Source organism: Streptomyces sp. NBC_01476 (genome assembly GCF_036227265.1).
Lineage (GTDB): Bacteria > Actinomycetota > Actinomycetes > Streptomycetales > Streptomycetaceae > Actinacidiphila.
In genome coordinates this window covers 4077491-4191885 of record NZ_CP109446.1, presented here as the reverse complement: position 1 = coordinate 4191885, position 114395 = coordinate 4077491, and the positions used below count along the sequence as shown (strand labels likewise).

The 114395-nt window shown below is 70.4% G+C and carries 101 protein-coding genes, 3 tRNA genes and 3 pseudogenes (2 of these 107 running past the window's edge); 52 read left to right on the top strand and 55 right to left on the bottom strand.

Annotated features, from left to right (window positions below; all coding sequences use genetic code 11):
• On the top strand, positions 1-1354 hold the 3' portion of the coding sequence (gene paaN / locus OG552_RS18320; protein ID WP_329134222.1) for a phenylacetic acid degradation protein PaaN. The gene continues 323 nt to the left of window position 1, outside the view; only the last 1354 of its 1677 coding nucleotides appear in the window; its start codon lies off the left edge, out of view; the stop codon is at positions 1352-1354.
• A 27-nt stretch (positions 1355-1381) separates the two neighbouring features.
• Here paaN and OG552_RS18315 read toward each other — a convergent pair whose 3' ends face one another.
• The 3 genes from OG552_RS18315 to OG552_RS18305 all read right to left on the bottom strand — a co-directional run bounded on the left by OG552_RS18315 (position 1382) and on the right by OG552_RS18305 (position 4309).
• A complete protein-coding gene (locus tag OG552_RS18315; RefSeq protein ID WP_329134220.1) occupies positions 1382-2152 on the bottom strand; it encodes a TrmH family RNA methyltransferase in 771 nt (256 codons plus the stop codon).
• A 73-nt stretch (positions 2153-2225) separates the two neighbouring features.
• Positions 2226-3518 (bottom strand): HTTM domain-containing protein, encoded by a 1293-nt coding sequence (locus OG552_RS18310; protein WP_329140921.1) that lies wholly within the window; start codon positions 3516-3518, stop codon positions 2226-2228.
• Between the two features lie 89 nt (positions 3519-3607).
• Complete coding sequence (locus tag OG552_RS18305) at positions 3608-4309, bottom strand: DUF5819 family protein (protein WP_329134218.1); 702 nt, start codon at positions 4307-4309, stop codon at positions 3608-3610.
• A 278-nt stretch (positions 4310-4587) separates the two neighbouring features.
• Here OG552_RS18305 and paaA point away from each other — a divergent pair, with 278 nt between their 5' ends.
• The 5 genes from paaA to OG552_RS18280 are packed head-to-tail and all read left to right on the top strand — an operon-like array spanning position 4588 to position 8340.
• Positions 4588-5571, top strand: coding sequence for a 1,2-phenylacetyl-CoA epoxidase subunit PaaA (paaA, locus tag OG552_RS18300; protein WP_329134216.1), 984 nt, complete (start codon positions 4588-4590; stop codon positions 5569-5571).
• Positions 5568-5876: a 1,2-phenylacetyl-CoA epoxidase subunit PaaB gene (gene paaB, locus OG552_RS18295; protein ID WP_329134214.1), complete on the top strand. Its 309-nt coding sequence runs from the start codon at positions 5568-5570 to the stop codon at positions 5874-5876. Before paaA ends, paaB begins: the two co-directional genes overlap by 4 nt.
• Positions 5877-5926: 50 nt before the next feature.
• Positions 5927-6646 (top strand): 1,2-phenylacetyl-CoA epoxidase subunit PaaC, encoded by a 720-nt coding sequence (gene paaC / locus OG552_RS18290; RefSeq protein WP_329140919.1) that lies wholly within the window; start codon positions 5927-5929, stop codon positions 6644-6646.
• Positions 6640-7251, top strand: a complete 612-nt coding sequence (gene paaD, locus OG552_RS18285) for a 1,2-phenylacetyl-CoA epoxidase subunit PaaD (RefSeq protein ID WP_329134212.1) — start codon at positions 6640-6642, stop codon at positions 7249-7251. Before paaC ends, paaD begins: the two co-directional genes overlap by 7 nt.
• Positions 7252-8340, top strand: a complete 1089-nt coding sequence (locus tag OG552_RS18280; protein ID WP_329134210.1) for a 2Fe-2S iron-sulfur cluster-binding protein — start codon at positions 7252-7254, stop codon at positions 8338-8340.
• Between the two features lie 136 nt (positions 8341-8476).
• Here OG552_RS18280 and OG552_RS18275 read toward each other — a convergent pair whose 3' ends face one another.
• On the bottom strand, positions 8477-8809 hold the full coding sequence (locus tag OG552_RS18275; protein ID WP_329134209.1) for a rhodanese-like domain-containing protein: 333 nt from the start codon (positions 8807-8809) through the stop codon (positions 8477-8479).
• A 201-nt stretch (positions 8810-9010) separates the two neighbouring features.
• Positions 9011-9829 carry a hypothetical protein gene (locus OG552_RS18270; RefSeq protein WP_329134208.1) on the bottom strand — a complete coding sequence of 273 codons (819 nt, stop codon included), beginning with the start codon at positions 9827-9829 and terminating at the stop codon, positions 9011-9013.
• A gap of 378 nt (positions 9830-10207) precedes the next feature.
• On the opposite strand from OG552_RS18270, the gene OG552_RS18265 reads away from it, so the two are divergent.
• Together OG552_RS18265 and OG552_RS18260 are read left to right on the top strand one after the other, a co-directional pair.
• A complete protein-coding gene (locus OG552_RS18265) occupies positions 10208-13117 on the top strand; it encodes an ATP-binding SpoIIE family protein phosphatase (RefSeq protein WP_329134207.1) in 2910 nt (969 codons plus the stop codon).
• Between the two features lie 80 nt (positions 13118-13197).
• Positions 13198-13653, top strand: a complete 456-nt coding sequence (locus OG552_RS18260; protein WP_329140917.1) for a MarR family winged helix-turn-helix transcriptional regulator — start codon at positions 13198-13200, stop codon at positions 13651-13653.
• Between the two features lie 267 nt (positions 13654-13920).
• On the opposite strand, the gene OG552_RS18255 is transcribed toward OG552_RS18260, so the two are convergent.
• Both OG552_RS18255 and OG552_RS18250 read right to left on the bottom strand, forming a co-directional pair.
• The gene (locus OG552_RS18255; RefSeq protein ID WP_329134206.1) at positions 13921-14496 is read right to left on the bottom strand and encodes a TerD family protein; all 576 of its coding nucleotides are present in this window, start codon (positions 14494-14496) and stop codon (positions 13921-13923) included.
• Positions 14497-14958: 462 nt separating this feature from the next.
• Positions 14959-15042, bottom strand: a tRNA-Leu gene (locus tag OG552_RS18250).
• Between the two features lie 632 nt (positions 15043-15674).
• Between OG552_RS18250 and OG552_RS18245 the strand changes: the two genes are divergently transcribed.
• From OG552_RS18245 to pknB, 6 genes are all read left to right on the top strand, one after another.
• Positions 15675-16592 (top strand): DUF3662 and FHA domain-containing protein, encoded by a 918-nt coding sequence (locus OG552_RS18245; protein WP_329134205.1) that lies wholly within the window; start codon positions 15675-15677, stop codon positions 16590-16592.
• Positions 16593-16602: 10 nt separating this feature from the next.
• Entirely contained in the window at positions 16603-17118 is a 516-nt protein-coding gene (locus tag OG552_RS18240; protein ID WP_329134204.1) for an FHA domain-containing protein FhaB/FipA, read from the top strand.
• Between the two features lie 57 nt (positions 17119-17175).
• Positions 17176-18717: a Stp1/IreP family PP2C-type Ser/Thr phosphatase gene (locus OG552_RS18235; RefSeq protein ID WP_443071173.1), complete on the top strand. Its 1542-nt coding sequence runs from the start codon at positions 17176-17178 to the stop codon at positions 18715-18717.
• Between the two features lie 19 nt (positions 18718-18736).
• Positions 18737-20137: an FtsW/RodA/SpoVE family cell cycle protein gene (locus tag OG552_RS18230; RefSeq protein ID WP_329134202.1), complete on the top strand. Its 1401-nt coding sequence runs from the start codon at positions 18737-18739 to the stop codon at positions 20135-20137.
• The gene (locus tag OG552_RS18225; RefSeq protein ID WP_329134201.1) at positions 20134-21594 is read left to right on the top strand and encodes a peptidoglycan D,D-transpeptidase FtsI family protein; all 1461 of its coding nucleotides are present in this window, start codon (positions 20134-20136) and stop codon (positions 21592-21594) included. Before OG552_RS18230 ends, OG552_RS18225 begins: the two co-directional genes overlap by 4 nt.
• 152 nt (positions 21595-21746) lie before the next feature.
• Positions 21747-23735 carry a Stk1 family PASTA domain-containing Ser/Thr kinase gene (gene pknB / locus OG552_RS18220; RefSeq protein WP_329134200.1) on the top strand — a complete coding sequence of 663 codons (1989 nt, stop codon included), beginning with the start codon at positions 21747-21749 and terminating at the stop codon, positions 23733-23735.
• A 101-nt stretch (positions 23736-23836) separates the two neighbouring features.
• Here the strand turns inward: pknB and OG552_RS18215 are convergent, their stop codons facing one another.
• The 5 genes from OG552_RS18215 to OG552_RS18195 form a co-directional block, all read right to left on the bottom strand.
• Positions 23837-24631: a class E sortase gene (locus OG552_RS18215; RefSeq protein ID WP_443070966.1), complete on the bottom strand. Its 795-nt coding sequence runs from the start codon at positions 24629-24631 to the stop codon at positions 23837-23839.
• 5 nt (positions 24632-24636) lie between these two features.
• Positions 24637-26307, bottom strand: a complete 1671-nt coding sequence (locus OG552_RS18210) for a class E sortase (RefSeq protein ID WP_443070965.1) — start codon at positions 26305-26307, stop codon at positions 24637-24639.
• Positions 26304-26960, bottom strand: a complete 657-nt coding sequence (locus tag OG552_RS18205; protein ID WP_329134198.1) for an aminodeoxychorismate/anthranilate synthase component II — start codon at positions 26958-26960, stop codon at positions 26304-26306. The genes OG552_RS18210 and OG552_RS18205 overlap by 4 nt, the downstream gene beginning before the upstream one ends.
• On the bottom strand, positions 26957-27157 hold the full coding sequence (locus tag OG552_RS18200) for a hypothetical protein (protein WP_329134197.1): 201 nt from the start codon (positions 27155-27157) through the stop codon (positions 26957-26959). The genes OG552_RS18205 and OG552_RS18200 overlap by 4 nt, the downstream gene beginning before the upstream one ends.
• Before the next feature lie 163 nt (positions 27158-27320).
• Positions 27321-28106: a DUF881 domain-containing protein gene (locus OG552_RS18195; protein ID WP_443070964.1), complete on the bottom strand. Its 786-nt coding sequence runs from the start codon at positions 28104-28106 to the stop codon at positions 27321-27323.
• A 145-nt stretch (positions 28107-28251) separates the two neighbouring features.
• Here OG552_RS18195 and crgA point away from each other — a divergent pair, with 145 nt between their 5' ends.
• Positions 28252-28509 carry a cell division protein CrgA gene (crgA, locus tag OG552_RS18190; RefSeq protein WP_093736880.1) on the top strand — a complete coding sequence of 86 codons (258 nt, stop codon included), beginning with the start codon at positions 28252-28254 and terminating at the stop codon, positions 28507-28509.
• A 273-nt stretch (positions 28510-28782) separates the two neighbouring features.
• On the opposite strand, the gene OG552_RS18185 is transcribed toward crgA, so the two are convergent.
• Both OG552_RS18185 and OG552_RS18180 read right to left on the bottom strand, forming a co-directional pair.
• Positions 28783-29649: a rhomboid family intramembrane serine protease gene (locus OG552_RS18185; protein WP_329134194.1), complete on the bottom strand. Its 867-nt coding sequence runs from the start codon at positions 29647-29649 to the stop codon at positions 28783-28785.
• A 133-nt stretch (positions 29650-29782) separates the two neighbouring features.
• A complete protein-coding gene (locus OG552_RS18180; protein WP_329134192.1) occupies positions 29783-30316 on the bottom strand; it encodes a peptidylprolyl isomerase in 534 nt (177 codons plus the stop codon).
• A gap of 218 nt (positions 30317-30534) precedes the next feature.
• On the opposite strand from OG552_RS18180, the gene OG552_RS18175 reads away from it, so the two are divergent.
• Positions 30535-31344, top strand: coding sequence for a DUF5324 family protein (locus OG552_RS18175; RefSeq protein WP_329134189.1), 810 nt, complete (start codon positions 30535-30537; stop codon positions 31342-31344).
• 123 nt (positions 31345-31467) lie between these two features.
• Here the strand turns inward: OG552_RS18175 and OG552_RS18170 are convergent, their stop codons facing one another.
• Positions 31468-31779 carry a hypothetical protein gene (locus OG552_RS18170; RefSeq protein ID WP_329134187.1) on the bottom strand — a complete coding sequence of 104 codons (312 nt, stop codon included), beginning with the start codon at positions 31777-31779 and terminating at the stop codon, positions 31468-31470.
• Positions 31780-31796: 17 nt separating this feature from the next.
• On the opposite strand from OG552_RS18170, the pseudogene OG552_RS18165 reads away from it, so the two are divergent.
• Positions 31797-32989 (top strand): annotated as a pseudogene (locus OG552_RS18165) (hypothetical protein); the annotation flags it as partial.
• Between the two features lie 187 nt (positions 32990-33176).
• Here OG552_RS18165 and OG552_RS18160 read toward each other — a convergent pair.
• The gene (locus tag OG552_RS18160) at positions 33177-33698 is read right to left on the bottom strand and encodes a hypothetical protein (RefSeq protein ID WP_329134185.1); all 522 of its coding nucleotides are present in this window, start codon (positions 33696-33698) and stop codon (positions 33177-33179) included.
• 245 nt (positions 33699-33943) lie between these two features.
• A tRNA-Ala gene (locus OG552_RS18155) sits at positions 33944-34016 on the bottom strand.
• Positions 34017-34125: 109 nt separating this feature from the next.
• On the opposite strand from OG552_RS18155, the gene OG552_RS18150 reads away from it, so the two are divergent.
• Together OG552_RS18150 and OG552_RS18145 are read left to right on the top strand one after the other, a co-directional pair.
• Positions 34126-34692 carry a helix-turn-helix domain-containing protein gene (locus OG552_RS18150; protein ID WP_329134184.1) on the top strand — a complete coding sequence of 189 codons (567 nt, stop codon included), beginning with the start codon at positions 34126-34128 and terminating at the stop codon, positions 34690-34692.
• Positions 34693-34721: 29 nt separating this feature from the next.
• The gene (locus tag OG552_RS18145; protein WP_329134183.1) at positions 34722-36164 is read left to right on the top strand and encodes a serine/threonine-protein kinase; all 1443 of its coding nucleotides are present in this window, start codon (positions 34722-34724) and stop codon (positions 36162-36164) included.
• Between the two features lie 31 nt (positions 36165-36195).
• Here the strand turns inward: OG552_RS18145 and OG552_RS18140 are convergent, their stop codons facing one another.
• The 4 genes from OG552_RS18140 to OG552_RS18125 form a co-directional block, all read right to left on the bottom strand.
• On the bottom strand, positions 36196-37557 hold the full coding sequence (locus OG552_RS18140; protein ID WP_329134181.1) for a hypothetical protein: 1362 nt from the start codon (positions 37555-37557) through the stop codon (positions 36196-36198).
• Positions 37554-39518: a vWA domain-containing protein gene (locus OG552_RS18135; RefSeq protein WP_329134179.1), complete on the bottom strand. Its 1965-nt coding sequence runs from the start codon at positions 39516-39518 to the stop codon at positions 37554-37556. Before OG552_RS18135 ends, OG552_RS18140 begins: the two co-directional genes overlap by 4 nt.
• Positions 39519-39725: 207 nt before the next feature.
• Positions 39726-39866, bottom strand: coding sequence for a DLW-39 family protein (locus OG552_RS18130; protein WP_329134177.1), 141 nt, complete (start codon positions 39864-39866; stop codon positions 39726-39728).
• A 328-nt stretch (positions 39867-40194) separates the two neighbouring features.
• The gene (locus tag OG552_RS18125) at positions 40195-40668 is read right to left on the bottom strand and encodes a hypothetical protein (RefSeq protein WP_329134175.1); all 474 of its coding nucleotides are present in this window, start codon (positions 40666-40668) and stop codon (positions 40195-40197) included.
• Between the two features lie 261 nt (positions 40669-40929).
• Here OG552_RS18125 and OG552_RS18120 point away from each other — a divergent pair.
• The 5 genes and pseudogenes from OG552_RS18120 to OG552_RS18100 form a co-directional block, all read left to right on the top strand.
• Positions 40930-41061: pseudogene (locus OG552_RS18120) on the top strand (excisionase); the annotation flags it as partial.
• 127 nt (positions 41062-41188) lie between these two features.
• Positions 41189-41362 carry a hypothetical protein gene (locus OG552_RS18115; RefSeq protein WP_329134173.1) on the top strand — a complete coding sequence of 58 codons (174 nt, stop codon included), beginning with the start codon at positions 41189-41191 and terminating at the stop codon, positions 41360-41362.
• A gap of 66 nt (positions 41363-41428) precedes the next feature.
• A complete protein-coding gene (locus OG552_RS18110) occupies positions 41429-41737 on the top strand; it encodes a transposase (protein WP_329128445.1) in 309 nt (102 codons plus the stop codon).
• A complete protein-coding gene (locus OG552_RS18105; RefSeq protein ID WP_329128447.1) occupies positions 41734-42654 on the top strand; it encodes an IS3 family transposase in 921 nt (306 codons plus the stop codon). The genes OG552_RS18110 and OG552_RS18105 overlap by 4 nt, the downstream gene beginning before the upstream one ends.
• Positions 42655-42931: 277 nt before the next feature.
• A complete protein-coding gene (locus OG552_RS18100) occupies positions 42932-43378 on the top strand; it encodes a tyrosine-type recombinase/integrase (RefSeq protein WP_329134171.1) in 447 nt (148 codons plus the stop codon).
• A 55-nt stretch (positions 43379-43433) separates the two neighbouring features.
• Here OG552_RS18100 and OG552_RS18095 read toward each other — a convergent pair.
• The 9 genes from OG552_RS18095 to dnaA all read right to left on the bottom strand — a co-directional run bounded on the left by OG552_RS18095 (position 43434) and on the right by dnaA (position 55965).
• A tRNA-Ile gene (locus OG552_RS18095) sits at positions 43434-43510 on the bottom strand.
• Positions 43511-43581: 71 nt separating this feature from the next.
• Positions 43582-44214, bottom strand: a complete 633-nt coding sequence (locus OG552_RS18090) for a DUF3566 domain-containing protein (protein ID WP_329134169.1) — start codon at positions 44212-44214, stop codon at positions 43582-43584.
• Positions 44215-44217: 3 nt separating this feature from the next.
• Positions 44218-46836, bottom strand: a complete 2619-nt coding sequence (gyrA, locus tag OG552_RS18085) for a DNA gyrase subunit A (protein ID WP_329134167.1) — start codon at positions 46834-46836, stop codon at positions 44218-44220.
• A 72-nt stretch (positions 46837-46908) separates the two neighbouring features.
• The gene (gene gyrB, locus OG552_RS18080) at positions 46909-48909 is read right to left on the bottom strand and encodes a DNA topoisomerase (ATP-hydrolyzing) subunit B (RefSeq protein ID WP_329140911.1); all 2001 of its coding nucleotides are present in this window, start codon (positions 48907-48909) and stop codon (positions 46909-46911) included.
• Positions 48910-49247: 338 nt separating this feature from the next.
• A complete protein-coding gene (locus tag OG552_RS18075; RefSeq protein WP_443070963.1) occupies positions 49248-49814 on the bottom strand; it encodes a DUF721 domain-containing protein in 567 nt (188 codons plus the stop codon).
• Positions 49811-50983, bottom strand: a complete 1173-nt coding sequence (recF, locus tag OG552_RS18070) for a DNA replication/repair protein RecF (protein ID WP_329134166.1) — start codon at positions 50981-50983, stop codon at positions 49811-49813. The genes OG552_RS18075 and recF overlap by 4 nt, the downstream gene beginning before the upstream one ends.
• Before the next feature lie 55 nt (positions 50984-51038).
• A complete protein-coding gene (gene gnd, locus OG552_RS18065) occupies positions 51039-51917 on the bottom strand; it encodes a phosphogluconate dehydrogenase (NAD(+)-dependent, decarboxylating) (RefSeq protein ID WP_329134163.1) in 879 nt (292 codons plus the stop codon).
• Between the two features lie 114 nt (positions 51918-52031).
• Complete coding sequence (gene dnaN / locus OG552_RS18060) at positions 52032-53162, bottom strand: DNA polymerase III subunit beta (protein ID WP_329134161.1); 1131 nt, start codon at positions 53160-53162, stop codon at positions 52032-52034.
• An 889-nt stretch (positions 53163-54051) separates the two neighbouring features.
• The gene (gene dnaA / locus OG552_RS18055; protein ID WP_329134159.1) at positions 54052-55965 is read right to left on the bottom strand and encodes a chromosomal replication initiator protein DnaA; all 1914 of its coding nucleotides are present in this window, start codon (positions 55963-55965) and stop codon (positions 54052-54054) included.
• Positions 55966-56298: 333 nt separating this feature from the next.
• On the opposite strand from dnaA, the gene rpmH reads away from it, so the two are divergent.
• The 9 genes from rpmH (at position 56299) to OG552_RS18010 (ending at position 63096) form a co-directional block, all read left to right on the top strand.
• On the top strand, positions 56299-56436 hold the full coding sequence (gene rpmH / locus OG552_RS18050) for a 50S ribosomal protein L34 (protein ID WP_003975051.1): 138 nt from the start codon (positions 56299-56301) through the stop codon (positions 56434-56436).
• A gap of 19 nt (positions 56437-56455) precedes the next feature.
• The gene (gene rnpA, locus OG552_RS18045) at positions 56456-56854 is read left to right on the top strand and encodes a ribonuclease P protein component (protein ID WP_329134152.1); all 399 of its coding nucleotides are present in this window, start codon (positions 56456-56458) and stop codon (positions 56852-56854) included.
• Positions 56851-57168 (top strand): membrane protein insertion efficiency factor YidD, encoded by a 318-nt coding sequence (gene yidD, locus OG552_RS18040; protein WP_075016398.1) that lies wholly within the window; start codon positions 56851-56853, stop codon positions 57166-57168. Before rnpA ends, yidD begins: the two co-directional genes overlap by 4 nt.
• Before the next feature lie 2 nt (positions 57169-57170).
• Positions 57171-58367: a membrane protein insertase YidC gene (gene yidC / locus OG552_RS18035; RefSeq protein ID WP_329134149.1), complete on the top strand. Its 1197-nt coding sequence runs from the start codon at positions 57171-57173 to the stop codon at positions 58365-58367.
• Positions 58368-58392: 25 nt separating this feature from the next.
• Positions 58393-58911 (top strand): Jag family protein, encoded by a 519-nt coding sequence (locus OG552_RS18030; protein WP_329134147.1) that lies wholly within the window; start codon positions 58393-58395, stop codon positions 58909-58911.
• A 131-nt stretch (positions 58912-59042) separates the two neighbouring features.
• On the top strand, positions 59043-59780 hold the full coding sequence (gene rsmG, locus OG552_RS18025; protein ID WP_329134145.1) for a 16S rRNA (guanine(527)-N(7))-methyltransferase RsmG: 738 nt from the start codon (positions 59043-59045) through the stop codon (positions 59778-59780).
• Positions 59781-60134: 354 nt separating this feature from the next.
• A complete protein-coding gene (locus tag OG552_RS18020; RefSeq protein WP_329134143.1) occupies positions 60135-61250 on the top strand; it encodes a ParA family protein in 1116 nt (371 codons plus the stop codon).
• Positions 61247-62365 (top strand): ParB/RepB/Spo0J family partition protein, encoded by a 1119-nt coding sequence (locus OG552_RS18015; RefSeq protein ID WP_329134141.1) that lies wholly within the window; start codon positions 61247-61249, stop codon positions 62363-62365. Before OG552_RS18020 ends, OG552_RS18015 begins: the two co-directional genes overlap by 4 nt.
• 113 nt (positions 62366-62478) lie before the next feature.
• The gene (locus tag OG552_RS18010) at positions 62479-63096 is read left to right on the top strand and encodes a GNAT family N-acetyltransferase (RefSeq protein WP_329134140.1); all 618 of its coding nucleotides are present in this window, start codon (positions 62479-62481) and stop codon (positions 63094-63096) included.
• 94 nt (positions 63097-63190) lie between these two features.
• Here the strand turns inward: OG552_RS18010 and trxA are convergent, their stop codons facing one another.
• The 7 genes from trxA to OG552_RS17975 all read right to left on the bottom strand — a co-directional run bounded on the left by trxA (position 63191) and on the right by OG552_RS17975 (position 73375).
• Positions 63191-63520 (bottom strand): thioredoxin, encoded by a 330-nt coding sequence (gene trxA, locus OG552_RS18005; protein ID WP_329134138.1) that lies wholly within the window; start codon positions 63518-63520, stop codon positions 63191-63193.
• Positions 63521-63583: 63 nt separating this feature from the next.
• Complete coding sequence (trxB, locus tag OG552_RS18000; protein ID WP_329134137.1) at positions 63584-64534, bottom strand: thioredoxin-disulfide reductase; 951 nt, start codon at positions 64532-64534, stop codon at positions 63584-63586.
• A 109-nt stretch (positions 64535-64643) separates the two neighbouring features.
• Positions 64644-65504 carry an anti-sigma factor family protein gene (locus OG552_RS17995; RefSeq protein ID WP_329134135.1) on the bottom strand — a complete coding sequence of 287 codons (861 nt, stop codon included), beginning with the start codon at positions 65502-65504 and terminating at the stop codon, positions 64644-64646.
• Complete coding sequence (gene sigM / locus OG552_RS17990; RefSeq protein WP_443071172.1) at positions 65501-66172, bottom strand: RNA polymerase sigma factor SigM; 672 nt, start codon at positions 66170-66172, stop codon at positions 65501-65503. Before sigM ends, OG552_RS17995 begins: the two co-directional genes overlap by 4 nt.
• A gap of 29 nt (positions 66173-66201) precedes the next feature.
• Complete coding sequence (locus tag OG552_RS17985) at positions 66202-67863, bottom strand: protein kinase family protein (RefSeq protein ID WP_443071171.1); 1662 nt, start codon at positions 67861-67863, stop codon at positions 66202-66204.
• A 590-nt stretch (positions 67864-68453) separates the two neighbouring features.
• Entirely contained in the window at positions 68454-70958 is a 2505-nt protein-coding gene (gene murJ, locus OG552_RS17980) for a murein biosynthesis integral membrane protein MurJ (RefSeq protein WP_329134130.1), read from the bottom strand.
• A 26-nt stretch (positions 70959-70984) separates the two neighbouring features.
• On the bottom strand, positions 70985-73375 hold the full coding sequence (locus OG552_RS17975; RefSeq protein WP_329134128.1) for a DUF6049 family protein: 2391 nt from the start codon (positions 73373-73375) through the stop codon (positions 70985-70987).
• Positions 73376-73537: 162 nt separating this feature from the next.
• Here OG552_RS17975 and OG552_RS17970 point away from each other — a divergent pair, with 162 nt between their 5' ends.
• Positions 73538-74983 (top strand): CCA tRNA nucleotidyltransferase, encoded by a 1446-nt coding sequence (locus tag OG552_RS17970; RefSeq protein WP_329134126.1) that lies wholly within the window; start codon positions 73538-73540, stop codon positions 74981-74983.
• Here the strand turns inward: OG552_RS17970 and OG552_RS17965 are convergent.
• From OG552_RS17965 to OG552_RS17955, 3 genes are all read right to left on the bottom strand, one after another.
• Positions 74955-76373, bottom strand: coding sequence for an MFS transporter (locus OG552_RS17965; protein WP_329134124.1), 1419 nt, complete (start codon positions 76371-76373; stop codon positions 74955-74957). The genes OG552_RS17970 and OG552_RS17965 overlap by 29 nt on opposite strands.
• An 84-nt stretch (positions 76374-76457) precedes the next feature.
• Positions 76458-77540, bottom strand: a complete 1083-nt coding sequence (locus tag OG552_RS17960) for an inositol-3-phosphate synthase (protein ID WP_329134121.1) — start codon at positions 77538-77540, stop codon at positions 76458-76460.
• Between the two features lie 23 nt (positions 77541-77563).
• The gene (locus OG552_RS17955) at positions 77564-78205 is read right to left on the bottom strand and encodes a PadR family transcriptional regulator (RefSeq protein ID WP_329134119.1); all 642 of its coding nucleotides are present in this window, start codon (positions 78203-78205) and stop codon (positions 77564-77566) included.
• Between the two features lie 389 nt (positions 78206-78594).
• On the opposite strand from OG552_RS17955, the gene OG552_RS17950 reads away from it, so the two are divergent.
• Entirely contained in the window at positions 78595-81360 is a 2766-nt protein-coding gene (locus OG552_RS17950; protein ID WP_329134117.1) for a transglycosylase domain-containing protein, read from the top strand.
• A 59-nt stretch (positions 81361-81419) separates the two neighbouring features.
• Positions 81420-82940 (top strand): glycosyltransferase family 87 protein, encoded by a 1521-nt coding sequence (locus OG552_RS17945; RefSeq protein WP_329134115.1) that lies wholly within the window; start codon positions 81420-81422, stop codon positions 82938-82940.
• 7 nt (positions 82941-82947) lie between these two features.
• On the opposite strand, the gene OG552_RS17940 is transcribed toward OG552_RS17945, so the two are convergent.
• The 3 genes from OG552_RS17940 to OG552_RS17930 all read right to left on the bottom strand — a co-directional run bounded on the left by OG552_RS17940 (position 82948) and on the right by OG552_RS17930 (position 85662).
• Entirely contained in the window at positions 82948-83988 is a 1041-nt protein-coding gene (locus OG552_RS17940; RefSeq protein ID WP_329134114.1) for an alanine racemase, read from the bottom strand.
• 36 nt (positions 83989-84024) lie between these two features.
• On the bottom strand, positions 84025-85146 hold the full coding sequence (locus tag OG552_RS17935; RefSeq protein ID WP_329134112.1) for a lipid II:glycine glycyltransferase FemX: 1122 nt from the start codon (positions 85144-85146) through the stop codon (positions 84025-84027).
• A gap of 189 nt (positions 85147-85335) precedes the next feature.
• Complete coding sequence (locus tag OG552_RS17930) at positions 85336-85662, bottom strand: hypothetical protein (RefSeq protein ID WP_329134110.1); 327 nt, start codon at positions 85660-85662, stop codon at positions 85336-85338.
• A 273-nt stretch (positions 85663-85935) separates the two neighbouring features.
• Here OG552_RS17930 and rpsF point away from each other — a divergent pair, with 273 nt between their 5' ends.
• The 4 genes from rpsF to rplI are packed head-to-tail and all read left to right on the top strand — an operon-like array spanning position 85936 to position 87617.
• Entirely contained in the window at positions 85936-86226 is a 291-nt protein-coding gene (rpsF, locus tag OG552_RS17925; protein ID WP_329134108.1) for a 30S ribosomal protein S6, read from the top strand.
• 42 nt (positions 86227-86268) lie between these two features.
• Complete coding sequence (locus tag OG552_RS17920; RefSeq protein ID WP_329134106.1) at positions 86269-86871, top strand: single-stranded DNA-binding protein; 603 nt, start codon at positions 86269-86271, stop codon at positions 86869-86871.
• A gap of 42 nt (positions 86872-86913) precedes the next feature.
• Positions 86914-87150: a 30S ribosomal protein S18 gene (gene rpsR, locus OG552_RS17915; RefSeq protein WP_031512678.1), complete on the top strand. Its 237-nt coding sequence runs from the start codon at positions 86914-86916 to the stop codon at positions 87148-87150.
• 17 nt (positions 87151-87167) lie between these two features.
• Entirely contained in the window at positions 87168-87617 is a 450-nt protein-coding gene (gene rplI, locus OG552_RS17910) for a 50S ribosomal protein L9 (protein ID WP_329134104.1), read from the top strand.
• A gap of 221 nt (positions 87618-87838) precedes the next feature.
• Here the strand turns inward: rplI and OG552_RS17905 are convergent, their stop codons facing one another.
• Positions 87839-89236: an MATE family efflux transporter gene (locus OG552_RS17905; protein ID WP_443070962.1), complete on the bottom strand. Its 1398-nt coding sequence runs from the start codon at positions 89234-89236 to the stop codon at positions 87839-87841.
• Between the two features lie 452 nt (positions 89237-89688).
• Here OG552_RS17905 and dnaB point away from each other — a divergent pair, with 452 nt between their 5' ends.
• Positions 89689-91137 (top strand): replicative DNA helicase, encoded by a 1449-nt coding sequence (gene dnaB / locus OG552_RS17900; protein ID WP_329134102.1) that lies wholly within the window; start codon positions 89689-89691, stop codon positions 91135-91137.
• 157 nt (positions 91138-91294) lie between these two features.
• On the opposite strand, the gene OG552_RS17895 is transcribed toward dnaB, so the two are convergent.
• The gene (locus OG552_RS17895) at positions 91295-91528 is read right to left on the bottom strand and encodes a hypothetical protein (RefSeq protein ID WP_329134100.1); all 234 of its coding nucleotides are present in this window, start codon (positions 91526-91528) and stop codon (positions 91295-91297) included.
• Positions 91529-91535: 7 nt separating this feature from the next.
• On the opposite strand from OG552_RS17895, the gene OG552_RS17890 reads away from it, so the two are divergent.
• Complete coding sequence (locus OG552_RS17890) at positions 91536-91886, top strand: hypothetical protein (RefSeq protein ID WP_329134099.1); 351 nt, start codon at positions 91536-91538, stop codon at positions 91884-91886.
• A gap of 64 nt (positions 91887-91950) precedes the next feature.
• On the opposite strand, the gene OG552_RS17885 is transcribed toward OG552_RS17890, so the two are convergent.
• The gene (locus tag OG552_RS17885; protein WP_329134097.1) at positions 91951-95235 is read right to left on the bottom strand and encodes a discoidin domain-containing protein; all 3285 of its coding nucleotides are present in this window, start codon (positions 95233-95235) and stop codon (positions 91951-91953) included.
• Positions 95236-95476: 241 nt separating this feature from the next.
• Here OG552_RS17885 and OG552_RS17880 point away from each other — a divergent pair, with 241 nt between their 5' ends.
• The gene (locus tag OG552_RS17880) at positions 95477-96391 is read left to right on the top strand and encodes a class I SAM-dependent methyltransferase (RefSeq protein WP_329134095.1); all 915 of its coding nucleotides are present in this window, start codon (positions 95477-95479) and stop codon (positions 96389-96391) included.
• Positions 96381-97769 (top strand): serine hydrolase domain-containing protein, encoded by a 1389-nt coding sequence (locus tag OG552_RS17875; protein ID WP_329134093.1) that lies wholly within the window; start codon positions 96381-96383, stop codon positions 97767-97769. Before OG552_RS17880 ends, OG552_RS17875 begins: the two co-directional genes overlap by 11 nt.
• Positions 97770-97811: 42 nt before the next feature.
• On the opposite strand, the pseudogene OG552_RS17870 reads toward OG552_RS17875, so the two are convergent.
• A pseudogene (locus tag OG552_RS17870) lies at positions 97812-97961 on the bottom strand (MFS transporter); the annotation flags it as partial.
• A gap of 151 nt (positions 97962-98112) precedes the next feature.
• Here OG552_RS17870 and OG552_RS17865 point away from each other — a divergent pair.
• Positions 98113-99261 carry a globin domain-containing protein gene (locus OG552_RS17865; RefSeq protein WP_443070961.1) on the top strand — a complete coding sequence of 383 codons (1149 nt, stop codon included), beginning with the start codon at positions 98113-98115 and terminating at the stop codon, positions 99259-99261.
• Between the two features lie 23 nt (positions 99262-99284).
• Here OG552_RS17865 and OG552_RS17860 read toward each other — a convergent pair whose 3' ends face one another.
• The 3 genes from OG552_RS17860 to OG552_RS17850 form a co-directional block, all read right to left on the bottom strand.
• The gene (locus OG552_RS17860) at positions 99285-99788 is read right to left on the bottom strand and encodes an NUDIX hydrolase (protein WP_329134088.1); all 504 of its coding nucleotides are present in this window, start codon (positions 99786-99788) and stop codon (positions 99285-99287) included.
• Positions 99789-99880: 92 nt separating this feature from the next.
• A complete protein-coding gene (locus OG552_RS17855; protein ID WP_329134086.1) occupies positions 99881-101023 on the bottom strand; it encodes a cystathionine gamma-lyase in 1143 nt (380 codons plus the stop codon).
• Positions 101020-101397, bottom strand: coding sequence for a phage holin family protein (locus OG552_RS17850; RefSeq protein ID WP_329134084.1), 378 nt, complete (start codon positions 101395-101397; stop codon positions 101020-101022). The genes OG552_RS17855 and OG552_RS17850 overlap by 4 nt, the downstream gene beginning before the upstream one ends.
• A gap of 109 nt (positions 101398-101506) precedes the next feature.
• On the opposite strand from OG552_RS17850, the gene OG552_RS17845 reads away from it, so the two are divergent.
• Together OG552_RS17845 and OG552_RS17840 are read left to right on the top strand one after the other, a co-directional pair.
• A complete protein-coding gene (locus OG552_RS17845) occupies positions 101507-101824 on the top strand; it encodes a cupin domain-containing protein (RefSeq protein ID WP_329134082.1) in 318 nt (105 codons plus the stop codon).
• Between the two features lie 145 nt (positions 101825-101969).
• Positions 101970-102185, top strand: a complete 216-nt coding sequence (locus OG552_RS17840) for a DUF5326 family protein (RefSeq protein WP_329134080.1) — start codon at positions 101970-101972, stop codon at positions 102183-102185.
• A 6-nt stretch (positions 102186-102191) separates the two neighbouring features.
• Here the strand turns inward: OG552_RS17840 and OG552_RS17835 are convergent, their stop codons facing one another.
• The gene (locus OG552_RS17835; protein ID WP_329134078.1) at positions 102192-103526 is read right to left on the bottom strand and encodes a YibE/F family protein; all 1335 of its coding nucleotides are present in this window, start codon (positions 103524-103526) and stop codon (positions 102192-102194) included.
• 198 nt (positions 103527-103724) lie between these two features.
• Here OG552_RS17835 and thiC point away from each other — a divergent pair, with 198 nt between their 5' ends.
• A complete protein-coding gene (gene thiC / locus OG552_RS17830; RefSeq protein WP_329134076.1) occupies positions 103725-105518 on the top strand; it encodes a phosphomethylpyrimidine synthase ThiC in 1794 nt (597 codons plus the stop codon).
• Between the two features lie 84 nt (positions 105519-105602).
• Here the strand turns inward: thiC and OG552_RS17825 are convergent, their stop codons facing one another.
• The 4 genes from OG552_RS17825 to OG552_RS17810 all read right to left on the bottom strand — a co-directional run bounded on the left by OG552_RS17825 (position 105603) and on the right by OG552_RS17810 (position 109500).
• Complete coding sequence (locus tag OG552_RS17825) at positions 105603-105986, bottom strand: hypothetical protein (RefSeq protein WP_329134075.1); 384 nt, start codon at positions 105984-105986, stop codon at positions 105603-105605.
• An 81-nt stretch (positions 105987-106067) separates the two neighbouring features.
• Positions 106068-106916 carry a hypothetical protein gene (locus OG552_RS17820; RefSeq protein ID WP_329134073.1) on the bottom strand — a complete coding sequence of 283 codons (849 nt, stop codon included), beginning with the start codon at positions 106914-106916 and terminating at the stop codon, positions 106068-106070.
• 174 nt (positions 106917-107090) lie between these two features.
• Entirely contained in the window at positions 107091-108230 is a 1140-nt protein-coding gene (locus OG552_RS17815) for a metallophosphoesterase (protein WP_329134071.1), read from the bottom strand.
• A gap of 163 nt (positions 108231-108393) precedes the next feature.
• Positions 108394-109500, bottom strand: a complete 1107-nt coding sequence (locus tag OG552_RS17810; protein WP_329134069.1) for a LacI family DNA-binding transcriptional regulator — start codon at positions 109498-109500, stop codon at positions 108394-108396.
• A gap of 284 nt (positions 109501-109784) precedes the next feature.
• Here OG552_RS17810 and hisC point away from each other — a divergent pair, with 284 nt between their 5' ends.
• The 4 genes from hisC to cydD form a co-directional block, all read left to right on the top strand.
• Positions 109785-110861, top strand: a complete 1077-nt coding sequence (gene hisC / locus OG552_RS17805; protein ID WP_443070960.1) for a histidinol-phosphate transaminase — start codon at positions 109785-109787, stop codon at positions 110859-110861.
• Between the two features lie 131 nt (positions 110862-110992).
• Positions 110993-112507: a cytochrome ubiquinol oxidase subunit I gene (locus tag OG552_RS17800; protein ID WP_329134064.1), complete on the top strand. Its 1515-nt coding sequence runs from the start codon at positions 110993-110995 to the stop codon at positions 112505-112507.
• 28 nt (positions 112508-112535) lie between these two features.
• On the top strand, positions 112536-113540 hold the full coding sequence (gene cydB / locus OG552_RS17795) for a cytochrome d ubiquinol oxidase subunit II (protein ID WP_329134062.1): 1005 nt from the start codon (positions 112536-112538) through the stop codon (positions 113538-113540).
• An 88-nt stretch (positions 113541-113628) separates the two neighbouring features.
• A protein-coding gene (cydD, locus tag OG552_RS17790; protein ID WP_329134060.1) for a thiol reductant ABC exporter subunit CydD crosses the window boundary here: on the top strand, positions 113629-114395 show its beginning. It continues 2857 nt past the right edge of the window; 767 of the gene's 3624 nt are visible here — the first part of the coding sequence; it begins with the start codon at positions 113629-113631; the stop codon falls past the right edge of the window.

Genomic DNA, 114395 nt, shown 5'->3' with positions numbered 1-114395 from the left:
ACCCGAGGTCCGGGCCCTGGTCTGCCTGGAGATCCTGTCGCGGATCAACGCCAGGACGCACGAGTTCGCGCACGCGGTGATGCACACCTCCGGCCAGGCGTTCACCATGGCCTTCCAGGCGGGCGGCCCGCACGCCCAGGACCGCGGCCTGGAGGCGGTCACCTACGCGTACGCGGAGCAGATCCGCACCCCGCAGGACGCCGCATGGGTGAAACCGCAGGGCAAGCGGGACCCGATCGCCCTGCGGAAGTCCTTCACCGCGGTGCCCCGCGGCATCGGCCTGGTCATCGGCTGCAACACCTTCCCGACCTGGAACGGCTATCCGGGGCTCTTCGCCTCGCTCGCCACCGGAAACGCGGTGCTGGTCAAGCCGCATCCGCGGGCCGTGCTGCCGCTGGCGCTCACCGTGTCCGTCGCCCGCGAGGTGCTGGCCGAGGCCGGCTTCCCGCCCGATCTGGTGAGCCTCGCCGCCGACCGGCCCGGTGAGGGCCTGGCCAAGACCCTCGCGGTCCGCCCGGAGATCCGCATCGTCGACTACACCGGCTCCACCGCCTTCGGCGACTGGCTGGAGGCCAACGCGCGGCAGGCGCAGGTCTACACCGAGAAGGCCGGCGTCAACACCGTGGTGGTGGACTCCACCGACGACTACCGCGGCATGCTCGCCAATCTCGCCTTCTCGCTCTCCCTCTACAGCGGCCAGATGTGCACCACCCCGCAGAATCTGCTGATCCCCAGGGACGGCATCAGCACCGACGCGGGACCCAAGTCGTACGACGAGGTGGTCGCCGACCTCGCCGCCGCGGTGGACGGGCTGCTCGGTGACGACACCCGGGCCAACGCGCTGCTCGGCGCCCTGGTCAACCCGGAGGTCAAGGCACGGCTCGACGCCTCCCCCAGGATAGGAGATGTGGCGCTCGCCTCCCGCACGATCGCGCACCCCGACTTCCCGGACGCGGTGGTCCGCACGCCCGCGATGATCAAGCTCGACGGTGCCAAACCGGACGCCGAGGCGGCCTTCATGTCCGAGTGCTTCGGCCCGGTCTCCTTCGCGGTGGCGGTGGACTCCACCGGCGACGCCGTGGAATTGCTGCGCCGCACGATCCGCGAGAAGGGCGCCATGACGGTCGGCGGCTACACCACCTCACCGGAGGTGGAGCGGCAGTTGGAGGAGGTCTGCTGGGAGGAGTGCGCCCAGCTCTCGCTGAATCTCACCGGCGGCGTCTACGTCAACCAGACCGCGGCCTTCTCCGACTTCCACGGCTCGGGCGGCAATCCGGCGGCCAACGCGGCGCTCTGCGACGGTGCGTTCGTCGCCAACCGCTTCCGGACGGTGGAGGTGCGGCGGCCGGCCTGACGGCGTCCGCGCCTGGGGCGTCCCGCCTCAGGGGCGCCCCGGGACCAGCGGGGAGCGGGAGGTGGCCGACCAGTGGTAGAGCGCCATCCCGACGCTGGTGGCGAGGTTGTAGCTGGAGACCCGGGCCCGCATGGGCAGCGCCACCAGCGCGTCCGCCCGGGACCGCAGCTCGTCGGAGACTCCGTGCCGCTCCGAGCCGAAGACGATCAGAGCGTCGTCGGGCAGTTCGGCGCCCCGCAGATCGGCGCCTTCCGGGTCGAGGACCCAGAGCGGGCCGGGCGGCAGCACGCCGGGGGTGCGGTGCTCCACCGCCGTGGCGTAGTGCAGACCGGCGCCGGACCGTACGACGTTGGGATGCCAGGGGTCGAGGTCACCGGTGGTGACGACCCCGGTGACGCCGAACCCCGCGGCGAGCCGGACGACCGCGCCGACATTGCCCAGATTGCGCGGCTGGTCCAGCACGACGACCGGCGCCCGGCGGGGCAGAGCGGCCAGCACGGCCAGATTGGCTGCCCGGTCACGGCGGGCGGCGAGCGCGGCCACCGCGGTGGGGTGCACCCGGGTGACCAGACCGCGCAGCACCGCGGCGGACACCTCGGTGAGCCGGTCGGTGAGCTGTCCGGTCAGATCGGGCGCCAGTTCGGCGGCCAGCCGCAGCGTGGCGGCCTTGTCGGTGGTGACCGCGACGGCCACGTCGCCGCCGAAACGCAGGGCGTGCTTCAGGGCGTGGAAGCCGTCCAGCAGCACCGCGGCCGGGGCGGCCTCGCGCCAGCGCCGTACGGCCTCGTCCTCGGTCATGGGCGTCAGCCTACGGGGCGGACCGGTGCGCTCCGGTCCGCCCGCCGTTCGCCGCCGGACCCGGCGAGGCCGGTCAGGGCACCGTACTGGGCGGGGGCGGCCCGACCAGGGGTTCCGCGGCGCCCGGCGCCCGCTGCGGGTGGATCACCGCGCCCTTGGGCCTGGGAGCCGGCACCAGGCGTACGGCCTGCCTGCCGAGCCAGCGCAGGAAGCCGGTCGGCAGGAACACCGCGTCGGCGGCGATCATCGCGAGCGAGAAGAAGGGCAGGCCCAGCACGATGGCGATCGAGGCATGCTCCAGCATCATGGCGCACAGCAGCACGTTCTTCACCCGGCGGTTGAAGAGGGTGAAGGGGAAGGCGACCTGGACGATCACGGTGCCGTACGAGATCAGCATGACCATGACGTCGCTGCCGGCCAACGCGTGCGACTGCGACAGCGCCGGCCAGGGGGAGAAGTCGTCCAGGTGGAGCGGGTAGTAGATCGCGGTGCCGTCCTGCCAGCGGCTGCCCTGGATCTTGTACCAGCCGGCCGTGGAGTAGATCAGGCAGACCTCGGCGCAGATCACCAGCATCGCGCCGTTGTGGACGACGTTGCCCATGATGTCGAGCACCGTGCGCGGCTCACCGGGGGCGTAGCGCCGTACCGCCCACCACACCGCCTGGCCGGCCCAGCAGGCCCAGAAGATCAGCGCCCAGCCGGTGCTGAGCTTGCCGGCGAGCGAGGCGGCGATCAGGGCGGCGCCGAGCACCGTCCACAGGGCGATGCCGACCGGGTCGAGATCCCTGGCGCGCCCGGCGGTCCGCGCGATCTGCCGCGACTTCCCGGCCGGCGCGGTGGGCGCGACCGGCCCGAGCGGTTCGCCTTCCGCCGGCATGTCCCCTTCCGGCGTCTCTTCTGCCGCCGCCTGCCGCCGCGCCCGGCGGCGGTCGAGGGACCAGACCTGCCCGCAGCGGGTGAAGGCGAGGTAGATGGCCATGATGTGGATGACGTTGTCGCCTCCGTCACCCACGTAGACGCTGCGGTTCTGCAGGGAGAGCACGCCCACCATGAAGAGCAGCGCGGAGGTCCGGGTCCGCCAGCCCAGCAGCAGGGTGAAGCTCGCGACGACGGCGAGCGCGTAGACCAGCTCGAACCACGCCCTGCTGTCGCTCCACATCAAGACGCTGAAGGCGTGGTTGCCGGCGATGATCTGCCGGGCCAGGTCGAGGCCCCAGGGACTGCCCGGGCCGTACAGCTCGTCCCGGTGCGGGAACTCACGCAGCAGGAAGAGCAGCCAGGTGAGCGCGAAGCCGATCCGTACGATCGCGCTCTGGTACGGGCCGAGCGCCGTCTCGGTGGCCCGGCGCAGCCCGCGGGAGATCATCCGGTCGAGGCCGAGGCCGAAGCCCGCGAAGGGGGAGGCGCCCTCGGCGAGTTCGGGGGCGGCGGCGGAAGCGTGACTCTGCGGGGCGCTCACGAGGCGGTCTCCTGCCCGGACGGCGTGGTCGAGGTGGCGGGCGCGGAACCGCTCGCAGGCGCGCTGTCGACGTTCCACCAGGGGAGCACGCGGTACTGGGTGCTCGTGGCGGTCGAACCGGCGATCCAGGACGGCTGCGGGACCGGGGTGGTGGCCGCGCGGGCCTGGATGCGGACGACGTCACCGCCGTTGAGCCGGGGACCGAAACGCTTCTGCAGGATCCGCTGGAGGTACTCGCGGCTGATCTCGCTCCGGTTGCTCGCCGTGGGCTGCTCCTGCTGGTCATGGGTGTCGGTGTAGAAGCCCCAGGCGCGGCGGAGCTCGTTCTGCTGGGTGTGGCTGGGTATCGGGTCGTGGCGCATGGCCGAGATGTCCATTCCGGTCATGTCGACCCAGCCGGTGGCGACCACGGCCCCGCCGGGCTTGCGCACCTCGGCGCGGGCCTGGATGTGGACGTTCTGCTGCAGGGGGTCCGGAGCGAAGAGCTTCCAGTTCTGCTCGAACTCCGGGTAGATGTAGTCGTTGACCGCGGTCGCGTGTTCCTTGCTGAGCGTGTTCGATGGCGCTACGTGCAGGAACACCATGCCGAGATGGAGCAGCGCCCCCACGGTGACGGCGCCGACCGTGGCCGCGACGGCTATCCGCCCGGGCAGCGACAGCGCCGCCACCCGGGGCGGCGGCCCCTGCGTTGACTGCATCGTTTCTCCGCTCTCGCCCGCTGCCCGGCTCCCGGCTGCCGCGCAGCACGCTACCCACCCGGAGCTCCGGCGGTGACCTTACCGAGTTATCCACAGGCTCAGGAATGGCTTGACACCCCTTCTCACGCCCTCGACCATGGAATGAACCGAACGATCGGTCGGTCGGGACGCCCGGACCGACGGAAACGGCCGGGCCGGCCTGCCTGAGCCGAGCTGTCCGGCACGGACCAGAGCCGCCCGGAGCCGGCCGGGCCCAGTGATGGAGAGGGAGGTATCCGATGACGACCACGGCGCAGCTCCCGGCGACCGCAGCGGCGGGGCAGGGGACCGACCAGGACGCCCTGGCGGCGGACTTCGACGCCGCGGTGGCCGCGGACGCCCGGATCGAGCCCCGCGACTGGATGCCGGACGCCTACCGGGCCACCCTCATCCGCCAGATGGCTCAGCACGCCCACTCGGAAATCATCGGCATGCAGCCCGAGGCCAACTGGATCAGCCGGGCGCCCTCGCTGCGCCGCAAGGCGATCCTGATGGCCAAGGTCCAGGACGAAGCCGGCCACGGCCTCTACCTCTACAGCGCCGCCGAAACCCTCGGCGTGAGCCGGGACGAACTGCTGGACAAGCTGCACGCGGGCCGCCAGCGGTACTCCTCGATCTTCAACTACCCCACCTTGACCTGGGCGGACGTCGGCGCCATCGGCTGGCTGGTGGACGGCGCCGCGATCACCAACCAGGTCCCGCTCTGCCGCTGCTCCTACGGTCCGTACGCGCGGGCCATGGTGCGGATCTGCAAGGAGGAGTCCTTCCACCAACGGCAGGGGTACGAGTCGCTGCTCGCTCTCAGCCGCGGGACCGAGGCCCAGCACGCCATGGCCCAGGACGCGGTGAACCGCTGGTGGTGGCCGTCGCTGATGATGTTCGGCCCGCCGGACGACGAGTCCGCGCACTCCGCCCAGTCCATGGCGTGGAAGATCAAGCGGCACTCCAACGACGAGCTGCGGCGGCGCTTCGTGGACATATGCGTCCCGCAGGCCGAGGCGCTCGGCCTCACGCTCCCCGACCCGGAGCTGCGGTGGAACGAAGCGCGGGGCGGTTACGACCACGGGCCGATCGACTGGGCCGAGTTCCAGGAGGTGCTGCGGGGCAACGGGCCGTGCAACGACCAGCGGCTGGAACGGCGCCGGGCCGCCCACGAGGAAGGCGCCTGGGTACGGGACGCGGCCGTCGCCTATGCGGCCAAGCACAAGGAGGCAGGGGCATGAGCGGGAGCGACGCCGGTCCGGCCGGCACCGAGTGGCCGATGTGGGAGGTCTTCGTCCGCAGCCGCCGCGGGCTCAGCCACAGTCACGCCGGCAGTCTGCACGCGCCCGACGCGGAAATGGCCCTGCGCAACGCCCGTGACCTCTACACCCGGCGCGCGGAAGGCGTCTCGATCTGGGTGGTGCCGTCCACCGCGGTCACGGCCTCCTCCCCCGACGAGAAGGACCCGTTCTTCGCGTCCGCCGCCGACAAGCCGTACCGGCACCCGACCTTCTACGAGATCCCGGAAGGGGTGAAGCACCTGTGACCGCCACCGGAACATCCCGCACGGCGCCCGGCGAGACCGGAGTGGCCGGCCTGACGGGCTCCGCCGCGGCCGCCGCCCGGGCGCTCGGCGACGACGCCCTGGTGCTCGCCCAGCGGCTGGGGGAGTGGGCCGGGAACGCGCCGGTGCTGGAGGAGGACGTCGCGCTGACCAATATCGCACTCGACCTGCTCGGCCAGGCCCGCACCCTGCTGTCACTCACCGGCGACGAGGACGAGCTGGCGTTCCTCCGCGAGGAGCACGAATTCCGCAATGTGCAGCTGGTGGAGCAGTCCGGCGGGGACTTCGCCGGCACCATCGCCCGCCAGCTGTACTTCTCGGTGTATCAGGAGCTGCTCTACGCCGGGCTGGCCGCCGCACCGTCCGGTGCCCTCGCGCCGCTGGCCGCGAAGGCGGTCAAGGAAGTGGCCTATCACCGTGACCACGCCGAGCAGTGGACACTGCGCCTCGGCGACGGCACCGAGGAGAGCCACCGCCGGATGCAGCGAGCACTGGACGGCCTGTGGCGGTACACCGGCGAGTTGTTCGCGCCGCTCGACGGACTGGACGTGGAGCTGCCCGCGCTGCGCGAGCCGTGGCTGGAACGGGTCACCGCGGTGGTGCGGCGGGCCACGCTGACGGTGCCGCAGGGGCCGGACCACGTCCCCTGGTCGGCCGGTGCGGGCCGGCAGGGAGTGCACACCGAGCCGTTCGGGCGGCTGCTGGCCGAAATGCAGTATCTGCACCGTGCCCACCCGGGGGCGACATGGTGACCGCACCCGCAGGACCCGCCGGCACGGCCGCTCCCGCCGGACCCGCCGCACCCGGAGCCGGAGCCGGATCAGCCGGTACGGCCGCCTCCGCCGCGCCGACCGCACTGGAGCGGGAGCTGCTGCGGCTGGCCGGCGCCGTGCCCGACCCCGAGCTGCCGGTGATCTCCCTGGCCGAGCTGGGCGTGCTGCGCGGCATACGGCTGCTCGGTCCCGGCCGGGTGACGGTGGAGCTGACGCCGACCTGGACCGCCTGCCCGGCGATCGACACCATGGCCGCCGACGTCACCGAGGTGCTGAAGGCACACGGCGTCGCCGAGGTGGAGGTCCGTACCGTGCTGTCGCCGGCCTGGACGACGGACGAGATCAGCCCGGAGGGCCGCCGCAAGCTCGCCGAGGCCGGGGTGGCACCCCCGCGCCACAGGTCCCCGGCCGCCGCGGCGCCCGCGGGCTCTGCCGGCCCGGTGGCGCTGGAACTCGGCATCCGCTGTCCGCACTGCGGCTCGACCGACACCCGGCTGCTGAGCCGCTTCTCGTCCACCGCGTGCAAGGCGCTGCGCCGCTGCGAGTCCTGCCGCGAGCCGTTCGACCACTTCAAGGAGGTGTGAATGTTCCATCCGCTCCGGGTGGCGGAGGTCCGCCCGCTCACCGACGACTCGGTGACCATCTCCTTCGAGGTTCCCGAGGAACTCCGCGCCGCGTATCGCTACGCGCCGGGCCAGCACATCGCGATCCGCCGCCGGGTGGCCGGCGGCGAGGTCCGGCGGACGTACTCGCTCTGCGACCCCGTTCCCGGGGAGCCGGCGGCCGGCGGTCCCGGCGGGTCCACCGCCGGGCCGCGCCGGCTGCGGGTGGGGGTGCGGCTGGTGGAGGACGGGGAGTTCTCCACGTACGCCCTCAAGGAACTGCTGACGGGCGACGTGCTGGACGTGATGCCCCCGGCGGGCAGGTTCGTGCTGGAACCGCGGCCGGGGCGGTTCGCCGCGGTGGTCGGCGGCAGCGGCATCACCCCGGTGCTCTCCCAGATCGGCACGGTGCTGGCGCGGGAGCCGAAGGCGGCCTTCTGCCTGATCCGCAGCGACCGTACGGCCGCGTCCACGATGTTCCTGGAGGAGGTGGCGGACCTCAAGGACCGGTGGCCGGACCGGTTCCAGCTGGTCTCCGCGCTCTCCCGGGAGGAACAGCAGGCCGGGCTGCCCTCGGGCCGGCTCGACGCGGACCGGCTGACCGCGCTCCTCCCGGCGCTGCTGCCGGTGCCGGCCGTGGACGGCTGGTATCTCTGCGGACCGCTGGGACTGGTGAGTGCGGCCGAGCACGCCTTGCGGATCCTCGGGGTGCCCCGCTCCCGGGTCCACCAGGAGATCTTCCATGTGGACGAGCCGCCGCCGGTCCCGGTGCCGGCGGCGGGACCACGGGCCGACGGCGGCACCGTACGGGCGACGCTCGGCGGCCGGGCCGGCAGCTGGTCAGCGGCGGCCGGGGAGTCGGTCCTGGAGACCGTGCTGCGAAACCGGTCCGACGCTCCGTATGCCTGCAAGGGCGGGGTGTGCGGGACCTGCCGGACCAAGCTGGTCGCGGGCGAGGTGCGGATGGACCGCAATTTCGCGCTGGAACCTGAGGAGACCGGGGCGGGCTATGTGCTCGCGTGCCAGTCCCACCCGGTGACGGAGGTCGTGGAGGTCGACTTCGACGCCTGAGCCGCCCGAGCCGGGCGGACCGCCGGACGGACGGCCGGCCGGGCGGACCCGCCGCACGGCCGGTCCGCCCGGCTCCGGCCTCCCACGTCCGGGGCCCGGCTGGTGGCGGCCGCTGACGGCGCCCGGCTGACGGCGTCTAGAGGACGTAGCCCTCGGCGCCGGTGCCGTCCACCACCGGGCGGCCCGCGGCCTCCCAGTCGAGCATGCCGCCGTTGACGTTCACCGCGTCGACGCCCTGGGCGATCAGGTACTGGGTGACCTGGGCCGAGCGGCCGCCGACCCGGCAGACCACGTGCACCCGGCCGCCCTCGGGCAGCTCGGAGATTCGGGTGACGACTTCGTTCATGGGGATGTGGACGGCGCCTTCGGCGTGCCCGGCGGCCCATTCGTCGTTCTCCCGGACGTCGAGCAGGATCGCGTCGGCCGGGACAGCGGTGGCATCCACGCTGGGCAACTGGGAGCGGAACATCGGACGCGCCTCCTGGAACACGGCAAGAGCGGCGGTCCGCGCCGGGCGCGGACCGCTCACAGGGAACGTAGAAAAGCTACCTCAGCCGTCCGCGGTACCGGCCGCCCCGCCTGCGGCAGCACTGCGGCAAGAGCGGGACGGGGACGCTCAGGGGAACTGCGACAGGGACGGAAACAGGGCCGGCGACGAGGCCCGGTCCGCTCAGCCGCCGGAGGTCTGGCGGACCAGCTCGGCGAGCCGGGCCTCACGGCTGGCGACCTGGGTGAGCAGTTGCTCGGCGATCTCGTTGAGCAGCGCGTCCGGATCCTCCGGTGCCAGCCCCATCATCTGCCCGATCGCACTGTCCGCGAGCTCGGCGGCCACCGCGGCCAGCTTCTCCTTGCGCTCTGCCAGCCACTCCAGCCGGGCGTAGAGCACCTCGGCCTCGCCCGGCAGCTCCTCCTCCGGTACCGGCCCGGCCTCCCACTCCTCCGCCAGCGCCCGCAGCAGTTCCTCGTCCGCGTAGGAGTAGGCCTCGTTCACCCGGGCGATGAAGGCACTGCGGCGCTCCTTCTCGGCCTCGTCCTGGGCGAGGTCCGGGTGGGCCTTGCGGGCCAGTTCCCGGTAGAGCCGCTGGGCCTCCTTGCCGGGCCGGACCCGGCGCGGCGGGTTCGGGTCCTCCACCGGCCGGACGCCGTCCGATCCGAGCAGGCCGCCGAACAGCTCCTCGACCCCGGGCATCGGCATCACCAGGGCCCTGGCCTCCCAGGCCCGCTCGATGTCGGCCCGGTCACCGCTGTGCGCCGCGACGGCCTCCGCGATCAGCGCGTCCAGCTCGTCGAGCCGCGCGTACATCGGACCGAGCCGCTGGTGGTGCAGCCGGGAGAAGTTCTCCACCTCGACCCGGTAGGTCTCCACCGCGATCTCGAACTCGATGAGGGCCTGTTCGGCGGCGCGCACCGCCTTCGCCAGCCGGTCCTCGGCGTCCGACGCGGGCGCGGAGGCGGCTGCCGAGGATTCGGTTCCGGAGGTGTTCGTCACCCGCACAGCCTAGGCCCTGTACGGCCTCGACCCCTCAATCACCAGGCCCGGCCGCACACGAGCGGCCCCCGAGGCCCGGGACCGTCACCGGCCATCTGCCGGAGATGTTCCACGTGGAACCGCGGACCGTCCGGACAGGCCCGCAGCGCCGACGCCTGGTCGGGCCGGGCCGGGGAACCGGCCGCGTGCGGCCCCCACTGCCCCCACCGCCCGCTCCCTGGCCCGCTCCCTTCTCCGCCGGCTCGGCGTCAGCGGACGTCCCGTCAAACTCCCACTGTCGGGCGGCAATCCGGCAATTCGGTCGACTCCGCCCACGATTTCGTGCTTGCCTAGGCGAAGGAAGGACCCTACTCAGCGCCGAACCGCAGGTGCCCGACGTTGGACGAGATCACCCGCCAGACCGCATCCCCCGACGCAGACCACCACACCGACGCCCCTGTCGGCCACGAACAGCGCGACGGACAAGAGCCGCACCAGCACCCGGATGTCCCGGCCCGGGACGGCCCCAGGCCCGGCCCCGGTCCTGGCCCCAGCCCCGGCTCCGGCCCCCAGGAGCGCCCGCAGAGCCCTCCCACGGCCGACCACGTCGCCCCCCGGCGCGCCCGTATGTCCTCCTCCGTGCCCGCTCCCGCCGCGGAGCCCACCGCGCGGCCCGCGCCGGCCGGTCGCGCGAACCCTCACCCGGTCCCGGACACCGCCGCTGCCCTCGCTGCCGCGAAGAGCCCGCTGCCCGGTGTCGCCGCGCTGGTCCGCCTCGCCGTCCTCTGCGTCGACCCCGACGGCCGCGTCTCGTACTGGAACCGCGGCGCCGAAGAGCTCTTCGGCCACCGCTGGGAGCACGTCTTCGGCCACCGCGCCTCCGGCCTGCTCTCCGCCACGTCCCCGGCCACCGCCACCGCCTCCGTCCGCTCGGCGGCGCAGCCCCAGGACACCCTCGACCTGCTGGACGACCTCACCGACCCCGCGTGGGCGGGCGCGCTGGCGGCGGCCGACCGGGACGGCGTCCTCAAGGACGTGCTGTGGTGGACGTACCGCCTGGTGGAGCCGGGCGGCCGGAGTCTGCTGGCCATCGCGGCGCACGCCAAGCCGCTGCGCACCGGCAGCCTGCGGATCGCCCTCGGCGGCCGTCTGCTCCCCTACACCGCGGAGGGCCCGCAACGGCAGGACATCTCGGTCGCCGCGGTGCTGACACCCGCGGCCGATCCGGCGGCCGACGAGGCGATGGCCGCCCGGCTCGCCAGCGTGCTGCCCGGCGTCAGTCCCGGCCGGCTCGACCGCATCGTGCGCCAGATCGCGGCGCTGGGCCACCCCGGCCTCGAAGTCGAGGGCGGCACCCGGCTGCCGGTCGTCCCGCACGACTACGCCCGGTTCGCCGCGATCTCCGGCGCCACCGCCCCCTCGGTGCGCCGGGAGCTGCTGCCGCCACCGCGCGAGGGCGCGGCCGGTGAGCGGGCGGCCGGCGAGCGGGCGGCCGGCGAGCGGCCCGGCGCACCGCCCCAGGCCGACCTGTCCAGCGCCTCCGCCCTGACCGCCGTGCCGCTGCCCTCGGTCACCTCGCTCTCCCCGCCGCTGTCGTCGCCTTCCTTCACCACCGTGCCGCCGGGAGCCGACGCCCGTCCGTCGACCGGCACCGCGCTCGACGAACAGCTCTCGCTGCTGCGCGCGACGGGCGCGATGGTCGGCTCCACGCTCGACCTGCACACCACTGCCCGCGAGCTGTGCCAGGTGACGGTGCCGCGGTTCGCCGACGTCGCCGCCGTCCTCGTGGTGGACCGGCTCTTCTCCGACACCGAGCCGCCCGCCGAGGACAGGCCCGGGCACAAGATGCTGGTCCGCCGGGTCGCCATCGCCCACCCGGGTCCGCCGGGGGTGTGGGAGACGGCGCTGCCCGAGGGCGAGTTGCTGACGCTGACCGCCGACCAGATCGTGCCGCGGCTGGGCGCCCCGCTGCTGGTCCCGGTGGTGGACCCGGCGCTGGCCCCGGACATCGCCGCCGACCTGGGCGTGCCCGCGCTCGGCCCGCTGCTGACCGGCCACTCCGTGATCGTGGCGCCGCTCACCGCGCGCGGCACCGTGCTCGGCCGGGTCTGCTTCCTGCGGGCTCCCGGCCGCCGGCCGTTCGACGCGCGGGACTCCGCCATCGCCACCGAGATCGTGGGCCGCGGCGCCGCACACATCGACAACGCGCGTCTGCACCACCAGGAATCGCGCGCCGCGGCCACCTTGCAGCGCTCGATGATGCCGACCCGCCCGCCCAGAATCCCCGGCGTCCGGATCGCCCACCACTACATGCCAGGAGACCGGCAGGCCCAGGTCGGCGGCGACTGGTTCGACGCGATCCAGCTGCCCGGCGGCCGGGTCGCCCTGATCGTCGGCGATGTGATGGGGCATGGGCTCCAGGCCGCGGCGGTGATGGGCCAGTTCAGGACCGCCGTGATCACCATGGCGGCCCTCGACCTGCCGCCCGCCCAGCTGCTGCGCCACCTCGACAACCTGGCCCACCGCCTCGGCACCGATCACCTGGCGACGTGCGTCTACGCCGTCTACGACCCGATTCTGCGCACCCTGACCCTCGCCAACGCCGGCCACATCCCGCCGGTGCTCGCGGCCGGTTACGACGGGCCCAGCGAGCTGCTGGAGATCCCCGGCGGGGCGCCGATCGGGGTCGGCGGGGTGCCGTTCGAGACGGTGGAGATCCCGGTACCGGACGGCAGTTGGCTGGTGCTGTGCACCGACGGCCTGGTGGAGGTACGCGGCCAGGGTATAGACGCGGGTCTCGCCGCCTTGTGCGCGACGGTGATCGAACCGGACCAGAGCCCGGAGGACGTGTGCGCGCAGATCCTCGCCCGGGTGCACTCGGAGGACCGCAGGGACGATGTGGCGCTGCTGGTCGCCCGGTTCGAGGGCATCGCACCGCAGGACGTCGTCCGCTGGACGCTGCGTCTGGACGAGTGCGAAGTGGCGGCGGCGCGTGAGCTGACCCGCCGCCAGCTCGCCCAGTGGGGTCTGCAACGGCTCAGCGACACGGCGGAGTTGCTGGTCAGCGAGTTGGTGACCAATGCGATCAAGGCCGCGTCGTACGAGGTGGAACTCCGGCTGATGCGGGTCGGCAAACTGCTGGTCGAGGTGAGCGACGACAACCACAACCTGCCGCAGTTGCAGCGCGCCGACGCCGATGACGAGCGGGGGCGCGGCCTGGCACTGGTGTCGCATCTCTCGCGCCGCTGGGGGACCAGCCGCAAGGCGGTCGGCAAGGTCGTCTGGTTCGAGCTTCCGCTGCCCAGCTGATATTGTTGCACTCTACAACCTTCACGCCCGGAGAAGCGGAGTGCCCGATGCCCCCAGGGGAAGCGTTGCCCGCGGTGGACATGCCGCCCGTCCAGGACGAGCCCGGCCGGCGGCAGTCCCTGGAGAGCATCCAGCGCGAACTGACCGCCTTCGCCCGGCGGGCGCGCGCCGCCGCCGCGCGGATGCACCCGGACCTCTCCCTGGTGGCATACACGATCCTTTCCCACCTGGAGGAACAGCAGGACTGCCGGGCCACCGACCTGGCCGCGCACTACCTGCTGGACAAGTCCACGGTCAGCCGTCAGGTGGCCGCGCTGGAGCGGGACGGCTTCATCGAGCGGCGGACGGACACCACCGACCACCGTGTCCAGGTGCTCCACCTGGCGCCCCGGGGTGTCGCGATCCTGGCCGATGCCCGGGTACGGCGCCGGGCCGCCTTCGAGGAGCGCCTCGCGGCCTGGTCACCGGCGGATCTGGAGCGCTTCGCCGGATATCTGGTCCGCTACAACGCGGACGCGACCACCGCACGACCGTAGAACCTGCGGCGCCCCCGGTCCGCCGTGTGGGGCGGGCCAGGGGCGCCGGAGACGGCCGGGAGACCCGGGCGGCCGGGGGCCTGAGACGGCCGCACGCCAGAGACGGCCGGTGTGCCGGAGAGGGCCGGGACATGGACGCGAGGCTGCGCCCGCCGGCGATTTTCGCCGCCGGCGGGCGTGGCCCCGCTGCTTCGCGTGTACTGCTGTGCCGCCGCGCCGCTCCGTCGGACGTATCCGCAGACGTGCCCGCGGACACGTCAGAGGTTGTCAGAGGTTGACGCCGAAGTCCTGGGCGATGCCGCGCAGGCCGGAGGCGTAACCCTGGCCGACGGCCCGGAACTTCCACTCGGCACCGTTGCGGTAGAGCTCACCGAAGACCATCGCGGTCTCGGTGGAGGCGTCCTCGGTCAGGTCGTAACGAGCGATCTCCGTGCCGCCGGCCTGGTTGACGACCCGGATGAAGGCGTTGCGCACCTGGCCGAAGCTCTGCTGACGGGTCTCACCGTCGTAGATCGAGACCGGAAAGACGATCTTGTCCACTTCGGCGGGCACCGTGGCCAGGTTGACCTTGATGGCCTCGTCGTCACCCTCGCCCTCACCCGTGAGGTTGTCACCGGTGTGTTCGACGGATCCGTCGGGGCTCTTGAGGTTGTTGAAGAAGATGAAGTGCTTGTCCGACACGACCTTGCCCGACGTGTCGAGCAGCAGCGCGCTCGCGTCGAGGTCGAAGTCCGTGCCGGTGGTGGTGCGTACGTCCCAGCCCAGGCCGACGGTGACCGCCGTGAGTCCGGGGGCCTCCTTCGTCAGCGAGACATTGCCGCCCTTGGAGAGGCTGACACCCATGGTGGATCTCCCTGCTCGGTTCGGCGCGGGCCGCGCCACTTGACGATTCCTTTGCCCATTGACTCCAACGGACACCACCCTGCCCCGGTTCCCCGTCGCGTGCCACCGTTCTCCGCAGCGTGTGTCGATTGCTTGACACGCCCTTAACCGGAGACCGGCCGGGACGCCACCTGCTCGGCGGCCCGGCGGGCCCGCTCCTCCCGGCCGGGACGGGCCGACGCCTCCACCGGAGTGAGTACGCCCGGGGAAGGACACCCCCGGCGGCATCTCGCGGCGGCGGACCGCGTCGGGCCCGGTCTCGCCGCACCGGTGTCGCGGCCCGACCCCGCCGCCCGCCACCGCGGGCCCCGCCGGCCGGTCCTGAGCACGACACGCGGGAAAGGTCACCCCACGCACAAAGAAACGGGTCCCCGGTGATGACTTCCGTCATCACCGGGGACCCGTTTCCTCGGTACTTCTCTGTGCGCGAGGGGGGAGTTGAACCCCCACGCCCTTTCGGGCACTGGAACCTGAATCCAGCGCGTCTGCCTATTCCGCCACCCGCGCATGGGTGTCGCCGTTCGGGTCCTGTACACCCACGGGACTGGCCGGTCCTGTTGGTGTGAGAGCGCCTCTCGACATGCAGAAGATTAGCACGGCGCCCGGAGTGGAATCACATCCCTTTTCCCCGCCTCCGGACCGCCCCCGGACCGCCCCCCCGGCTGCCCGCAGACCCCCGACCGGCCCGGCCCCGACCCGGCTCCAGCCCGGCCCCAGCCCGGCCCCGACCCCCCGCCGACACCCGCAGGACGCCCGCCCGGCGGTCAGTCGGCCCGGAAGCTGCCTGGAGCGGCGGCCACGGGGTACGTGGGTTGGGGAGGACGGCCCACAGGCGGCCGGCGGGCAGGCGGCGGACGGGACACGGGCGGCAGTGCGGGACACTGGTGGGACGCGACGGACACACTGGGCCGCCGGACACCGGGCGGGGACCGGTGAACCGGGGACTGGGCACGGACGCCGCATCTACCATCGCTGTTGGCAGGGGGTGGGGCGTCCGTGGCGGGCACAGCGCGGTGTGAGTGTTGACACTGCCCTGTCCAGCAAGATCGGGGAACCAGCTGTTTTTCCCACGCGTGGATACGATCAGTAAGCAGTATCGGAAATGACACGAAGAAAGGCCCCGAGGAGGGAGGTGCCCGGTGGGTGTACTGAAGCGCTTTGAGCAGCGGTTGGAGGGCCTGGTGAACGGGACCTTCGCCAAGGTGTTCAAGAGCGAGGTGCAGCCCGTGGAGATCGCGGGCGCGCTGCAGCGCGAGTGTGACAACAACGCCACGATCTGGAACCGCGACCGCACCGTGGTGCCGAACGACTTCATCGTGGAGTTGAGCGCCACGGACTACGAGCGGCTCAGCCCGTACGCGGTCCAGCTCGGGGACGAACTGGCCGGCATGGTCAAGGACTACGCCAAGCAGCAGCGGTACAGCTTCATGGGCCAGGTCAAGGTCCACCTGGAGCGCGCCGACGACCTGGACACCGGTCTGTACCGGGTGCGCAGCCGCACCCTGGCGTCCAGCGAGTCGCAGCACGCCCAGCAGGCCCCCGGCCAGCCCGCGTACCAGCAGAGCCCGCAGGGCTACCAGCAGCGTCCGGCCTATCCGCAGCCCGGTCAGGGCGGCCCGGCCGCGGCCGGCGCCCCGCAGCGCCCGCAGAGCCCCCCGCCGATGCCCGCCGCCCCGCCTCCCGGCGGCCCCCGGCCCATCGGCGGCGCGTCGGCGGCCCCCGCCCCGGTCACCCGGCTCCCCGGTACCGGCTTCGCGGCCGGTTCCCCCGCGGCCGGCGTCCGCAGGTGGATCGAGATCAACGGCACCCGCCACCAGATCTCCCGCTCCACCCTGGTGCTCGGCCGCTCCACGGAGGCCGATGTGCGGGTCGACGACCCCGGAGTCTCCCGCAAACACGCTGAGATCCGGGTGGGTACGCCCTCTGTTGTCCAGGATCTCGGGTCCACGAACGGCATCGTGGTGGACGGACAGCACACCCAGCGCGCTACGCTCCGCGACGGCTCCCGCATCGTCGTGGGGAGCACCACCATCGTGTACCGGCAAGCCGAAGGGTGAAGCGGGGGCAATGTCAGAGCTGACCCTGACGGTCATGCGGTTGGGTTTTCTCGCCGTGCTGTGGCTGTTCGTGATCGTCGCGGTGCAGGTCATCCGCAGTGACCTGTTCGGAACCCGGGTGACCCAGCGCGGCGCGCGCCGCGGGGACACCCAGTCCCGCCCGCCCCAGCAGCGCCAGCAGGCGGCGCCCGCCGCGCGCCAGCAGCCGCAGGCCAGCCGGCAGCGGCGCGGCGCCCCCACGAAACTGGTGGTCGCCGAGGGCTCGCTGGCCGGCACCACGGTCGCGCTCCAGGGCCAGACCATCACGCTGGGCCGGGCGCACGACTCCACGATTGTGCTCGACGACGACTACGCGTCCAGCAGGCATGCCAGGATCTACCCGGACCGCGACGGCCAGTGGATCGTCGAGGACCTGGGATCCACGAACGGCACCTATCTCGACCGGAACCGGCTGACCACGCCGACCCCGGTCCCGCTGGGTGCGCCGATCCGCATCGGCAAGACCGTCATCGAGCTGCGGAAGTAGTCGCACAATGGGCGAGCGGAGCCACGACGCGCGAGCGAGAGGGTGGGCAGCGTGCGGATGTACCCGGAGCCGACGGGGGAGGTACGCATGTCTCTGAGCCTGCGTTTCGCCGCCGGTTCGCACAAGGGCATGATCCGCGAGGGGAACGAGGACTCCGGCTACGCCGGCCCCCGTCTGCTCGCGATCGCCGACGGCATGGGCGGCCAGGCCGCCGGCGAGGTCGCCTCCTCCGAGGTGATCTCGACCATCGTCACGCTCGACGACGACATCCCCGGCTCCGACATCCTGACCTCGCTGGGCCGCGCGGTGCAGCGGGCCAACGACCAGCTGCTGCACATGGTCCAGGAGGACCCGCAGCTGGAGGGCATGGGCACCACCCTGACCGCCCTGCTGTGGACCGGCCAGCGGCTCGGCCTGGTGCACGTCGGCGACTCCCGCGCGTACCTGCTGCGCGACGGCGTCCTCACCCAGATCACCCAGGACCACACCTGGGTGCAGCGGCTGGTGGACGAGGGCCGGATCACCGAGGAAGAGGCCACCACCCACCCGCAGCGCTCCCTGCTGATGCGCGCGCTGGGCAGCGGCGAGCACGTCGAACCCGACCTCTCCATCCGTGAGGTACGGGTCGGCGACCGCTATCTGATCTGCTCCGACGGTCTGTCCGGCGTGGTCAGCCACCAGACCCTGGAAGACACGCTGGCCGGCTACCAGGCCCCCAACGAGACCGTGCAGGAGCTGATCCAGCTCGCGCTGCGCGGCGGCGGACCCGACAACATCACGTGCATCGTCGCCGATGTGCTGGACACCGACGACGGCGACACGCTGGCGGCCCAGCTCAATGACACCCCGGTGGTGGTGGGCGCCGTCGCCGACACCCAGCTGCCGCTCCAGGACCCCCGCCACCTGCAGACTCCGGCCGGCCGCGCCTCCGAACTGGGCCGCACGCCGCACCAGGCGGGCCCGTCCGGCTCGTTCGGCCCGCCCGGCAGCGGCGACCAGGGGTCAGGCGGCGTCCTCGGCTCCTTCGGGGCGTACGACGAGGACGCCTTCGACAAGCCCGGCAGGAGCCACCGCTGGCTCAAGCGCAGCCTGGTCACGATCGTGGTGCTCGCGGTGATCGGCGGCGGCCTGTACGGCGCGTACGCCTGGACGCAGACGCAGTACTACGTCGGCACCAACGGCAACCATGTCGCCGTCTACCAGGGCATCGACCAGAAGCTGGCCTGGATCAAGCTGTCGAAGGTCCACAAGGACCGCGCCGACATCGAACTGAAGTACCTCCCCGCCTACCAGCAGAACCGGCTCAAGGACACCATCGCGGTGGGCAGCCTCGGCCAGGCCAACGACAAGGCCGACGAGCTGCTCCAGCAGGCCAAGGTCTGCCAGAAGGTCGCCGATGTGAAGACCGCGACCGCCGCGCAGAACGCCGCCAAGGGCTCGATCGGCGCCGGCGGTGCCACCGGCCAGGCCAACTCCAAGCCGCCCACGGGCAAGCCGGGGACCGTCAAGACCACCACCACGCCCACCCCGACGCCCACCCCGTCCCTGACGCCGCAAGAGAAGCAGCTGGCCGGGGAATGCGGTACGGGCCAGCAGTAGCAGGAGGGGCCGGCCCGTCATGAGCGCCAGCAACACCACCACCATCACGTCCATCGGCGCGCCCAACCGGCGCAACACCGAGCTGGCGCTGCTCGTCTTCGCGGTCGCCATTCCGGTGTTCGCCTACATCAACGTAGGGCTGGCCAAGAACGACTCGGTGCCGGCCGGACTGCTCGGCTACGGCGTCGGCCTGGGCGTCCTGGCCGGCGGCGCGCACCTGCTGGTACGCAAGTTCGCCCCGTACGCCGACCCGCTGATGCTGCCGATCGCCACCCTGCTCAACGGCCTCGGCCTGGTGCTGATCTGGCGGCTGGACCAGGAACCGTCCATCACCACCCCGGCACTCGGCGGCCCGATGGCACCCAAGCAGCTGATGTGGTCGGCGGTGGGCCTCGCGCTCTTCGTGATCGTGCTGATCTTCCTCAAGGACCACCGGATCCTGCAGCGCTACACCTACATCTCGATGTTCACCGCGATGGTGCTGCTGGTGCTGCCGATCTTCTTCCCCGGGGTGAACGGCGCCAAGATCTGGATCACCCTGCCGGGTATCGGCTCACTCCAGCCGGGTGAGTTCGCCAAGATCGTCATCACCGTCTTCTTCGCCGGTTATCTGATGGTCAAACGCGACGCCCTGGCGCTGGCCAGCCGCCGCTTCATGGGCCTGTACCTGCCGCGCGGCCGTGACCTCGGCCCGATCCTGGTGATCTGGCTGATGAGCATGCTGATCCTGGTCTTCGAGACCGACCTCGGCACCTCACTGCTCTTCTTCGGCCTCTTCGTGATCATGCTGTACGTCGCCACCGAGCGGACCAGCTGGATCGTCTTCGGCCTGCTGCTCAGCGGGGCCGGCGCGGCCGTTGTCGGCACCTCCGAGCCGCACGTCAAGATCCGCGTCGACAACTGGCTGCACCCACTGAAGCTCGCCGCCAACGGCGGCGTCACCGAGACCGCCCAGTCGCAGTACGCCTTCGGCTCCGGCGGCATCTTCGGCTCCGGCCTCGGCCAGGGCTACTCCCGGCTGATCGGCGGCATCGCCCCCAAGAGTGACTACATCCTGTCGACCGTCGGCGAGGAACTGGGCCTGGCCGGTCTGATGGCCGTGCTGCTGCTCTACGCACTGCTGATCGAGCGCGGCATGCGGACCGCGCTGGCGGCCCGCGACCCGTTCGGCAAGCTGCTGGCGGTCGGCCTGTCCGGCGCCTTCGCGCTCCAGGTGTTCGTGGTGGCCGGCGGCGTCACCGGGCTGATCCCGCTGACCGGTATGACCATGCCGTTCCTGGCCCAGGGCGGGTCCTCGGTGATCGCCAACTGGGCGCTCGTCGCGATCCTGCTGCGGATCAGCGACACCGCCCGGCGTCCCGCCCCGAGCCCGGCCCCGTCCCCCGATGCCGAAGCGACCCAGGTGGTGCGCAGCCAGTGAACAAGCCCCTGCGACGGGTCGCGGTCTTCTGCGGCCTGCTCGTCCTCGCCCTGCTGGCGCGCGTCAACTACGTGCAGTTCGTCCAGGCCGACCAGCTCGCCAACGACACGCACAACCGCCGCGTCGCGATCAACCAGTACGCCCAGCCGCGCGGCGACATCGTCGTGGACGGCAAGCCGGTCACCGGCCACACCACGACCAGCGGCAGCGACTTCAAGTACAAGCGCACCTACACCGACGGTCCGATGTGGGCGCCGGTCACCGGCCACGCCTCGCAGGCGTTCGGCACGTCCTTCCTCGAAGGCGTCGAGGACAAGTTCCTCACCGGCAACGACGACCGGCTCTTCTTCAACCGGACCATCGACCTGCTCACCGGCAAGCAGAAGCAGGGCGGCAACGTCGTCACCACGCTGAACGCCAAGGCGCAGGAGGCGGCGTTCAAGGGCCTGGGCAACAAGAAAGGCGCGGTCGCCGCGATCGACCCCCGTACCGGCGCGATCCTCGCCATGGCGAGCACCCCGTCGTACGACCCGTCGACCATCGCCGGCAATTCCACGACCGACGAGACCAACTGGGTCAACCTCCAGAAGAAGGCCGACTCGGACGACCCGATGCTGAACCGGGCGATCCGCCAGACCTACCCGCCGGGCTCGACCTTCAAGCTGGTCACCGCGGCCGCGGCGCTGCAGTCCGGCAAGATCACCGACGTCGACAAGGGCACCCAGTCGCCGGACCCGTACCCGCTGCCGGGTACGACGATCAACCTGGTCAACGAGGGCAGCATCCCCTGCAAGGACGCCTCACTGCGCCAGGCCCTGCAATACTCGTGCAACACCGTCTTCGGCAAGCTCGGCGCCGACATGGGCCTCAAGACGATGGTGGACGAGGCCGAGCAGTTCGGCTTCAACAAGGAACAGCTCGTCCCGGTCCGGGTGGACGCCAGCAACTTCGACACCAAGATGAGCCCGGACCAGGTCGCCCAGTCCTCCATCGGCCAGTTCGACACCGCGGCGACCCCGCTGCAGATGGCCATGGTGGCATCCGCCATCGCCAACAACGGCACCTTGATGCAGCCGTACGAGGTGGACAGGCTGGTGGCGCCGAACCTGAGCACCATCGCCCAGACCAGCCCGAAGAAGCTGAGTGAGCCGCTGTCCCCGGAGAACGCGCAGAAGCTGCAGTCGATGATGGAGACGGTGGTCGACAAGGGCACCGGTACCAACGCCAAGATCCCCGGGGTCAGGGTCGGCGGCAAGACCGGTACCGCGCAGAACGGACTCAACAACGCGGGCAAGCCGTACGCCTGGTTCGTCTCGTACGCGATGACCGACCAGGGCTCGCCGGTCGCGGTGGCGGTGGTGGTGGAGGACGGCTCCGCCAACCGTGACGACATCTCCGGCGGCGGCCTGGCGGCGCCGATCGCCCAGAAGGTGATGGAGGCAGTCCTCAACAAGTGAGGAAGCGGCGGGTCGCGCCCAGGTACCGGTCCTGTATCGGCGTCGGGACAGGGCGCGGCCGAGCCGGACACGCCCGGTAGCGTATGCCCGAGCAGGCACAGGGCAATGGTTAACGGATTCGGTTGAGATCGGGTTTGAGAGAGGGCAGAGCTATGGAAGAGCCGCGTCGCCTCGGCGGCCGGTACGAGCTGGGCTCGGTGCTCGGCCGTGGTGGCATGGCCGAGGTGTACCTCGCCCACGACACCCGGCTCGGCCGTACCGTCGCCGTGAAGACGCTGCGGGTGGACCTTGCCCGCGATCCGTCCTTCCAGGCCCGGTTCCGCCGTGAGGCACAGTCGGCCGCCTCGCTCAACCACCCGTCGATCGTCGCCGTGTACGACACCGGCGAGGACTACGTCGACGGCGTCTCGATCCCGTACATCGTGATGGAGTACGTGGACGGCTCGACGCTGCGCGAGCTGCTGCACTCCGGCCGCAAGCTGCTGCCCGAGCGGTCGCTGGAGATGACCGTCGGCATCCTGCAGGCGCTGGAGTACAGCCACCGGGCCGGCATCGTGCACCGCGACATCAAGCCGGCGAACGTCATGCTGACCAGGACCGGCCAGGTCAAGGTCATGGACTTCGGCATCGCCCGCGCCATGGGCGACTCCGGCATGACGATGACCCAGACCGCGGCCGTCATCGGCACCGCCCAGTACCTCTCCCCCGAGCAGGCCAAGGGCGAGCAGGTCGACGCCCGCTCCGACCTGTACTCCACCGGCTGCCTGCTCTACGAGCTGCTGACCGTACGGCCGCCGTTCGTCGGCGACTCCCCGGTCGCCGTCGCGTACCAGCACGTACGGGAGGAGCCGCAGCCGCCGTCGGTGTACGACCCCGAGGTCACGCCGGCGATGGACGCGATCGTCCTGAAGGCGCTGACCAAGGACCCGAACTACCGCTACCAGTCGGCCGACGAGATGCGGGCCGACGTGGAGGCCGCGCTGGACGGCCAGCCGGTCGCCGCGGCCGCGGCGATGGGCGCGGCCGGATACGGCTACCCGCACCAGTACGGTGAGGGCGCCGCGACCACGGCGCTGCCGATGCAGCCGGACTCGCAGACCTCGATGCTGCCGCCGATGCGCGACGACGACGGCGGCTACGGCTACGAGGACCGCCCCGACCGGCGCCGGCAGAAGAAGAACAACAACACCTCGACCGTGCTGCTGGTGGTCGCCGGCATCCTGGTGCTGGTGGGTGCGATCTTCCTCGGCAAGGCGATCTTCGACGGCGGTTCACCGGGCTCCGGCGCGACCGTGCCGAACTTCCTGAACCTCTCGCTGGACGACGCCAAATCCCGGGCGGCCAATGTCGACCTGCAGGTCGTCCAGGGTGCGCCGGCGTTCTGCGACGACGTCGACAAGAACCTCGTCTGCAAGCAGACCCCGGCCGCCGACACCAAGGTCCCGTCCGACAAGACGGTCACCGTGGTGCTCTCCAAGGGCCCGGCGCCGATCGCGCTGCCGGACGTCACGACCGACACGTACGACGCGGCGCGGCAGCAGCTGGAGAAGCTCGGCTTCGACGTCAAGCAGAAGATCAAGACGTCCACGACCGACGAGAAGGACACGGTTCTCTCCCAGGACCCGGACGCCGGCACGAAGCTCGCCAAGGGCGCGACGGTCACCCTGACGGTGGCGGAACCGCCGGAGCAGAAGCAGCTGCCGAACGTCCAGAACCTGGACTTCGACACCGCCAAGGCCCAGCTCGCCCAGGCCGGCTTCACCAACGTCAAGCGTCAGGACCAGCCGAACGCCGCAGCGGCGGGCACCGTCATCGGTGAGAGCCCGAACGCGTTCAGCTCGCAGACCCCGGACACCCAGATCGTGCTGACCGTCTCCTCGGGCCCGCAGACGCAGGCACCGCCGGCGACCATGCCGGCCTTCCAGTTCCGGAAACTCTCCGACGTTCTGCAGGACCTGCAGAATACGCAGCTCAACCCCCAGATCGTCGTGAACGGACCGAATGACGGCAGTGCCGTGGTCACGGCCTCGGATGTTCCCGCAGGGCAGCCTCTCAACGAAGGCCAGAAGATCACCCTGACGACTGTCGCCTTCGGAGGCGGCGGCAACAATGGCGGGGGCGGTAACGGTCTCGGCGGCTGACCCCCACCGCTGAGCTCCACCTCACACCTGAAAGGGGGGCGGCCCGCACCATCCGGTGCGGGCCGCCCCCCTTTCGGGTCCGCCCAGGAAAAGGGAACCCGCTACCGCTTCAGCTCCGCCGGAGGCGTCCGCTGCGGGTCGACCTTCTGGGTGCGGACCAGTTCGCCCCAGACGATGTAGCGGTAGCGGGAGGTGTAGACCGGCGTGCAGGTCGTCAGGGTGATGTAGCGGCCCGGCTTGGTCTTGCCGGACTCCTTGGGGACCTGGTCGGTGACGGCGACGTTGTACTTCGACGTCTGGTCGAGGACCTTGTAGACCTTGTAGACGTACCAGGTGTCCTTGGACTCGAAGACGATCGGGTCACCGTTCTTTATCTTGTTGATGTTGTGGAACTTGGCGCCGTGACCGTCGCGGTGGGCGGCGAGGGTGAAATTGCCGGAGTTGTCCCACGGCATCGCGGAGGGGGTCGGGTCGGTGTAGTAGCCGGCCACCCCCTCGTTGAGCACGTCGGTGGAGGTGCCCTTCTTGACCAGCACCTCGTAGTTCTTGCCCATCGCGGGGACGTGCAGGAAGCCGATGCCGTCCTTGATGTCCAGGCCGCGGGGCGCCGTGTCACCGCCGGCGCTGCCGGAGCCGCTCTGGGCCCACTGCTGGCGTACCTTGTCGCCCGCCTGCTTCTCGTGGCGGTCGGCGACGACGTTCGTCCACCACAGGGAGTAGGCGACGAAGAGGGCGAGGACCAGGCCCGCGGTGATCAGGATCTCGCCGATGACGCTGATGGTGGCCGCGAGCGGCCCCCGGGTGGGCGGCTTGCTGCTCGTCACGCGTTTCCGTTCTGGATCGCCGGCCGGGGCCGGCTCGCTGCTGGCGGCCGGCTCCGCGGCCCCGGTGGCCACAGGCGCTAGCCTCCGACCAGCGCGTCGGGCTTGCCCTTGCTGCGCGGCCGTTCCTCGATCAGCTTGCCCCACACGATCAGCCGGTTGGTGCTGGTGAACTCGGGCGTGCAGGTGGTGAGGGTCAGGTAGCGGCCGGGCTTGGTGAAGCCGGAACCGGGCGGCACGGGCTGGATCACGCTGATGTTGGACGGCGGGGTGGAGGCCAGCGAACTGGTGACCTCGTAGGTGTAGTAGGTGGTGGCCGTCTCCACCACCACCTTGTCGCCGGGGACGAGGTGGTTGATGTAGCGGAAGGGTTCGCCGTGCGTGTTGCGGTGGGCGGCGACCGCGAAGTTGCCGGACTTGTCCCACGGCATCGCGGTGTTCATGGAGCCGTCGTAGTGGCCGACCATGCCCTTGTCGAGCACCGAGTTCTTGTCGACGCCCTGCGCGATCGGGGCCTTGACGTCCAGCTTCGGGATGTACATGATCGCGAAGCCCTGGCCGGGTGAGAAGGTGCCGGCCGCGCGGTTCGGGTCGTCCTTGGTGGTCTCCCACTGGTGTTCCAGCTTGTTGGAGGCGCTGTTGGCCTGCTGGTGGGCACGGACGTTGGTCCACCAGAGCTGGTAGGTGACGAAGAGCAGCATGATCACGCCGGCGGTGATGAAGAGCTCACCGACGACGCGGCTGATGACGACCGAGGGGCTCTCCTTGGCGGCCTTCGCGGCCCGGCGCGCCTCGACCCTGCTGAGCGGGGCGGACGGCTCAGCCGCGCCGGACGCCGTCGCCGCGGTGGATGCCGCGGCGGGCCCCGGGGTACGGCCGCGGGCCCGGTGGCCGCCGCGGGCGGCCTTCCGCCGGGCGGCCCGCCCCCCGTCGAACGGCGGCGCCGACAGCGGCACGGCCACGGTCTCGCCGCCGGCCAACTGCGGCCCGTCGCCGGCGGCCGGGGGCTGCGGCGGAGCCGCCGGGTCCTGCACCACCGGAAGCTGCGCGGTCTCCGCCAGCTCGCTCGGTACCGCCTGCGGTGCCCGCACCGGCTCGGGCGGTGCCGCGGGTGCCGGCGGTACGGGCCGCACCGGCTCGGGCCGCGTGCGAGCGGTTCGCAGGGGTTCGGTTCGCAGGGGTTCGGCTGCCGGCTCGGTTCGTACGGGCTCGGTTCGTACGGGCTCGGTTCGTACGGGCTCGGTGGGCCGTACGGGCTCCGTCGGGAGTGGGAACGCCTCCCGCCGGTGGGTCTCGCGCCGCGTCGCCCCGGGCGGCGGGAAAGCTCCGGGCGGCGCGAACGCCTCAGGCGTCGTGAAGGGCTCACGTACCGGCGGTTCCGGCGCCGCCGCACGGCTCCCGTCCTCGCTCTCCGGTCCGCTGAACCACGGGGAGGCCGCCGCCGGAGCCGAGGGAAGGTCCGTGATGAGCGGCCGGGCGTAGAAGGGCGGTGCGGCCGGCGGTGTCTGCTCCCGTACCTCCGGGGCGGCCGGCGGCGGTTGCGCCGCTGCTGTCTCAGGGGCCTGCGGCGCCTCGGAGGAAGGCGCCGCGTGGCGCCGCAGCGGGGCCGCTTCCTCGGGTACCGCGGGGGGCCGGCCGGGCAGCGGGTCGTTCAGCGGGTCGTCGAGCTGCTGGACGACAGCGGCGAACTGCCCGGTGTCCTCGTAGGACATCGGACCGTCGGACGCACGCTCCGGCCGGAGCGTGGTCACGCCCCGGCCCTCCCTGAGCGGCCGCCCGCCCCGACCACCGGGGCGAGCCCGCGGGAGCGGTCCACCGCCCCGGGGTCACCGCATTCCGCCAGCCAGTTGGCGAGCATCAGGTGCCCCCATTCGGTGAGCACCGACTCGGGATGGAACTGCACGCCTTCGACGGCGACGTCCCGGTGCCGCAGTCCCATGATGATCCCGTTCTCCGTCCACGCGGTGACCTGCAACTCATCCGGCAGGGTGTCCCGTTCGACGGCCAGCGAGTGGTAGCGGGTGGCGGTGAACGGCGACGGGAGCCCGGCGAAGACTCCGGTTCCCTCATGCATTACCGCCGATGTCTTGCCGTGCAGCAACTCAGGAGCGCGTCCGACCACTCCTCCGTACGCCACCGCCATCGACTGCACACCGAGGCAGACGCCGAAGACGGGCACGTCGGTTTCCGCGCAGTGCCGCACCATGTCGACGCAGACCCCGGCCTCCTCGGGGGTGCCGGGGCCGGGGGAGAGCAGCACCCCGTCAAAGCCGTCCTGGGCGTGGGACAGTGACACCTCGTCATTGCGCAGCACTTCGCACTCGGCGCCGAGCTGGTAGAGGTACTGGACCAGGTTGAAGACGAAGCTGTCGTAGTTGTCGACAACCAGGATGCGTGCGCTCATAGAACCGCGGCCACCCCACTGACGGCGCTCATGCCGTTGTTGTTGTCGACGGTCACCTCGTTGAACGGCAGCAGCGGCTCCGCCCAGGGGAAGACGTACTGGAACAGCAGGTAGACGACGGCCAGGACCAGCACGAGCGAGGTGAACGCCCGCACCCACGCGTTACCCGGCAGGCGTCGCCAGATCCAGCCGTACATGTGCTGCCTTTCTTCTGCGTCCCGACAGTCCCCGGAACAGAGTAAAGGGAGATCGACCGTCAAGGGGGCTGTGCTGGTCAAAGCTTCGGCATCGGTTCATCCGGCGGCTCCTGACGGCCCGCGGCCACGCTCACCGGCGGGTCATGGGAGCCTCTTCGGCGGGTCATCGCGGGGTCACAGGTGTCGCATAGTGCAGATCGACCGAGCCGGCGTAGCCCGGCAAGGTGACCCGGCCGGGGTCGGCCACGTTCCAGCCGAGGCCGTACGCCTGCACGTACTGGAGATAGTTCTGGATCGCGGGGCTGTCGGTGAGCGCCTGGCGCAGTCTTCCCCGGTCACCCACAGCGGTGATCCGGTAGGGCGGGGAGTAGACGCGGCCCTGGAGGATCAGGGTGTTGCCGACGCAGCGGACCGCGCTGGTGGAGATGAGCCGCTGGTCCATGATCTGGATGCCCTGGGCGCCGCCCCGCCAGAGCGCGTTCACCACGGCCTGCAGGTCCTGCTGATGGATGACCAGGTCGTTGGGCTGCGGGTCGGGGACGCCGGGGACCAGCGCGGTGGCGTTGGGCGGGGCGTCGTTGAGGGTGACCCGTACGCCGGAGCCGGTCAGCGGGTCGGTGCCGGCCGCCGCGGCGAGGTCGTCCAGGCGCTTGCGCTCGGCAGGCGGCAGGCCGCTGCCTTGCCGGGTGAGCCGGTCGACGTCCTGGCGGACCCCGGCGACCTGCTTCTCCAGCTTCTCGTTCTGGCCGCTCTTGCCGCGGACGTTGTCGGAGAGCTTCGGCAGCGGGTCGTCGCTGCGGATGTCCACGCCCTTGGCGGTGTCGAAACTCATCCAGAAGATCAGGCCGGCCAGCGCGAAGACTCCCGCGCTGAGCACTCGCAGCGCTACGGTGCGGTGGACAGGCCGGGAGGAAGAAGGGGTGGGGGAGGTGCCACCGGGCTCGGTCACCAAATACCCTGTCTCCTTAACAACCCGAGGAAGCACTACGCTAACGGACGCCCGGAAGCGGTAGTGCCGCCACAGGCACCCCATCCACCCGGCGCAGCCCACGACACCCGCGCGGTTACGCAGCGCATCGACAGGAGAGTCCCTCGTGCCGAAGTCACGGATCCGCAAGAAGGCCGACTTCACCCCGCCGCCCGCCAAGACGGCCACCGCCATAAAGTTCGGCAACCGCAGCGGGTGGGTCGCACCCCTGATGCTGGCGTTCTTCATCGTCGGTCTGGCCTGGATCGTGCTGTTCTACGTGACCCAGGGCAGCCTGCCGGTCGACGCCCTCGGCAACTGGAACATCGTGGTCGGCTTCGGCTTCATCGCGGGCGGGTTCGTCGTCTCCACGCAGTGGAAGTAGCCGGGCGGGCAGCGCCCGCGCGGGTTTTCCACACGGTTATCCACAGTGGGGAAAAGGTCGGAAGATCTGTGGATAACCTCTACGAGGTTGACGCCGGTACGACCGGTGACGAGACCGGTGGCAGAGTGTCGGCCACCGGTCTTTCGTTGATCTTGCAGGGAAAACCCTGATCGCCGCCGTTCCGCACAGCCGTTCCCACCAGTTGTGCACAGGAGGCGTCGGCACCCCTACACGTTGTGGATAACGTCTGATCAACGCCAACGGACACGGCCGCTAGGACGTGACCTGTGCCACAGCGACCGCGGTGACGGCCAGCGACGCGACCAGCACCGCGGCGGTCGTCCCCCACTGCACCTGATCGCGCCGCTCACGGGGCGCGTACGCCAGCCCGAGCGCGACCAGGGTGCCGCCGATCAGCCCGCCGACGTGTGCCTGCCAGCTCACACCGCTCCAGGTGAAACTGATGACGATGTTCAGCGCCAACAGGAAGAGGATCGGCCGCATGTCGTAGCGCAGCCGGCGCACGAAGACCGCGGTCGCGCCGAAGAGGCCCCAGATCGCGCCCGAGGCGCCGATGGTCAGCGAGTCCGGAGCCAGCAGCAGGACCGCCGCGCTGCCCGCGATCGCCGAGACGAAGTACAGCGCCAGATAGCGGCTGCGGCCCAGCAGCCGTTCCAGCGGGGCGCCGATCCACCACAGGGACAGCATGTTGAAGGCGATGTGCAGCGGCGCCCCCGAGTTCTCGTGCACGAACGCCGAGGTCAGCACGCGATACCACTGGTCGGGGCCCTGGGCGACGCCGATGCAGACGTGCTGCCCGGTGATGTCGTTGCCGCAGATCGCGTAGAGCCCCAGCCGCTCGACCAGCCGGTCGCCCATCGCCAGTTCCAGCACGAACACCGCGATGTTCAGGCCGATCAGGATCTTCGTGATCAGGAACGGGTCCGCCGCCACTGTGCCGCCGGCCACCGTGCGGGGCCGGGTGTGCGGGGCCGATGCCTGCCCGGCGCACTCCCGGCACTGGAAGCCGACAAAGGCGCTGACCATGCACTCCGGGCAGATCGGCCGGTTGCACCGGGTGCAGCGTATGCCCGTCTCCCGGTCCGGGTGCCGATAGCAGCAGACCGGCTGCTGGTCCATGTGCGTCCCACTCCCCTGCTGGGCCCGTGCCGGGCCCCTGCCGACAGCGCGTTGGCGAGCGCTCGCGCGCCCCGTCCACTGTGTACGTGCTGTGTACGTACGGACGGGGCGCGATGTTCCCGAGCGTACGGGATCAGCCGGCGCGCTTCTCCACCACGACCGAGTTGATCACCACGTCCTCCAGCGGGCGGTCGGTGCGCGGGTTGGTCGGCGCACCGATGATGCCGTCCACCGCCTTCTTGCTGGCGTCGTCCGCGACCTCACCGAAGATGGTGTGCTTGCGGGACAGCCAGGTCGTCGGTGCCACCGTGATGAAGAACTGGGAGCCGTTGCTGTTCGGCCCTGAGTTCGCCATGGCCAGCAGGTAGGGGCGGTCGAAGGCCAGGTCGGGGTGGAACTCGTCGTTGAACTTGTACCCAGGACCCCCGGTGCCGTTCCCCAGCGGGTCGCCGCCCTGGATCATGAAACCGGAGATCACACGGTGGAACACGGTGCCGTCGTAGAGCTTCTCGTGCGACGGGTTGCCGGTGCGCGGGTCGATCCACTCGCGGGTGCCCTCGGCGAGCCCCACGAAGTTCTCCACGGTCTTCGGAGTGTGGTTCGGCAGCAGCCGGATCACGATGTCGCCGTGGGTGGTCCTCAAGGTGGCGTAGAGCTGCTCGGCCACGATCTACCTTCCATAGTCCTCGCGCTGACAGGGGACAAATCCTTGCACGCCTCGGCCACCACGCGTCGGGTTCCCCCCGATCAAGGGGACTTCGTCCGCCGGGGAAGGAACCAGCTGACCCGGATGGCTTGCCGCACATGCCGTAACCGGTACGGCCAGGCATGATTTCAAACCGGGTGGAAAGGCGAAAACCGTACGCCACCGAGGAGGAGGTTCCTGTGACCCGCATCGAAAGCGTGCGCCACGCGGCTGACGTGACCAAGGACAGCGTGCGGCACGCCGCGGAGGTGGCGGCACCGTACGCGAGCACGGCGAAGGACGGTGCCGTGCACTACGGCAAGCAGGCCGGCGCACTTGGCCGGCAGGCCGGCGCGATGGCGAAGCAGAGTTACGACGAGAAGCTGGCCGACCGGATCGAGCACGTGGTCGTCCAGGTACGCGAGCAGGCGGCTGCGGCCGTCCCGCCGAAGGCGGCGAACGCGGTGGAGACCGCCGCCAAGCGGACGAAGAAGGGCGCGAAGGCCGCCGCCGAGTACACCGCACCGAGGGTCGGCACCGCTGTCGCCGCCACTCGGGCGGTGGCCGGCCCGGCCAAGGAAGAAGTGGTGCTGCGCGGTGGCGCCGCACTGGCGGCGCTGCGCGGTTCGGTGTCCGCGGCGGACATCGACCGGCTGGTGCGGCGCCGGATCCGCCGGCAGCGGACCGGCCGGGCCTTCCGGGGCCTGGTCATCGTCGGACTGGCCGGCGGCGCCGCGTACGCGGCGTTCAAGTGGTGGAGCAAGCAGTCCAACCCGGACTGGCTGGTGGAGCCGACCGATGCGACGGAGTCCCTGGACGCCGATCACGCGGGCCTCGGTGGCGCCGGCACGCTGACCGTGGTCGACCCGCTGGAGGAGACGCTGGCCGACGAGAGCGGTACCTCGCTCAACGGGTCGGCGTCGCAGGTGGACCGGGTGGACGGTCACGGCCTCGACCCGGAGGTGGAGGCGAAGCAGGCCGACGCCGAGAAGCCGGACGAGGACCGCTGAGTCCGGCTCTTTCCGTTGTGCCGGCTCTCCCGCGCGGAACGGCGGGGACCCCTTTTCCACCGGGGTCCCCGCCGTTCCGCTGTGCTGTGCTTCCCGGTGCCGTGCTGAGCCGCCCTGTCCCGGTCAGGCCGCCTGAACCGGCATCGGGCCCGCCGTCTCCTCCGGCCGCTCGGTGAGCACCGCCGGGACGTTCCGGAGCGTGAAGAGGGCGACCACCGCGCCCAGCGCCATGACCACGGCGGCGATCAGGGTCGTGGTGTGGAAGCTGTCGGTGAAGGCGTACCTGGCCAGTTCGACGACCTGCCGCCCCACATGGCCGGGCAGCTGTGATCCGGTCTGCACCCCGCCGGTGACCGATGCGCGGGCGGCTGCGGCCTGTTCACCGGTCAGCCCGCCGGGCAGCGTCAAGTCGCGGCGGTAGAAGGCGCTGAGCACCGACCCCAGGGTCGCACACGCGGCCGAGGTCCGACCTGCGCCCCCTGATCATCGAGGCGCTCTCACGCCGCCTGGGTCGACCGGTGACCCACGTCGAAGCGGGCATGCCGTTGCCGGTGGCTGAATCAACGGTCAATGCTCCACTGCCGGTTGACACTGTTGAGGGACTTGTCTCGACCGGAAGGGAAGACATGGACCCTTCTCGGCGCACGTTCCTTGCGACGACTCTCTACGCCGCCGCGCTGCCCGTCCCCGCCTATGCCGATCTGGCCGGCCGGGCCAAGGCGTACGCCAGCGGACGTACACGCGGATCGGCACCGGCGAGGTGTCCACCGTCCGGACCATGACCGAGCGCATCGCCGACATCCTCGACGAGCTGGGGGGCGGTCACGCCCGCCCGATGGCCGCGGCGTTCCTGGTCAACACCGTGGGCCCGTACCTGCAAGCCAAGGCGTCCGAGACGGTCAGGAAGGACATGCTCTCGGCGGCGTCCGACCTTGTGTACCTGACGGGCCGGATGGCCATGTACGAGCGGGCTCACGGTCTTGGCCAGCGCTATTACCTGCAAGCCCTCCAACTCGCCGGCGCGGCCGAGGACCACGTGACCTACTGCCGCACGCTGCGCGGCACGGCGCTGCAGGCGGCCAACCTGAAACACGCCGGGAAGGCACTCGCGCTGGCCGACTCAGCCGCCGAGGCCGCACCCAAAGCGGGGCCCCGCCTGCAGGCATTCCTCAAGGGACAGCAGGCGCACGGCGCCGCACTCGTGGGCGACCGGCGCCTGGCGTTCACCCGGCTGGCCGAGACGGAAGCCGCCCTGGCGAAAGCGGACAACCACCGTGACGCCATTGGCGGTTACGACCGGGCCGCCTATCTCTTCCACGTCTCCAGCGTCCGCTACGCCCTCGGTGACGTGGCCGGATCCGTCACGTCCATGCGGGACTCCAACCGCGTACGACCCGCAGTGGAGAAGCAGGGCAGAGCACACGCGAACGGCCTCCTCGCCCAACGGCAACTCGAAATGGGTCACCTCGAAGCCGCCTGCGGCACCTGGCGGACCTTCCTCGACGACTACGAGCGCCTCTCCTCTTCACGGGCCGACGAGCACTTCGACGCCCTCCGGCGAGGCATCCGGCCGCACACCGCGAACGCTCACGCCCGGCAGGTGTACGAACGAGCCAGGGAGCTGGCCCGTCAGAAGGTCGCCTGAGCACTGACGCCAGACCACGACGGCGACCGCATTCCACCAACGCTTCCCCTGGCTGGTCGACCGCTGGAGCAAGATGAGCATCTTCGCCTGCGGCGCACCCGCAACTCACGGGACGAACCAAGGAAGGGACGCTGGAGGAACTGCGGGAGCTGGACGCGGCGAGACCGAGGGGGTGCCGGACACCCGGTCACTTGATCGCGGGCGGGCGCTTACCAGGGTCGAGAACGATGACCAGGTCCTCCAGGATGCCGGCGAATTCCGCAGCCTCGATCTCGACTGCGAAGACGGTTCCGGCATGTTCAGGATGGTTGCGCAGGTGCTCATCACGCCAGAACTGCACGGTGATCACCAACTGGTCCCCGTCGCGGAAGAGGTAAGCCAGCAGGTTGTCGGTCGTGGGTCCCCAGCCGTCGAAGATCCAGAACCGTTCCCTGAGTAGCTCGTCCTCAGTGTCGTTGCCCGTTGCGGCGACGAATCGCCGATGAGTGGCAGCCGGGGACAGACCGGCGAAGGGCAGCGGCCAACCATGGCCGGAGCGCACCTGGAGCGCGGTGTCCCTCACCGCGGGGCGGAATTGCTCGACGTAGGCCGCGTTGTCGTCGCAGGTCAACCAATGGTCGGCGACCCACAGGTCCACCCGGCGCAGCGAGTCGGTCCACTCGCCGACCTCAACGGCGAACCTGCCCTTGTCTCCCAGAAGTACCCCCATCCGGGCACCGTGGCAGCTTCATCGCCGTGCGCACAAACCATTTCCGCCCCTGGCCCGCCGACGTGAAGCGGCTTCCGTCCAGCAGGCGCCGCCTGATCACGGGCATCCCGGCCCCGGCGCGCGAGCGTGACGACTATGGGCGGAACACCGCAGTGACCGTGATCAACTTCCTGACCTCGTACTGGACGCCAGCGGCCCCTTCACCCACACCGGGCGAGGGGACCACTGAGCTGCGTACGTACCGGTGGAGCCTGGGGGATTCGAACCCCCGACATCTGCCTTGCAAAGGCAGCGCTCTACCAACTGAGCTAAGGCCCCGCTTCGCGGAACAGCGTACCGGGTTCCGGGGGCCGGGGCCGACCGGGTACCGGGGGGCGGGGGGTCCGTAGGATGGTTTGCGGGTTCGCAGCCGCAAATGGGAGGGCGTATGGAGACGACGTCAGGGGCGGATCCCGCCGCTCGGGCGGTGGAGGCGATGGAGTTGCAGCGCGGGTGGTACGGGGAGCCGCTCGGGAATCTGTTCCGGCGGCTGATCGCGGATCTGGGGCTCAACCAGGTCCGGCTCGCCGGCGTGCTCGGCCTCTCCGCCCCGATGCTGTCGCAGCTCATGAGCGGGCAGCGGGCCAAGATCGGTAACCCGGCGGTGGTGCAGCGGCTGCAGGCACTGCAGGAGCTGGCGTTCCAGGTGGCGGAGGGGAAGACCGGGGCCATGGAGGCCGCCGCCCGGATGGACGAGATCCGGGAGTCGGCCGGGACGTCCGTGCTGAACACCACGCACTCGTCGTCCGGAGCGGTGCCGGGGGCCGCCGCCCCGGCCCGGCAGGTGGTGCGGGGCATCCAGACGGTGCTGCGGTCGGTGGCGTCCGCGGAGGAGATCGAGGGGGCGGCGCACGCCCTCGCGCCCGCCTACCCGCACCTGGCAGAGTTCCTCCGTGTGTACGGCGCCGGACGCACGAGCGACGCCGTCGCGCACTACGCGGCACATCAGGACTGACGGACGGCTGAGGGGGCGGACGGCGCACGATGGGTGAGGTCTTCGCGGGCCGCTACGAGCTGGTGGACCCGATCGGACGCGGCGGGGTCGGCGCGGTCTGGCGCTCCTGGGACCGCAGGCGGCGCCGCTACGTCGCCGCCAAAGTGCTCCAGCAGAGCGACGCCCACGCACTGCTGCGGTTCGTCCGCGAGCAGGCGATGCGCATCGACCACCCCCATGTGCTGGCGCCTGCCAGCTGGGCGGCCGACGACGACAAGGTCCTGTTCACCATGGACCTGGTGCACGGCGGCTCGCTGGCGCACCTGATCGGGGATTACGGCCCGCTGCCGCCGCACTACGTGGTCGTCCTGCTGGACCAGCTGCTGGCCGGCCTGACCGCCGTGCACGCCGAAGGGGTCGTCCACCGCGACATCAAACCGGCGAACATCCTGCTGGAGGCGACCGGCACCGCCACCCCGCACGTACGGCTCTCTGACTTCGGCATCGCCATGCGCAAGGGGGACGCCCGGCTGACCGAGACGGATTACGTGGTCGGTACGCCGGGATACTTCGCGCCAGAGCAACTGATCGGCAGCGAACCCGACTTCCCCGCCGACCTGTACGCGGTCGGGCTCGTCGCCCTTTATCTGCTCGGCGGCCAGAAACCGGACGCGGACGCCATCAAGGAGCGCTTCCTGGCGATGGGCATGCCGCCGGCGCCGGTGGGGGTGCCGGAACCGCTCTGGAAGGTGATCGGCTCGCTGCTGCAGCCCGATCCGCGAGCGCGGTTCCGTACCGCGACCGGAGCCCGCAAGGCGCTGGCCGCCGCGGTCGAGCTGCTGCCCGAGCCGCCGGCCGGCGAGGAACCGGTGGAGATCTTCGACCTGATCGGACCGCTGCCGGAGGGCTTCGGCCCTGACGGGCCGGACAGTCCTGGTGGGCCGGACGGTCCCGGTGGTCCCGATGGGCGCGATGCCTCGTCGATACCCCCCGCCCCGTCGATACCCCGCGATCCGTCGGCCGCCCCCACCCCGTCGGCTACCCCCGCCCCGTCGGCCACCCCCACCCCACCACCCGCCACCCCCGGAAACCCCTCCCAGGAGAGCGACGGCTTCCCCCTCCCCCCGCCCCGCCCGGCGCCCCCGCGCTCCGGCGGGCGCCACGCCGCCCCCCTCCCGCCGCACGAACCCCTCACCCACACCAGGACCCGCGCCGCGGCCACCGCGGGCCCGCCGCCCCAGCCCCTGCCCGAGCCGCTCCCGGCCGGCCCCCGCCCGCCCCGCCCCCAGCCCACCGCGGTGCTCCCCGAGGAGCCCACGCCGGGCACCGGGCACCCCAGCCCCTGGCAGGCCGCGACCGGTCAGGACACCGCCTCCGGCGGGCTCCCCGTGCACCCGCACCGACCGGGACCGCCGGCCAGAATCGCGGTCCCGGTCCTCGTCCTCGCGGTCGTCTGCATCGCCGTCGGCGTCCTCGCCCTCCTCGCCTCCTGACCGCGCGCGGCTCACCAGAACCACGCGCGGCTCACCAGGACGGCGGCGGCCCGTACCCCGTGGGCGGCGGCACCGCGTCCGCCGGCCGCCCGGCCCGCCGCCGCGCCGCCGCGTACCAGGCCGCCAGCGCCAGCAGCAGCACCGTCCCCGCCCCCAGCGCCGCGAAGGCCACGAACCGCAGCACCCCGGAGGACGACGACGTGCCCGGGACGGCCGTCCCGTCCGCAGCCGACACGTCGTGCGCGTCGACGCCGATCCCGGCCGCCGACGGATCACCGTCGTACGCGGGGGCCGCCAGCGCCGCGCCCTTGACGTCGACCCGGAGCGTGACCGGCACCGGGCCGCTCACCGCGGTGGCCACCCGCGGGTGCACGGTCACCATCAGGTAGTACCAGCCCGCGTACCGCATCCGGGCCACCGGATCGTCGTCGGCCGCGCGGTTGGTGTACGAGACCGGGGCGAGTTGCTCGCTGATCGAGGTCGGGGTGCCGGCGTACGCCTTGTCGTCGCCGTCGACGTACTCCCGGACCGGGCTGTAGACCTCCAGCCGGACGCCGGAGCCGATGTAGGCGCCGGCGTCGGTGACCTGGGCGCTGGAGAAGTCGGCGAAGACGGTGGCCTGCTGGCCCCAGTCGACCGGGACTTTGTAGAAGCGGGTCTCGCCGGGCAGCACCCGGTCCTTCCAGATGCCGGTCTTGACGGCCGCGGCCGTCTCGAAGCTGCTGCCACCGTGCGCCTGCCGCGGGGTGCCGGCGGTGAGCGGGGTGGGGGAGGCGGAGCCGAAGCCGGGCGCGGGGACGGCGTTCGCACCGGCCTTGAGCGGCGGCTCGGCGACGTAGCGCAGCTCCAGCGGCCAGGCGCCCGGGTCGGAGGTGCCGTCGCTGGTCCGGTGGACCTGGAGGGTGTACTGGTTGGCGTCCTGGCAGGTGGACCCGATGCCGATCAGCCGGGTCACCGCGGTGCCGATCGGCCGTGCGTCGCCCTCGTCCTGGAAGTGGGCGTCGCGGCTGTCGCAGTCGTCGCCGTCGGCGCTCTGCAGCTTCAGCTCGATGCCGTCGCCGTACGCGACCCGCGAACCGCTCGCGGGGACCGCGAAGGCCGAGACGTACGCCGAGGACTTCGCGTCGAGGGCGATGCCGTAGAACTTCGTCTCGCCCGGCTTGATGGTGTCGCGGTACGTGGTGGCCGCGCTCATCGCCGGGGCGTCCGCGGTGGTGGCCGCGCCGGGCAGCGGTCTGCCGGCCGGCTGCCAGACCGCGGGAGGGACGGCGGGAGCGCCCATGCCGCCCGATGATCCCGTGGAGGGCGGGGCGGAGCCGTCGGCCGCCGCCCGGCCCTGGAGTGCGGCGAGCGCCAGCAGAGCGGCCGCCACGGTGAACGTCGTGCGCTTCATACCCCACCCCTGTCCGTACGTGTCCTCATCCGGTGGACCAGTGCGGCCACCGCCAGTCCGGCGAGGGCGACCGCGCCGCCTGTTCCCGCCGCGAGCCAGTCCCGCCCCGACATGCCCGGCCCGGGCCCGGTGTCCGCCGCCGACGCGGTGGAGCCCCGGGCCCCATCCGACGCCCCGCCCGACGTCTGGCCCGACGTGCCACTGGACCCCCCGTCCGACGCCCCGCCCGACCCCACCGCCGGCGCCCGGTACTGCGGCCCGGCCAGCTCCTGCCCGCTCACCCGCACCCGCAGGACGACGCCGACCGCCGAGTTCCGCGCCAGCCGGGCCGCGTCCGGGCCGAGCCCGACCGCGATCCAGTAGTCGCCCGGCTGGTGCACGTCGCGCACCGCGCCGTCGTCCACCCACCGGTTGGTCCAGGTGACCGGGACCGTGCCGAGGCCCACCGCGACCGGGGAGCCGTCGTAGATGCGGTTGCCGTGTCCGTCGGAGGCGTCCTTGACCGGCAGGCGGCCGGGCGCGTAGAGCGAGGTGGCGACGAAGGTGGTGGAGGTCGAGGTGGCGTCGAGCACCGGCTCGTTGGCGAATTCGGCGGCGTAGGTGAGCTGCTGGCCCCATCCCAGGCGCACCTTGTAGTAGCGGATCTGGGCCGGCAGCAGCCGGTCCCGCCAGACGCCGGTGCCGATCCGGGCGGCGTCGTTGAAGCCGGTGCCGCCGGTGAGGTCCTTCGGGGTGCCGGTGACCGGCGCGGGCGCCGGGCCGTACTCGGTGGTGGCGGCGGCCGGTACGGTGCCGGCCGGCAGCGGGGCCTCGGCGCCGTAGGTCAGCTCGACCGGCCAGCGGCTGCGGTCGGAGCCGGCCGCGGTGGTGCGGTGCACCGACAGCAGGTAGCGGCCGGCCTTGTCGCAGTCGCCCTGGTGCTTCTGGCTGGGGATCCGGCTCACCGCGGCGGTCAGATTGGTGGCGCCCTCGTCCTGCTGGAAGTGCGCCGAGGTGGTGTCGCAGGTGTAGCCGTACGTCCCGGTGGTGACCAGCTTCAGCTCCAGGCCGTCGCCGTAGTCGACCGCGACGCCCGGCTGGGGGGCGGCGGTCACCGAGAGGTCCGCGGTGGCGGCGGCGTCCAGCCGGACCGCGTACCAGCGGGTCTGGCCGGGGTCGACGGTGTCGGTGTACGTCCCGGGCATGAGCAACGGCGCCTGTCCGGGCTGCGTACCGCCGTGCGCCTCGCTGCCGGCGAAGCGGTAGGCGTCGGCGCTGAGCTGGGAGGCGCGGACCAGTTGCCGGCCGAGGGCGGCGGCGTCGGGGGCGTCGTAGTAGGCGCCGTGGCCGGCCCTGGCGACGCACTCCAGCTCCTCGCGGGCGGCGCCCTTCACCTGGAAGCCGACGGTGTCGATGCGCAGGCCGATGCCGTCGCCGGCCAGCTGGGCGGCCACCTCGCAGGGCTTGGGGGTACCGCAGTTGGACTCGCCGTCCGAGACCAGCAGGATCGTCCGCCGCCCGGCGGCCGGCAGATCGGCCGCCGCCCTGGTGAGCGCCTGTGCGGTCGGGGTGTCGCCCTTGGGCTGTACGGCGGCCACCGCCCGCTTCACCGCGGCGCGGTCGAGCGCGGTGACCGGCTGCACCAGGCTGGTGTCGTCGCAGCCGGACGCCTTGGAGGCGCCGTAGACCCGCAGCCCGGTCGGGTAGCCGTTGGGGAGCGCGTCCACCACCGCGCCGATGGCGCTGCGGGCGGCGGCGATCCGGGTGTGGCCCGAACCGTCCGGGCCGGCCATCGATCCTGAGGAGTCCAGCACCATGATCATGCTGGCGTCGTCCGCCCCCGGGGCGGCGGTGGCGGCCGGAGCGGCGACCAGGACGCCGCCGAGCGACGCGCCGGTCAGCAGCAGGGCGCCGAGCGCGGGTATGAGCCCGCGGTACGTACGGCGGGCCGGGCCGCAGCCCGGCGGTGGTCGTCGTCCCATGGCGTCGCATCCCCCTCGCCCACGCTGTCCGTTTGCTCAAGCAACGTATTCCATTTGCTCAAGCAAACTCAAGTGCTCTCTGTCACGGTCCGGCAACAGCGATGACCCGTACCGCGAAAGGCAAGGGCCCCGACCGCTTGGTGCGGCCGGGGCCCTATGGACGCTCCGACGCCTGACTGCGTGTCAGCAGGCGACTCGGCGGGCGTCTCACACGTTCGCGCCGGAACCCGTCGGAACCGCGTCAGTGGCTTCCGTCCACAGGTCCTGTTCGGCGCGGTCCGCCTGGATCTGCCGGTACACGAACAGCCCGGCGACGGCGGCCAGTGCGACCAGGAGAATCTTCTTCATGGCGTGACCTCCTCCTTCTACTGGGGACAGCTTGACGCGCCCGACTATACACAGCAGCCGAGACCGAACGGTGACCTGCCGCCCCAATGCCCGCAACACAAAACCCCCGGCCGACCGGCCGGGGGTTTCGCTCGCGAGTGGGGCTACCAGGACTTGAACCTGGGGCCTCTTCCTTATCAGGTCGATTGCACCGCGTCGACGGCCACGGGCATCCGGTCTCCCGCCTTGGGCTATGGACCGCTGGGATCCGGCGCAGACTGCTGATGTTCATAGTTGTTGGTGTCAGCTAGTGATGTCATCTTGGCCGGGGGCTGACCCGATCGCGAGCTCAGTCGCCAGAAGAACCAAAGAACCCGACGTGGGTAGGTTCACCTTCGGTGTAGAGGAGCACATAGACGCCGGTCCAGCGCTTCCGGTCCTCTCCCAGCAACGTCGTGTCCTCATCCTCAAGACTTCTGGTCCTCATGGTCTCGTACGCCCGAGCCATCGCGTCCTGGTACTGCTTCACAGTTGGGCGATCCGTGCCGAAGTGGTGGACAAGCCGGGCGTTGGTCAGCGGACGGACGGTGTCGTAGTCCACCTCCTGGTCAGGCTCGATCGTCTTGACTATCCACCGCACGTCCAAAATCGAATGAGTGCCCTCGTTGCCCATGAACTCCTCATCGGCGTAGAGCTCCTCACGGCTCGCGTACTGCTCGCCGTCGCCATACATCTCCTGGAAGACCTCTTCGTGCAACGCTTCGAGCGTCGCCTCGACACTTCCTCGGTACGTAGTGACGTAATCCCACCCGCTGGCACCCATGACCAGCCCCTTTTCTCTAGTTGCCGCCTGACTGCGGCCCACGGTAGCGGCCCACTCTGACAACCGATGAGCGGTATGGGTGACCCGACAGCCACCACTCCCCCCAGCTCCCATCCCGTCTGCCGTCGGCCCTCACTCTTGTGGAGCGGGCGTGGTTCAGGGCATCAGCTCCCCCGCCGGAGGCATCGTCGTGACCGCGCTATGGGCTGTCGTGGTTCTGCCGTCATATCCCCTTGGGCCTACCTGCGGGCGGGATGGCGGATGACGGACGAACTGCTGACCGAGCCCGACGTGATGGCACGGCTCAAGGTGGGGCGTTCCACGGTGTACGACCTGATGCGCACGCACCGACGGGCCTCGGTGACCATCGGCCGGTGCCGCCGAGTTTCTGCACAGGGGGCGGCCTACGTCACGAACGCGAGTGGTCAGCGCGTGCGGAAGTACGTCTACGGCAAAACGTATGACGGGGTGGCCCGAGAAGCCTGCCGACCTTCAGGACCGGGAGCGAGCCGGAGTTCCGGTGCACGATCGGACGTGGAAGCTCGGCGAGTGGCTGAGCTACCGGTTTGAGCACATCGTCAAGCCGAACGAGGAACCGGGCACCTGCAACAAGTACGAGGCCAAGACGCGGCTCTACCTCGTCCCCAAGCTGGGGAAGAAGCCGCTGACGTGTCTCACGCCTGCGCAGGTGTGAGGTTCCCCCGAGATGCGGGGAAGGGTGACAGCAGGTCAGATGGGTCTCATGAGAGGAGCCCTGACGATGCCTGCCCCGAGGAAGTACCCGCTGGAGTTGCGTGAGCGTGCGGTGCGGATGTACCGGGCGGCCGAGCCGAAGCCGGTGATCCGCCGCATGGCCGAGGATCTCGGTGTCCACCACGAGGCCCTGCGCAACTGGATCCGCCAGGCCGAGGCCGACGCCGGCGAACGGGAGGACGTGTTGACCACTGCCGAGCGCGAGGAGTTGGCCGCCCTGCGCAGGGAGAATGCCCAGCTCAAGCGGGCGAACGAGGTCCTGCGGACAGCCTCGGCTTTTTTCGCGGCCCAGCTCGACCCGACCCGGCCCAGGTGACCGCGCTCCTCGATGAGCACGCGCACCTGGGGGTCGAGCCCGTACTCCGGGAACTGCACATCCCCTCGTCCACCTATTACCGCTGGCGCCAGGCAGAAAAGGAGCCGTGTGAACGGCGCCGTCAGGACACGGAGCTGACCGGCCGGATCCGGCAGGTCCATGAGGAATCCGGCGGGGTCTACGGCTCGCCCCGTGTCCATGCCGTCTTGAAGCGCGGTGGAGTGCACGTCGGCCGCAAACGGGTCGAGCGCCTCATGCGCGAGGCCGGTCTCGTCGGCATCAGCCCCCGCCGCGGCAAGGGGTTCACCCGCCGCGATCCGGACGCCGATCTCGCCCCTGACCTCGTGCAACGCGACTTCACCGCGCCCGCGCCGAACCGGTTGTGGGTCACCGACCTCACCATGATCTCCACCGGGGAGGGGCCTTTGTGGCTGTCGGCGATCCGCGACGTGTTCTCCCGCCGCGTCGTGGCATGGGAGACCTCCGCCCGCGCGGACGCGGACCTGGTCCTGTCCTCGTTGGAGTATGCCCTGGCCAGCCGTGAGGTCGCCCCGGGCGAACTGGTCCACCATGCCGATCACGGCTGTCAATATACGAGTATCAAGCTGACGACGCGGCTGGTCAGAGCGGGTATCCGGGCGTCCATGGGCTCCGTCGGGGACTCCTTCGACAACGCCCTGGCGGAGAACCTGTGGATGATCATTAAGACCGAGTGCATCCGCGGCCGCGTCTTCGCGACCAGGGCCGAAGCCAATCTGGCGCTCTTCGAGTACATCGACGGCTTCTACAACCCCCGACGCATCCAAAAACGCCTCGGCTACCTCAGCCCGATCGAGTTCGAGGAGAAGCGCTACGCCGACCAGGCAGCGGCCGAACCGGTGAACCTGAAACCACGTCAACCCGCCCTGACCAGCTAGTCAGCCACTCCCGCACAGCGGGGGAACCTCAGTGCGAGCCGTGCTCGCCGAGCTGCGGCGGCAGAAGCCAGACCAGGCGGCTACGTGGGCAGAGGTGCTGCGGACGCTCCGAAACGCCCGGAACCGTGCCATGCACGGTCGCACCGGCTCTACGCGGCCTTCGTCCTGGTCCTGGGTCTACGGCTCAGCGAGGTTCTGGGCCTGCGCCGGCAAGACGTGGACCTCGAACACGGCCAGTTCACGCCGATCATGCATGTCCAGCGCGTAGACGGGAAGCTTGTGCTCAAGAAGCTCAAGACCGGCTCCTCACAGGCGGCGTTGCCGCTGCCGGCCTTCTGCCTCGAAGCACTGGCGGGCGGACCGGCAGTACCTGCAAGAGCTGGAGCGGCGGGCTGGCGGTGAGGAGTGGAAGCAGGCACCCGAGGCTGACCTGTTCCTCTCCGAGCGGAACGGCGGGCCGATCAAGCCGCGGGGCTTCTCGCTCACCTTCGAGCGGCTGGTGGCCCGCTCCGGTGTGCGGCGGATCACGGTCCGGCTGGCCCGTCACACCTGCGGGACGCTGCTGGCTTTCCTCAAGGTCCACCCCAAGGTTGCGCAGGCGATCCTTCGGCACAGCCAGATCAGCATGACCATGGACATCTACACACACGTTGTGGATGAGGACCAGCGCGCCGCCGCCGCGCGGCTCGCGGACCTGCTTACCGGACAGATTCCGGACAACTGATGTCACCCGTAGATGTCAACAGCCCCTCACGGATCCCGTGAGGGGCTGTTTGCGCTGGTGGGGCTACCAGGACTTGAACCTGGGGCCTCTTCCTTATCAGGGAAGCGCTCTAACCGTCTGAGCTATAGCCCCGCGCTGCACGGAAAGATTAGCGCACGGATGGCCGCGGCCCAAAATCGGTTGGGACGCGGCCACCGTGACCGCTATTCGTCCTCCGCCAAGGTCAGCTCCACGCCGCCCACGAAACCGGCGGACAGGTTGTAGATGAACGCGCCCAGCGTCGCCAGCGCGGTGGCCAGCACCACATCGATCACCGCGATGATCGTGGTGAAGGTCATCACCCGGGACAGCGACAGGAAGGACACCAGGTCGAACCCGCCCTTGCCGCCCTGCTCCGAGGTGGTCGCCTCGCTGATCGTCGAGCCGACGGTGGTGAAGACGCCGATGGTGTCGAGCACCATCCACAGCACCGCCACCGCGACGATCGTGCAGACCCCCAGTGCGATGGAGAGCAGGAAGCTCACCTTCATCACCGACCACGGGTCCGCCTTGGAGACCCGCAGCCGGGCCTTGCGGGTGCGCGGCACGGTCCGGGCGGCCGGCCGTGGCCTGCGCACCCCGGCGCCGGCCGGCGGACCGGGGACGCCGGGTCCTCCCGGTACCGCGGGCGCGCCCGCGGGCGGCGGCGGTGTGTACGCCGACGCGGGCTGGTGCGGCGGCGGCTGACGGGTGTCCGTCACGGTGTATCCCCCCTCTTGAGGACCGCTGAGGTTGGCTGAGCCAGGGGCACCTCCGGTCGTCCCGGCCCCACCCGCGGCGCCCGTGGCTCCACTCACGGTTTACTCCTCCGGTTCACCGACCGCGGGCGCTTCGCCCTCGGCCGCAGTGTCGAGCTCTCCTTCGCCGGCCGCCAGGGCCACCTCAGGATCATCCTCCGCCTCGGCGTTCCGCGCGATGCCGACGACGGCATCCCGCTTGGCGAGGTGGATCAGCTGAACGCCCATGGTGTCACGGCCGGTCTCCCTGACCTCATTGACCCGTGTCCGGATCACGCCACCGCTGAGGGTGATGGCGAGGATTTCATCGGTCTCCTCGACCACCAGCGCCCCGACGAGCGAACCGCGATCCTCCACGATCTTCGCCGCCTTGATACCGAGTCCGCCGCGACCCTGGACGCGGTACTCGTCGACCCGGGTCCGCTTGGCGTAGCCGCCATCAGTGGCTGTGAAGACGAAAGTACCCGGCCTGACGACATTCATGGAGAGGAGTTCGTCACCCTCGCGGAAACTCATGCCCTTCACACCCGACGTGGCCCGGCCCATCGGCCGCAGCGCCTCGTCCGTCGCGGTGAAGCGAATGCACTGCGCCTTGCGGCTGACCAGCAGCAGATCGTCCTCCGCCGAGACCAGTTCGGCGCCGATGAGCTCGTCGAAACCGCCCTCGACCGCGGCCTCCCGCAGATTGATCGCGATCACGCCGCCCGCGCGGGGGGAGTCGTAATCCTTCAGCGCGGTCTTCTTCACCAGCCCGGACTTGGTGGCGAGCACCAGATACGGCGCCGCCATGTAGTCCTTGATGGCCAGGATCTGGGCGATCCGCTCGTCCGGCTGGAAAGCCAGCAGATTCGCCACGTGCTGACCGCGGGCGTCCCGGCCGGCGTCGGGCAGCTCGTACGCCTTGGCGCGGTAGACCCGCCCCTTGTTGGTGAAGAAGAGCAGCCACTGGTGGGTGGTGGTCACGAAGAAGTGGTCGACGATGTCGTCCTGCTTCAGTTTCGTGCCGCGAACGCCCTTGCCGCCGCGCTTCTGCGACCGGTAGTCCTCGGTCTTGGTGCGCTTGACGTAACCGCCACGGGTGATCGTGACGACGATGTCTTCCTCGGCGATCAGGTCCTCGATGGACATGTCACCGTCGAAGGGCACCAGCTTGCTGCGCCGGTCGTCGCCGTACTTGTCGACGATCGCCTGCAGCTCCTCGCTGATGATCTGCCGCTGCCGCTCGGGGGAGGCCAGGATCGCGTTGTACTCGTTGATCTTGGCTTGAAGTTCATCATGCTCGGCGATGATCTTCTGCCGCTCCAGGGCGGCCAGCCGGCGCAGCTGCATCTCCAGGATCGCGTTCGCCTGGATCTCGTCGATGGTCAGCAGGCCCATCAGGCCCTCGCGCGCGGTCTCGACCGTGTCGCTGCGCCGGATCAGCGCGATGACCTCGTCGATCGCGTCGAGCGCCTTGAGCAGGCCGCGCAGGATGTGGGCGCGCTCCTCGGCCTTGCGCAGCCGGAACCGGGTGCGCCGCACGATGACCTCGACCTGGTGCGCGACCCAGTGCCGGATGAAGGCGTCCAGCGACAGGGTGCGCGGCACGCCGTCGACCAGGGCCAGCATGTTGGCGCCGAAGTTGGTCTGCAGGTCGGTGTGCTTGTAGAGGTTGTTCAGCACCACCTTGGCGACCGCGTCCCGCTTGAGGACGATCACCAGGCGCTGGCCGGTACGCGAGGAGGTCTCGTCGCGGACGTCCGCGATGCCGCCGACCCGGCCGTCCTTCACCAGGTCGGCGATCTTCTGCGCCAGGTTGTCCGGGTTGACCTGGTACGGCAGCTCGGTGACCACCAGGCACTGCCGGTTCTGGATCTCCTCGACCTCGACGATCGCGCGCATCGTGATCGAGCCGCGGCCGGTGCGGTACGCGTCCTCGATGCCCTTGCGGCCGACCACCAGGGCGCCGGTCGGGAAGTCGGGGCCCTTGATCCGCTCGATCAGCGCGTCGAGCAGCTCCTCGGACTCCGCCTCCGGGTTCGCCAGGAACCACTGGGCGCCGTCGGCCACCTCACGCAGGTTGTGCGGCGGGATATTGGTGGCCATGCCGACCGCGATACCGGCCGAGCCGTTGATCAGCAGGTTCGGGAAGCGGGCCGGCAGGACCGTCGGCTCCTGGTTGCGGCCGTCGTAGTTGTCCTGGAGGTCGACGGTCTCCTCGTCGATGTCCCTGACCATCTCCATGGACAGCGGCATCATCTTGCACTCGGTGTACCGCATGGCCGCGGCCGGGTCGTTGCCCGGGGAACCGAAGTTGCCGTTGGAGTCCACCAGCGGCATCCGCATCGACCACGGCTGCGCCAGGCGGACCAGCGCGTCGTAGATCGAGGAGTCACCGTGCGGGTGGTACGTGCCCATCACATCGCCGACGACGCGGGCGCACTTGTAGAAGCCCTTCTCCGGCCGGTAGCCGCCGTCGTACATCGCGTAGAGCACGCGGCGGTGCACCGGCTTGAGGCCGTCCCGTACGTCCGGCAGGGCGCGCGAGACGATGACGGACATCGCGTAGTCGAGGTAACTGCGCTGCATCTCCGTCTCAAGCCCGACGGGCTCGATCCGCAGACCGCCGGACTCGTTGCGCTGGTCCATCTCGGACTCGGGGAGGTCGGGCACGGGGGGAATGTTGGAAGACTCGTCGGCCATCGCTGTCAGATTGTCCTTTCACACGGCTCACACGGCTCGCGGGCCCGAGGGGGCCGGCATTCTGGGGCCGACTCAGATGTCCAGGAAGCGGACGTCCTTGGCATTGCGCTGGATGAAGGTGCGCCGTGCCTCCACGTCCTCGCCCATCAGCACCGAGAACAGATCGTCGGCCTGCGCCGCGTCGTCCAGAGTGACCTTGCCGAGCACACGGTGGTCGATGTCCATGGTGGTGACCCGCAGCTCCTCGGCGTTCATCTCGCCGAGGCCCTTGAAGCGCTGGATGGAGTCCTCGCGGATCCGCTTGCCGCTCTGCTTGCCCAGCTCCACCAGGGCGTCGCGCTCGCGGTCGGAGTACGCGTACTCCCAGTCGTCCCGGCCCCACTTGATCTTGTAGAGCGGCGGGCGGGACAGGTAGACGTGCCCGGCCTCGACCAGCGGCCGCATGAAGCGGAAGAGGAAGGTCAGCAGCAGGGTGTTGATGTGCTGGCCGTCGACATCGGCGTCCGCCATCAGAATGATCTTGTGATAGCGGAGCTTGCTGATGTCGAAGTCCTCGTGCACGCCCGTGCCGAAGGCGGAGATCAGCGCCTGGATCTCGGTGTTCTGCAGGATCTTGTCGATCCGCGCCTTCTCCACGTTGAGGATCTTGCCGCGGATCGGGAGGATCGCCTGGTACTGCGGGTTGCGGCCGGACTTCGCGGAACCGCCGGCCGAGTCGCCCTCGACGATGAAGATCTCGCACTTCGTCGGGTCGTTGGACTGGCAGTCGCTCAGCTTGCCGGGCAGCGAGGCGGACTCCAGCAGCCCCTTGCGCCGGGTCAGGTCCCGGGCCTTGCGGGCCGCGACCCGGGCGGTGGCCGCCTGGATCGACTTGCGGATGATGTCCGCGGCCTCGTTGGGGTTGCGGTCCAGCCAGTCGGTCAGGTGCTCGTGCACGACCTTCTGCACGAACGTCTTGGCCTCGGTGTTGCCGAGCTTGGTCTTCGTCTGGCCCTCGAACTGCGGCTCGCCGAGCTTGACGGAGATGATCGCGGTCAGACCCTCGCGGATGTCCTCGCCCGCCAGGTTGTCGTCCTTCTCCCGCAGGAACTTCTTCTCGCGCGCGTAGCGGTTGACCAGACCGGTCATCGCCGCGCGGAAGCCCTCTTCGTGGGTGCCGCCCTCATGCGTGTGGATCGTGTTGGCGAAGCTGTAGACACCCTCGCTGTACTGGGTGTTCCACTGCATCGCCACCTCCACCGAGAGCAGTCGCTCCTTGTCCTCCGCCTCGATGTCGATGACGGTGGGGTGGACCAGCTCGCCCTTGCGCGAGTTGAGGTACTTCACGTAGTCCACGAGGCCGCCCTCGTAGTGGTACGTGACGGAGAGCGGCTTGCCCTCCTCGTCGACGTGGTCGGCGCGCTCGTCGGTCAGCGAGATGCGCAGTCCCTTGTTGAGGAACGCCATCTCCTGGAAGCGCCGCGACAGCGTCTCGAAGGAGTAGTCCGTGGTCTCGAAGATGTCCGGGTCGGCCCAGAAGGTGACCGTGGTGCCGGTCTCGTCGACCGGCTCGTTCTTCGCCAGCGGCGCGGTCGGAACGCCCAGCTTGTAGTCCTGCGTCCAGCGGTAGCCCTCGGTGCGGACCTCGACGGCCACCCGGGTCGACAGGGCGTTCACGACCGAGACGCCGACACCGTGCAGACCGCCGGAGACGGCATAGCCGCCGCCACCGAACTTGCCGCCGGCGTGCAGCACGGTCAGCACCACCTCGACGGCGGGCTTGCCCTCGGAGGGGACGATGCCCACCGGGATACCGCGGCCGTTGTCGACCACGCGGACCCCGCCGTCGGGCAGGATCGTCACGTCGATCAGGTCCGCGTGGCCGGCCATCGCCTCGTCGACGGAGTTGTCGACCACCTCTTGCACGAGGTGGTGCAGGCCCCGCTCACCGGTCGAGCCGATGTACATGCCGGGGCGCTTGCGCACCGCGTCGAGGCCCTCGAGCACCGTGATCTGACTGGCGGTGTAGGACGTGTTGGAGTTCTCGTTGGGGTTGCCGGAATCGGCCACGAAGCGCCCTTTCTGGCACAGCACGAGCCGTCTCCCGCGAGCGGGGGCGGCTGCGTCGATCGACATGTTCCGCTGGGGTACCCCTGCCGGTCTGCCAGGGATGGGCGGTCTGCTCACCAGTCTACCGGTAGCGAAGAGATGAGTGGGGCTTTGCCGGTACCTGAGTTCCCATGTGCCGACCGAACCCTCCGCCGTCCGACTCCCTACACGCGGCCCCGGGGCCGAAACCGCTCACGCGGGCGTCCAGGGCTTCCGGCTGTCAACCCCCGGCTACGCTGTGCAGGGGCACACCAGTCCCGCCCGTCACCCGACCGCTCAGCTGTCAGTGGTGCAGGTCACAGGGGTACGTGCGCGGGGGCGGCTCAGCCGTAGGTGTCGCCGGGCCCGCGGCTGCCGGGTGCGCGCAGCCGCCCGTACGAACGGGTGGGCGCGGCCGGGCCCAGCACCTTGATCAGCTTGACCGTGCCGTGGCCGAGATCCGCGTTCAGCCGGGCCACCAACGTAGGGGCAAGCAGCCGCAGCTGGGTGGCCCACGCGGTCGAGTCACAGCTCACGGTGAGAACGCATGCGTCCTCGTCGTAGCGTTCCGGCGCGCAGTGCAGCGCCACCTCGGGCCCGACCAGCTGCGGCCAGCGGCCCATCACCCCGCCGACCGCGGCCGGCGCCTCCCAGCCGCGCTCGGTGATCAGCCGGCTGATCGCGGCGCCCAGCGACAGCGGATCCCGGCCGTCGGCGCGGGCACCGCTGCGCAGTCCGCCCCGCCTGGCCTGTTTCTTCTGTACGGCCGCGGCGCCCCTGGCCCTGGCCTGCTCCTTGGCGGCGCGCAGCGCCACCCGCGCCAGGTCCACGCCCGCGGGCTCGGCGCCGGCCGGCCCCGGCACCCGCGGCGCCGCCGGTTCTGCTTCCTGCCGTTCGGGCTTGTCGCTCACTGCCGTTCCACCGTCCCGTTCTCCACCGAGAACCGAGCCCCCACCAGCACGCCCGGCACATCGTCGTCCACCGCCGCGGTGACCAGCACCTGCTCACCCGGCGCGACCAGTTCGGCCAGCCGCTCCCGCCGCTTCACATCCAGCTCGGCGAAGACGTCGTCGAGCACCAGGACGGGTTCGCCGCCGTCCGCGCGGAGCAGTTCGTACGACGCCAGCCGCAGCGCCAGCGCGTACGACCACGACTCCCCATGACTGGCATAGCCCTTCGCGGGCATCGAGCCGAGCTTGAACACCAGATCATCACGGTGCGGACCCACCAGCGTCACACCGCGCTCGATCTCCTGGCGGCGGGACTCCGCCAGCGCCTCCAGCAGCCGCCCGTACAGGTCCTCCCGGCCGGCCGGGCCCGTCATCGGCCCCCGGTCCAGGCCCGGCGGGACGCCCGCCCCGCCGCGCTCCTCACCGATCGAGCCGCGGTACTCCAGCGCCACCGGCCCGCCGCCGGGGGCCAGTTGCTCGTACGCCTTGTCGGTGAGCGGCTGCAGCGCGGCCACCAGGTCGAGGCGCTGGGCCAGCAACTCGGCGCCGACCCGGGCCAGATGCTGGTCCCAGACGTCGAGGGTGGACAGGTCGGCGCCCTTGCCGCCGTGCCGGCGGGCCAGTGCCGCGGTCTTCAGCAGGGTGTTGCGCTGCTTGAGGACCCGTTCGTAGTCGCTGCGCACCCCGGCGAGCCGCGGGGCGCGGGCGGTGATCAGCTCGTCCAGGAAGCGGCGGCGCTCACCGGGGTCGCCCTTGACCAGGGCCAGGTCCTCGGGGGCGAAGAGCACGCTGCGGACGATGCCCAGTACATCGCGCGGCCGCACCTGCGAGGAGCGGTTGATCCGGGCCCGGTTGGCCCGGCCGGGGTTGATCTCCAGCTCGACCAGCTGCTGCCGGTCGCCCTGCACCACCTGGGCCCGTACCACCGCCCGGTCGGCGCCGACCCGGACCAGGGGCGCGTCGGAGGCGACCCGGTGGCTGCCGAGGGTGGCCAGATAGCCGACCGCCTCGACCAGATTGGTCTTGCCCTGGCCGTTGGGACCCATGAAAGCGGTGACGCCCGGGTCGAGGGGGACCTCGGCCCGGGCGTAGGAGCGGAAGTCGGCGAGCGTCAGGTGCGCTACGTGCATCGCGTGCTGTGGCGCTGGGCGCGCCGACCTCCCTGCTGTGACGTGCTGCGTACGGCTATTCCGCGGCGGTGACGGCGTGGCCGCCGAACTCGTTGCGGAGCGCGGCGATCATCTTCATCTGCGGCGAGTCCTCCTGGCGGGAGGAGAAGCGGGCGAAGAGCGAGGCGGTGATCGCGGGCAGCGGCACCGCGTTGTCGATCGCCGCCTCGACCGTCCACCGGCCCTCGCCGGAGTCGTCCGCGTACCCGCGCAGATTGCCCAGGTGCTCGTCCTTGTCGAGGGCGTCCACGGCGAGGTCCAGCAGCCAGGAGCGGATGACCGTGCCGGACTTCCAGGAGCGGAAGACCTCGCGGACGTCGGTGACCGAGCCGACCGCCTCCAGCAGCTCCCAGCCCTCGGCGTAGGCCTGCATCATGGCGTACTCGATGCCGTTGTGGACCATCTTGGCGAAGTGGCCGGCGCCGACCACACCGGCGTGCACCGCGCCGGAGTCGCCCTCGGGCTTGAGCGCGTCGAAGACCGGCTGCGCCTTGGCGACGTCCTCGTCCTTGCCGCCATACATCAGCGCATAGCCGTTGGCCAGGCCCCAGACGCCGCCGGAGACGCCGCAGTCGACGAAGCCGATGCCCTTCTCGGCCAGCTCCTTGGCGTGCTTCTCGTCGTCGGTCCAGCGGGAGTTGCCGCCGTCGATCACCAGGTCACCGGGGGAGAGCAGCTCGCCCAGCTCGTCGATGGTCGACTGGGTGGCGGCGCCGGCCGGCACCATCACCCACACCACACGCGGACCCGTCAGCGAATCCACAAGCTCCTTGAGGCTGTGGACATCGGCGACGTCGGGGTTCCTGTCGTAACCGATGACGGTGTGGCCGGCGCGGCGGATGCGCTCGCGCATGTTCCCGCCCATCTTGCCGAGACCGATGAGACCGAGCTCCATCACTGATCCTTCGTTTCGAGACGCCAGAAGCGTGCGACGCGTGCCTGACCTGTGCCTGCTTGGGTCTGCGGTGGCTGACCGAGGACGAGCCTACGTCGGCACCCCGGGCCGGACTCAGCCGGACAGCCGCACCGGCATGATCAGGTACTTGTAGGCGTCGTCCGCCTCGGCGTCGACCGCGGGACGGCCGCTGAGCAGGGCGGGCTTCGTGGAGGTCGTGAAGGCGAGCTGGGCCACCGGCGAGTCGATCGCGCTCAGGCCGTCCAGCAGGAAGGTCGGGTTGAAGGCGATCGAGATGTCGTCGCCCTCCAGCTTGGCGTCGACCCTCTCCACAGCCTGTGCGTCGTCGCTGGAACCGGCCTCCAGGGTGAGCACTCCCTGCTCGAAGCTCAGCCGCACCGGGGTGTTGCGCTCGGCGACCAGGGCGACGCGCTTGACGGCCTCGACGAAGGGCGGGGTCTCGATCACCGCGATCGAGGCGAACTCGGTCGGGAAGAGCGTGCGGTACTTCGGCAGGTCGCCTTCGAGCAGCCGGGTGGTGGTGCGGCGGCCGGCGCCCTCGAAGCCGATCAGCCCCTCGCCCTCACCGGAGCCGGCCAGCGCGATGGAGACGGTGTCACCGCTGGTGAGCGACTTGGCGGTGTCCAGCAGGGTCTTGGCGGGCACCAGGGCGACCGCGGAGATGTCGGCCTGCTCCGGCTTCCACAGGAACTCGCGGACCGCGAAGCGGTAGCGGTCGGTGGCGGCGAGCGTGACCGTGTCGCCCTCGATCTCGATCCGCACACCGGTGAGCACCGGCAGGGTGTCGTCCCGGCCGGCCGCGATGGCCACCTGGGAGGCGGCGGCGGCGAAGACCTCACCGGGGACGGTGCCGGAGGCGGTGGGCATGGCCGGCAGCGCCGGGTACTCCTCCACCGGGAGCGTGTGCAGGGTGAACCGCGAGCTTCCACAGACCACGGTCACTCGTACACCGTCTGTGGAAATCTCCACCGGCCGGTTGGGGAGCGCCCGGGAGATGTCGGCGAGCAGCCGGCCGGAGACCAGCACGGTGCCCTCGTCGTCGACCTCGGCGTCCACCGAGACGCGGGCCGAGACCTCGTAGTCGAAGCCGGAGAGGCTGAGCCTGCCCTCCTCCGCCTTGAGCAGCAGCCCGGCGAGCACAGGCACCGGGGGACGGGCCGGGAGGCTGCGGGCTGCCCAAGCCACTGCCTCGGCGAGTACGTCGCGCTCCACCCGGATCTTCACCGGAACCGCCTCCTGCTTGTTGCTGGCTGTCGGGGAACAGTCTGACGCACAGGACTGACAGTCGGTGCGGGTTGGCGTCAAGCCGCGACACGGGCGCGGGGCGGCTCCGGGCCGAGTTGTGCACAGCCCCCGCTTCGAAGCAGTTTCCCCGGTATCTACGTGTAGTCGTAGTAGTAGGGGTTGTGGATACCGTGGATAACCGGTTCCCGCCCAGGTCAGGCCGGGTTTTTTGTCCACCGCGCCTGTGGACGGCGCCCGTGGATAACCAGCCCCTGCTGTGGACGGCCGGAAGTTGTGCACACCCGCTCCACAGGGGACCCCGGGTTCTCCCCAGCGCCGTCCCCAGAAATACCCAGGTTCTCCCCAGCCCAACCCACCACCTTGGTGTGACGCCTTTCACTCTTGCGAGGGACAGAGGGCATTTCCTTGCCGAACAGTGGACAAAGGTGTGGAGAAGTGGGCCGGAGCTGTGCACAACAGGGTCCATCCTGTGGGCGAGCGGTGGACAACCGCGAAGGGGCTGCCGCGGGTGTCCTTTCCGTCCACAGTCTGTGGACAGAGGTTGCCCACATATCCACACCCCGCTGAGCTGGCGGTACGCCCCCTGCGGCGGGCAGCCTGTGGAAGCTTTCGGGACAACTTCGCTGTCCCCAGGGTGTGGACAGGCGCAGCACGGCAAATCTGTGGGTAACCCGGCTCCGGTGACCAGTAATCGAACAGCGCCCCCACCGACGAGTGAACGACGAACAGCGCCCCGGGAGTCGATCCCGGGGCGCTGAGGGTGTTCCGAGGGTGCTGTGACGGTACGGCGAGGCGCTGTGGGGCGCTGTGAGGCGTGCTGTGAGGTGCTGTGCGGGTCTTCGGAGGCGCTTCGACGGCGCTGCGAGGCTCAGCTCTTGATGCGGTTGGTGAGTTCGGTCACCTGGTTGTAGATGGACCGGCGCTCGGCCATCAGCGAGCGGATCTTGCGGTCCGCGTGCATCACCGTCGTGTGGTCCCGGCCGCCGAAGAGCGCACCGATCTTCGGCAGCGACAGGTCGGTGAGCTCCCGGCACAGATACATCGCGATCTGCCGCGCGGTCACCAGCACCCGGCTGCGCGAGGAGCCGGACAGGTCGTCCACCGCGAGCCCGAAGTACGCGGCGGTCTCCGCCATGATCGCGGTCCCGCTGATCTCCGGGACCGTGTCGTCGCCGCCCGGGATCAGATCCTTCAGCACGATCTCGGTCAGCTGCAGATCCACCGGCTGCCGGTTGAGGCTGGCGAAGGCGGTGACCCGGATCAGCGCGCCCTCCAGCTCGCGGATGTTCCGGGAGATCCGCGAGGCGATGAACTCCAGCACCTCGGGTGGCGCGTTCAGCTGCTCCTGGACCGCCTTCTTGCGCAGGATCGCGATCCGGGTCTCCAGCTCCGGCGGCTGGACGTCGGTGATCAGTCCCCACTCGAAGCGGTTGCGGAGCCGGTCCTCCAGGGTCACCAGCTGCTTGGGCGGCCGGTCGGAGGAGAGCACGATCTGCTTGTTCGCGTTGTGCAGGGTGTTGAAGGTGTGGAAGAACTCCTCCTGCGTCGACTCCTTCTGCGCCAGGAACTGGATGTCGTCGACCAGCAGGATGTCCATGTCCCGGTACCGCTTGCGGAACGCGTCCGCCTTGCCGTCCCGGATCGAGTTGATGAACTCGTTCGTGAACTCCTCGGAGCTGACGTACCTGACCCGGGTGCCCGGGTAGAGGCTCCGCGCGTAGTGTCCGATGGCGTGCAGCAGGTGGGTCTTGCCCAGCCCGGATTCGCCGTAGATGAAGAGCGGGTTGTACGCCTTGGCCGGCGCCTCGGCGACCGCGACCGCCGCGGCGTGCGCGAAGCGGTTCGAGGCGCCGATGACGAAGGTGTCGAAGAGGTACTTCGGGTTGAGGCGGGCGGTGGGCTCGACGGCGCCGCCCGAGGAACCGGAGCCGCCGGGCGCGCCATGGCGTCCGTGGCCGCCGCTGTGTCCACCGGGGCCGCCCGGTCCACCGGGACCTCCGGGGCCGCCCGGCGGCTGCTCGCTGCGGGCCTGCGGCACCTGACCCTGCTGCTGGTACGGGGGCGGCGGCGGTGCGTACTGCTGGTGGCTCTGATGAGGGATCGCCGGGTAGCCGTCATGGGTGTCGGACCGGTAGCGCTGGTCGCGCGGCCCGTCGTAGCTCTCGCGCTGTCCGTCGTAGGAGTCGCGCCGGCCGTCGTAGCTCTCCCGCGGCCCCCCGTAGGAGTCGGAGTCGCGGTCCTGGAAGCCGCCGGGGGCGGGGGCGCCCCAGGTGCCGAGGCCGGGCTGCTGCCAGTCGCGGTGCTCGGGGTAGGCCGGGCGCATCCGCGGGCCGCCGTCGAGTTCGCCGCGGTCACCGCGGTCGCGGTCGTCCCGGTCACCGCGTTCATCACGGTCGCGGTCACGATCACGGTCACGATCACGATCACGATCACGATCACGGTCGTACGGGTCCTGCGCGGGAGCGGACTGCTCCTGGCGGTCCAGCTGCGGGCCGGGGGGCAGGTCCTGGTCGCCGCCGGACGCCACCGCGATGGCGATGCCCACCGGGTGACCGAACTCACGGCTGAGCACCTCGGTGATCAGCGGCAGCAGCCGCCCTTCCAGGACGCTCTTGGCGAACTCGTTGGGCGCGGAGAGCACCGCCGTGCCGGCCACCAGGGCCAGCGGCTGGGTGCGCTTGAGCCACTCCGCGTCCTTGGGCTTCAGGTCCTCGCTGTCCCCCAGGAGTTTCTGCAGTACGCGCGGCCACACTGCGGCAAGATCGGCAGTCACGTCGCCCACAGTGCACGCTCTCTCAGGTCGGGAATCACGTCACGGTAGTCAGGGCGGCGTGCGCGGTACAAGTCGTTGTCCACAGGGTGTGTACAAAACGCGGGGCCGCACAGGGGGGCGCGACATCCGGGTTTGACCGGATGGCCTAGCCGCACGTACCGTATCGAGGTCGAGTTGTCGATGGCTGCTGCCGCCTGCCTACCGATGGGCGAAGATCTTCCGGGTATGTGATCGGAGGATCGTTGAAGCGGTGCACCTGAAAGGTCCGCGAGCTTTTCGTGGGCGCACGGTGACAGCCAGGCGACTCCCCGTCGGACCCACGATTCTCCCTGGAGCCCCCGAGTGAGCAAGCGCACCTTCCAGCCGAACAACCGCCGTCGTGCGAAGACCCACGGCTTCCGTCTGCGTATGCGCACCCGCGCCGGCCGCGCCATCCTCGCGACCCGCCGCAGCAAGGGCCGCGCCCGGCTGTCCGCCTGATCGTCACAGGTCCCATGCCGTGCTTCCCACCGAGAATCGGCTGAGGCGCCGGCAGGACTTCGCAGCGGCGGTTCGCCGCGGACGCCGAGCCGGCCGACCGCTTCTCGTCGTCCATCTCCGCCGCGACACCACGGACCCGCATGTGCCTGGGGGGCGCACTCCCCCGGCGCGTGCGGGTTTCGTCGTGAGCAAGGCGGTGGGCGGAGCCGTTGAACGCAACCTGGTCAAGCGCCGACTGCGTCATCTGGTCCGTGAGCGTCTGCCTCTGCTGCCCCCCGGTAGCCTGGTGGTAGTACGCGCACTGCCCGGCGCCGGCAGTGCGGACCATGCACAGCTGGCCCTCGATCTGGACGCCGCACTGACGCGGCTGCTGGGTCGCGACACCCATGGCGAAGCCGAGGGGAGGGTGGCTCGATGAAATACCCGTTGCTGGCACTCATCAAGCTGTACCAGTGGACGATCAGTCCACTGCTCGGTCCGGTGTGCCGCTACTACCCCTCCTGCTCCCACTACGGATACACCGCCATCGACCGGCATGGCGCGATCAAGGGCACCGCTCTGACCGCGTGGCGCATCCTGCGGTGCAATCCCTGGTCGCCGGGCGGCGTGGACCATGTCCCGCCGCGTAAACGACCGCCATGGCACGATCGGCTGCGCCGCTACCTGCGGGGCGGCTCCGACGGGCCCGTCACGCCCGAGCCCACCGGACCCTCTCACGCCCAAGGAGCCTGACCGTGGGGATCCTGAACCCCCTCTATGACGCCGTCTCGTGGATCATCGTCCAGTTCCACTCCTTCTACAGCCTGATCTTCGACGCGAACAGCGGCTGGGCGTGGGGTCTGTCCATCGTCTCGCTGGTGGTCCTGATCCGGACGGCGCTGATTCCGCTCTTCGTCAAGCAGATCAAGTCGACGCGGAACATGCAGGTGCTCCAGCCGAAGATGAAGGCGATCCAGGAGCGCTACAAGAACGACCGGCAGAAGCAGTCGGAAGAGATGATGAAGCTGTACAAGGAGACGGGCACCAACCCGCTCTCCTCGTGCTTGCCGATCCTCGTCCAGTCGCCGTTCTTCTTCGCCCTGTACCACGTGCTCAGCAACGTGGCGAAGGGCAACGAGGTCGGCGTCATCCACAAGAACCTGGTGGACAGCGCGCAGAGCGCCCACATCTTCGGCGCCCCGCTGCCGGCCAAGTTCACCGACAGCGCGGCCAAGCTGGCCGAGTTCGGCGCTCACCAGACCGAGGTCCGTGTCGTCACGATCCTGATGATCGTGCTGATGTCGTTCTCGCAGTTCTACACGCAGCGCCAGCTGATGACGAAGAACGTGGACATGTCGGTGAACACGCCGTTCATGCAGCAGCAGAAGATGCTGATGTACGTGTTCCCGCTGGTCTTCGCCGGCTTCGGTGTGATCGCCCCGGTCGGTGTGCTCGTCTACTGGCTCACCACCAACGTATGGACGATGGGCCAGCAGCTGGTCGTCATCCGGCGCAACCCCACCCCGGGCAGCCTCGCCTTCAAGCAGCGCCAGGAGCGGCTGCGGGCCAAGGGCAAGCTGGTGGAGCCGCTGGAGGAGGTCAAGGCCAAGGAAGCGGTCGAGGCCGCGCGTGCCAACCGCAGCCAGCCCAAGCGGCAGAGCAAGTCCCAGCGCACCTCGGGCGGCGCCGCGGGCGGTGCGACGGGCCCCTCGGCCCCGTCCGGCACCGGCGGCGGTACCGGCGGTGCCGACGGCGCCACCAAGGGGTCCAGTACGGCCGGCAAGGGCGGTGGGGCCGGCGGCGCCACCAAGAGCACCGGTGCCCCACGGGCCGGCGGCGGGAAGCCCGGCGCTCCCCGGGCGGGTGCGCCACGGGCCGGTGCGGGCAAGGGCGGCACCCCCAAGGCGGGCGGGCAGAAGGCCAAGCCGAGCAACGCGTCGAAGAAGAAGTAGAAGGAAGTCAGAGGAGATGCCAGGCGTGAGCGACGTCAACACCACCACGGCACCCGACAGCGGTTCGTCCGCGACCCTCTCCCGGCTGGAGCAGGAGGGGGAGATCGCGGCGGACTACCTGGAGGGGCTGCTGGACATCGCCGATCTCGACGGCGACATCGACATGGATGTCGAGGGTGAGCGCGCGTCGGTGTCGATCATCGGCGACCCGGCGAGCCGCGAGCTCAACAAGCTGGTGGGCCGGGACGGCGAGGTGCTGGAGGCGCTCCAGGAGCTGACCCGGCTGGCGGTGCACCGTGAGACCGGTGAGCGCAGCCGGCTGATGCTGGACATCGCCGGGTTCCGGGCCCGTAAGCGGGCCGAGCTGGCGAAGCTCGGGGCGAGCGCGGCGGCCGAGGCGAAGCAGACCGGGCAGCCGGTGAAGCTGGACCCGATGACGCCCTTCGAGCGCAAGGTCGTGCACGACGCGGTCGCCGCTGCCGGACTGCGCAGCGAGTCCGAGGGTGAGGAACCGGAGCGCCGCGTGGTGGTCCTCCCCGTCTGACCGGGGAATCGGTACCAAAAGCCCGCACTCCGCTCCATCGGCCCCGTCTGTTCGCAGGCGGGGCCGAAGCTTGTCAGCCTGAATGGGTACGTCTGTGGTGTCCCCGCAGAACCGAGGAAAGGACAGTCCCTGTGACCGAGGCAGCAGCGGAACTCCCCGCGCCGCCGGAGCAGGCCAGGACGGTCTTCGGCGACCGGTACGCCGACGCGCTGCGCTACGCCGAGCTGCTCGCGGACGCCGGCGTACGGCGTGGGCTGATCGGTCCGCGCGAGGTGCCCCGGTTGTGGGAACGGCATCTGCTGAACTGCGCGGTGATCTCCGAGGTCATCGACGAGGACGTGTCGGTCTGTGACGTGGGCTCCGGCGCCGGGCTGCCCGGGATTCCGCTGGCGCTGGCCCGGCCTGATCTGCGGATCACGCTGCTGGAGCCGTTGCTGCGGCGGACCACCTTTCTCGAAGAGGTGGTCAAGCTGCTGGGCGTCGGCAATGTGACCGTGGTGCGCGGGCGGGCCGAGGAGATGATCGGCAAGCTGCCGCCGGTGGACGTGGTGACCGCGCGGGCGGTGGCACCGCTGGACCGGCTGGCCGGCTGGGGTCTGCCGCTGCTGCGGCCGCACGGTGAGATGGCCGTACTCAAGGGCGACACCGCGGAGCAGGAGGTCAAGGCGTCCCGGGCGGCACTGAGCCGGCTGGGCGCGGTGGAGGCGACCGTGGTCCAGGTCGGTGAGGGCATCGTCGACCCGCTCTCCACGGTGGTGCGGGTGCTCGTCGGGGAGAGCCCGGGCGGGGTCCGGGCGGCCACCCGGCGGGCCAAGGCGGCTCGGGCCAGCCGCAATCAGCGCGGTGGCGGCGGTCGCCGCCGCCGCTGACGGAAGGCCGCCGCGGCAGCCGGGTGGGGCGTCGCGGCACTCAGTCGGGGTGCCGCGGCGGGGTGCCGTCGTGGGTGCCGTCGTGGGTGCCGTCCTGAGGCGAGGGCGATTGGTGCTCTACGCCATACAAACGGCCAAACCGACATAAGCCGGAGTGTCTGCGGAGCTGGCGGCGCGGCGCTGTGCATCGTGTTCCACGTGAAACGTCGCTCGCTGCTTCCGGGAGTGCTCAGCCGCGGCCGCGCCGCAGCTGAAGCCCGTGCCAATAAACCCGCTAAGACGACCGCTCCTGTGGACAGTTCTCGGGATTTATCCACAGGCAACCGGGCCTCGCTGGTTCAGCACCCCTCGGGCATGGCAGGCTCTTCTCATTGCGAGCCTGAAGTCGAGGAGAGTGAGTCCTTGCGGTCCGACGCCAACATCGCGGGGCCGATGGCCGATCCGGTCCCCGGTCCCCGCTCAGCTGAATCAGCCGGGGGACCCTTCGCTGGGCCCCCGGGGTTCGTGGGCGATGTTTCACGTGAAACATTGCCTCCCATGGATGACACCCCTATCGGTCGCGCCGCCCAGTTGGCCGTCGAGGCGCTGAACCGCACCGGTGAGGGGCTGCCCCGACCTGCACAGACCCGGATCATGGTGGTCGCCAACCAGAAGGGCGGGGTCGGCAAGACCACCACCACGGTGAATCTGGCGGCTTCCCTGGCACTGCACGGCGGCCGGGTGCTGGTGATCGACCTGGACCCGCAGGGCAACGCCTCGACGGCCCTGGGCATCGACCACCACGCCGAAGTCCCGTCCATCTATGACGTCCTGGTGGAGAGCCGGCCTCTCTCCGACGTCGTCCAGCCGGTCGCTGATGTGGAGGGCCTCTTCTGCGCTCCCGCCACCATCGACCTGGCGGGCGCCGAGATCGAACTGGTCTCGCTGGTGGCCCGGGAGAGCCGGCTGCAGCGGGCCCTGGAGTCCTACGAGCAGCCGCTGGACTACGTCCTGATCGACTGTCCGCCCTCCCTCGGTCTGCTCACCGTCAACGCACTGGTGGCCGGCGCCGAGGTGGTCATCCCGATCCAGTGCGAGTACTACGCGTTGGAGGGCCTGGGCCAGCTGTTGAAGAATGTGGACCTGGTCCGCGCCCATCTCAACCCGAAGCTCTTCGTCTCCACCATCCTGCTGACGATGTACGACGGCCGGACCCGGTTGGCCGCCCAGGTCGCCGAGGAGGTCCGGACGCACTTCGGCAAGGAGGTGCTGCGGACCAGCATCCCGCGCTCGGTCCGGATCTCGGAGGCACCCAGCTACGGCCAGACCGTGCTGACTTACGACCCGGGCTCCAGCGGCGCCCTCTCCTATCTGGAGGCGGCCCGGGAGATGGCGCTGCGCGGCCTGCCGGGCGGCGTGGCCGTCGAGTACGACCCGCAGGACGAGCAGAGTGAGCACAACCCGCACAGCATGTCGGAGGGCATCCAGTGAGTGATCGACGCAGAGGGCTCGGCCGTGGTCTCGGCGCGCTGATCCCGGCCGCGCCGCAGCCGAACGGCTCATCGTCGTCGGCCGGACCCGTCCTGACGCCGGAACGTGGCGTCGCGGCGGCGAAAGTGGCGGGTCTGGTGGACCGCAGAACACCCGAGTCCACCCCACCGGTGGTGGACATCCCTGTTTCACGTGAAACAGAGCCGGATCTGTCCGCGACGCAGGCTCCGGTCACCGGCGCCTACTTCGCCGAGCTGGAGCTGGACGTCATCACGCCGAACCCGCGCCAGCCGCGCGAGGTCTTCGACGAGGAAGCGCTCAGCGAGCTCGTCACCTCCATCAAGGAGGTGGGTCTGCTGCAGCCGGTGGTGGTGCGGCAGATCGACACCGACCGGTTCGAGCTGATCATGGGAGAGCGCCGCTGGCGGGCCTGCCGTGAGGCCGGTCTGGAGCGGATCCCGGCGATCGTCCGCGCCACCGAGGACGAGAAGCTCCTCCTGGACGCCCTGCTGGAGAATCTGCACCGGGCGCAGCTGAACCCGCTGGAGGAGGCCGCCGCCTACGACCAGCTGCTGCGGGACTTCGCCTGCACCCATGAGCAGCTCGCCGACCGGATCGGCCGGTCCCGCTCGCAGGTCTCCAACACCCTGCGGCTGCTGAAGCTGCCGTCCGCCGTGCAGTTGAAGGTGGCGGCCGGGGTGATCACCTTCGGTCACGCCAGGGCGCTGCTCGGGCTGAACGACGTGGAGCAGCAGGAGGCGCTGGCCGGCCGGGTCGTCGCCGAGGGGCTGTCGGTGCGCTCGGTCGAAGAGATCGTGCTGCTGATGAACGGCGAGACGAAGCCGGCCCGGAAGTCCGCCGCACCGCGAGCCGGCCGCCGGGTCTCCCCGGCGCTGACCAACCTCGCCTCTCGGCTCTCCGACCGTTTCGACACCCGGGTGAAGGTCGACCTGGGTCAGAAGCGGGGAAAGATCGTGGTGGAGTTCGCGTCCATAGACGATCTGGAGCGGATCCTGGGGGCGATGGCTCCCGGCGAGGGCAAGGTGCTGGAGTCCCGGCTGGAGGACGAAGAGGCCGAGGACGGCGAGGACGGCGAGGGCACGGACGACGTGTGAGGGACAGGCACCCCGGTGAGCCGCCGGGGTGCCCGAGGGTTGCGAGGGCCGCACCGGATACCCGATCGGGGATCGGATTGCTCGGTGCGTGCCAGAAATGGGGTCTTGGCCACATGGGACGTCGGCTGGTACCGCTCACTCTGGACAATCTCCCGGACCTCCCCAAGCCCTGCCGCCGCTGTGTCTTCTGGGAGCTGGACCCGGTCAGCGGCGAGGCGGCCGTCCAGGCGGGTAAGCCTGAACTTGAGAAAGAGGCATGGATCTCGGCGGCCCTGCTGGAGTGGGGTTCCTGCGGCCGGGTCGTCTACGTCGACGAGGTGCCGGCCGGCTTTGTGCTCTACGCCCCGGCCGCGTATGTGCCGCGCTCCACGGCTTTCCCCACCAGCCCGGTGTCGCCGGACGCCGTGCAGTTGATGACCGCCCGGGTGCTGCCGGGCTACCAGGGGCAGGGCATCGGGCGGGTGCTGGTGCAGACCGTCGCCAAGGATCTGGTCCGGCGGGGCTTCAAGGCGATCGAGGCGTTCGGGGACGCGAAGTGGGACTCTCCCGGCTGCGTCCTGCCCGCCGACCATCTCACCGCGGTGGGCTTCAAGACGGTCCGCCCGCACCCGCGCTATCCGCGACTGCGGCTGGAGCTGCGCTCCACCATCTCCTGGAAGGAAGACGTGGAGATGGCGATCGACCGGTTGCTGGGCGCGGTACAGAAGGAACCGGCGCTCCGGCCGCTCTAGAGTCCGGGGAACCGACGACGGCGGGCGGTTGATGTTCCACGTGGAACATCAACCGCCCGCCGTCATTACCGCGCTGGTGCTGTGCTGGAGAGCGTCAGCCGATGAAGTCGGAGAGGTCACGCTCAAGGGCGGCCCGCGGCTTGGCGCCGATGATGGTCTTCACGACCTCGCCGCCCTTGTAGACGTTGAGCATCGGGATGGACATGACGCCGTACTTCGCGGCCGTCTCCGGGTTCTCGTCGATGTTCAGCTTGACGATGGTGATCTCGTCCGCGTGCTCGGCCGCGATGGCGTCGAGGGACGGGGCGATCTGGCGGCACGGGCCGCACCACTCGGCCCAGAAGTCCACCAGCACGGGCTTGTCGCTGGAGAGCACCTCCTCGGCAAAGGTCGCGTCGGTCACGGTCTTGGTGTTGCCGGCCACGGCAGTCTCCTCAGGTTCTTGGGGCGGGGTGGAGGGGTGTGGAGAGGTGAAGCGGGGAAGCCGTCAGGCGGCCTTCTCGGCGTCCGCGAGCGCCGACAGATAGCGTTCGGCGTCCAGAGCGGCGGAGCAGCCGGTGCCGGCTGCGGTGATCGCCTGACGGTAGGTGTGGTCCACGACGTCTCCGGCGGCGAAGACACCGGGAACGTTGGTGCGGGTGCTGGGGGCCTGCACGGTGAGATATCCCTCCGCGTCCAGGTCGAGAACACCCTTGAAGAGCTCGGTCCGCGGGTCGTGGCCGATCGCGATGAACAGACCACTCACCGGCAGCTCCGAGGTCTCACCGGTGCGGGTGTTGCGCAGGGTCAGACCGGAGAGCTTGCCGTCGCCGTTGACCTCCGCGACCTCGCTGTCCCACACGAAGGAGATCTTCGGGTCGGCGAAAGCACGCTCCTGCATCGCCTTGGAGGCCCGCAGGGTGTCCCGGCGGTGGATGATCTTCACCGACCTGGCGAACCGCGAGAGGAAGGTTGCCTCCTCCATCGCGGTGTCGCCGCCACCGATCACCGCGATGTCCTGGTCGCGGAAGAAGAAGCCGTCACAGGTCGCACACCAGGAGACACCGCGACCCGAGAGGAGATCCTCGTTCGGGAGGTTCAGCTTGCGGTGCTGCGAACCGGTGGTGACGATGACAGCCTTGGCGCGGTGCACGGTGCCGGCGGAGTCGGTGACCGTCTTGATGTCACCGCTGAAGTCCACCGCGGTCACGTCGTCCGCGATGAGCTCGGCGCCGAAGCGTTCGGCCTGGGCCCGCATGTTGTCCATCAGATCCGGACCCAGGATGCCCTCACGGAACCCGGGGAAGTTCTCCACCTCGGTGGTGTTCATCAGCGCACCGCCGGCGGTTACCGAGCCCTCGAACACCAGCGGCTTGAGAGAGGCACGCGCCGTGTAGAGCGCCGCGGTGTAGCCCGCGGGACCCGAGCCGATGATGATGACATTGCGGATGTCGCTCACGGGTGAATTCCTCGTCTCTGCGAACTGCTGTGGGGGCCCTGGAGGGACTCTCGTCCTGCCTAACGGATCCTACGGGCCCGACATTCCCACGGCTGTGAGCCGCCCGCCGTCAGCGTGGATAGGTGTTCTGGAAGAGCACAGAACCCGGGCTGGTGTCCGTACAGGAGGCGCTGACAACGTACGCGTCCACCAGGGACCCGTCACCGGGGTGCGGCAGCACGACGAGATAGGAGTCCGTGCCCTGGAAGAGGTCGCGTTCGGAGGCCAGCGGCGCCTGGGAGCGCTCGGTGGCATCGAGGACACATGCGGGCACCGATGCGGCCTTGCCCGTGCCGTCGGGGCCGCTGAGCATCGGGGAGTCGCCGATCTTGCCGCGGGCGCCGGCCGAGGGCGGCTGGGCGAGCAGCTGCCGCACCTGCGCCGCCACCGGGTCGGCGGCGGCTCCCGCGTCGGCTTTCTTGAGGCTGTTGGAGCCGGCGTTGTCACCGCCGCCGCTGGAGGCCGCTTCGTATATGCCGCCGCCGACCAGGACCACCGCGGCGACCGAGGCCGCGACGAGCAGACCCTTGCGCCGGCGGCGGCCACGGTGCAGAGGGGTGACGTTCGATGTTCCACGTGGAACATCACCGTCTCCGGAGTGCCTTTCGGCCGACGCTCCGCTCTGCCCTTCGGGCGATGTTCCACGTGGAACACGAGGGCCGGGCAGGACGGTGTCGAGATGCGCCTCGGCGGCGAGCGCCGCGTCGATCCGTCCGGCGACGTCCGCCGGCATCCGCTGCGGCCCGGGCAGGGAGCCCAGCAGCCCGCGGATCTCGGTCAGCGAAGTCAGTACGTCGCTGCACAGAGGGCAGTCGGCGATGTGGTCGCGGACATCGGTGCCGCGATCCGGCGGCAGCAGGCCCTCGGTCAGGTCGGAGATCTCGGCGACCTCGGGATGCGGGTCCGTCCCTGCACCCTTCTTCGCTGTCATCGGTGGCCACCTCCGCCCTGTTCTGATCCCGTCTCTGTGACGGATGTCCCCTCCGCCCGGTTCCTTCCCCCGGTGTCCAGGGCGCTGCCGACGCCCTCGGAGCGCAGATGAGTGAGAAGGGGCAGCAGCCGGGCGCGCCCACGGGCGCACCGGCTCTTCACGGTGCCGACCGCCACGTCCAGCACCTTGGCGGCCTCGGCCACTGGGTAGCCCTGCATGTCGACCAGCACCAGGGCGGCACGCTGCTCGGCCGGCAGCGTGGCCAGCGCGGCCAGCAGCTCCCGGTGCAGCTCGTCCCGCTCGGCCGGCGCCTCTGCGGACTCGTGCGGCTCCATGAGGGCTTCGAAGTTCTGCTCGTCCGCGACCGGGGCGGTCCGCCGGGACTCGGCGCGGCGGACCCGGTCCAGGCAGGCGTTGACCACGATGCGATGCAGCCACGTCGTGACGGCCGACTGGCCGCGGAAGGTGTGGGCGGACCGGAAGGCCGACACCAGGGCGTCCTGGACGGCGTCGGCGGCTTCCTCCCTGTCTCCCAGGGTGCGCAGCGCCACCGCCCACAGCCGGTCGCGGTGCCGCCGGACGAGTTCACCGAAGGCGTCGGGCTCGCCCGCCACGTGGCGGGCGAGCAGAGCGGTGTCGTCGACCCCGCCGAACGGGCTTCCCTCCAACGCCACAGGCTCCCCCGTCCGCCGCTCGATCAGCCCGTGACGCTGATCTCGGCGATCTTTCCCCGGTACGCGCCGTCGGACGGCGGCAGCTTGGTCAGCCACACCAGGAGATAGCGGGAGTTCACCTTGGTGCCGGGCTTCAGCGTGACCTCGGTGCCGTGCGTCGAGGCCACCTTGGTGAAGTCGCCGAGCGCGGTGGGCATCTTCGCGGTGTTCTGCGGGGCGGCCATCAGCTCGACCGAGGTGTCCCCTCCGACGAAGTCGACCTTCACCCCGCTGACGTTGTGGGCCTTGCCCAGGTCCACGATGACGCCGACGCCTGACTTCAGACCGCCGAGGTCGGGCCGACTGTAGTAATTCTGGGTCTGCCAGTAGGTGCCCGTGTCGTGGTCGTAGACCCTGTCCACGGTCGAAGGGCTCTCGGTGCCGTCACCCAGCGGGTCGAAGTCCCGGGCACCGACGATCTTGACCGGCCCCACCGGCGGCGGCGTGGTGGCCTGGCCCGCTTTCTGGCCGGTGGGCTGGGGGCGGGTGGAGCGGTCCTCACGGGACTGCAGGGTGTCGGCGAGCTGCCAGCTGCCCAGGCCGATCGCCACGGTCAGGAGCGCGACCACCGCCCATTTGAGGACCTTGCCGGTCCGGCCGGGCAGTGCGGGCGGCGGGGCCGCCGGAGCCATCGGCACCCGGGCGGCACCGCCGGGCGGCGGCGGGGGCTGCTGGAAGACGGACGCGGGGTAGACCGGCGGGGGCTGCTCGGGCGGCCGGATGCGCGGTACGGCCGCGACCGCCCTGGCCAGCTCCTCCGGGGTGGTGCACGGCGCCTCCTCGCGGGAGGCGGTCGCCCCGTCGTTCACCAGGGCCCGGATGGCGATCTCGGACAGGCCCCGGTGGACGCCGGCCCGTACCTGGTCGGGGGCGACCAGGCCGACGCCCTTGGGCAGCCCGGCGAGGCCGTGGGCGTCCTCCTCGTAGGGCCAGCGCTGGGTGAGAGAGGCGTAGAGCAGTGCGCCGATCGCCTCGGTGTCCTGGCGCTTGGGCGTCTCGGAGCTGAGGCCGCGCAGCGCCGCGGCGACCGCCAGCCCGCGGATGCGGTACTGCCCGGAGACGGTACGCAGCACCGCGCCCGGGTCGAGCCGCAGATGCGACAGGCCCTCACGGTGGGCGGCGGCCATGCCCTGCGAGACCTGACTGACCATCTGGTAGGCCTCGTGCGGCTCCAGCGGGCCCGTGGTGAGCAGATCGGCCAGTGAGGTCGCGTCGGGCAGCCACTCGTGGATGACATAGACCAGATCGTTCTCCTCGACGGCGTCGAGGACCTGGACGAAGCGGGGGTCGCCCAGCAGGGCGGCGGAGCGGGCCGCGGCCATCACCTGGCGGGCCCGGCGGTGGTCAGCGGGCAGGAGGTGGATGCCGACCGCACGGCGCAGCTTCTCGTCCACCGCACGCCAGCTGCTGAAGCCGTCCACCCGGGTGACGCACTCCGCCAGCTGGTAGCGGCGGGCCAGCTTGTGACCGCTGTGCAGCTCCGGTGGGGTGGCACGGGGAGCTGAAGGCTTCTTGGCGGCGGCGCCGCTCCCGCTGCCACCGGTGGCCGGTTTCGGAGCGGGACCGGACTTCACCGCGGTGGCGACCGGGGGAAGCGGCGTGGTGGTCGCCTCGTCGGTGTCCGCGGCGGGGGGCGTGAGGGCGATGGTGGCGGTGGCCGAAGTCCTCGCCGGAGCCGCGGGCTCTGCGGTGAGGACGGTCGTGGTGTCGGTCAGGGTCTTGGTCTCGGCGTCGCCCCCGGGGTCGATCTCGGGGGCGATCTCGGGGTCCGTCCCGGCCTTGGACCCGGCGTCCGCCCCGGTCGTGGTGCTGGGGGCTGCTGCGGCCTTGCTGTCGGCGTCGATGTCGCCCTTGGCCCCGGTCCTGGTCTTCGCCTCGGATGTCACAGGAGAGGAGTCCGCTGTGCCCGCGCTGTTCTGTTCGGTGGTGGTCCGGCGTTTCTTCGGCGCGGTGTCGGCCGCGACGCCGTCGGATGTACTGCCGGTCTGGTCGTCCGTCGCCGTTCCGCCGGAGGTGGCGCCGCTGTGCTGTGCGGCGGGCTGCTTCTCGCCGCCCTCATTGGCCACTCCGACGGCGGCCGTGCTCCGATCCGCCACCGTCGTTCCTGCCTCCCCATCCATTGCGCGATCTCACGTCCAGCCGAAGACAATTGTGCCCACACTCCGCCGCTATGCACGACACACGGCGGGCCGTGAAGGTTGCGCGGTAAAAAGCGCCGGGTGGTGCGCGGGCCCGATCAGCGCCCGAGCCGCCCCCGGACCATACCGATCATGGCGGTCATCTCCTCGATCCTCATCCGCTTCGCGGCAACGACGAACAGACCGAGCAGCAGCACGCCACCCACCACCAGCGCGGCGAAGGCGCCGACCGCACCGCTGCCGAGTGCGCCCATGATGACGTACACGGCCACGCCGGCGATCGCCGCGGCGGGGATACAGGCGCCGACCAGCCGGGCGTAGGTGCGGATCACCCGGCGGCCGTCCAGATCTCCGTGCAGACGCGCCCTCAGTCGCTTGGCGGCTACCCCGACACCGACGGCGTACGCGAGCCCGTAGGCGAATCCCATGCCGACCACGGCCCAGCGGGCGGGCAGCACCAGGAAGCAGATGCCGGCCGCCGCCGCGTTCACGGCCGCGACGATCACCGTGTTGTAGAAGGGGGTGCGGGTGTCCTCGAAGGCATAGAAGCCGCGCAGGATCACGTACTGCACCGAGAAGGGGATCAGACCGACGCCGAAGGCCATCAGGATGAACCCGATGTTCTGCGCCGACTCGGCGCCAGTGCTGGCGTAGAGGAGCCCGCAGATCGGTACTCCCAGGGCGAGGAAGGCGAAGCCGGCCGGCACCATGGCCACCGCCGAGGTCCGCAGGCCGTAGGAGATGTCGTCGCGGACCGCGGTGATGTCGCCGTCGGCGGCGGCCCGGGAGATCCGCGGCAGCACCGCCGCCATCACCGAGACGGTGATGATGGCCTGCGGCATCTGCCAGATCAGCAGCGCGTTGTTGTACGCGGTGATGCCGGTGCCCTGGTAGCCGTCCTTGTCGGCGTTGGAGCCCGCCCAGGTGGCCAGCTGGGTGACCGCGATCAGACCCGCCTGGTTGGCCAGCACGAAGAAGAAGGTCCACTTGGCGAGCCTGGCGGCCTTGCCGAGGCCATGACCGCGCCAGTCGAACCGTGGCCGGAACTTGAAGCCGGCGTCGCGCAGGTACGGGAGCATCGCCAGCGACTGCACGACCAGGCCCAGCAGGGTGCCGAGGCCCAGCAGGCGGGCGCCTTCCGGGGTGATCGTGGTGGCGTCCATCCGGGTGGTGCTGTAGGAGCCGTAGACCCAGATGAACATCAGGAAGGTGAAGATCACCACGATGTTGTTGAGCACCGGCGTCCACATCATCGCGCCGAAGCGGCCCCGGGCGTTGAGCACCTGGCCCATCACCACATGGACGCCCATGAAGAAGATGGTCGGCAGGCAGTAGCGGGCGAAGGTGGTCGCCACGCTGTACGTGTCGGGGTTGTCGGCGATCTTCGCGGACATCAGCCGGACCAGGACGGGCGCCCCCAGCACGGTGACCGCGACGATCCCGCCGAGCAGCACCATGACCACGGTCAGCAGCCGGTTGGCGTAGGCCGCGCCCCCGTCGTCGTCGTCCTTCATCGCGCGGACCAGCTGCGGGACGAAGACCGAGTTGAGGCCGCCGCCGATGGTGAGGATGTAGATCATCGTCGGCAGCGTGTTCGCCACCGCGTAGGAGTCGCCGAGGGTGGCGACGCCGATCGCGGCGGCGATCACCAGGGTGCGGACGAAGCCGGTGACCCGGGAGACCAGGGTTCCCGCGGCCATCAGCGCGCTGGACTTGAGAACGCTCCCGCCGCGGCCGTTGGTCTCCGCCACGACGGGCACCTGCCCGGTGGCGTCCAGCGGCACCTCACCGGTCGCCTCGACCGGGGCGACGGGCGGCGCCGGCTGCCCCTGCGGCTGCTGGTACGGGTAGCCGTACCGCGGATCGACGTAGCCCTGCTGTCCCTGCTGGCCGTACCCCTGGGCCCCGTAGGCCGGGTTGCCGTACTGCTGCGGGTCCACGTACTCGGCGTACTGGCCGGTCGGATACGTGGGCTGCCCGTAGGCGGGCTCCTGGTACGTGGGCTCGGAGTAGCCGGTGCCGGTGTTGTCGGCGGGCGTCTGGTAGCCCTGGGGGTAGCCGTACTGCTGCTGGGGGTAGCCCTGCTGCGGGTACTGCTGCTGCGGATAGCCGCCCTGCTGCTGAGGCTGCTGGGGGTGCTGCACCGGCTGCTGGTGCTGGGGTTGCTGCGGCTGCTGGCCGTAGTTCTGCCGCGGGTCCTGGGGAGGCGCGGGCTGGGCCGGCTGCTGCTGCTCGCCGGCGGCCTGGTCGCGGAAGAGGTGCGCGTAGGGGTCGTACGGCTGCTGCTCGGGCCCGGGGCCGGGCCCGCCGACCAGGCCGTCCACCCCTACGTACTGGGTGCCGGCGTCGTCGCCGTAGGGCATCTGCGGATAGCCGGACTGCTGCCAGTGCCGCCCGCCGTCCGGTGCGGGCGGGGGCGGCGGATGGGCCGCCCGGTCGTACAGTGCCTCGTCCACCGGGTCCTGCGCCGTCGGTCCCTGCTGCTGGTAGGGGTCGTAGGCGTAGGTGTTCTGCAGATACGGGTCAGGTGGCGTGGGACGCTGCTCGGGCTGGGGAGGCATCTGGCCCGCAGAGTCGCGATCACCGTCATACGGCGCGTTCATCAGTGCCCCACCTTATTGTCCGCCGGCTATCCGTCCACCTTCTCACCTGCCGGGGACGGCTCCGGGCTTTGCGGGGCGGTGTCAGCGGCAGGGTCACCCGGCTGCCCGGGTGACGAGCTGTCCGCCTCGCCGTCGTCTCCGTCGTTACCGTTGCTTCCGCCGCCTGCGCCGTTGCCCTCGGAACCGCCCCCGGAACCGCCGTCGTCGCCGCCCGAGGCGGCTTGACGCTTACGTTGACGGTAGATCCGGACTCCGGCGAGCACCAGCAGCAGGAGGCCCACGGCGATGATCAGCATCACCAGGTCGGTGACCTTGGTGATCTTGACATCGAACGTATCGGCCTGCCCGTAGCGGGAGCCGTCCTTGGTGTAGAGCTGTGTGGTGATGGAGACCTTGCCGTTGGCGCTGGCCTTGGTCTCGAACTTCAGGGTACGGGTATGCCCGCCGTCGATGGTGATCGGCTGGAGCGGGTTCTTGATCTCCAGCCGGATGTTCGCGCCCGAGGTCAGTTGCAGCTGCAGGCCGCTGATGGCCTGGCCCAGGTCGTTCTTCACCGTCACCGGGATGGTGCCGCTGCGCCCGGAGAGGGTGAGCGTGGTCTTCTTCAGGACGTGCACCGCGCCGGTGAGGTCGTCGAGGTACTGGTCGATGGAGTTGCGGAAGCCGGCGGGATTCTCCGGATCGCTGGGGTCCGAGGTGTTCCGCGGGTCGTCCCGCCAGCCCGTGGAGACCGCCCGCAGCATCGCGTTGCGGAAGGGCACGGTCACCCGGTCCTGGATGGTGAGGATGCCCACGAAGTTGTTGAGCCGCTGCTGGATGTCGCGCAGCGAGGGGAAGGTGTCCTGCGGCAGCTGATGCCTGCTCAGCGCCTTCGGGTAGGCGCGGGCCGGCGGGACCTGGTGGTTCGCCCTGGAATCCGGCGCCGCCTTGGCGACGGTGTCGAAGGAGACCAGCTCGGCCCAGGGGCTGCTGTCGATCTGCTCGATCGCCTGGGCCATCGCCTGTGCCTGCGCGATCGACGGCACCCGCTGCGGGGCCACCAGCAGGCTCCGCTGCCGGTTCGGCGCCTGCATGGTGATCATCAGGGTCTGCGCGACGAAGTTCTGCACCGCGGCCTCCGCCCTGCCGTCGCTGAGCGAGCCGGAGAAGGCGCCGGAGAGCTGGGCGTCGGCGACCACCGCGGTGGTGCCGTGACCGATCGGCCGGGACGCGGTCGGGGTGTACTCGACCGGGCCGTCGGTGAAGGTGTTGCTGGCGGCGACGATCCGCTGTGCGCCCCCCTCCCGGGCCACCGAGACGATGGAGGGGTCGAGGGCCCCGCCGACCGGCCAGGCGACGTTGGCGGCCGACCTGACGCCCAGGATGGTGTCCGTGGTGATCTTCCCGAGGGTGACCCCGGTCTTGAGTTGCGCGACGCCCACCCGGGCGTTCTGGCCGCTGTGGGCGACCGAGGCGATGTCGGTGTCACCGAACGGCAGCGAGATCACCTGTGCGCCCGCGATCGCGGTCCGCAGGGCGTTGATCCACGCCTTCGCGTCCGCGGTGCCGGTGCCGGGGACGGTTCTGGTGATGTCCTTCGGGTTCGTCGCCACCCGGTAGGGCTTGGTCATCGCCTCCACCGAGGCGAGCAGATCCGGGTCCACGATCCAGGTGACCGGGAGGTTCTTCGCCAGGTCGACCATCACCTGGAGCCGGCCGCCGGGCGCCAGCTCCTTGGCCAGGTCGTCGTCGAGGAAGATCGGGCTCTGCTGGGACTCGGGGTCGCCCTGGGCCGCGATGTGCGGCCGGTCGGTGAGCGGCCACAGATAGCTGATCCGGGTCGTCTTGGCGCTCTCCCCGTCGGGATACCAGGGCAGGAAGGTCCGCTGGATGCCGAGCACGTGCTGCCAGGACTCCACCGCGGTCTGACCGTCGAGCGTCACCGAGAGCTGGTAGACGCCGCTGTCGCCGAGGTCGAAGGCGCTGACCGGGACCTTGAGCGTGAAGGGGACGCCGAGTCCGGGCTGGATGTCCGGCACGTCGGTGGTGTGCCCGTCGATGTCCGCGCCACCGTCCAGCGCCGCCTTGTACGTCGTGCGGGCGGCGACCTCGGTCATCTCGCTGCGGCTGGTCAGCGGGCCGCCGGTGCCGATCCGCACGCCGATGTACGCGTCGGTGATCTCGGACTTGCTGTTGTTCGCCACCGTGCCGGAGATGGTCACCGAGCCGTCGGCGGTCGGCACCCGCGGGCTGAGACCGTCCAGGGTCAAGGTGGCGGTGTGGGAGCCGGTGGTCGCCTGCGCCTGCGAGCTGGTCGCCTCAGCGGCCTGCAGCAGCCCGGTGAGCAGGGCAGCCCCGCACAGCAGCGCGGTGGCCCGCAGCAGTCGCCGTCGGCGTCTCGACGGGGCTCTTCCGGGTGCCTGTGCCGCCTCGCCCACGCGTTCGCCCGTCCCTCGTCGTCATCGGTCGTGCTCGTTCATCGGATGTGCGTGCTGGCATGTTAACGATCCGCGCTGTGTCGGAGTGCTGCGGCGTCCAGCATGCGGCCGGAGGGAAACCCGGGAGCCGGCGGGTGCCGCGGACCCGTACCCTTTTACGTTGTGCCGAATGCCAACAATGCCGCCCAGACGCAAGCGCCCCGCCACCGGGTCGAGCCCGTGGCCGAGGAACTCGGCCGGCTCTTCCACGATGCCGGATTCCGGCTCGCCCTCGTCGGCGGATCGGTGCGGGACACCCTGCTGGGCCGCCTCGGTCATGACCTCGACTTCACTACCGACGCCCGGCCCGAACAGGTGCTGAAGATCCTTCGGCCCTGGGCGGACGCGGTGTGGGAGGTCGGCATCGCCTTCGGCACTGTCGGCGCGCGCAAGGACGTGCCCGGGCCGGGGACCGACGCGGTGAAGAGCTTCCAGGTGGAGGTCACCACCTACCGCTCCGAGGCGTACGACCGGACGTCCCGCAAGCCCGAGGTGTCCTACGGCGACACGATTGAGGACGATCTGGTCCGCCGTGACTTCACGGTAAACGCGATGGCGGTCGCGCTGCCCGGCTCCGACTTCATCGACCCCTACGGCGGCCTGGACGACCTGGCGGCCCGTACCCTGCGCACCCCCGGCACCCCCGAGGCGTCCTTCTCCGACGACCCCCTGCGGATGCTGCGGGCCGCCCGTTTCGCCGCGCAGCTCGACTTCGAGGTCGCGCCCGAGGTGGTGGCCGCGATGACGGAGATGGCCGACCGGATCGGGATCGTCTCGGCCGAGCGGGTCAGGGACGAGCTCAACAAGCTGCTCCTCTCCGACCACCCGGTCAAGGGACTGCGGCTGCTGGTCGACACCGGGCTCGCCGAGCGGGTGCTGCCCGAGCTGCCGGCGCTCCGGCTGGAGCGCGACGAGCACATCCAGCACAAGGACGTCTACGAGCACAGCCTCACCGTGCTGGAGCAGGCGATCGACCTGGAGACGGACGGCCCGGACCTGATCCTGCGGCTGGCCGCGCTGCTGCACGACATCGGCAAGCCGAAGACCCGGCGCTTCGAGCCGGACGGCCGGGTCTCCTTCCACCACCACGAAATGGTGGGCGCCAAGCTCACCAAGGCCCGGATGACCGCGCTGAAGTACCCCAACGACCAGATCAAGGACGTCTCCCGGCTGGTCGAGCTCCATCTGCGGTTCCACGGTTACGGCAGCGGCGAATGGACCGACTCCGCGGTCCGCCGCTATGTCCGGGACGCCGGCCCGCTGCTGGAGCGGCTGCACAAGCTCACCCGCTCGGACTGCACGACCCGCAACAAGCGGAAGGCCGCGGCGCTGTCACGTACCTACGACGCACTGGAGGCGCGGATCGCCGATCTCCAGCAGCGCGAGGAGCTGGACGCCATCCGCCCGGATCTGGACGGCAACCAGATCATGGAGATCCTGGGCGTCCCGCCGGGCCCGCTGGTCGGCAAGGCGTACGGGCATCTGCTGGAGCTCCGGCTGGAGAACGGCCCGCTGGGCGAGGAGGGCGCGGTCGCCGCGCTCAAGGAATGGTGGGCGGCTCAGCACTGAACCCGGCCGATGTTCCACGTGGAACATCGGCCCCCGTTCCACGGCTCGCCGTTCCCCGCGCCGGGGCCCCGCGCGGGGAACGGGTGCCGGCCTCGTGGGTTCCACGGGGCGATGTTCCACGTGGAACATCGCCCCGGCGCAGGCTCACCGCGACCGCCGCGTAGATCAGGGTCAGCGCGATGATCAGCCCTGAGGAGCGGCCGTCCGCCGGCAGCACCAGGGCGGAGACCGCGGCGGCGCCGACGAAGGCCACATTGAAGGCGACGTCGTAGAGCGAGAAGATCCGACCCCGATAGGCGTCGTCGGTGCGGGTCTGGACGACGGTGTCGGTGGCGATCTTGGCGCCCTGGGTGGTGACGCCGAGGGCGAAGGCCGCCACCATCATCGGCGCGGTGGTGAAGCTCAGGGCGAGCAGCGGCAGCAGTACCGCGGAAGCGGCCGAGCAGCCCGCGATCCAGCCGGCCGTGCCGAATGGAACGGTGGCCCATGGCGTGACGATCGCGGCCACGAAGAAGCCGGCCGCCGAGATACCGACCGCGAGGCCCAGCAGCGCCAGCCCGGCGTCACTGTCCGCGGGGTCGGACCAGGCGTAGCGGCAGAGCATCAGCAGCGTCACGGTCAGCGCGCCGTAGCAGAAGCGCATCGCGGTCATCGCGGTCAGCGCCCGGCGGGCGGCGGGGCGCTGCCTGAGGTGTGCCAGGCCCTCGGCGAGACCGCGGGCGGTGGAGGCGAGGGCGGCGCCGATCCGGGGGCCGTCGCCGGTCAGGTCGGGGCCGAGCAGATCGCGCCCGAGGGCGAGTGCGGACAGCCCGGCGGACAGATAGAGCAGTGCCCCCAGCAGCACGGTGGCCGCGTCGGCGCCGGCGCCCTGCGGGAGGAAGAGGTGCACCACGAAGGCCGCGCCGCCGCCGACGGTGGCCGCCAGGGTCCCGGCGGTGGGCGCCAGCGAGTTCGCCGTCACCAGCCGTTCGGCGTCCACCACCCGGGGCAGCGCGGCCGACAGGCCGGCCAGTACGAAGCGGTTGACGCCGGTGACCGAGAGCGCGGAGAGGTAGAAGAGCCAGTCCGGCACGTGCAGCAGAATCAGGACGGCGGTCCCGCAGGAGAGCACCGCCCGCAGCAGATTGCAGTGCAGCAGCACCTGCCGGCGCCGCCAGCGGTCGAGCAGTACGCCGGTGAACGGCCCGAAGAGCGAGTACGGCAGCAGCAGGACGGCCATGGCGGAGGCCACCGCACCCGGTGAGGTCTGCTTCTCCGGGGAGAAGACCACATAGGCGGCGAGCGCGACCTGGAAGACGCCGTCGGAGAGCTGGGACAGCAGGCGTACCACCAGCAGCCGCCGGAAGTCGGGCAGCTTCAGCAGCACGCGGAGATCGCGCGGGGCGGACATGGGGACAGCTTCACACGGCCGCCCGCACAGCGAAGGCCCCGGGGGCACGCCCCGGGGCCTTTCACATCAGCCGAAGCCGGCAGATCAGCGCTCGACCTCGCCGCGGATGAACTTCTCCACGTTGTCGCGGGCCTCGTCGTCGTAGTACTGCACCGGCGGGGACTTCATGAAGTACGAGGACGCGGAGAGGATCGGGCCGCCGATGCCGCGGTCCTTGGCGATCTTCGCGGCGCGCACCGCGTCGATGATGACACCCGCGGAGTTCGGGGAGTCCCAGACCTCCAGCTTGTACTCCAGGTTCAGCGGGACGTCACCGAAGGCGCGGCCCTCAAGGCGGACGTACGCCCACTTGCGGTCGTCGAGCCACTGGACGTAGTCGGACGGGCCGATGTGCACGTTCTTGGCGCCGAGGTCCCGGTCCGGGATCTGCGAGGTGACGGCCTGCGTCTTGGAGATCTTCTTCGACTCCAGGCGCTCGCGCTCCAGCATGTTCTTGAAGTCCATGTTGCCGCCGACGTTCAGCTGCATGGTGCGCTCCAGGACCACACCGCGGTCCTCGAAGAGCTTGGCCAGCACGCGGTGCGTGATGGTCGCGCCCACCTGGGACTTGATGTCGTCACCGACGATCGGCACACCGGCCTCGGTGAACTTGTCCGCCCACTCCTTGGTACCGGCGATGAAGACCGGAAGGGCGTTGACGAAGGCGACCTTGGCGTCGATGGCGCACTGCGCGTAGAACTTCGCCGCGTCCTCGGAGCCGACCGGCAGGTAGCAGACCAGAACGTCGACCTCGCGGTCCTTGAGGACCTGGACCACGTCGACCGGGGTCTCGGCGGACTCCTCGATGGTCTCGCGGTAGTACTTGCCGAGCCCGTCGAGGGTGGTGCCACGCTGCACGGTGATACCGGTCTGCGGGACGTCGGTGATCTTGATCGTGTTGTTCTCGCTGGCGCCGATGGCGTCCGCGAGGTCGAGGCCGACCTTCTTCGCGTCGACATCGAAGGCGGCCACGAACTCGACGTCACGCACGTGGTATTCGCCGAACTGCACGTGCATGAGCCCAGGCACCCTGCCGTCCGGGTCGGCGTCCTTGTAGTACTCGACACCCTGCACCAGCGACGAGGCGCAGTTGCCTACGCCAACGATGGCTACGCGAACCGAACCCATACCGGTTGCTCCCTGTGTAATCGTCACGCGGTTCCCCGGTCTCCGGGTCGGCCGCCGTTCTCTTGGTTGTTGTGGTCGTGGTCCTGCTCGGCGGCCGGCTGCTCGACGCGGCCGGTCCGCTCGGTCTCGATCAGCTCGTTGAGCCAGCGGACCTCGCGCTCCACCGATTCCATGCCGTGCCGCTGCAGCTCGAGCGTGTAGTCGTCGAGCCGCTCACGGGTGCGCGCCAAAGAGGCGCGCATCTTCTCCAGACGCTCCTCCAGACGGCTGCGCCGTCCTTCCAGGACGCGCATCCTGACGTCTTTCGACGTCTGGCCGAAGAAGGCAAAACGAGCGGCGAAGTGTTCGTCCTCCCAGGCGTCGGGACCGGAGTGGGCGAGGAGCTCTTCGAAGTGCTCCTTGCCCGCGGCCGTCAGCCGGTAGACGATCTTCGCCCGGCGGCCGGCCAGGGGCGCGGCGAGCGGATCGCTGTCCGCAGCCGTCTCCTCGATCAGCCATCCCTGGGCGACCAGCGTCTTCAGGCAGGGATACAGAGTCCCGTAACTGAAGGCGCGGAACACCCCGAGCGAGGTATTGAGCCGCTTGCGCAGCTCGTAGCCGTGCATCGGGGACTCCCGAAGCAGTCCGAGAATCGCGAACTCGAGGATTCCGGAGCGCTTGCTCAATCCCTCGTCCCCTCGTCCGCGTACCGATCCGCGTGCCGCGGCTCGTCCCGGTCCGGCTACCGTGTTCTCACTGTCTCGACCCGATGTATCGAGTCGATACATCGAGACGATAGAACGGCCCGACACATCATGCAAGGCGCGCGGCGGTGACCGGTGTCACATCGGGGGATGTGTGGGCTGTCAACCGCCCGTTATGCGTTGATCGTTCGTGTCGAGCGCCTTTTGGTCGTGCGTACTCTGTTCGGCATGCGAAGCACCGGGAACCCCGTGACGCCGGCATGCGTCTTGATCCTCGGTGCGGTGCGACCCGACTCAGTCGCACGCAGGGGGACCGACCCGAATGTCATCGTTGCCTTCAGGCGACCCCGCCTGTCGAGGAGTAGCTGTTCATGAGCGAGCACCGTCGCAAGCTGCCGCAGTCATCGCCGCCCCCGGGCGGCCGGGCTGCCGCCCGACGCGGAGGGCAGCAGCCGACGCCCCCGCCGTCCGGCGGGCGGCGAGCCGCAGGAGGCCCCGCGCCGGGCGGGCAGCCGCCCGCCGGCCACGCCTCCGGCGGCCCGGCCGGCGGACCCAGCGCCGGCGGTCCCCCGCGCGGTGAAGACCAGCAGCCGTACCAGGGCCGCGCCGCCGCCCGCCGCGCCGCACAGGGCGGCCGGGCCGCCCGGCGCAAGGGCGGCGCGGGCAGCGGCCCCGGGGGTCCCGGCGGCCCGGCGGGCCGTGGCGGCCGCGCCCCCGGCCGGCGGCCGGCCAAGAAACGGTTCATCGACTACCCGCGCTACGGCAAGGACGGCTGGCGCCGGTGGATGCCGTCATGGCGGCAGGTGACCGCGGTGTTCATCGGCTTCGCCGGCACCCTCCTCGGCCTGGTCGGCATCGCCTACGCCATGGTCGGGGTCCCGGACGTCAATCTCGCCGCCACGGCGCAGAACAACGTCTACCTCTGGGACGACGGCCACCAGATGATCGCCACCGGCGGTGATGTCAACCGCCAGATCATCAGCATCGACGCCATCCCGAAGGCGATGCAGGACGCGGTCATCTCGGCGGAGAACAAGACCTTCGAGACCGACCGGGGCGTCGACCCGATGGGTATCGGGCGCGCGCTGTTCAACATGGCCAAGGGCGGCGAGACGCAGGGCGGCTCGACCATCACCCAGCAGTACGTCAAGAACACCCGGCTCAACCAGCAGCAGACCTTCACCCGCAAGTTCAAGGAACTCTTCATCTCCATAAAGGTCGGCGCGACCATGAAGAAGTCCGAGATCATGGCGGGGTACCTCAACACCTCGTACTTCGGGCGCGGCGCCTACGGCATCCAGGCGGCGGCCCGTACGTACTACGGCGTCGACGCGGCGAAGCTCAACCCCAGCCAGTGCGCCGTCCTCGCCGCACTGCTCAAGGGCCCGACGTACTTCGACCCGGCGGGCAACCCCGGGATCGACCCCAGCGCCACCGCGGCGAGCAACCTGCAGAACTCGCAGGAGCGCTGGTCCTGGATCCTGGACCAGGAAGTCAAGAACAAGCGGATGTCGCCCGAGGACCGGGCGAAGTACACCAAGTACCCGATGCCGCTGCCGCAGAAGCAGAACGCGCAGATGGCCGGGCAGATCGGCTACATGGTGACGCTGGCCAATCAGTACCTGATCAACAAGAAGGTGCTCACCCAGGACCAGCTCAACCAGGGCGGCTACGAGATCCACACCACCTTCCAGAAACCGAAGGTGGACGCGCTGACCGCAGCGGTCAAGAAGGTCCGCGACGCCAACATCAAACCCGGCGGAGCGCACAAGAACGCCGACGGCGAGGACATGGACCAGTTCGTCCAGTTCGGTGGCGCCTCGCTCAACCCGAAGAACGGCGCGATCCTCGCCATCTACGGCGGTGAGGACGCCACCAAGCACTTCACCAACAACGCAGACGAGACCGGCGCGCAGGTCGGTTCGACCTTCAAGCCCTTCGTCCTGGCGGCCGCGATGACCCACGGCATCCGGGATCCGAAGAAGGGACCGGTCCAGAGCGACGACGAGCGGACGGTCGTCTCCCCGGACAGCTGGTTCAGCGGCAAGGACAACCAGCTGATCAACGACTACACCGGCAAGCCATGGGAGGGACTGGACGACAAGGGCCAGAAGATCCAGTGGCGCCAGCCCAACGACGACGGGGAGAGCGTCCCCAAGGTCACCCTCCGCACGGCGCTCGACGACTCGCTCAACTCCCCGTACGTCCAGCTCGGCCAGGACGTCGGCACCGACCTGGTGCACGAGGCCGCCATCAAGGCAGGACTGGTCGCGGACGCCTCCAACGGCCTGCTCGACTACAAGAACAGCGTCACGTACTCCATCGGTACCTCCTCGCCCAGCGCGATCCGGATGGCCGACGCCTACGCGACGTTCGACAACCACGGCGTGCAGAACGACCCGTTCTCGGTGAAGAGCGTGGTGCACGAGGGCTCGACGCTCTGGTCGCACAAGGACGAGTCCAAGCAGGCCTTCAGCTCGCTGGTCTCGGACACCATCACCGGCATGCTCACCGACGTGGTCAAGAAGGGCACCGGTACCACCGCGCAGCTGGACGGCGGCCGGATCGCGGCGGGCAAGACCGGTACCACCGACGACAACAAGTCGGCGTGGTTCGACGGCTACACGCCGCAGCTGTCCACCTCGGTCGTGATGTTCCGGCGTGACGACCAGTCGCACGTGGACAAGGCCACCGGCAAGGTGAAGGTCAACCCGTTCCTGTCGATGTTCGGCACCGCCGGCGTCACGAAGATCCACGGTAATTCCTTCCCCGCGCAGATCTGGAAGGACTACATGAACGCGGCGCTGGCCACGGAGCCGAAGCTGCCGTTCGACAAGCCGGCCTCGAAGGTCGGCGACGTCATCTACGGCAACGTGCCGAGCCCGACGCCCACCCCGACGGCGACCACCCCGACCCCGACCACGGCTCCGCCGACCACCGCGCCGGCCACCACGCCGCCGCCCACGCCGACGGACACCCCGCCGACCGGGCCGACCCCCTCGGACACGCCGACCCAGCCCTGCTTCCCGTGGCAGAGCTGCGGCACGACCACCCCACCGGCGAGCCCGACCGATTCGCCGACCGCGACACCGACCGACACCCAGCCGGGCCGCGGACCCACCAAACCGGGAGGGTGACGCCCGAGAACTGACACGGGGGCTCTCGCCCGCACAGTCACGTACGGCAGGATGGCGCCATGACGAGCGTGCACGACCGTGCAGAGGACGACCGGCGAGAGCCCCCCGTGCGGCCCACCGAAGAGGACCCCCTGGCCACCGCGGCCAGTGATCTGATCGGCGGCCCGGCCGGGCGCTGGGCCGCCGTCGGCGGGCACCGCTGGTGGAATCCGCTGCGGGTGATGGTCCTGGTCGTGATCGGCCTGTTCGCGCTCGGCATGGTGCAGAAGGCGTCCTGCTACTCCAGCGGCTGGTTCCAGGGCGGCGACGCCCAGTACATCCACGCCTGCTACTCCGACATTCCGCACCTGTACGCGCAGCGCGGTTTCGCCGCCGACCTGGTGCCGTACTTCGACCGCATCCCCGATGCGATGAGCAGTTCGCCGGACATCCACTACCTGGAGTACCCGGTGCTCACCGGCCTCTTCATGGAGGTCGCGTCCTGGCTCACCCCGCACGGCACGGCGCAGCACAGCGCGCAGATCTACTGGATCGTCAACTCGGCGATGCTGATGATCTGCGCGGTGGTGCTGGTGGTCTGCGTGGCGCGGACCAACCGGCGGCGCCCCTGGGACGGCCTGTTCATCGCCCTGTCCCCCGCGCTGGCGCTGACCGCCACCATCAACTGGGACCTGTTCGCGGTCGCGCTGGCCGCCGCCGGCCTGATGCTCTGGTCACGCGGCAAGGTGGTGCCCGCCGGGGTGCTGATCGGCCTGGCCACCGCGGCCAAGCTCTATCCGGTGCTGCTGCTGGCCGCCCTGTTCATCCTGTGCCTGCGGGCCGGGCGGATGCGGCAGTGGGGCGGCGCACTGGCCGGCGCCGTAGTGGCCTGGCTGGTGGTCAACCTGCCGGTGATGCTGCTGGCACCCGACGGCTGGGCGCAGTTCTACACCTTCAGCCAGGAGCGGCACACCGACTACGGCTCCTTCTGGCTGATCATCATGGAGCGCTCCGGCAATCCGCTCTCCGGCGTGAACGCGTACGGCACCGCCGTGATGCTGCTGCTCTGCGCGGGCATCGCCTGGCTGGCGCTCTACGCCCCGCGCCGCCCCCGGGTCGGCCAGCTCGCCTTCCTGGCGGTGGCCGCGCTGCTGATCAGCAACAAGGTCTACTCACCGCAGTACGTGCTGTGGCTGCTGCCGCTGGCGGTGCTGGCCCGGCCGCGCTGGCGGGACCTGCTGATCTGGCAGGGCACGGAGGTGCTGTACTTCCTCGGCATCTGGATGCGGCTGGCGTACGTCAGCGGGACCAAGCGGCACGGGCTGACCGCCGACGCGTACCACCTGGCCATCGCCGTCCACCTGATCGGCGTGCTCTACCTGTGCGCCCTGGTGGTGCGGGACATCCTGCTGCCGCAGCACGACGTGCTGCGGCAGGACGGACAGGACGACCCGGCGGGCGGGGTGCTGGACGGCGCCCCTGACGCGTTCGTGCTGCGCCCGGCGCCCTATGAGGCGCCCAAGCACGCGGCCTGGGCGCACGGACCGAGCAGCGGGCCCGAGGCGCCCGAGGGCGTCTACGACCCCGGCAACGGGCGCTGAGCGGTTCTCAGGAGGGGTTGCGGTCCACGACCCGGTCGAACTGGGTCGTGGTGTGCCGCAGATGCGCCACCAGCTCGTCGCCGACCGCGGGCGGCGCCACGTCGCTCGGCAGGAAGAGGATCGAGACCTGCATGTGCGGCGGCTCGGCGAACCACCGCTGCTTGCCGGCCCACACGAAGGGCGACAGGTTGCGGTTGACGGTGGCGAGGCCGGCCCGCGCCACGCCCTTGGCCCGCGGCATCAGCCCGTGCAGCGCCTTGGGAGCCTCCAGGCCGACGCCGTGCGAGGTGCCGCCGGCCACCACCACCAGGTGGCCGTCCGCCGCCGACTTCTCCTGCCGGTAGCCGTACCGCTCGCCCTTGGCGATCCGGGTGACGTCCAGCACCGCGCCGCGGTACTCGGTGGCGTCGTGGTCGCCGAGCCACAGCTGGGTGCCGATCCGGGCCCGGAACTTGGTCTGCGGGAACTGCTGCTGGAGCGTGGCCAGCTCGGTGGCCTTCAGATGGCTGACGAACATGGTGTGCAGCGGCAGCCGGGCGGCCCGCAGCCGCTCCATCCAGGCGAAGACCTCCTCCACCGCCTCGCTGCCGTCGGTACGGTCCAGCGGCAGGTGAATGGCGAAGCCCTCCAGCCGCACGTCGTCGATCGCGGTGTGCAGCTTCACCAGGTCGTCCTCGGCGACGCCGTGCCGCCGCATGGAGCTCATCACCTCGATCACCACCCGGGCGCCCACCAGGCCGCGTACGCCCTCCACCGAGGAGACCGAGCGGATCGCCCGGTCGGGCAGCGGTACCGGCTCCTCGCCGAGCCGGTACGGGGTCAGCACCAGCAGATCGCCGCCGAAGAAGTCCTTGATCCGGGCCGCCTCGTACGTGGTGCCGACGGCGAGCATGCCGGCCCGCAGCCGGGTCGCCTCGTCGGCGAGCCGCTCGTGGCCGAAGCCGTAGCCGTTCCCCTTGCAGACCGGCACGATGCCGGGGAACTGGTCAACCACGGACTGATGGTGGGCACGCCAGCGTGCGGAGTCGACGTACAGGGTGAGCGCCATGGCCTGGTCAAGACCTTCCTTGTGCGAGTCGGCCGGTCAGCGGCGCGACATGTAGATGTCGAGTGCCTTGTGGAGCAGCTTGTTGAGCGGGAAATCCCACTCGCCCAAGTATTCGGCAGCCTGGCCGCCGGTGCCCACCTTGAACTGGATCAGGCCGAACAGATGATCGCTCTCGTCCAGGGAGTCGCTGATGCCGCGCAGATCGTAGACGCTGGCGCCCATCGCGTACGCGTCCCGGAGCATCCGCCACTGCATCGCGTTGGAGGGCCGGACCTCCCGCTTGTGGTTGGCGGAGGCGCCGTAGGAGTACCAGACGTGGCGGCCGACGGTGAGCATGGTGGCCGCGGCCACCGCCTCGCCCTCGTGCACCGCCAGGTAGAGCCGCATCCGGTTGGGGTCCTCGGCGTTGAGCCGGGTCCACATCCGCTGGAAGTACGACAGCGGGCGCGGGCGGAAGTGGTCGCGCTCGGCGGTGATCTCGTAGAGCTGCTGCCAGACCGCCAGGTCGTCGTAGCCGCCCTGGATCACCTGCACGCCGGCCTTCTCGGCCTTCTTGATGTTGCGGCGCCACAGCTGGTTGAAGTTCTTGAGGATGTCGTCGAGCGAGCGGTTCTCCAGCGGGACCTGGTAGACGTAGCGCGGCTGTACGTCGCCGAAGCCCGCCCCGCCGTCCTCGCCCTGCTGCCAGCCCATCCGGCGCAGCCGCTCGGCCACCTCGAAGGCCCGCGGTTCGATGAAGGTGGCCTCCACGTCCCGCAGCCGCTTGACGTCAGGATCGGCGATGCCCGCCTTGACCGCGGTGGCGTCCCAGCGGCGGATGATCACCGGCGGGCCCATCTTCACGGTGAAGGCACCCTGCGACTTGAGGTGGGCGAGCATCGGCTGCAGCCACTCGTCGAGGTTGGGCGCGTACCAGTTGATGACCGGGCCCTCGGGGAGATACGCCAGGTACCGCTTGACCTTCGGGAGCTGCCGGTAGAGAACGAGGCCGGCGCCGACCATCTGGCCGGACTTCTCGTCGAACCAGCCGAGGCTCTCCGACCGCCACTCGTTCTTCACATCAGCCCATGCCGGGACCTGGCAGTGGCTCGCCGACGGCAGGCTCTGGATGTACGCCAGGTGCTGCTCGCGGCTGATGGTCCTCAGGGTCAGGCTCATGCGGGGCGCTCCCCATGCTCAGACAGCGGGCTTTACTGGCCCGAAGCCTACTGCGAGGGGGGAGCGCCCCCGCTACCTGCTGCGGCCACCGGAGGTACCGGGACCGGGCGGGCGGTGGCCGGACGGCGTGGCCGCGCGGCCTGGCCGGGGGCCTGACCGGGGGCCGGCCGCGCGGCCTGGATCCGGGGTCTATACGAACCCGCCGTGTGCCATGCCGATGTAGAAGCCGATCCCCGACATGCCGAGCCCGATGATGAAGCCGTACCGCTCCGAGGTCGTCACCGAGATGTACTGGCCCCAGGCACCGGTCAGCAGGCCGGCCACACCGGTCCACGCGGCCACCGCGTGCAGGAAGTCGAATCCCGCGGTGATGGAGGCGACGAAGCCGAGCGCCAGCGTGACCAGGACCAGGGAGTTCTCCAGCGGATGACGCCGGCCGTCGGAGTTGAGGGAGAAGGGACTGGGACGACGGGCCCGGTCGGCCCGGTGGGTCTGTGCCGCGTGCTGTTGTGCCATGGGGCACCTCCGTGACGGAGCAATGGCGCAAGGTAGCGCCCTACACACCCGATGTGTACAGATTGCGGGCATTAGGGACCGGATTTCAACCCGGGGGACCAGCCCGGGTAGTCTGTACGGTCTGCACCGGTTCTCCGCGCGGGCACGATCAGGCCGACCCGAGGTCTTCGGGCGGCAGTGTCAGTGGCCCGCGCTACCGTTGCGACGCAAAGCACAAACCCTCCTGCCACGGAAATGCCGTGGCCGCTGAGTCCAAAGGAGGTGGGTTCCCCTATGCGTCACTACGAGCTCATGCTCATTCTCGACCCCGATCTGGAGGAGCGCGCTGTCTCCCCGCTGATCGAGTCCTTCCTCGCCGTCGTCCGCAACGGCGGCGGCAACGTGGAGAAGGTCGACACCTGGGGCCGTCGTCGTCTCGCCTACGAGATCAACAAGAAGCCCGAGGGCATCTACTCGGTCGTCGACCTCAAGGCCTCGCCCGAGGTCGTCAAGGAGCTCGACCGTCAGCTCAACCTGAACGAGTCGGTGCTGCGGACCAAGGTCCTCCGTCCGGAACTGCACTAGTCCGGGCCCCCGAGTAGCAGCAGTCACCAGAGAGGTCATCCCATGGCAGGCGAGACCGTCATCACGGTCGTCGGCAATCTCGTCGACGACCCCGAGCTGCGCTTCACCCCGTCGGGTGCGGCGGTCGCGAAGTTCCGCGTCGCGTCCACTCCCCGTACCTTCGACCGGCAGACCAATGAGTGGAAGGACGGCGAAAGCCTCTTCCTGACCTGCTCGGTCTGGCGGCAGGCGGCTGAGAACGTCGCCGAGTCGCTCCAGCGCGGCATGCGCGTCATCGTGCAGGGCCGCCTGAAGCAGCGGTCGTACGAGGACCGTGAAGGCGTCAAGCGGACGGTCTACGAGCTGGATGTCGACGAGGTCGGCGCCAGCCTGCGGAGCGCCACCGCGAAGGTCACCAAGACCAGCGGTGGCGGCGGCCGCGGCGGTCAGCAGGGTGGCTACGGCGGTGGCGGTGCCGGCGGCCAGGGCGGTGGTTCCTGGGGCGGCCAGGGCGGCGGCGGTGCTCCCGCCGACGACCCCTGGGCGACCAGTGCACCGGCCGGCGGTGGCCAGGCCGGGGGTGCCCCGGCCGGTGGCGGCGGTGGTGGCTGGGGCGGCGGCTCCGGTTCCTCCGGCGGCGGCTACTCGGACGAGCCGCCCTTCTAAGGGCGGACCTCCACAACTTCTTGATCTCATAGGAGAAACACCATGGCGAAGCCGCCTCCGCGCAAGCCGAAGAAGAAGGTCTGCGCGTTCTGCAAGGACAAGACCGTGTACGTGGACTACAAGGACACGAACATGCTGCGGAAGTTCATTTCTGACCGTGGCAAGATCCGTGCCCGCCGCGTCACCGGCAACTGCACTCAGCACCAGCGTGACGTCGCCACGGCCGTGAAGAACAGCCGTGAGATGGCGCTGCTGCCGTACACGTCGACCGCTCGATAAGGAAGGGTGACCGAAGCATGTCGAAGATCATCCTTACCAACGAGGTCAGCGGCCTCGGTGCCGCCGGCGACATCGTCGACGTCAAGCCGGGCTACGCCCGGAACTACCTGATCCCGCGGGGCTTCGCCATCGCGTGGACCAAGGGTGGCGAGAAGGACGTCGAGCAGATCCGCCGCGCCCGCCGCATCCGCGAGATCCACTCGCTGGAGGACGCGAACGCGGTCAAGGCTCAGCTCCAGTCCGTCAAGGTCAAGCTGAGCACCCGGGCGGGCGACACCGGCCGGCTCTTCGGCTCGATCACCCCGGCCGACATCGCCTCGGCGATCAAGGCCGCGGGCGGCCCGGCGGTCGACAAGCGCCGGGTCGAGGTCACCGCGCCGATCAAGACGCTCGGCGCGCACAAGGTCTCGGTACGGCTGCACCCCGAGGTCGCGGTTGTGCTCGACCTGGAGGTCGTGGCCGCCTGAGTGCGGTTGGTGTTCCACGGGGAACGTTGGGCGGGTTCGGCAGCGAACAGGCGCAATGTTCCACGTGGAACACAGTGGGCCGGACATCCCGATTTCGGGAGGTCCGGCCCTCGTTTTTTTGGAGGTCCGCCCCCGTTCTTTCGGTACGGCCCGGGCTGTGACCGGGCCACAGCCGGGGTGGGCCGGGTGGGCTGGGTGGGCTGGTTGGGCCAGCTCGGCGCTCAGCGAGCCGCGCCGGTGACGATCCAGCGGCCGGAGCGGGCCCGCAGCCACAGGGCGGCCAGCCGGGTCAGCATCATCAGGGTCATCGCCCACCACAGAGCGGTCAGGCCCCAGCCGAGGGCGGGCACGGCGAACGCGGCCGGCGTGAAGACGGCCAGCGTCACCAGCATCGACCAGGCGAGATACGGCCCGTCGCCGGCGCCCATCAGCACGCCGTCGAGCACGAAGACCACACCGCAGACCGGCTGGGCGACGGCCACCACCAGCAGCGCGGACATCAGCGCGTGCCGTACCGAGGGGTCCGAGGTGAAGAGCGGCCCGATCAGCGGCCGGCCCGCCACCACCAGGAGTCCCAGCACGAGCCCGCAGGCCACTCCCCACTCGATCATCCGCCGGCAGGCGGCCTGTGCCCCTTGGGCGTCACCGGCGCCCAGGTAGCGCCCGATGATCGCCTGCCCGGCGATGGCGATGGCGTCCAGCGCGAAGGCCAGCAGCGACCAGACGGTGAGGGTGATCTGGTGGGCGGCGATCTCGGTGTCACCGAGCCCGGCGGCCACCGCGGTGGCGATCAGCAGCACCGCCCGCAGGCTGACGGTACGGACCAGCAGCGGGACGCCGGCCTTGGCACAGGCCCGGATGCCCGCGGCGTCCGGGCGCAGCATCGCCCACCAGTCCCCGCCGGCCGTGTCCCCGCTCTGGCGGCGCACCCCGCGGACCACCACGGTGAGGTAGACCGCCGCCATGGCGTTCTGCGCGATGACCGTGCCCCAGGCGGAGCCGGCGATGCCGAGACCGGCGCCGTAGACCAGGGTGGCGTTGAGCGCGGCGTTGGCGGTGAAGCCGCCGACAGCCACGTAAAGCGGGGTGCGGGTGTCCTGGAGGCCGCGGAGCACTCCGGTGGCGGCGAGCACCACCAGCATCGCCGGGATGCCCAGGGAGCTGATCCGCAGATACGTGGTGGCGTACGGGGCGGCCGTGCCGGAGGCGCCGAAGAGGTCCACCAGGCCGGGCGCGGTGGACAGGACGACGGCGATCACCGCGGCGCCGAGCAGCAGCGCCAGCCAGATGCCGTCCACCCCCTGCCGGAGCGCCGCGGACAGGTCGCCGGCGCCGACCCGGCGGGCGACCGCGGCGGTGGTGGCGTAGGCGAGGAAGACGAAGATGTTGACCGCGGTGGTGAGCAGCGCGGCGGCCACGCCCAGACCGGCGAGCTGGGCGGTGCCGAAATGGCCGACAACCGCACTGTCCACCATGACGAAGAGCGGTTCGGCGACCAGCGCTCCGAAGGCGGGCAGCGCCAGCGCGATGATCTCCCGGTCGTGGCGGCGGCGCACGGATCCGGGGAGGCGGACGGGGTCCTGCTGCTCGGGAGGATCGGCGACCGGATGCACAGGCACAGCATAATCGTCCACAAGTAAGAGGTGAAGTGAGCGTCCAGTCATTACGGGCGACTGCGTAGAGTGATCTCCTCCGCGTTGTTTGTGGCGATCTTGGACGCGGCGGAAAAGTTTTTCTCCTGCACAGGCTATGGATGAAGAAGTGCCAGGTCACAGCGGTTGCCGTCAGCCGATTGGCGGCTTGTCCACAGGGCTGTCCCAAGGGCTGTACACAGGTTGGGGGCAGTTCTCCACAGGTATCGGGCCGCCGTCCACACCCCCTGTGGATAACGGGGTTGGTCCGGGTGCCCCGGGGGCCTACCGTGGAGCCTTCCCGACGTACCCGACGCGCCTGTTTCGCGGCGGCCGGGTGGCGCGGTTCTGGTAGCCGTGCCGTGAAAGAGTGGCACGCACGCGGGGTCCGGAAGGACCGGTCGGACGGAGGGAGGGTGACGGGAATGAGCCAACCCCGGATGAGCCAGCCCGAACCCGCCGACGACCACTGGGAGATGCCGCCGGACGAGCCGCCGGCGGTCAGCCCGTTCCGCAAGAAGGGCGCGGGCGAGGAGAGTTCGGGCCGCTTCGGGGAGAACGGCGGCTTCGAGCGGGTGCCCCCGCAGGACCTGGACGCCGAACAGTCCGTCCTCGGCGGCATGTTGCTCTCCAAGGACGCCATCGCCGACGTGGTGGAGGTGCTCAAGGGCGCGGACTTCTACCGCCCGGCGCACGAGACCATCTACAACGCGATCCTCGACCTCTACGCCCGCGGTGAGCCCGCCGACCCGATCACCACCGCGGCCGAACTCACCAAGCGCGGTGAGATCGCCCGGATCGGCGGCACGCCCTATCTGCACACCCTCGTCAACGCGGTGCCGACCGCCGCCAACGCCGAGTACTACGCCGAGATCGTCCACGAGCGGGCGGTGCTGCGCCGCCTGGTCGAGGCCGGCACCCGGATCACGCAGATGGGATACGCGGCCGACGGCGATGTCGACGAGATCGTCAACAACGCCCAGGCGGAGATCTACGCGGTCACCGAGCAGCGGACCTCGGAGGACTATCTGCCGCTCGGCGACATCATGGAGGGCGCGCTCGACGAGATCGAGGCGATCGGTTCGCGCAGCGGCCAGATGTCCGGGGTGCCGACCGGCTTCACGGACCTGGACTCGCTCACCAATGGGCTGCACCCCGGTCAGATGATCGTCATCGCCGCGCGCCCGGCAATGGGCAAGTCGACGCTGGCGCTGGACTTCGCGCGCACCTGCTCGATCGCCAACAAGATGCCCAGCGTCATCTTCTCGCTGGAGATGGGCCGCAACGAGATCGCCATGCGGCTGCTCTCCGCGGAGGCCCGGGTCGCGCTGCACCACATGCGCTCCGGCACGATGACCGACGACGACTGGACGAAGGTCGCGCGCCGGATGTCCGACGTCACCGAGGCGCCGCTCTACATCGACGACTCGCCGAACCTGTCGATGATGGAGATCCGGGCCAAGTGCCGCCGCCTCAAACAGCGCAACGACCTGCGGCTGGTCGTCATCGACTACCTCCAGCTGATGCAGTCCGGCGGCTCCCGCCGCCCGGAGAGCCGCCAGCAGGAGGTCTCCGACATGTCCCGTAACCTCAAGCTCCTCGCCAAGGAGCTCGAAGTCCCGGTGATCGCCCTCTCCCAGCTCAACCGCGGCCCCGAACAGCGCACCGACAAGAAGCCGATGGTCTCCGACCTCCGCGAATCCGGCTCCATCGAGCAGGACGCGGACATGGTGATCCTGCTCCACCGCGAGGACGCCTACGAAAAGGAGTCCCCCCGCGCCGGCGAGGCCGACCTCATCGTCGCCAAACACCGCAACGGCCCCACCGCCACGATCACCGTCGCCTTCCAGGGCCACTACAGCCGCTTCGTGGACATGGCCCAGACGTAACCCAACCGCCGCCGTGTAGGTTCCCAGATCCCGTGCCCCTTTCCCATCGGCGATGTCCCCATCGTGGCCAATCGGACAGGGGAACGGGACTCAGGCTGTCCTGCCCCACCGAAGTCGGCGGATTCCCACTCGGAGTTGGCCGTCGGCGGTGCTCCTGTCAGTGGATCTTGTCGATCCCGGCGAGGTCGCTGCTGATGAGCGGCTGCTTGCGTGAGAGCGGCGGCAACGGCCAGGCCGGGGCTCCCGACTGCTCACCGTCGAAGAACTGCGGCTTGGCGCATTGATCTGGGTGCCGACCTTGCGGGGCGAGGGTCGAGACAGGTGTGAACGAGATGGAGGGGCGGCGGGGCGGTGAAGTCACCCCCGGCCTGTCAGTGTCGATCGTCATCATGGGAGACATGACCAACCCGAACCTGACCTCCGGCAGGATCTGGCGACTTCACCACGGTGACCAAGAGATCGCCCGGCTGACCGTGACCGGGGTCGATATGCCCTGGGTGCACGCCGACGTCGAGACGCTTCCTGGTTTTGAAGAGTTTCGTCCCCTCTTCAGTGAGCAAGAGCGGGCTGCCGACGAGGAGGACTGGGAGCGGGCCGACGCCTGCTTCACCCGGATACGCAGCGCGCTCACCCTGGCGTTTCCCGACGGCGGCCCGGTCGCCGAGTTCATACTGCACATCCACGGCGACGGCACCGCCGGCTGGCGCTGGCACGACGAGTCCTTTGACGCGGTGCGGGGCCGGCTGTGAGGGACAAGGGGGCGCCCCCGGCTCCGGGGGAGGCGGGGGCGCTGGTGGGTGGGGAGAGGGGTGGTCAGGGCGTGGCGGTCCAGACGAAGGTGGCCGCGCCGGTGGCGGAGGAACGGGACGTGGCGGTGACGGTCACGGTGTAGGTGCCCGCCTTCGTGGCGGCGCCGGTGAACGTGCCGTCGGCAGCCAGCGAGATGCCGGGCGGCAGGCCGGTCGCGGTGTAGGCGGTGCCGGCCGCGCTGTTCGGGTCGAAGGCCCAGCTGACCGGGGTGTGCACCGGGCTGCTCATGCCGTACGGGTTCGGCACCGCCAGGGCAGCGGTCGCGGCCGGGGTGACGGTGGCCGGCGTGACGGCGCTGGGAACGTTGAGCGTGCCCGTCACCGGGAGGTTGCGTGAGGAGTCACCCACCAGGATCTGGTAATTGCCCGCCGCGGTCGTCCAGTTGTTGCTGCCGGTGTTCCAGTAGGCCAGGTCATGGGTGCTCACCGTGAAGGTCAGCGTCTGCGACTGGCCCGGGTTGAGGGTCACCCGCTGGTAGCCGCGCAGCTGATGCACCGGCTCACCGGTCGACACCGGGTCGCCGACGTAGAGCTGCGCGACGTCGGTGCCGGCCCGCGACCCGGTGTTGGTCACCGTGACATGGACCGTCGAGTTCCCCCCGGACAGCGCCCCCACCTGCAGATTGCTGAATCCGAAGGTGGTGTACGACAGGCCGAAGCCGAACGGGAAGAGCGGGTCGATGTTCTTCGCGTCGTACCACTTGTAGCCGACGTTGAGGCCCTCGCTGTACTGCACCTGCCCGTTCGTGCCCGGCCACTGCGCGGGGGTGTTGGCGGGCACGTCCGCGAGCGACTTCGGGAAGGTGACCGGGAGCTTGCCCGACGGGTTGACGTCGCCGAAGATCAGCGCCGCCATCGCCGTGCCGATCTGCTGGCCCGGGTAGAAGGCCTCGAAGACGCCCGCGACCTGGTTCAGCCACGGCATGTTGATCGCCGAGTTGTTGTTGAGCACCACGATGGTGTGCGGGTTCGCCGCGGCGACCTGGGCGATCATGTCGTTCTGACTGACCGTGCTGCCGCCGTTGTTGGGCAGGTCGAGCGTGGTGGTGTCGTGCTCCTCGTTGCCGTAGTTGTCGCTGGCGAAGACGATCGCCACGTCGGAGCTGCGGGCCAGGGTGACCGCGGAGCTGAGGTTCGTGGCGTCGTTGTACTGGACGGTGGTGCCGGTGCCGGCCACCCGGTTCTGGATGCCGGTGATCGGCCACACCGTTCCCGAACTGGTCACCGTGGCACTGCCGCCGCCGATGGACTGCACACCCGCGCCGCCGTCCCAGCCGATCACCGCGATCGAGTGGGTAGTGGCGGTGGAGAGCGGCAGGATGCCGTTGTTCTTCAGCAGGACGGCACCCTCCTCGGCGCCCTGGAGGGCGACCTGGACGTGGGCCGGGGTGGTGACGGTGGCGTCCCGCGAACCGCTGGGCGCCTTGTCGAAGAGGCCGAACGCGAAGAACTGCGTGAGCAGCCGGCTCACCATGGTGTCCAGCGTCGTCTGGCTGACGGTGCCGTTGGCCACCGCCTGCGCCAGGAAGTCGGCGAAGAAGTACCCGTTGGGCATTTCCACCGTCAGCCCCGCGTTCGCCGACTCCACCGTCGCGTGGGTGCCGCCCCAGTCGCTGGTGACGAAGCCGCCGAAGTTCGCCTGCTGGTAGAGGCCGGTGTTGAGCAGATCCGGGTTCTGGCAGGCCGGCACGCTGTTGACGATGCTGTACGCGCACATCGCCGCGGCCGGGGACCCCTGCTGGATCGCGGCCTGGAAGGCCGGCAGGTACAGCTCCTGCATGGTCCGCTTGTCGACCACGACCGTGCCGGCCGGGTTCTCGATGTTGTAGACGGCCACGTGCTTCATCTCGGCCATCACACCCTGGCTCTGGATGCCGCGGATGTCCGCTGCCGCCAGCCGTCCGTTGAGGTACGGGTCCTCGCTGAAGCTCTCGAAGGACCGGCCCCAGCGCGGGTCGCGCACGATGTTCAGCGTCGGGCCGAGCGCCACCTGCACGCCCTTCCCGGCGAACTCGGCACCGATGGCCGCGCCGTACTGCTGCTCCAGCGCATCGTCGAAGGTCGCCGCCGACGCGTTGCCGGACGGCATCTGGGTGACGCCGCCGAGGCCGTCACCGACGCCCGCCGGGCCGTCCTGGAGACCGATGTCCGGGATGCAGAGCGACGGTATGCCGGTGATGTTGCCGATGTACGGCGACGCGTTGTTGTTGCCGTGCAGGATCGACACCTTCTGCGCGGTGGTCATCTGCGCCATCACCTGCGCGACACGGGTGGCGACCGGCGCGGTCGAACCCACCCACGGGCAGTCGCCGTTGCCGCCGCCGGGCGGCGGGGTGGTGCCGGTGCCACCGGGCGTCAGCAGGGTGAACTCCCAGAGCGAGTAGCCGTACTGGGTGGCCCGCACGGTGCCGTACATCCGCACATAGCGGCCGGTGCCGGTGAAGGAGAGGTTCTCCACGCCACCAGGACCGTTGGTCGTGGAGTAGACAGTGTTCCACGTGGAACCGTTGTCCGAGACCTGGATCTGGTACGCCTTCGCGTACGCGGTCTCCCAGCTCAACTGGGCGCCGCAGAGGGTCTGCGAGGAGCCGAGGTCCACCTGGACCCACTGCGGGTCGGAGGGCGCGCTGGACCAGCGGGTGCCCGCGTTGCCGTCGAAGGCCGCAGAGGCCGGGGTGCCGGCGTTCTCGGTGGAGGAGGCGGTGGCCGGTTTGCCGAGTGCGGCGGTGGTCGTGGCGCAGGTGGCCGGCGGGTTCGTACCGCCGCCGGAACCGCCGTAGACCTGGAACTCCCAGAGTGAGTAGCCCCATTGGGTGCCCCGCACGGTGCCGTACATCCGTACGTAGCGGCCGGTGCCGGTCACGCTGAGGGTCTGGGTGCCCCCCGTGCCGGTGGTCGTGGAGTAGATGTCGTTCCACGTGGAACCGTCGTTGGACGTCTGGATCTTGAACGCCTTGCCGTACGCGGTCTCCCAGTTGAGCACCACCTGGGTGATCGGCTGGGCGGAGCCGAGGTCGACCTGGAGCCACTGGGGGTCGGTGGCAGCGCTGGACCAGCGGGTGCCGGTGTCGCCGTCCACCGCCGCGTTCGCGGTGAAGGCGTCCTGTACGGAGGATGCGGTGGCCGGCTTGCCCTGGGAGAGCAGCACGGGAGTGGCGGCGTGCGAGGAGGTCGGCACCAGCGAGAGATAGGCCGAGGCGATCAGCGCCAGGGCGAGCAGCACAACGCCCTGGGGAGATTTTCGGAAACGTTTACGGTTCGCGGAGAGGCCAAGTGGGGTGACCCTCATGTGTGCTCCTACAGGTCGGAACGGCTCATCGAGATGGGGGGAACCGATACCGCGACAGCTGCGCCGCGGCCCGTGCGGGGAAGCGGTGGCCGGTGGGCGCCCGCACTGAGAGCGCTCTCTGACCGAAGGGATGTCTACGCCCGCCCCCTGGGGGTGTCAACCGTTTGGACCGGCAGCGGTGGCCGGCGGCGTGCCCGGCGGGCTCCGCGCCTGCCGACCGGGCGGATGAGAGTCTGGGGGAATGGACGATGCCCGGCGGAACGGCGGCGTGGACCGCGGCGAGCGGCTGAAGGTCGAGCTGGACGGCGTGCCCGAGACGCTGCTGTGGAATCTCTACAACCGGGCGGCGGAAGCCAGGCGCGACGGCAGCCGGCTGCTCGACGACCCGCGGGCGGTGGAGTTGGTCGAGCGGATCGACTACCCCTTCGAACGGTTCGGCGGCGCCCCCATGGCACAGTGGCACGCGCTGCGGGTGCGCTGCCTGGACGACGAGGTGCGGCGCTTCATCGCCGAGCACCCCGGCGGCATGGTGGTGGCGCTGGGCGAGGGGCTGGAGACGCAGTTCTGGCGGGTGGACGACGGGCGGGTCCGCTGGCTGACGGTGGATCTGCCGGAGACGGTGGCGGTACGCGGCGCCTTGCTGCCCGACGAGCCGCCGCGGCGGCGCACCCTGGCGTGCTCGGCGCTCGACCCGCGGTGGATGGACGAGGTGACGGCGAGCGGCGTGCCGCCGCAGGACGTACTGGTCACCGCCCAGGGCCTGTTGATGTATCTGCCGGAGCAGGAGGTCAAGGGCCTGATCGCGGCGTGCGCGGAGCGCTTCCCCGGCGGCGGCTTCCTCTTCGACACCCTCTCGCGCTCCATGGTCGCCCGTAACCAGGCCGGTGCCTTCGACGTCCCCGAGGGCGGCTACCGCGCGCCCCGCTGGCAGTGGGGCATGGACGTCAAGGAGTACCGCAAGGTGGCCGCCGCCTCGCCGCGGATCGCCGGGGTCCGCAGTCTGCGGCTGCCGCGTGGGCGGGGGCTGTACGCCATCGCGCCTGTCTCCCATCTGCTGCCCGGGGTACGGTCGTTGCGGATGTCGATCATCTCCGTCCGGTTCCGGGCGGCGGATCGGGAAGCAGCGGCGAAGGGGAGCACGACGAGTGGCGGTTGAGGACGAGCACGGCGCGGACGCGTTGCTGCCGGCTACCCGGCGGGCACTGCTGCACCGGCTGGCGGTGGGGCAGGCGCAGGGCCGTACCCCCTCGCTCGTCGGGGCGGTGGTACGTGACGGGCGGCTGGTGTGGAGCGGCGGACGCAGCATGATCGAGGGGCACGCCCCGGACGCCGGCACCCAGTACCGGATCGGCTCGCTGACCAAGACCTTCGTGGCCGTGCTGGTGCTGCGGCTGCGGGACGAGGGCGCGCTGGCTCTCACCGACCCGGTGGGCCGGCATCTGCCGGGACTCGACGCCGGGGTCGCCGCCCTGACGGTGGGCCAACTGCTCAGCCACACCTCAGGACTGGCCTCCGAGACCCCCGCCCCCTGGTGGGAGCGGACCCCGGGCGACCTGCGGCCCGAACTCGCCGACGTCCTCGGCCCGGCGCCGGTGAAGCATCCGGCCGGGCGCCGCTACCACTACTCCAACCCCGGCTTCGCCCTGCTCGGCGCCCTCGTGGAGCAGCGGCGCGGAACGTCCTTCGGTGCGGCGCTGCGGGCCGAGGTGCTGGAGCCGCTCGGCATGGACCGTACGTCGCTGCGGCCACAGGCTCCGGCCGCCGGGGGCTTCGCCGTCCACCCGTGGGCGGATGTGATGCGCCCCGAGGCCGTACAGGAGACGGGGCGGATGGCTCCGGCGGGCGAACTCTGGTCGACCGCCGCCGATCTGGCCCGGTGGGCTGCCTTTCTGGCGGCCGGGGACGAGCGCGTGCTGGCCCCCGCCACGGTGGAGGAGATGCGGCTGCCGGCCGCGCCGCCCGATGACACCAACCCGGACGGCGGCTACGGGCTCGGGGTGCAGTTGCTGCGCCGGGACGGCCGCGCTCTCGCCGGGCACACCGGCTCGATGCCCGGTTTTCTCGCCGCACTGTGGGTGAGCGTCGCGGACGGGGTGGGCGCGCTGGCCCTGGCCAACTGCACGTCCGGACCCGCGGTCTCCGCGATCGCCGCCGACCTGCTGGCGATCACCGCCCACGCCGAGCCGGGCTTCCCCACGCCCTGGCAGCCCATGGAGAACGTCGATCCCGTGCTGCTGGACCTCGCCGGGCCCTGGTACTGGGGGACGACCTGCGTTGTGCTGCGGGTGCGGGCCGGTGGCGAACTGCTGCTGGAGCCGCTGGCCGGCCAGGGCCGTGGATCACGGTTCCACGTGGAACATGACGGCACCTGGACCGGCCGCGAGGGCTATTACGCGGGGGAGACACTGCGGCCGGTACGGCGGCCGGACGGCTCGTTGAGCCATCTCGACCTCGGCTCCTTCGTCTTCACACGCCGGCCTTACGATCCGTCGGCTCCGGTGCCGGGCGGCTTCCCGGGCTGGCAGGACCGCTGAGACCGCCGCCGTGCCGTCGGCCGGTGGCCGCAGCAACGCCGCGGCGAAGCCGCACAGGAGGGAGGCGGCGGTGAAGGCGGTGAGGCCGGCCACCAGGATGCGGCGGCGGCCGAGCGGATCGCCGAGCCGGCCGGAGAGCAGCAGCAGGCCGGCGAACGCGATCAGGTAGGCGTTCACCACCCAGGCCAGGCCGGTCTGCCCGGCCCCTGTGGCGGTCACGCTGCGTGTTCCACGTGGAACATCGCGTCGCCGCGGGCGGATACTACGCGACCGAGGTGGCCGGAATCCGGTCCTTGCGGCTATTCGTCCGCACGGACTCCAGCCGTGCCACGCTCGCCCCATCATGGACGCCAAGCCTCCGTCGCCGGACGCCTTCCTGATCCGGCGCACCCTGCAGGAGATCGCGCCGGTCGCGGACAAGGCGACCTCGTACTTCTACGCGCTGCTTTTCATCCGCCACCCCGAGACCCGAGAGATGTTCCCCGTCGCGATGGACACCCAGCGCGACCGGCTGCTCAAGGCGCTGCTCACCGCAGCCGAGCAGATGGACGACCCGGCCGCCCTGACCGCGTACCTGTCCGGCCTGGGCCGCGGCCACCGCAAGTACGGCACCAGGCCCGAGCACTACCCGGCCGTCGGCGAGGCCCTGCTGGGCGCACTGGCCCGGTACGCCGAGAAGGTCTGGACCCCCCAGACGGAGGCGGCGTGGGTCCGTACCTACACCGCGATCTCGCAGATCATGATCGACGCGTCGGCCGCCGCGGAGCGGACCGCACCGCCCTGGTGGCAGGCCGAGGTGGTCGCGCACGAGTGCCGCACCCCGGACGTCGCGGTGATCACCGTACGGCCTGACCAGGCGTATCCCTTCCTCGCCGGGCAGTACACCGCCGTGGAGACCCCGTGGTGGCCACGGGTGTGGCGGCACTACTCCTTTGCCTCCGCGCCCCGCGACGACGGACTGCTCACCTTCCACGTCCGGGCGGTACCGGCCGGCTGGGTCAGCAACGCGCTGGTCAACCGGGCCGCGGTGGGCGATGTGATCAGGCTCGGGCCGCCGGCCGGCTGCATGACGGTGGACCACGGCTCCGACGCCGGCCTGCTCTGCCTCGGCGGCGGGACCGGCATCGCCCCCATCAAGGCGCTGATCGAGGACGTGGCCCAGCACGGCGGCAACCGCGAGATGGAGGTCTTCTACGGTGCCCGGCGCCGGGGCGACCTCTACGACCTGGAGACGATGCTGGCCATGCAGCGCGAGCACTCCTGGCTGTCGGTCCGCACGGTCGTCTCCGACACGCCGACCGACGCGCTCACCGGTCCGCTGCCCGAGGCGGTGCGCGACCACGGGCCGTGGGAGGCCTACGACGCCTATCTGTCCGGGCCGCCCGGCCTGGTGCGCAGCAGCATGGACACCCTGGTCAGGATCGGCATGCCGGCCCACCGGATACGCCACGACGAACTCGACGAGGGCCCGCTGGTGCCGGTGGGCCGGTGACGCCCAGGACAGACCGGTGACGCTCAGGACAGATCGGAGCCGAGCAGCCCCAGCACACCCTCGATGTTCGCGTCCAGATAGTGCCGCAGGGTCAACGGGACGATGTCCACCATGGCGAGCCCCATCCGGCTGAAGGGCACCCGCACCACTTCGTAGTCGCCGTACGGCTGGTCGATCTCCGGGCCGTGCCGCTGCGCGAGATCCATCGAGGCCAGCCGGCAGACGAAGAAGTACTGCACCTTCACGCCGTGCGAACCGTCGTCCGCGAGGTGCTCGGTGGTGTCGACGAAGGCGGGCACGGCGTCGGTGATCTTGCCGCCCAGCTCCTCGTCGATCTCCCGGTGCAGCGCGGCCAGGATGTTGGCGTCGTCCGCCTCGACGCCGCCACCGGGGGTGAGCCAGTACGGCGCGATGCCGGGCTTGGTGCGCTTGATCAGCACCAGCCGGTCACCGTCGATGATGATCGCGCGGGCGGTGCGCTTGACGACGGGGCGGGTGGTGGCTCCTGCGGGTTGGTCCTGGTGCATGCCAGAGGTCTGCCGCGGCGGGGCCGGGGGCAAACGTACCGGCGGCGCCGAATCGGAGCGTTCGCCTCCTCATGGCCCGCCACCCGGCCCGGTCAGTGCGCCGCTTCGTCCAGCGCCCCCAGGACGTCCGCCAGGATGTCGGCCGGGTCCTCGACCCCCACCGAGAAGCGGATGAAGCCGGCCGCCACCGCGTCGCCGCCCCACCGGGCCCGGCGTTCCGCGGTGCACTGCACACTGCCGAAGCTGGTGGCCTCCGAGGTGAGCTTCAGCGCGGCCAGGAAACGCTCGGCGTGCGCCTGGTCGGGCAGGGTGAAGGAGACCACGCTGCCGAAGCGCCGCATCTGGCGGGCCGCGAGCGTGTGCGCGGGGTCGCTCGGCAGCCCCGGGTGCCGTACGCCGGTCACCTCGGGCCGGGTCAGCAGCGCCTGCGCGAGCGCCAGGGCGTTGGACGCCTGCCGGTCCACCCGCAGCGCGAGGGTGGCCAGTGAGCGGTGGGCCAGCCAGGCCTCCATCGGGCCGGGGATCGCGCCGACGGTCTTGCGCCACTTGCGTACCCCCGCGGTCAGCTCCGGGTCGCGGGTGGTGACGTAACCGAGCAGCAGGTCGCCGTGCCCGGTGAGCGCCTTGGTGGCGCTGGCCACCGAGAAGTCCGCGCCGAGGTCGAGCGGACGCTGCCCGAGCGGGGTGGCCAGTGTGTTGTCGACGGCGACCAGGACGCCTGCCGCGTGGGCCGCGTCGGCCAGCCGCCGGATGTCGCACACGTCGAGCTCCGGGTTGGAGGGGCTCTCCAGCCACAGCAGCCGGGCCCCTTCCAGCGCGGTGAGCTGCGCGTCCCCCGCGGTGGGCGCCAGGCGCACCTCGACGCCGTAGGACTCCAGCCGCTCCTGCAGTGAACGCGTCGCCTGATAGCTGTCCGACGGCAGGACGACGACCTCCCCGGCACGTACCTGCGACAGGAGTACCGCGGCGACCGCGCCCATGCCGGAGGCGAAGGCGAGGGTGGTCACCGCCGGATCGCCCGGCGCCTCCAGCTCCGAGATCGCCGCTTCCAGCCGATCCCAGGTGGGGTTCTCGTCCCGGCCGTAGGTGTACGGGCCGGCCGCCTCGCCCGGCAGGTGGTAGTGCGAGACGAAGACCGGCCCCGGCAGCGACGGCTGGTACGCGGTCGCCGGCGGCCGTCCGGCGTGCACGCTGCGCGTGCTGTCCCCCGCCGTCCCCCCGGTCCCGGCGCTCACTCGTCGTCCGGGAGGACGAGGTGCAGCGCCCACGAGACGATGCTGATGATCAGGCCGCCGAGGACCGCGGTCCAGAAGCCGTGCACATGGAAGTCCAGGCTGAGCTCGCCCGCCAGCCAGGAGGTCAGCAGCAGCATCAGGGCGTTCACCACCAGGGTGATCAGCCCGAGGGTGAGGATGAACAGCGGGAAGGAGAGCAGCTGGACGACCGGCTTGACCAGCCAGTTCACCACGCCGAAGACCAGTGCGACCAGGATCAGGCTCAGCGTCTCGCGCCAGAACGAGTCACCGGTGAGCGTGATGTCCTTGAGTATCCAGGTGGCCACACCCAGGGCCCCGGCGTTCGCCAAGGTCTTGACGATGAAATTCTTCATGGGTGTGATCGTCGCAGACACGATCAGCGGGGCAAGAGACCGGACAGAACCGTAGCGGGATCGGGATCGGGACGGCAGCGAACCGGACCGCGGTGAGCAGGGAGTGGCGATGAAGGTGTTCCGGCTGGACGACCTGGACGCGGAACGGGCCGCGAATCAGGGCGCCTACCTGCGCTTCTTGAAGGAACGCACCATGTCGGCGGGGCTGTACGCGCTCCAGGCCGGGGAAACGGACCCGCAGGGGCCGCACGCCCAGGACGAGATCTACCTCGTGGTCAGCGGACGGGCCTCGATCACCGTGGGGGAGGAGACCACCGCGGTCGCCCGCGGCAGCGTGATCTATGTCGCGGCCGGTACGCCGCACCGCTTCCACCACATCACCGAGGACCTCCGGGTCATGGTGGTGTTCTCTCCCCCGGAGCCGTAGCGCCTGCCCGGCAGGCCCTAGGGGGCGGTTCAGGGTCGTATCCGGTGCCGGGACGCTCCGCCGGGGTGGCCGGTGGCTCTACTCTCGAAGCAGCGGCAGAAGGCCGCCGGGGAACGCGAAGCGACCGAGGAGTGTTGAGACGGTCATGGAGAAGCTGTTCAAGAGCCTGCCGTGGTGGGTGAAGTGGATCGGCATCCCGATCATCGCGCTGGTCGTGTTCGGTTCGCTGATCGCCAGCCTGGTGAGCATCGTGGTGGGTCTGCTCTTCAAGGTGCTGGTGTTCGTGATCCTCGTCGGCGCGCTGGTCTTCGTCGTGAAGCGCGTCACGTCCGGCGGATCGGGATCCAAGCGCGACTGGTGACTCCTGTCACTTCGCCCGGCGGTGGCCGCCGGCGGGCCGGGCGGCCTTGACGGCCCCGGCTCCGTCGGCGCCACCGCCGCTCGCTGTCCGGTGCCGGTCCTGCCGGTCCGCGCTGACCACCAGCGCCGCCAGCAAGGTGGTCAGCGGCACCGACGCCACCAGACCGATGCTGCCCACCAGGGTGCGGACGATCTCCTCGGCGACGAGTTCGCTGTCCGCCACCCGCAGCACCCCGCTGCGCGCGATGGAGAAGAGCAGCAGCAGCGGGAGCGCGGCGCCCGCGTACGCCATCACCAGCGTGTTGACCACCGAGGCGATGTGGTCGCGGCCGATCCGCATGCCGGCCCCGTAGAGCTTGCGCCAGTTGGCGTCCGGGTCGGCGTCCTTGAGCTCCCACACGGCCGCGGTCTGGGTGACGGTCACGTCGTCGAGCACCCCCAGCGAGCCGATGATCACCCCGGCGAGCAGCACGCCCTTGATCTCGATGCCCGGGTAGAGGGTGTGGATGAGGCCGGTCTCGTCCGAGGTGTTCCCGGTCAGACGTCCCCAGGAGATGAAGACCGAGCCCAGCACGCCGATCAGGAAGAGCGAGCACAAGGTGCCCAGCACGGCCACCGAGGTGCGGGCGTTGAGACCGTGGCACAGATAGAGCGCGATGAGCATGATCGCGCTGCCGCCCACCACCGCGACCAGCAGCGGATTGTCGCCACGCAGGATCGCCGGGAGGATGAAGAGCGTCAGCACCCCGAACGAGATGGCAAGCGCGATCAGCGCGGTGAGGCCGCGCAGCCGTCCGACCAGGACGACGGCGAGCGCGAAGACGCCGGCCAGCAGGGCCAGCGGCAGCCCGCGGTCCACGTCGGTGACCGAGTAGCGCAGGCCGGGCGGGGCGTTGGGGGCGTGGGCGAGGACGACGCCCTCGCCCTTGGTGTAGCGGCGGGTCTGGTCGGGCTGGACGGTCTCGGTGAAGATGGTGCCCCGGTCGGGCCCCGAAGAGACCTCGATCGTCGCCTTCTGGCACGCGTCGCTGGTCGCCGAGGGCGCCGAGGTGACCGGGGCCGCCCCCGCCGCCTTGCAGGAGACGTCGACGAGCGCGGTGACCTTGCCGTCGCGGGTCTGCTGGTCGAAGCCGACCCCGGTCCGCGCGTGGCCGGGCGCACCGCCGGGCCACAGCAGGACCAGTCCGGCGATCACCGCCGCGGCGAACGGCAGCAGGATCGCCGCGATGACCTTCCGCAGGTGCCGCGAGACCGGCGGAACCGGGCCATGGGCATGGCCGTGCGTGTGCCCGGATCCGCCACCGCACTGCCGGGGAATCTGCTGGTGAGCCTCGGAGTCCACCGGGCGATCATCGCAACACACCCTGGTGCGTGTCCGCACTCACCGGATACCGTGGCAGCACCTTTGCAAACGCGGGAGCTCGGAGCACCGGGCTGAGAGGGCGCTGACCCGTCGGAGCGGCTGATACGGCCGCGCCGCGACTGCTGCGCCGACCGCCGAACCTGTTACCGGGTAATGCCGGCGTAGGGAGTAGGTCTCATGACCATGCAGGATGCCCGCACGCGTGAAATCGGCTGGCACAAGTCGTATCTCACCGGATCACGGCCGGACCTCCAGGTGCCGGTCCGTCAGGTGCACCTCACCACTGGGCAGGACGTGACGCTGTACGACACGTCGGGCCCGTACACCGACCCGTCGGTAACCACCGACGTCCGGCGGGGCCTGGCCCCGGTCCGGGAGAACTGGATCATCGGGCGGGGCGACACGCAGGAGTACCCCGGCCGTCCGGTCCGCCCCGAGGACGACGGGATCAAGCACACCTCCCCCCGCGGAGGTCTGCGCAACCTCGACGCGGTCTTCCCCGGCCGGCCACGGCTCCCCCGCCGCGGGCGCCCCGGGCAGCCGGTCACCCAACTCGCGTACGCCCGGCGGGGCGAGATCACCCCGGAGATGGAGTACGTGGCGCTCCGCGAGAACGTGCCGCCCGAGGTGGTCAGGGACGAGATCGCCGCAGGACGGGCCGTGCTGCCGGCCAACGTCAACCACCCGGAGACCGAGCCGATGATCATCGGCAAGCGGTTCCTGGTGAAGGTCAACGCCAACATCGGCAACTCCGCGGTGACCTCCTCCATTGAGGAGGAGGTGGAGAAGATGACCTGGGCGACCCACTGGGGCGCCGACACGGTGATGGATCTGTCGACCGGGCGGAACATCCACACCACCCGGGAGTGGGTGCTGCGCAACTCCCCCGTCCCCATCGGCACGGTGCCGCTCTATCAGGCGCTGGAGAAGGTCGACGGGCGCGCCGAGGAACTGAGCTGGGACGTCTACAAGGACACCGTCATCGAGCAGGCCGAGCAGGGCGTGGACTACATGACGGTGCACGCCGGTGTGCTGCTGCGGTACGTGCCGCTGACCGCGCGCCGCAAGACCGGCATCGTCTCCCGCGGCGGCTCCATCATGGCCGCGTGGTGCCTGGCCCATCACCGGGAGAGCTTCCTCTACGAGAACTTCGAGGAACTCTGCGACATCCTCGCCGCGTACGACGTCACCTTCTCGCTCGGCGACGGTCTGCGTCCCGGCTCCATCGCCGACGCCAACGACGAGGCGCAGTTCGCCGAGCTGCGCACGCTCGGCGAACTGAACACGATCGCCAAGCGGCACCAGGTGCAGACCATGATCGAAGGTCCCGGGCATGTGCCGATGCACAAGATCAAGGAGAACATCGACCTCCAGCAGGAGATCTGCGAGGAGGCGCCGTTCTACACCCTCGGCCCACTCACCACGGACATCGCGCCCGCCTACGACCACATCACCTCCGGCATCGGCGCCGCGATGATCGCCTGGTGGGGCACCGCGATGCTCTGCTACGTCACCCCCAAGGAGCACCTGGGGCTGCCCGACCGCGACGACGTCAAGACCGGCGTGATCACCTACAAGATCGCCGCCCACGCCGCCGACCTCGCCAAGGGCCATCCGGATGCGCAGGCGTGGGACGACGCCCTGTCCGACGCCCGCTTCGAGTTCCGCTGGGAGGACCAGTTCAACCTGGCCCTCGACCCGGTCACCGCCCGGTCCTTCCACGACGAGACGCTGCCCGCGGAGCCCGCCAAGACGGCCCACTTCTGCTCGATGTGCGGGCCGAAGTTCTGCAGTATGAAGATCTCGCACGACATCCGCCGCGAACAGGGCGGACCGCAGCCGGCCGGAGCGGAGACGGCCGGGGACGGGGCCGGCGCGGTCAGTGCGGACGAGGTCGCCGCCGGAATGGCGGAGAAGTCCCGGGAGTTCGCCGCCGCGGGCAACCGGGTGTACCTGCCGCTCGCCGACTGACCCGGTTCAGCCGCGGCACAGCCTGAGCCGCGGCACAGCCTCCGCCTTGAAACAGCCTCAACTCACCTCGGCCTCGGCCCGGTGTCAGTTGATCCTCGCGCCGGGGACGTTCGGGGGGACCGGGGGCGGCCAGCCCACTGTGGTGAAGCTGCGCCACGGTCCCTGCCCGGACGTCGCGACGATGGAGAGCGTGGTGCCCAGATAGGTGCCGGGCTGGTTCGCCAGGTCGGTGCAGTCCCGGGTGCGGTGCAGCACGATGTCGACGCCGGTGTTGTTGGTGACCGATGTGACCCCGCGAGCGGCGAACCGGCTGCACTTGCCCTGCAGCGGATCGGAGACGGACTGGCTGACGCGGCCGGCCGCGTCAGTGCCGGTGACCAGGCCGCCGGAGGAGTCGGAGCAGCCGGCGGCGGCGAGGGCGAGCGGGGCGATCGTGCACAGGGCGACGAGCGGACGGCGCAGGCGCATGGACTTCTCCCGTTCTGACCAGGTACGGAAGCAGTCAAACAACCGCCCGCGCCGGGGGCGACCCGGCGCGGGCCATCCGGACTACTCGGGCGCGTGCTCCGGGCCGCCCCAGTCCGGGCTGCTGAAGTCGGGAGAACTGAAGTGCGGTGCGGTCGGCCGGGATTCCTGCGGCGAGGAGAAGTCCGGGCGGGAGTAGCCGAGTCGGGGCATCCGCGGCGCGGCTGCGGGTGGTGCCGGGTCGGCCGGACCGACCGCCCCGGCCTGGTCGAGGGCGTCGTCGAGGAAGGGCAGCATGCCACGGGTGAGCAGTTCCTCGCGCCAGTGGGCGCGGGCCTGGTGCACCTCGGGCGGCAGGGCGTCGGGCGCGTCGCGGATCGCCCCGGATCCGTCGCGCAGGGCGGTCAGCAGCAGGCCGATCCCGCCGAGGAGCACGGACGCCCCGGTGAGGATGGCGAAGAAGAAGCCGGCGGTACGCAGCGGTGCGGCGATGGCCGGCTCCGGGGAGACGGCCTGCATCGCGTAACCGATCAGCAGGAAGATGACCGCCGCGGCCCCGGCGAGCAGCGGCGTGAGGACGGCCAGCACGGGGATGAGTCCCGCGCCCGATCCCGCCCGGTCCGCGACTCCCATGGCCGCGTAGCCGAACGCCCGGTTCTCACGGGCCTGGGCGGCCTCGCGGGCCGCTTCCCGGGTCTCCATGCGGACGACGCGGTACGCCTCGTACGCGTCGGCCGCGGCTTCGTTGATCTCCTCGGTGGAGGCGAGTGCCAAGGTGCGCAACTGCTCGGCGTTCAGGGACATGGCGGCGCCGCCGGGAGGCGCCCCGGAACCGCCGCTGTCCATGTCGTCGAGGACGATACGCAGCGCGTCGTCGAGGACATGCTCGAAATCCGGGCGGTCCTCGTTGAGCAGGTGTGGAACGCTGTTCATGTGCATCCCCCGATGCTCCGACTCCCCGTGCTCGGCGGGTGTTCCACGTGGAACCGACTCGGCCGACCGGATGCCCGGAGAGCGGTGGGCCTACGGATACTGCCGATGGTAGGGCGGTACGGCAGGCCGTGACAGGGTGCAACCTGGAAATGTACGACCGGGTGGGCTGCCGGTCTAACCGACCAGGGGAAGTTGAGCCACCAGCAGCCGCCCGTCCATGGTCACTCCGCCGTCCATCGCGACCGCCAGATTCTCCGCGTAGACCATCGGTCCCCGCACCGCCTGCGCGCGCTCCTCGCCGTCCACCGCCACATATTCGCCGCCGACCTCGCCGAGCAGATACGGGATCGGGCTGTGGCCGTGCACGACCCGCGTTCCGCCGTAGGCGCCCAGCAGTTCGCGGGCGGCGGTCGGTCCTTCGTCGCCGCGGAACGCGAAGCGCTTGGTGAACTTGCGGAACAGGTCCCAGCATTCGTCCGCGTCACTGCGCTGCAGCACACCGGTGACCGCGTCGTTCATCTCCTCGATGCTGCTGCCATATTCGAGGTACGCGGTGGTGTCGGAGTGCAGCAACAGGTGGCCGTCGGTGAGGTGGGCCGCGTCCAGCCGGGAGATCCAGGTCAGATGGCGGTCCTCCAGCCGCTCCATGTCGGAGGGCTGGCCGCCGTTGAGCCGCCAGGCGGCCAGGAAGGAGGCGGTGCCGCCCGGCGAGTTGACCGGGGTGTCGCCGAAGCGGTGGGCGCCGAGCAGCAGCAGTTCGTGATTGCCCATCAGCGCCCGGCAGTAGCCGCCGGCCGCGGCGGCCTCCGCGGAGAGCTGCATGACCAGTTCGATGACGCCGATGCCGTCCGGCCCGCGGTCGGTGAAGTCGCCCAGGAACCACAGCCGGGCGCTGCCCGCAGACCAGTGGCCGTCCTCGTCGACCAGGCCCACTTCGTGGAGCGCGTCGAGCAGTTCGGTGAGGTAGCCGTGGACATCGCCGACCACGTAGAGCGGGCCGGGCCGCTCGCCCTTCTCGGACCCGCCGGTGATCACCGGCAGATCGTGCTCGGTCGGGGTGTAGTCGGGTGGGAGCAGCGGGACGTCGGGCTGCGTCGGTTCGTAGGCCGGTTCATAACCGGCCGGTGCCGCCTTGTAGTCAGGGGGCGCGGTGGTGTCGGTCGGCCCGGCTCCCTCGAAGCCGGCCGGTGGCGGGAACCCGTCGGGTCCGGCCGCCTGTTCGAAATCCGGCGCCGTCCCGTACCCGGGCGCGGGCTTGTAGCCGGGCTCGTACCCGGATCCGGGGTCGTACCCCTGACCTGCCCCCTGAGTCATCGACCCCTCCACGATCGCGCCGCCATCCGCCCATCATAGGAATGACGCTGGCGCGTTGTGACATACCCAGGCACCTGGTTTTCAGAAGGTCCAGACAAAACGTCTCTTAGTCCCCGTGACTTTCCCTCCGTGGAACCTCCGGTGAGCGGCGGTTGGCGGGTATTCACCCCTCGCCGCGGGCGGGTCCCCGCGGCGGGCTGACCGTGGTGCGGTGCGCGCGTCGTTGCGAGGAGGCGCGGACGATCAGCTCGGTGGGCATGACCTGCTGTACCGGGTGCGCGGGGCCGATTCCCTCGATGGCGTCGATGAGCAACTGCACCACCGCGGTGCCGATCCGGCGTGGTTGCAGGGACAGGGTGGTGATGGGCGGGTCGGTGCCGGCGTAACCGCCGCTCTCGCTGCAGCAGACCAGCAGCAGATCGTCGGGAACCCGCAGGCCGTAGCGGCGCGCGGCGGCGAGCAGATCGGTGCCGTTGGGGTCGAAGAGGCCGTACACCGCGTCCGGTCGGTCGGGACGGGCGAGCAGGCGGTCCGCGGCGACCGCGCCGGCGCACGGGTCGTGGGCCGGATACGCCTCGTAGACGGGTTCCTGCCCGATGCGTTCGCACCACTCCAGGTACGCGGTGGTGGACAGCCGGGTGTAGGTGTCCGTACTGGTACCGGTGAGCAGGCCGATCCGGCGGGCGCCGGCCGCGGCGAGGTGGTCGAGGATGCCGAGCACGGCCTCCTCGTGGTCGTTGTCGACCCAGGCGTGCACCGGCAGGCTGCCGGCCGGGCGGCCGTCGCTGACCACCGGCACGCCCTGGCGGACGAGTTCGGTGACCACCGGGTCCTGGTCGGAGGGGTCGATCACCACGGTGCCGTCCAGCGCCACATTCCCCCACACGTCGTGCCGGGAGGACGCGGGCAGGATGACCAGGGCGTAGCCGCGGGCGAGCGCGGCCGAGGTGGCGGCTCTGGCCATCTCCGCGAAGTAGGCGAACTCCGTGAAGGTGAACGGTTCTTCGCCGTATGTCGTCACTGTCAGGCCGATCAGGCCGGACTTCCCGGTGCGCAGTGTGCGGGCCGCGGCGGACGGCCGGTAGCCGAGCCGGTCGGCGACCTCGCGGACATGGCGACGGGTGGCATCGGGCAGTCGGCCCTTGCCGTTGAGCGCGTCGGAGACAGTCGTGATCGAGACTCCGGCGGCAGCGGCGACGTCCCTGATCCCCGCCCGCTCCAGCCGGCGTCCGACGGGCCGGCTCGCCTGGTGTTTCCCTGCTGCTGTCATGGCGTGCCGATAGTAGGGCGGTGCTGGTCCATCCAGCCTCCGGCGGCGCAACCCCCCAGAAGAACGGTTTCTGCAAGATCGAAAAGGCTATGCAAAGTGGAATATGCAGGCGGCAGGGCCCGGGTTGGGGACGATACGGTCCCGGGTACGGCGATGTCCCGGCCATTGGTTCTTTGCCGGGAGTCCCGGCAACTCACTCCTACGGGGGACGCGCGCCACCGCGTGCGCCACCCGGGCACGGATGAGGTCTCGTCAGCTGGTAAGGCCGCTCGTAGGGTGTGGACATGAGCTTCCCCAAGCTGCGCGCGGAATTGGACAGCATCGCGACCTACAAACCCGGGCGACCCCCGGCGGTCAAGGAGGGCGTACCCGCCTTCAAACTGTCCTCCAACGAGAACCCGTATCCTCCGCTGCCCGGTGTGCTGGAGGCGGTCACCGCCGCCGCGGCCACCCTCAACCGTTACCCGGACATGGCCTGCACGGCGCTCACCGCGGAGCTGGCCGGCCACTTCGGGGTACCCGCCGAGCACATCGCCACCGGCACCGGATCGGTCGGCGTCGCCCAGCAGTTGCTCCAGATCACCTCGGGGCCCGGCGACGAAGTGATCTATGCCTGGCGGTCCTTCGAGGCGTATCCCATCATCACGCGGATCAGCGGCGCCCGCGCGGTCCAGGTGCCGCTGGACGCCGACGAGGTCCACGACCTGGACGCGATGGCGGACGCGGTCACCGGGCGGACCCGGCTGATCTTCGTCTGCAACCCCAACAACCCGACCGGCACGGTGGTGCGGCGGGCGGCGCTGGAGCGGTTCCTCGACAGGGTGCCGGCCGATGTGCTGGTGGTCCTCGACGAGGCGTACCGGGAGTTCGCCACCGACCCGGACGTCCCCGACGGGCTCGACCTCTACCGGGACCGTCCCAATGTCGTGGCGCTGCGCACCTTCTCCAAGGCGTACGGCCTGGCCGGCCTGCGGGTCGGCTTCGCGGTCGCGCACGAACCGGTGGCGGCGGCGCTGCGCAAGACCGCGGTGCCCTTCGGGGTGAGCCAGCTCGGCCAGGACGCCGCGGTCGCCAGCCTGCGGGCCGAGCCGGCGCTGCTGGAGCGGGTCGCGGGTCTGGTCGCCGAGCGGACCCGCGTCGCCGAGGCGCTGGCCGGACAGGGCTGGACGGTGCCGGAGACCCAGGCCAACTTTGTCTGGCTGCGGCTGGGGGAGCGCACCGTGGACTTCGCGGACGCCTGCGAGCGGGCCGGCGCGACGGTCCGGCCCTTCGCCGGCGAGGGCGTCCGGATCAGCATCGGCGAGACCGCGGCGAACGACCTCCTCCTAGCGGCAGCGGAGGCTTTCCGCAAGGAGCTGTAGGGCCCTCTGACCTGCCCGTAAGCCCCCTGGCACCCCCCGGTGCGAGGGGGCATTCTGGTGTGCGCGATACTACTTTGTGAATGTATTCACGTTCACAAGCGAGTCCCGATTCACCGTGAAGGAGACGTATCGTGCAGCTCGCCCTGGAGCCACTGAACGTCGCCAGGTGGCAGTTCGGTGTCACCACCGTCTACCACTTCCTCTTCATCCCTCTGACGATCTCGCTGTCCGCGCTCACCGCGGGCATGCAGACCGCCTGGGTACGCACCGGCAAGGACACCTACCTCAGAGCCACCAAGTTCTGGGGCAAGCTCTTCCTGATCAACATCGCCATGGGCGTGGTGACAGGGATCGTCCAGGAGTTCCAGTTCGGTATGAACTGGTCCGACTACTCCCGCTTCGTCGGCGACATCTTCGGCGCCCCGCTCGCCTTCGAATCGCTGATCGCGTTCTTCTTCGAGTCGACCTTCATCGGCCTGTGGATCTTCGGCTGGGACAAGCTGCCCAAGCGCATCCATCTGGCCTGCATCTGGATGGTCTCGGTCGGCACCATCCTGTCCGCGTACTTCATCCTGGCCGCCAACTCCTGGATGCAGCACCCGGTGGGTTACCACTACAACCCGAAGACCAAGCGGGCCGAGCTCAACGACTTCTGGGCGGTCCTGTCCCAGAACACCACGCTCGCCCAGTTCTTCCACACCATCTCGGCGTCCTTCCTGACCGGCGCCGCGTTCATGCTCGGCATCGCCGCCTACCACCTGGCGCGCAAGCAGCACATCACGGTGATGCGCTCCTCGCTCCGCCTCGCCCTGGTGGTCGCGGTGGTGGCCGGCGCGCTCACCGCGATCAGCGGCGACACCCTCGGCAAGGTCATGTTCAAGCAGCAGCCGATGAAGATGGCCGCGGCCGAGGCGCTCTGGGACGGCCAGAACGGCGCCCCCTTCTCGATCTTCGCGGTCGGCAACGTCAACAAGGGCCACAACGAGGTCGCCATCGACCTGCCCAACCTGCTCTCCTTCCTGGCCACCGACTCCTTCACCAGCTACGTGGGCGGCATCAACGACGTCAACAAGGCCGAGCAGGCGAAGTACGGGCCCGGTGACTACCGTCCCAACATCCCGGTCGCCTACTGGGGCTTCCGCTGGATGATCGGCTTCGGTGTGGTCTCCATCGGGGTCGGCGCGGCCGGGCTCTGGCTCACCCGGCGAAAGTTCTGGGTCGCGCCCGAGCACCGCACCGGCGACGACGAAGTGCCGCATCTGATGCTCACCAGAGGCATCGGGCTCGGAGACGGACTCGCCCGCTGGTACTGGCGGCTGGCCCTGTGGACCATGGTCTTCCCGCTGATCGCCAACTCCTGGGGCTGGATCTTCACCGAGACCGGCCGCCAGCCATGGGTGGTCTACGGCGTGCTGCGTACCAAGGACGCGGTCTCCCCCGGTGTCTCCACCGGCGACGTCATCACCTCGCTGACCGTCTTCACCCTCCTCTACGGCCTGCTCGCCGTGATCGAGGTGCGGCTGCTGGCGAAGTACGCCAAGGCCGGGCCTGCCGAGCTCACCGACGAGGACCGCCGGTCCCCCACCAGGATCGGCGGCGACCGCGACGGTGCGGACGCCGACCGGCCGATGACCTTCTCCTACTGATCGCCGCTGAGATCGCGAGGAGCGCGAGATGCATTTGCACGACGTCTGGTTCGTTCTGATCGCCGTCCTGTGGACGGGCTACTTCTTCCTCGAAGGCTTCGACTTCGGGATCGGCGTACTGACCAAGCTGCTGGCCCGCGACCGCACCGAGCGGCGGGTGCTGATCAACACCATCGGACCGGTCTGGGACGGAAACGAGGTGTGGTTGCTCACCGCGGGCGGCGCCACCTTCGCCGCCTTCCCGGAGTGGTACGCCACCTTGTTCTCCGGTTTCTATCTGCCCCTGCTGATCATCCTGGTCTGCCTGATCGTGCGCGGGGTCGCCTTCGAGTACCGCGCCAAGCGGGACGACGAGCGCTGGCAGCGCAACTGGGAGAACGCGATCTTCTGGACCTCGCTGCTGCCCGCGGTGCTGTGGGGCGTGGCGTTCGCCAACATCGTGCGCGGGGTGAAGATCGGCGCGGACAAGGACTACGCCGGCGGGTTCTTCGACCTGCTGAACGGCTACGCGCTGCTCGGCGGCGCGGTCACCCTCACGCTCTTCACCTTCCACGGCGCGGTGTTCGCCTCGCTCAAGACGCTCGGACCGATCCGGGACCGGGCCCGCGCGACTGCCACCCGGGTGGGACTGCTCGCCGCCGTGCTCGGTGTGGTCTTCCTGGTCTGGACCCAGATCCACACCGGCAACGGCCACAGCCTTCCCGCTCTGATCGTGGCCGTCGCAGCACTGGTGGCGGCGCTCGCCGCCAACCTCGCCGGGCGCGAGGGATGGTCGTTCGCCCTGTCCGGGGTGACGATCGCCGCGGTCGTGGCGATGCTGTTCCTGGCTCTCTTCCCGGACGTGATGCCGTCCTCGCTCAACCCCGCCTGGAGCCTGACCGTCGACAACGCGTCGGCGACCCCGTACACGCTGCGGATCATGACGTGGTGCGCGGGGATAGCCACCCCGCTGGTGCTGCTCTACCAGGGCTGGACGTACTGGGTGTTCCGCAAGCGGATCGGCACCCAGCACATCGCGGAAGGCGCGCACTGATGCCGGACCAGCGGACTCCGGGCCGGTCGCGCTCCGCCCGGCCGATGTTCCACGTGGAACATATTCACCGTGAAAGGGGATGTTTCACGTGAAACCTGTCGACCCGCGGTTGCTGCGGTACGCCCGCACCACCCGTGTCTTCCTCGCCGGGTCGGTACTGCTCGGGCTGGTCGGCGCCGGACTGATCGTCGCGCAGGCGGTCCTCATCGCCGATGTGGTGGTCGGCGGCTTCCAGCGGGGGTACGGAACCGGCGCGCTGCGCAACGATCTGCTCGGACTCGCGGGCGTCGCGGTGGGACGGGCGCTGATCGCCTGGCTGACCGAGGTGTGCGCCTACCGGGCCGGGGCGGCGGTGAAGTCGCAGCTGCGGCAGCGGCTGCTGGCGCATGCCACCGCGCTGGGTCCCGGCTGGCTCACCGGCCGCCGCAGCGGAGAGCTGACCACACTGGCCACCCGCGGGGTGGACGCGCTGGACGACTACTTCGCCCGCTACCTGCCGCAGTTGGGGCTCGCGGTGGTGGTTCCCGCGGTGGTGCTGACCAGGATCGGCACCGCGGACTGGATCTCGGCGGGGATCATCGTGGTGACCCTGCCGCTGATCCCGCTCTTCATGGTGCTGATCGGCTGGGTCACCCGGGACCGGATGGACCGTCAGTGGCGGCTGCTCGGCCGGCTCTCCGGGCACTTCCTCGACGTGGTCGCGGGGCTCCCCACCCTCAAGGTCTTCGGCCGCGCCAAGGCCCAGACCGAGAAGATCCGGGAGATCACCGGCGACTACCGCCGGGCCACCCTGCGCACCCTGCGGATCGCCTTCCTCTCCTCCTTCGTCCTGGAACTGCTGGCGACCATCTCGGT

Bases quoted from the DNA above. Each gene is read 5' to 3' on its own strand.
- OG552_RS17895 (WP_329134100.1), bottom strand. From the start codon at position 91,528: ATGATGACGATCGACACTGACAGGCCGGGGGTGACTTCACCGCCCCGC.
- paaD (WP_329134212.1), top strand. From the start codon at position 6,640: ATGGTGACCGCACCCGCAGGACCCGCCGGCACGGCCGCTCCCGCCGGA.
- OG552_RS17965 (WP_329134124.1), bottom strand. From the start codon at position 76,373: ATGTCCGCCCCGCGCGATCTCCGCGTGCTGCTGAAGCTGCCCGACTTC.
- rpsR (WP_031512678.1), top strand. From the start codon at position 86,914: ATGGCGAAGCCGCCTCCGCGCAAGCCGAAGAAGAAGGTCTGCGCGTTC.
- OG552_RS17885 (WP_329134097.1), bottom strand. From the start codon at position 95,235: ATGAGGGTCACCCCACTTGGCCTCTCCGCGAACCGTAAACGTTTCCGA.
- OG552_RS18130 (WP_329134177.1), bottom strand. From the start codon at position 39,866: ATGAAGAAGATTCTCCTGGTCGCACTGGCCGCCGTCGCCGGGCTGTTC.
- OG552_RS17860 (WP_329134088.1), bottom strand. From the start codon at position 99,788: ATGCACCAGGACCAACCCGCAGGAGCCACCACCCGCCCCGTCGTCAAG.
- OG552_RS18260 (WP_329140917.1), top strand. From the start codon at position 13,198: ATGCCGCCCGTCCAGGACGAGCCCGGCCGGCGGCAGTCCCTGGAGAGC.
- rpsF (WP_329134108.1), top strand. From the start codon at position 85,936: ATGCGTCACTACGAGCTCATGCTCATTCTCGACCCCGATCTGGAGGAG.
- OG552_RS17940 (WP_329134114.1), bottom strand. From the start codon at position 83,988: ATGGCGCTCACCCTGTACGTCGACTCCGCACGCTGGCGTGCCCACCAT.
- OG552_RS18255 (WP_329134206.1), bottom strand. From the start codon at position 14,496: ATGGGTGTCAGCCTCTCCAAGGGCGGCAATGTCTCGCTGACGAAGGAG.
- OG552_RS18135 (WP_329134179.1), bottom strand. From the start codon at position 39,518: ATGGGACGACGACCACCGCCGGGCTGCGGCCCGGCCCGCCGTACGTAC.
- OG552_RS17930 (WP_329134110.1), bottom strand. From the start codon at position 85,662: ATGGCACAACAGCACGCGGCACAGACCCACCGGGCCGACCGGGCCCGT.
- OG552_RS18160 (WP_329134185.1), bottom strand. From the start codon at position 33,698: ATGGGGGTACTTCTGGGAGACAAGGGCAGGTTCGCCGTTGAGGTCGGC.
- OG552_RS18280 (WP_329134210.1), top strand. From the start codon at position 7,252: ATGTTCCATCCGCTCCGGGTGGCGGAGGTCCGCCCGCTCACCGACGAC.
- OG552_RS17850 (WP_329134084.1), bottom strand. From the start codon at position 101,397: ATGAAGAATTTCATCGTCAAGACCTTGGCGAACGCCGGGGCCCTGGGT.
- OG552_RS17825 (WP_329134075.1), bottom strand. From the start codon at position 105,986: ATGCGCCTGCGCCGTCCGCTCGTCGCCCTGTGCACGATCGCCCCGCTC.
- OG552_RS18315 (WP_329134220.1), bottom strand. From the start codon at position 2,152: ATGACCGAGGACGAGGCCGTACGGCGCTGGCGCGAGGCCGCCCCGGCC.
- murJ (WP_329134130.1), bottom strand. From the start codon at position 70,958: ATGAACGCGCCGTATGACGGTGATCGCGACTCTGCGGGCCAGATGCCT.
- OG552_RS18185 (WP_329134194.1), bottom strand. From the start codon at position 29,649: ATGGACCAGCAGCCGGTCTGCTGCTATCGGCACCCGGACCGGGAGACG.
- OG552_RS17880 (WP_329134095.1), top strand. From the start codon at position 95,477: ATGGACGATGCCCGGCGGAACGGCGGCGTGGACCGCGGCGAGCGGCTG.
- cydB (WP_329134062.1), top strand. From the start codon at position 112,536: ATGCATTTGCACGACGTCTGGTTCGTTCTGATCGCCGTCCTGTGGACG.
- OG552_RS18235 (WP_443071173.1), top strand. From the start codon at position 17,176: ATGTACCCGGAGCCGACGGGGGAGGTACGCATGTCTCTGAGCCTGCGT.
- OG552_RS17960 (WP_329134121.1), bottom strand. From the start codon at position 77,540: ATGGGTTCGGTTCGCGTAGCCATCGTTGGCGTAGGCAACTGCGCCTCG.
- gnd (WP_329134163.1), bottom strand. From the start codon at position 51,917: ATGGAGCTCGGTCTCATCGGTCTCGGCAAGATGGGCGGGAACATGCGC.
- pknB (WP_329134200.1), top strand. From the start codon at position 21,747: ATGGAAGAGCCGCGTCGCCTCGGCGGCCGGTACGAGCTGGGCTCGGTG.
- OG552_RS17890 (WP_329134099.1), top strand. From the start codon at position 91,536: ATGACCAACCCGAACCTGACCTCCGGCAGGATCTGGCGACTTCACCAC.
- paaB (WP_329134214.1), top strand. From the start codon at position 5,568: ATGAGCGGGAGCGACGCCGGTCCGGCCGGCACCGAGTGGCCGATGTGG.
- gyrA (WP_329134167.1), bottom strand. From the start codon at position 46,836: ATGGCCGACGAGTCTTCCAACATTCCCCCCGTGCCCGACCTCCCCGAG.
- OG552_RS17820 (WP_329134073.1), bottom strand. From the start codon at position 106,916: ATGAACAGCGTTCCACACCTGCTCAACGAGGACCGCCCGGATTTCGAG.
- OG552_RS18310 (WP_329140921.1), bottom strand. From the start codon at position 3,518: ATGATCTCCCGCGGGCTGCGCCGGGCCACCGAGACGGCGCTCGGCCCG.
- OG552_RS18010 (WP_329134140.1), top strand. From the start codon at position 62,479: ATGGGACGTCGGCTGGTACCGCTCACTCTGGACAATCTCCCGGACCTC.
- OG552_RS17815 (WP_329134071.1), bottom strand. From the start codon at position 108,230: ATGACTCAGGGGGCAGGTCAGGGGTACGACCCCGGATCCGGGTACGAG.
- OG552_RS17810 (WP_329134069.1), bottom strand. From the start codon at position 109,500: ATGACAGCAGCAGGGAAACACCAGGCGAGCCGGCCCGTCGGACGCCGG.
- OG552_RS18150 (WP_329134184.1), top strand. From the start codon at position 34,126: ATGGAGACGACGTCAGGGGCGGATCCCGCCGCTCGGGCGGTGGAGGCG.
- OG552_RS17945 (WP_329134115.1), top strand. From the start codon at position 81,420: ATGACGAGCGTGCACGACCGTGCAGAGGACGACCGGCGAGAGCCCCCC.
- paaA (WP_329134216.1), top strand. From the start codon at position 4,588: ATGACGACCACGGCGCAGCTCCCGGCGACCGCAGCGGCGGGGCAGGGG.
- OG552_RS18110 (WP_329128445.1), top strand. From the start codon at position 41,429: ATGCCTGCCCCGAGGAAGTACCCGCTGGAGTTGCGTGAGCGTGCGGTG.
- OG552_RS18240 (WP_329134204.1), top strand. From the start codon at position 16,603: ATGTCAGAGCTGACCCTGACGGTCATGCGGTTGGGTTTTCTCGCCGTG.
- OG552_RS17995 (WP_329134135.1), bottom strand. From the start codon at position 65,504: ATGACAGCGAAGAAGGGTGCAGGGACGGACCCGCATCCCGAGGTCGCC.
- OG552_RS17845 (WP_329134082.1), top strand. From the start codon at position 101,507: ATGAAGGTGTTCCGGCTGGACGACCTGGACGCGGAACGGGCCGCGAAT.
- OG552_RS17920 (WP_329134106.1), top strand. From the start codon at position 86,269: ATGGCAGGCGAGACCGTCATCACGGTCGTCGGCAATCTCGTCGACGAC.
- OG552_RS18200 (WP_329134197.1), bottom strand. From the start codon at position 27,157: ATGTACGGCTGGATCTGGCGACGCCTGCCGGGTAACGCGTGGGTGCGG.
- OG552_RS18125 (WP_329134175.1), bottom strand. From the start codon at position 40,668: ATGGGTGCCAGCGGGTGGGATTACGTCACTACGTACCGAGGAAGTGTC.
- OG552_RS17950 (WP_329134117.1), top strand. From the start codon at position 78,595: ATGAGCGAGCACCGTCGCAAGCTGCCGCAGTCATCGCCGCCCCCGGGC.
- hisC (WP_443070960.1), top strand. From the start codon at position 109,785: ATGAGCTTCCCCAAGCTGCGCGCGGAATTGGACAGCATCGCGACCTAC.
- dnaB (WP_329134102.1), top strand. From the start codon at position 89,689: ATGAGCCAGCCCGAACCCGCCGACGACCACTGGGAGATGCCGCCGGAC.
- OG552_RS18275 (WP_329134209.1), bottom strand. From the start codon at position 8,809: ATGTTCCGCTCCCAGTTGCCCAGCGTGGATGCCACCGCTGTCCCGGCC.
- recF (WP_329134166.1), bottom strand. From the start codon at position 50,983: ATGCACGTAGCGCACCTGACGCTCGCCGACTTCCGCTCCTACGCCCGG.
- OG552_RS18020 (WP_329134143.1), top strand. From the start codon at position 60,135: ATGGCAGGCTCTTCTCATTGCGAGCCTGAAGTCGAGGAGAGTGAGTCC.
- OG552_RS18230 (WP_329134202.1), top strand. From the start codon at position 18,737: ATGAGCGCCAGCAACACCACCACCATCACGTCCATCGGCGCGCCCAAC.
- rplI (WP_329134104.1), top strand. From the start codon at position 87,168: ATGTCGAAGATCATCCTTACCAACGAGGTCAGCGGCCTCGGTGCCGCC.
- OG552_RS17935 (WP_329134112.1), bottom strand. From the start codon at position 85,146: ATGAGCCTGACCCTGAGGACCATCAGCCGCGAGCAGCACCTGGCGTAC.
- OG552_RS18145 (WP_329134183.1), top strand. From the start codon at position 34,722: ATGGGTGAGGTCTTCGCGGGCCGCTACGAGCTGGTGGACCCGATCGGA.
- OG552_RS18140 (WP_329134181.1), bottom strand. From the start codon at position 37,557: ATGAAGCGCACGACGTTCACCGTGGCGGCCGCTCTGCTGGCGCTCGCC.
- OG552_RS17865 (WP_443070961.1), top strand. From the start codon at position 98,113: ATGGACGCCAAGCCTCCGTCGCCGGACGCCTTCCTGATCCGGCGCACC.
- OG552_RS17840 (WP_329134080.1), top strand. From the start codon at position 101,970: ATGGAGAAGCTGTTCAAGAGCCTGCCGTGGTGGGTGAAGTGGATCGGC.
- yidD (WP_075016398.1), top strand. From the start codon at position 56,851: ATGAAATACCCGTTGCTGGCACTCATCAAGCTGTACCAGTGGACGATC.
- OG552_RS18205 (WP_329134198.1), bottom strand. From the start codon at position 26,960: ATGAGCGCACGCATCCTGGTTGTCGACAACTACGACAGCTTCGTCTTC.
- thiC (WP_329134076.1), top strand. From the start codon at position 103,725: ATGACCATGCAGGATGCCCGCACGCGTGAAATCGGCTGGCACAAGTCG.
- OG552_RS18305 (WP_329134218.1), bottom strand. From the start codon at position 4,309: ATGCAGTCAACGCAGGGGCCGCCGCCCCGGGTGGCGGCGCTGTCGCTG.